Consider the following 115,343-nt stretch of genomic DNA (forward strand, 5'->3'; position numbering starts at 1 on the left):
GACCAGCACAGCCGACGCCCGGCTCCGGACCGCCGGATTCGACGCAGCGGATGTCGCGATAGCCGACCTTCATGACCTCTTCGATTTCGAGGTCTTCGACGCTGCCGGCGGCAGCGGCAAGGCTCAGGATGGTGTCCTGCGCCTTGGCGTGCAGGATCAGGCGGGTGGAATCCGCCTTGGGGTCGCAGCCGACGATCAGGATCCTGTGACCCATCTCGGCCAGCGCAGCCAGGGTGTTCTGGGAGGTGGTCGACTTGCCGATACCTCCCTTGCCGTAAAACGCGATTTGTCGCAGTGAAGACATGTTGCTCTCCGTAGACCGATTTCCTGTGCGCGAACCGCGCGATCCAATCTCGTTGCACCCCTTGCAGCGCGTCGCCCCCTGCCTGTCCTCATCGAGGACCTTCGCGAGCAGCCACACGCTTTCGCAAGAACGACGTTTGCAACGACTGTGCCAGCGGCGCCCGCCGACGAAATTTTCATTGATTCTAAATAGATAACGAACAGAGCGGCGCTTGTTGCAAACCCGACATGACTGCGCGTCACCCGACGTCAGCGCGATGCGCTGTCTCAAACAAAACAACACGGTGACCGGCGCATGCGAGAACCGACGCCCGCGGCAGGAAAACCGCCTCGTTTGAGCGTTTCCCGCCGCGGTACGGCGTTTGCTTATTGATCCAGGTCAAATCAGCGAGGGTGCTATGCGCGCGCGTTTCGAATCCCGCCATCAAGCAGACACCGGCTGCATTTTCGTCGTCGAAAGCGACGAGGTGGTCCGGTCGGCGCTGCAATTCATCCTGAGGGGGCATCGCGAGACTCACGGCTTCAAGAGCCTCGATCAGGCGCTGCTCAAGGGCGCGGAACTGACGCCGGAGATCGTCATGCTTGGGATCGGCTTTTTGCAAAGCGACGGCGAACGCATGTTGGCCGAGATCGCCCGCCGCTTACCCGGTGCGAAGATCCTCATGGTGGCGAACTCCGCCAATGATCCCCTCGCTCGCAACAGCCTGAAGTGGGGAGCACACGATGTGCTCGGCAAGCCCATCGCCTTCGATTCCGTTCATTGCAAGGTCGATGCGTTGCTCGGACGCCGCGGGAATTCTTCCGCCTTGCTCGGACTGCTGCCGTCATCGGCAGCGTGGTGAACGGTCAACAACATTCGCAAGATGACCTCGCAAAAGGAGGCTACGGCATCGATGGATCATTCACCCCTGACGAATTCTCCCGACATCGACGAGATCATCGACAACTTCTCGATGCTTGACGATTGGGACGACCGGTACCGCTATGTCATCGAGCTCGGCCGTGGCCTGCGCCCGCTGCCCGAAATCCATCGAACAGATGCGAACAAGGTGCAGGGTTGCGCCAGCCAGGTCTGGCTGGCAACCACCGTCTCTCCGGGCGCGGACGGCCCCAGGCTACACTTCGCCGGCGACAGCGACGCCCACATCGTCCGTGGGCTCGTCGCCATCCTACTGGCCCTGGTTTCGGGCAAGCCTACCGGCGAAATTCTGGCAGCCGATCCGATCGCGTTGTTCGAGCGCCTCGGCTTGCGCGAACATCTCACCCCGCAACGCTCGAACGGATTTCGTTCGATGGTCGAACGCGTCCGCGCCGATGCCCGGCAGGCGCTCAGGGCTGCGGCTTGAGTCCGACCGAATTCAGGTAGACCAGGCGGCCCTCACCATCTCTCGGCCGCGCATGATGACCACCACCGCGCGCGTTGCGAATTCGACCGTGTAGTAGATCTCGCCAAGGAAACTCCAGCTTTGCCGGATAATTCCAGCATCGCCCTTGTGGACCAGAGTCTCGCCGATGTCGCGGTGAGGGTCGATGCCGTCGTTCTTGAACAGCGCGGTCGACCGCACCGTATCGCCCAGCTTGAATTCGGGGATGCCCGCGATCCAACCCGATTGCTCGACCCGCCGCCGGCGCGCATCGTGGACGACCCGGGCGATCGTCGCGCGTTTTGGCGAAATCCGGGGGCTCATGCGAAGAACTCCTGTGCCTTCGTAAGGGCGCGCGCGAGGCAATCGACCTCGTCTCGCGTGTTGTAAAGGGCAAACGACGCACGACAGGTCGCCGGCACGCCGAAGCGTTCGAGCAGCGGCATCGCGCAGTGGGTGCCGGCCCGGACCGCGATTCCTGAGCGATCGATGATGGTGGCGAAATCGTGGGGATGCCCGCCCTTCATTTCGAACGAGACGATTGCGCCCTTGTCCCTTGCCGAGCCGATGATGCGCAGCGAATTGATCTCGCCGAGCCGCTCGTGGGCGTATCTGGTCAGGTCGGTCTCGTGCGCCCGGATGCGGGCCTTGCCGATCGAGTTGATGTAGTCGATCGCGGCGCCAAGCCCGATCGCCTGCACGATCGCCGGCGTTCCGGCCTCAAACCGGTGCGGCGGCTCGCCGTACGTGACGCGGTCCTGAGACACTTCGCGGATCATTTCGCCGCCGCCGTTAAACGGCGGCATGGCGGCGAGGTGTTCATGCTTGCCATAGAGCGCGCCGATCCCGGTCGGGCCGTAGAGCTTGTGTCCAGTGATGACGAAGAAATCGCAGTCGATGTCGCGGACGTCGACGTCCATGTGCACCGACGATTGTGCGCCGTCGATCAGAACGGGAATCCCACGGGCATGCGCGATCCGGACCACTTCCTTGACCGGCACGATGGTTCCTAACACATTCGACATCTGCGTGATCGCCACCATTTTGGTGCGATCGGTCAGGAGCTTTTCGAACTCGTCGAGCAGGAAGTTGCCGTCGTCGTCGACCGGAACCCATTTGATCACCGCGCCCTGGCGCTCCCTGAGGAAATGCCACGGCACGATGTTGGCGTGGTGCTCCATGATCGAGAGAACGATTTCGTCGCCCGGCCCGATGCGCTCGCGTCCAAAGGTCTGCGCGACCAGATTGATCGCTTCCGTCGCGCCGCGCGTGAATATGATTTCCTCGCTGCGTTCGGCGTTGAGAAACGTGGCGACCTTCTGGCGCGCGCCCTCGTAGCCTTCGGTCGCCGCATTGGCGAGAAAATGCAGGCCGCGGTGGACGTTGGCATATTCGGAACGGTACGCCTGCGTCAGGCGATCGAGCACCATCGCCGGCTTCTGCGCCGAGGCGGCGTTGTCGAGATAGACCAGCGGCTTGCCGTGAACCTGCAGCCCGAGGATCGGAAAGTCCTCGCGAACCCGCCCGACGTCGTAACTGCCATTGCTTACTGCGGGGTGCATGGCTTCATCTCCGCATCCCCAGCCAGTCCAGCGTCGCGTCCAGCAGCGCGTCGCGAATGCCCAGATGCTCGACGGCCTCGACCACTTCGGCTGCGAACGCCTGAATCAGCAGCGCTTCGGCTTCCTTCTCGGGGATTCCACGGGCCATCAGGTAGAATTTGAGCTGATCGTCCAGCGTGCCGGTCGTCGCGCCATGGCCGCACTGGACGTCATCCGCGAAGATCTCCAGTTCCGGCTTGCAGTTCGCCTCGGCACCGTCGGACAGTAGCAGCGCGCGCGCCATCATCTTGGCATCGGTCTTCTGCGCCTCTTGCCGGACGGTGATCTTGCCCTGGAACACCGCACGGGCATTGTCGTCGACGACAGCCTTGAACACTTCCCGGCTCTCGCTGCCGGCCGCGGCGTGGTCGATGGCCAACGTGGTGTCGGCATGCTGGCCGCCGGCCAGCAGGCTCGCGCCCCGGATGGAAGCAACCGTTCCCTCCCCCGCCAGCCGCACGAACATCTGGTTGCGCACAATGGCCCCGCCAGTGGTGAAACTCAGTTCATTGAACCTGGCGCGCGCGCCGATGTTCGCCAGCAGCGTTCCAACATGCAGCGCAGTGCTCCCCTCGCGGGTGCACTTGACATGGTCGAGCCGAGCCTCGTCGCCGACCACGACCTGCAGCACGGTGTTGACCTGATAATCCGACCGGTCCGGCCCGTCGTGGGTCTCGATGACGGTCACCCGCGCCCCGCCGCCGATCACGGCCAGCGATCGCGTGAACATCGCGGCCGGCGGCGCGCCGGTGGAAATGAAAGAAAGATGGATCGGGCGGTCGATGGTCACGCCAGGAGAAACCGCGATCACCACGCCATCGCCCGCCAGCGCCGTATTGAGCGACAGCGCCGGTTCGTTTGCCGGAACGATATCGCCCAGACGCTGCGACAACAGCGGCTCGTCCAATGCGAGGGCATCGGCCATCGAGCGAATGGTGAGACCCATCTCGAGACCCTCGAGATCGGAGATATCGGCAGCAAATGTACCGTCAACGATCATCAGCCGCCGAAAGCCGAGGCCGGCGAGCCGGTCGCCGGACTCCCGGGCACGCGTCCTGGCAGCGATATCCGGCGCGACAGCAAGCGGTTTGGCATCCTGCATCAGCCGCCGCAGATCGGTGTATCTCCATGCCTCGACCCGCGAGTTCGGCAACCCCGCAAGGGTAAAGTGATTGAATGCCGCGGCGCGTTCGGCCGCGACATCGTCGCCGCCGGGCAACGACGGTCGGGCCGCCGCGTAGACGTCGGCCAACCCGAGTTCTGCTTTGGTCCTGATGGCACGGATTCCAGCGTTCATGACCGTCAAGCCGCCTCGTTCTGGTATTGCGCGTAACCGGTCTCCTCGAGCTGCAGCGCAAGCTCCTTGCCGCCGGTCTTCACGATGCGGCCAGCGGCGAGCACGTGGACGACATCGGGCACGATGTAATCCAGCAAGCGCTGGTAGTGCGTGATCACGATCATGCCCCGCTCGGCCGAGCGCAGTGCGTTGACGCCGTTGGCAACTACTTTCAGGGCGTCAATGTCGAGACCGGAATCGGTTTCGTCGAGCACGCACAGAAGCGGCTCCAGGAGCGCCATCTGCAGCGTCTCGTTGCGCTTCTTTTCGCCGCCCGAAAAACCCACATTGAGCGGCCGGCGCAGCATCTCGGCGTCGATGCCGAGCTTCTTTGCAATCTCGCGCACGCGCTTGATGAGGTCGGGCGACGACAATTCCTCCTCGCCGCGCTGCCGGCGCTGGGCGTTGAGTGCGGTGCGCAGGAACGTCATGGTGGCAACACCGGGGATTTCCAGCGGATACTGGAAGGCGAGGAACACGCCCTTGGCGGCACGCTCGTCGGGCGACATTTCGAGCAGGTTCTCGCCCCTGAACAGGATCTCGCCACCGGTAATTTCATAGCCGGGCTTGCCTGCCAGCACGTAGGACAGAGTCGACTTGCCGGCGCCGTTGGGGCCCATGATGGCGTGGATTTCGCCCTTGTCGACCGTGAGATCCAGGCCGTTCAGGATCTTTCGGCCGCCGACCTCGGCGCGAAGGTCTCGGATTGCGAGCAGCGGCGTCATAGCGAAATCCCTCCGTTGCGTGGTTGACCAATGCTCATCCCACACTTCCTTCCAGCGAGATCGAGATCAGCTTCTGCGCCTCGACCGCGAATTCCATCGGCAGCTGCTGCAGCACGTCCTTGACGAACCCGTTGACCACCAGGCCGACGGCTTCTTCCTGGCTGAGCCCACGCTGGATGCAGTAGAACAGCACGTCCTCGGAAATCTTCGAGGTGGTCGCCTCGTGCTCGAAGGTGGCCGACGAATTCTTCGCCTCAACATACGGCACGGTGTGCGCGCCGCACTTATCCCCGATCAAGAGCGAGTCGCAGGCGGTGTAGTTGCGTGCGCCGGTCGCCTTGCGGTGTGCGGTGACCAGGCCGCGATAGGTGTTCTGGGATTTGCCGGCGGCGATGCCCTTGGAGATGATCCGGCTGGTCGTGTTCTTGCCCAGGTGAATCATCTTGGTGCCGGAATCGACCTGCTGGTGACCGTTCGAAATCGCGATCGAGTAGAACTCGCCGCGCGAGTGATCACCACGCAGGATGCAGCTCGGATATTTCCAGGTGATGGCCGAACCGGTCTCGACCTGGGTCCAGGAAATCTTCGAATGATTGCCGCGGCAGTCGCCACGCTTGGTGACGAAGTTGTAGATGCCGCCGACACCTTCGGAGTTGCCGGGGTACCAGTTCTGCACCGTCGAATACTTGATCTCGGCGTCATCGTGCGCGACGAGTTCGACGACGGCGGCATGGAGCTGGTTCTCGTCGCGCTGCGGCGCGGTGCAGCCTTCGAGATAGCTGACGTAAGAACCCCTGTCGGCGATGATCAGCGTGCGCTCGAACTGGCCGGTGTTGCGTTCGTTGATGCGGAAATAGGTCGACAGCTCCATCGGGCAGCGCACGCCCGGCGGCACGTAGACGAACGAGCCGTCGGAAAATACCGCCGAGTTCAGCGTGGCAAAGAAATTGTCCGAGGTCGGCACCACGGAACCGAGATACTTCTTCACCAGTTCCGGATGCTCGCGGATGGCTTCGGAGATCGGCATGAAGATCACGCCGGCCTTCTTCAGCTCTTCCTTGAAGGTGGTGGCGACGGAGACCGAGTCGAACACCGCGTCGACGGCGATCTTGCGCTTTTCCGGTGATGCTTCGCCCGGACGCGGCTCGACGCCCTCCAGCATCGCCACCTCGCGCAGGGGAATGCCGAGCTTCTCGTAAGTCTTGAGGATTTCGGGATCGATCTCGTCAAGCGAGCCGATCGATTTCTTTGGCTTCGGCGCCGCGTAATAATAGAGATCCTGGTAGTCGATCTTGGGGTAGTTGACGCGCGCCCAGGTCGGTTCCGTCATGGTCAGCCAGCGGCGATAGGCCTCGAGCCGCCATTCCAGCATCCATGCCGGCTCGTTCTTCTTCGCAGAGATGAAGCGGACGGTGTCTTCCGACAGTCCCTTCGCAGCCTTGTCGGATTCAATCTCGGTGACGAATCCGTATTTGTATTGCTCGACATCGATGCCGCGGACTCGATCGACGGTCTCCTGTACGGCTGCCATTCGTCACTCCGCCCGCGGCTTCGATTGTTTGGTTCGCGCTCGCGCCGCCGTCCTCGCGATCACATAGCGCACGCGCAAGTCCTCGTCGGCGACAAACCTCATCAGCATCCCGCCAAGCCAGGCAAACATCCCGACCTTCTCACTGCAATTCTCGCTATTGCCCGCCATGGCAGTCGATCCCTATGCGGGCACGCAGGTATTCTCGACCGGACAGACCACCGCGCACTGCGGCGTATCGAAATGCCCCTCGCATTCGGTGCATTTCTTCGGGTCGATAATGTACATGTCGTTCTTCAGGCGGATGGCGGCGTTGGGGCACTCGAACTCGCACGCTCCGCACACCGTGCATTGCGAAGCGATGATTTTGTAGGCCATCCCGTGACTCCCGCGTGCTTGCGATGCCAGACGACAATCTCGTCGGCATTCCTCTTTCAAGCCGCGTGCCAACAGTCAGAGGTTTGATTTATATCGACTATTCGTCTTGCCCTGCGGGCGAGGGACTGTCATGGCCCCGACAGGCTGTCGCAAGTGCGACAGTCCTGTCAGAGACGCTTGACCTCGATGCCGTGCTTCTTCAGGGCATAGCCGATCTGGCGCGGGGTCAATCCGAGAATTCGGGCGGCCTTGGCCTGAACCCAGCCCGCTTTTTCCATCGCCTCAGTGAACCGGTCGCGATCAGGCACTTCCCCGCGGTTCACCGCCGGCGATCCGGACGGCGCTGCAGTCGCGTCAACTTCGCGCGGCCCCGGCGGCGGGCCGGCAGGCGCGCGGGCGATTCCGCCCGCCGGCGCGATCGGCAATATCGGCAGCGATACCGCCGGCCGCAGACGCTGGGGCGCGAGGTCGGAATGCCCCTTCCACAGCATCGCAGACAGACATTCATTGCGACGGCAGGCGAAATCATCCATCACGATGCAGGGGCCCTGCGCAAGTGTCGCCGTCCGCTGGATGCAATTCTCCAGTTCGCGCACGTTGCCCGGGAAGCCGCAGCCCATCAGCACTTCCATCGCCCTGGCGTCGAAGGTGAGGGTCCGGTCGTTCTCGCCATTGAAGCGCTTGAGGAACTCGACCGCGAGCTGGGGAATGTCGCTGCGCCGGTCGCGCAGCGGCGGCATCAACATCGGCACGACGCTGATGCGATAATAGAGGTCGGCGCGAAACTCGTTGCGAGCTACCGCTTCCTCGAGATTCCTGTTGGTGGCCGTCACGACCCGCACATCAACCTTGATGGTGTGGTTGCCGCCGACGCGCTCGAACTCCTGTTCCTGGAGAACCCGCAGCAGCTTGGCCTGGAAGGCCGCGGAAATTTCGCCGATCTCATCGAGAAACAGCGTCCCCTTGTCAGCCAGTTCGAACCGTCCCTTCCGCGCGTTGATGGCGCCCGTGAACGCTCCCTTCTCATGGCCGAATAGTTCGGATTCGAGCACCGATTCCGGCAGCGCTGCACAGTTTATCTTGATGAATGGCCCCTTGGCGCGGGGAGACAGTTCGTGAATGGCCTTGGCGATCAATTCCTTGCCGGTGCCGGATTCGCCGCGCAACAACACCGGAGAGTGAGATTTCGCAACGATATTGATCTTTTCGAGCAGCGAGCGCAGCGCGGGACTGTCTCCGATGATGCCCTTGACGTGTACCTTCTTTCGCTCCTTGACCGGCTTGAGTTCAGACAACTCCTTCTGCAGCCGGTAGCTCTCGGCCATCAGGCGATCGCGGTCGCGGGAAACGACGCGGTGGAGCTGAACGGTTTGCCCGATCAGGTTGGCAATCATCGTCAGGAAACGCACATCAGTGTCCAATCGGAACACCGCGCGGCCGTCCCAGATCCGGTCGATGCTCAAGGTTCCGACGACCTTGGTGCCAACCCGGATCGGAACGCCGATGAACGACACCGTGACATTGTGTGCTGCGCCAAGCGCAGCCGCGTCGGTCGCAAACAGCGGATGCGTTGCGACGTTTTCCACGACTAGCGGGACCGCGGTTGCCACGATCTGTCCAATCGCCATTCCCGGCAGCCGGGCGCGATAGCGCTCGTCGGTTCCCTCGTTCCAGCCGACGCCCACAGTAATGTCCGGAACGTCGTCGTCCGCCAGCAGCGAAATGACGCCATGCCGCATCTGCAGAAATGATGTCAGGACATTGAGGACACTCGAAAGCGTTGTCTCGAGCCGGTTCGGCGCGTTGAGGATCTTGGAAATTTCATAGATCCCCGTGAGCGCGATCTCGCTCAAGGGAATCAGCGGAACGCTCGGCCGCGTGTCCGGGGCTTCGAGCACGGGTGCTGCAGCATGGACCATGGTAACCTCTCCATTGTCCCGAACGTTTCCGACCCGTTTTTCCGAAGAATTGTTGCTATTGTGTCGCATGTTCACACGAATGTCGTGCCCAACTTGGCCTCAACGCTGAGGAAGATGGCGGCGTCAATTGCACACTGGCTTGCCGCAGCATCGAGGAGTTTAACCACGAAATTGCGCGTTCCGGGCACTTTCCCGCCGGCCGCATTGATCCAGATCAAATTGTGACGACTGATTTGCAGGCAGCCGGGCCAAGTCACTATCTCCATACATCACCTGTTTTTCCTGCCAGACCGCTCAGACGTGCTGTCCGCCGTTGATCTGGATTTCCTCGCCGGTGACGTAGCTTGCTGCGTCCGAGCAGAGAAAGAAAAGCACCTTCGCAACCTCTTCAGGCCGGCCGATCCGCTGCATTGGAATCGTCGGCGCAAGCCGCGCCTCGGTTTCCGGCGAGAGAATATCGGTCTTGATCTCGCCGGGGGCGATTGCGTTGACGCGGATGCCGTGCGGCGCGTAGTCGTGCGCCATTTCCCGCGTCAAGCATGCCAGTGCCGCTTTTGACGTTGCGTACGCCGTGCCCGCAAAAGGATGCACGCGGGACCCGACGATCGACGTTACGTTCACGATCGAGCCGCCCGCCGCTTTCAACTCATCGAACATCCCCCGCGCCAGCATGATCGGCGCCAGCAGATTGACGTGAAACACGTTCATCCAGGTCTCGACGGGAGTGCTCAGCGAACTGAGTCGATCGCCCTCCGGGCCTTTTGGCGAGATCGCGGCATTGTTTATCAGCGCGTGGAGCGGCGCTCCCGCGAGCCGCGCCTTGAGTTCTGCGATCCCGCGTGGCATCGCGCGATGATCGCCCAGCTCGATCTGGACATGATTGTCCGATCCAGCATCCCAGGGACAGCGCTCGCCGTCGAACGGCTGGCGCGAGCAGGTGATGATGCGCCAGCCGGCTTCCGAGAACAGCTTTCCCGTGGCGTGCCCGATGCCGCGCGAAGCGCCGGTCAGCACCAGCGTCTTCTGCTCTCCCGCCTCGCGATCCCGTTGATCGGCATGAAACGGGCACGATGCAACGTCCGGAGTCCCGTGCACCGGCTGCGCATCGCGTTCCTTGACCTGCACGTCGAGGCTCACCCGGTTCCCACTTCTCTGCCTTGGTGAACAGGGATGTGCAGGAACCGGGCCACCGATTTACGCGCCATTACCGGCCGAATGGACTGTCCTGACCCCGACATGTTGACGAATCCGCAACATTCGACGTCCGGTTTCCGACAATAGCTCGTCGACGCCATGCGGCTTCGCCTCTCCGCTCAAACCGCCTCAGCCTTTCCGCTGGCGACTGTCTGGATAGCTTCAAAACCCTCGAACTGCGGATGCCCGAGATAAAGCGGCTTGTTGTTGCCGGCCGATTGATGCGCAGCACGAAACGCCTCGGATCTGGTCCACGCTTCAAAAGATGTGCGGTCCTTCCAGATCGTGTGCGAGGCATACAGCGTGTGATCTTCGGCTTCAGGACCCTTCAGGAGGTGAAATTCCACAAAGCCCGGAACCTTATGGAGATGAGTGTCGCGCGACATCCAGACATCCTCGAAGGCTGCCTCTGAGCCTTTGGCGACGCGGAACCGGTTCATGGCAATAAACATCGGGAATTTCCTTGTCTGTTTTGGGTTGGCACGCGCCATAACACGCCGGCACGAATTGTAATTCAAGACACCGCCGATCTGGCGTCAGCCGAACGCGCAACAGGCGAACCGCGCCTGGTGCGGTTTCTCTGCCGGTTTTGGTCCGCTTCCTGCTTGGTCACAGGTGAAGGCAGTTTGCGTGCGGACGGACCGCCGGGCAGCCTGAGTGGGAGACGCGGACATGCCCCTCTATGGTTTTCATTGTACCGAATGCGGCAAGGATACCGAACTCTTGATCAGCGCCGGTGACACGCCAACGTGTCCCCGCTGCGGCAGCGAGAAACTGGATCGTTTGATATCTCGCGTGGCGCCCCCGGGAAAAAGCCGTGGTATCGCGAAGGCGGCACGTTCCCGAGCAGCCCGTGAGGGGCATCTGAGCCAATACAAGCGATCGGAACGTCGAAGCTGACCACATGCTTCTCTCGTTCGCTTTCCACGGTGACATGGCGGTACGACAATCGAAGCTGCGATCGAGAGCATCCAACAGGCTCAGACAACGTCGGCTGAGGCTATCGGGATTCCAGGCATTGGTTGCAAATGCATTTGATTAGCAGAAGACGAGCCACCTGCGGCTTCGACAATCTTCCTCGCATGACAACGTTATCCTGTCACGCGGTGTTCATTGGATCTCACTACCGGTCGGCAACCTAACTGGGCAGGGATTTCACATGAGCCTCTTCACTGACATGCTGCAAGCTCAACGCTTCGATGATTATCGCTACTATCATCAGAGCCGGATCAATCAGACACTGCATTTGATCAGCGCCGTGATTTTTCTCGGCTGCTACGGGCTGCTCTTCAAGGATGCTGCGCTCGCTGGTCTCGTCGGCTGGCTGGCGATGCTGACGCGGCAAGCCGGTCATTTCTTCTTCGAACCAAACGGCTTTGACGCGGTCAACAACGTCACGCACGAGTACAAGGAGACGATCAAGGTCGGCTTCAACCAGAGCCGCAAGATTGTCCTCTTGCTCGTTTGGGGATTGGCGCCGCTGGCTTTGCTTCTGTCTCCGACACTGTTTGGCTTCTTCGATCCGCCAACCGGCAGGATGGATTTCGTCCATGGCGTCGGAAAGCTTTGGCTCGTGATCGGTATCGGCGGCGGCCTGTTCCGGATGATCCAGCTGTTCATTACCAAGGATGTTCCAACCGGCCTCGTATGGGTCAGCAAGGTCCTCACTGACCCGTTTCACAACATCGCGCTCTACTACAAATCGCCACTTGCCCTGTTGCGCGGCGAGTTGATCGATACATCCATCGGCAAGGCTCGCTGGAATCACGATGAAGAGGCTGCCCGATTGACCTAAACCCGCCGAATCACTGCCATTCGCTGTCGTGGCGAAGAAGCCGAGGAGATTATTCGACTGTACCCAGTAGCAATCTAGGTCCCCTCGGCTAAGCTCTTGAAAAGACTCGCGCGCTCGTAGCTCAGCTAGATCGAGCATCGGATTTCGATTCCGCGGGTGGTGCTACGAAATTCTGATGTGTCAATTCTGGACTTGCCGAAGCAGAGTGTACCCCGACAGCAGACGGTTCCATAACCGCTCATTCGGCGAATATGCCACGTCCCTGTGATTGTAGAGCCCTGGGCGGAAAGTGCTCGCAAACACCGCTGGTCACCACTAGGCGTGCACAGTTCGTCTCCGAGACAAACTCTAGCGTATGATATCGTGGCTCGTGGTAGTGGGGGAGCGACTCGAACCCCAGCGCAGCCATTCCCGCTTTTCGCTCTCTGACCAGACTGCACCTGGGCGAGGCAAACGTCCCTCCCCCAGCCTGCCAAGCTATGAGCTTTCGCGAATTTGCTCACCCGTGCGTCAACAGACTCCATTCGCATGTTTGCTTACCAGTTGGACCATTGGAGGGAGTCAGGTCATCGACAATGAATAAGTGGCGAGCGAAATAGCGACGTCTTTCTTCAACGGGCAGCGGATTCCGCCATTTCCAAATGAAGCAACAAGGAAGCGATTTAGCTGAGTAATATCAACTGGCTGGGGCGGGAGGGATCGAACCTCCGAATGGCGGAATCAAAATCCGCTTGATTATTCTGCTGTTTCAAGACGTATTTGGAAAAATGGACGAAATTCGCTCCAGTAATTTTAATACCTTAGCTGCTGTTTCCAAATGAATGCGGGACTCAGGGGGCAGCTTGTAGCGTGCTCTCGTGCGGTCAAGGTAAGCGCGATGGCTAGAAACCCGCGGGTGACCGTGTGAAGCGGTTCTTGACCCGTCCAGTGCCGAGCGAGTACCGATACGACGCGAGGATCTCTTTCGGCCAGAATCTCGCGGCGGAGGGCCGCAACACCCGGTTCTTGCTTTTCGTCGACGAGAAAATTCCTGGGCTTGTTGCATAACGAGAGTTCGCCAGTAGTGTCTTGGTGGAGCACCACTCGGAATAAAACTGCGAACTCTTTCGTTATCGAAATCGCGGCTTTGAATTCTGCACATCCTGCCCAAAGTAATCGGCGGCGGTCATTGAACCGCTGTTGAAATTTCGGAGGGCCAGAAGCGGCATCATCTAGCGCGGCTGCATTCGCGCGCCTGCGTCAATGCTGATAGTTGTGGCGTTAAGATAGGCATTCTCGGCGATGTGCTTGACCAAACTGGCGAACTCGTGGGGTTGCCCCATCCTGTTCGGATAAAGGATCATACGGTCAACGATCGACTGCGAAACCTTCGGCGGCATGCCGGCGACCATCCCGGTGTCGAACAAGCCCGGTGCAATGGAGACGACGCGAATGCCATGTTCAGCGAGGTCACGCGCGACAGGCAAGGTGAGGCCGACCACGCCGGCCTTGCTGGCGCTGTAGGCCGCCTGGCCCACCTGCCCTTGCGAGGCTGCGCCGGATGCGGTGTTGATGATGACGCCACGTTCGCCGCTCGGGCCCTCCGGTTGGTTGCAGGTCATAGCGAGCGCCGCAAAGCGGATGATGTTGAAGGTGCCGGTGAGATTGATGCCGATGACCTTGTTCCAGGTCGCCAGCGGAAACGGCTGCCCCTTCGATACGGTCTTGGCCGCATCGGCGACGCCCGCACAATTGACGGCGATATGAACCGCCTGGAATGCTTCGAGCACAGCCTCGATCGCGGAGCTAACGCTGGTCTCGTCGGCAACGTCGACAACACGCCCGAATGCCGCGCTCCCCAGTTCCCGGCAAAGATCGGCGAGCCGCGACTCGTCACGATCGAAGGCGGCGACACGCACGCCCGCCTTCGCCAGTGTGACGCACGATGCCCGCCCGAGCCCCGACGCCGCGCCGGTCACGATTGCAACTTTTCCATTCAACTGCATGAGAGCCCCTCTTGCTCGATCTTCTGTATCAGCGGCCAAGGATGGTGATGCAGGCTACCGCCTCTTCGATGCCCTGAAGGCCGCCGCCGTTTTCGGCGAGCGCGATGCGCGCCCCCTCGACCTGCCGCGGTCCCGCCTCGCCGCGCAGTTGCGCCACCAGTTCATGTACCTGCCCGATGCCGGTGGCGCCGACGGGATGTCCCTTGGATTCAAGTCCGCCGGACGGATTGACCGGTATAAGTCCGCCGAGCGCGGTGTCACCGCGCTCCGAAATGATGCCGCCTTCACCGAAATCGCAGAATCCGAGGTTCTCGATCTGGATGATCTCGCCCATGGCCGTCGCGTCATGCACCTCGGCGACAGCGACGTCGTCCGGGCCGATACCGGCCTTGTTGTAGGCCTTTTTCGCCGCGAGCGCGGTACAGTGCCGCTCCACTTCGGACGGATCACGATCGCTACCGGTCTGGATGACCGATGCCAGCACGCGGATGGCCCGCGACTTGTCGAGACCAAGCCGCTTCAAGCCCGCCTCGGTCGCGAGGATCGCAGCCGCCGCACCGTCCGATATCGGCGAGCACATCGGAAGCGTCAGCGGATAGGTGATCGGCGGGGCATTCAGCACTTCGTCGACCGAATAGGCATTGCGAAACTGCGCCAGCGGATTTTCCACGGAATGCCGATGGTTCTTCGCCGCCACCGCAGCAAGCTGGCGCTGCGTGGTGCCGAAGCGCTTCATGTGCTGACGTGAGAACGCGGCGTAGACATCCATGAACACGCTGTAGGGCTTGTCCGAGGTCGTGCCTTCCGGCACCTCGACTCCCTCGCCGAGCGCTAGCAGCCTGTCGCGAATTTCGCCGTCGCGGCTGACGTCCCAGGCACTATCGAATGCCTCGAACATCAGCTTGCGATCTGTCGAGAACATCTTCTCGGCGCCGAGCGCGAGCGCAACGTCCCCCTCACCCGCCTTAAGGAAAGTCACGGCAAGGTTGAACGCCGTGCTGCCGCTGGCACAGGCGTTCTCGACATTGACAACGGGAACGCCGCCGATTCCCATTTCGCGTAGCAGGATCTCGCCGCGGATCATGTGCTGGCGCTCCATATGGCCTTGCGACGCGTTGGCGAAGAAGGCCGCTTCGATGTCAGACTTCTGCAATCCCGCATCGCCGAGCGCGGCATCCACCGCGCTGCGCGACAGGGTCTTCATATCGATATCGAGCATGCGCCCAAACGGGGTCATGCCAACACCGACCACATAGATGTCGCTCATCGCGCCCTCCCTTGAGGATTGGAATCTTCTCTGGTCTCTACCTGCTAGTCCTTGAGCTCCGGCAGTGCACGCAGCACCTGCTCCGTATGCTCGCCAAGGCCGGGCACGCCGGAGCGCGGACCGGGATGCTCGCCGGAAAAAATCAACGGCTGCGCCACATGGTGGCTCCGCCCGCCGTTCCCATCCGCCACCTCGCGGAACAGCCCGCGCGCCCGGAAATGCGGATCGGCGGTCACCTCGCTCAACGAGTTCACCGGCCCCCATGGAATCCCGGCGGCATCCAGCTTCTGCGCCCAATCGGTGCGATCGCGCGTCGCCAGCACGGCAGCGACCTTGCCTCGCAAGGCATCGCCGCGCGCGACCCGCTCGCTGCGATTGAAGCCGGCCGCATCAGGCATGCCGAGCAACTCGCACAGCGGCCGCCAGAACCAGTCTTCATGAGCAATCGACAACGTGAGGAGACGGCCATCGGCACACTTGAAGACGCCATAGGCCGGCTCGGCGCCGATGTCGGCGAGCGGCGCACCGTTCATCACCGGACCGAGCATCACCGACATCCAGGACACCAGGCCGTCCGTCATCGAGACGTCGACATATTTTCCTTCTCCCGTACGTGCGCGCTCGAACAGCGCCGCCAACGTGCCGACGGCAGCGAACATGCCGGAGGACAGGTCGCCGATCGCGATGCTTCCCGGATCCTCCACCGAGCCTTGCTCGGCGTGACGAAAGAGAAACCCGGCAAGTGCCTGATAGGAGATGTCGTGGGCGGGGCGATCGCGATACGGCCCGTCCTGCCCGAAGCCGGAGATCGAGACATAGACCATCCTTGGGTTGAGCTCCGCCATCGCCTCATGGCCGAAGCCGAGACGCGCCATGGTGCCCGGACGAAATCCTTCCATCAGCACGTCGGCGGAAGCGACCAGCCTGCGCAGGTTCAGCTTGCCTTCAACGCTCTTGAGATCCAGCGCCACCGAGCGCTTGCCGCGATTGAGCGCGCCGTGAAAGGCCGGAAACTGCCGTGCAGGATCTCCCGCGCCCGGACGTTCCACCAGGATCACGTCGGCGCCAAGATCACTTAGCAACAAGGTTGCGTAAGGCCCGGGATACTGCTCAGCCAGACTGATCACCCGAATTCCAGCGAGGGGAAGACTCATCTCGATCGCTCTTTCCGGCAGCGGCTTGACTTGCATTAATCCCGACAGTCTGTAACATAACCTTACGAATAATCAACTAACTCGAAAGTCAATTCCGAGGAAAGTCCGGTGGAATCGGTTATCTCTGAAATTCGGGGTGGCGCGATGTGGATCACGCTGAACCGGCCGGATGCACTCAATGCCATCACTCCCGCGGTGATTTCGGGCATCAACGCGGCGCTCGACAAGGCTCAGCTGTCAGACGTCCGCGCAGTAGTGCTGACCGGAACGGGGCGCGCATTCTGCGCCGGCGCCGACCTCAAATTCGTACGCGGCGAAGCCGGGAACGAAACGTCGCTGAGCCGCCTTCTCGATACCGTTCTCCTTGTCATGAACCGGCTCGAGACGTTTCCCATGCCGGTGATCGCGTCGCTGAACGGATTGACGTTGGCTGGCGGCTTGGAACTGATGCTGTGCTGCGATCTCGTCGTCGCGGCGCGCTCGGCCAAGCTGGGCGACGCCCATGCAAATTTTGGGCTCTTGCCCGGCGGCGGCAGCTCGGTGCGGCTGCCGCGTAAGATCGGCCCGACCCGCGCAAAATATCTGCTCTACACCGGCGAGTTCGTGCCAGCCGAACAGCTCGTTGCCGCCGGACTGGTCAACGAGGTCGTCGATGACGACATGCTGATCCCGGCGACCGAGGCGCTGGTCGCCAAGCTCGTCAACAAGAGCCCGCTCGTGCTTCGGCGCATGAAGGTGCTGGTCGATGATGGCCTCGAGCAACCTTGTGCGATAGCACTGCGACAAGAACTGCTCGCCAGCGAAGTCCACGCCCGCAGCAACGACCTGAAGGAGGGACTTGCCGCATTCGAGGAAAAACGCAAACCACGCTTCACCGGCAAATAGGAAAAGCAAGTCGGGAATGCCAAGAGGAGACGGTAATGAGCCAGGAGACGCGCTTCACGGTCCTGCAACAGATCCAGCGTGCGGCCCACCAGCTCGCACCCGCCATTCGGGAGATGTTCGATCGCGCAGGCCTCGCTCCAGCCGATCTCAAGACCGTGGACGACCTGTCGCGGCTGCCCGTATTCAAAAAGGAGTCGCTGGTCGAGTTACAACGCCAGCGGCCGCCATTCGGGGGTTTCCTTGCAGCAAAGGATGAAGAAATCGTCCGTATCTTCGTCTCTCCCGGCCCCATCAACGAACCTCAACTGAGGCACGACCGCGACGGATGCGGCTTCGGCACGGCCTTTGCCGCCGCCGGCCTCGGCCCCGGCGATCGCGTGCTCAACACCTGGTCCTATCATCTCGTGCCTGCCGGCCTTCTGCTCGACGAGGGCCTGCGCTCGGTCGGCGCGACGGTGATTCCAGCCGGCACCGGCGGCAGCGAGTTGCAGGCGAAGCTGGTGACCGACCTTGGCGTGACCTGCATCTGCGCCTCGACCGCCTTCTTCATCACGCTAGCGGAAGCCATCGAGGCGATGGGTCATTCGCTGCCCGGTGGCTGGAAGGTCAGAACTGCGTTGCTCGGCGGCGAACTCGGCGACTGGCTCGGCAAGCGCCGTCGCCTGGAAGCCAGGTACGGCGTTCGCACCTTCGCAGTCTATGCGACGGCGGACTTCGGCGTGATCGCCTTCGAAAATGGCGCGCAGGACGGCGGCTACGAGGTTCACCAGGACCGCATCGTGCAAATCTGTGACCCGACGACGGGGGCTCCGCTTCCGCACGGCGAGCCCGGCGAGATCGTGGTTACCACGCTGACGCCGGGCTGGCCGCTGATCCGGTTCGGTACCGGCGACGTCGCCGTCGCCACGGCTATGAACGCCGATGGCACGGTGCGCAGGATCGGCATGCTGCAGGGACGCGTCGGGCAGGCGGTGAAGGCGCGCGAGATATTCATCTATCCGCGCCAGCTCGAAGACCTCGCCATTGCCATTCCGGGAATCGGCCGCGCGCAGGCCATCGTCACCCGCCCGCAACAGCGGGAAGAGATCACGGTGCGGCTTTCGCTGCTTCCGGATGCGGACCGCGACGCCGTCCTGGCGGCGGCGCCGGCCCGCTTCAACGCGCTGTCTCGTCTGAAGGCCGACCGTATCGAGGTGGTAGGAACAGACGAACTGCCGGCCGACGCTCCATTCGTCGTCGACCGGAAGGACGCCTGACCCCGCACCGGCACGCAGCGCCTCAGCCGAGCCACCGCTTGCGGCGTCGATAATGCTTGATGTCGCGGTAGCTCTTGCGCTCGCCCTTAAGGTCAAGCCCGAGGTAGAACTCCCGCACGTCCTCGTTGTTTCGCAGCTCTTCCGCGGCGCCTTCGAGGACGATGCGTCCATTCTCCATGACGTAGCCGTAGTCGGCGATATCCAACGCGACGCGCGTGTTCTGTTCGACGATCAGAAGCGTGGTCCCGCTTGCCTTGAGGTCCTTCAGCAGCTCGAACACCTCGTCGATCATCAACGGCGCTAGGCCAAGCGACGGCTCGTCAATCATGATCAGCCTGGGATTGGCCATCATCGCGCGCCCGATCACGACCATTTGCTGTTCGCCGCCGGACAGATAGCCGGTTATCCGATCCTTGAGCGCCGCAAGCCGGCGAATGCGATCGTAGACATGATCAAGGCGCTTGCGTACCTCACGCCCCGACGATTCCATGTGGCCGCCGACCAGCAGATTCTGCTCGACGGTCAGATGGCGCAACACGCGGCGGCCCTCCATCACATGGATAATGCCGCCTCGAACGACTTCGGTCGGGTCCGCCCTGTCGATTCTCTTGCCGTCGAAACCGATATTGCCGGAGGTCACCCGGCCGTCCTCGACGCGTATGATGCCGGAAATCGCTTTCAGCGTCGTCGACTTGCCGGCCCCATTGCCGCCGAGCAACGCAACGCATTTGCCATCCGGCACGGCGAGCGAAATGCCCTTCACCGCCAGAATGACGTCGCTGTAGATGACTTCAACGTTGTTCAGCTCGAGCAAAACGCAAGCCTCCCGAGGGGATCCGACCGGGCCCGCGGGACCCGGCCGGATGGCGTTACTTCACCACTTGTTAATGGACGGCACCGGCACGTTGGCAGCAGCCTCCGTGTACTTGCCGTCCTTGATGGTGACGATACTCGCGACCAGCCCCTGCGTCGGGAACGGCCCGTCGTTCGAGAACTTGGTGTTGCCGAGAATCTTGTAGGTCTCATCCGCGGAGATCGTCGTCGACATCAGCGCCTCGCGGACAGCTTCGCCCGTGACCTTGTCCGCGCCGACCTTCTTGGCCGCAGCTTCGATGGCCCGCATCGCAATCAGCGCCTGACCAAGACCTTGGACAGCCGAAACCGTCCATTTGGCCTTGAGGTCGTACTTGCTCTGAAGCATCTCGAAGAACTCGCGGCCAGGCGTCTTTGTGTCGGTGGGCGCAGCCATCGCATAAACTTCGTAATCGCCCTCCATCTGCTTGACGTCGCCGATCGCGCGGCCGGATTCCGCCAGTCCGTTGTGCGAACTCATGACAATCGGCACCTGTTTGCCGAGCGACTGCAGCGCCCGCTTGGTGGCGACCACGGCGGCCGTGTTCGTCATGACCATGATCACTTCGGCTCCCTTACGGGTCACGCGGTTGACCTGGGTGGTCAAATCGGTGGGCTGAACTTCCGTGAACACAACCTCGACGACTTCGACCTTGTCCGGATTGTCGGAGGCATATCGCTGGACACCCTTGTGCTGGTCGACATAGGCCGGCGAGGCTTCCGACGAGATGATCGCGACCTTCAGCGGCCCGCTGCCTCCGCGCTTCTGGCGGAACCACTCGAAGAACGCAGTGGCCTCATGGCTGTAGGTCGGGCGCTGGTTGAAGATCCACGGATCGGGCTTCCAGGCAAAGCCATACGCGGCAGTCGACATCACCATCGGGATCTTGTCGGACGGCAGCCGCCCCTGAAGCGCGGCGACGTCGGGTCCGCCGACCCCAAGCACGATAATCGGATTTAGCTCGGCCTTGATGCCGGGCCACAGGCTCGCCACCTGCGCCGCATCATAGCGGTGATCGTAATCCTTGGTGCCGAGCTTGACGCCGATCTTCTTGCCGACTTCGGCATTCCACCATTCGATGACCGGCCGGCGCGCACCGATCAGGTCCTTCATCACATCCGCATAAGGACCGGTAAAATCGGCAAGCGACGCCACATTGTAGGTCGTCTGGGCACCGGCCGGCGCCGAGATCGTCAGCAAACCGAGCGCAGCGGCCGCCCCAAAGATCTTGATGTGCTTCAAGATTGTCATCTTCAGTTCCTCCCATGAATGTTCTAATTCCGATCGCCCAGGCATCAATAGGGAAATGGCCAAAGGCGATAGGATCGTTTCAGGATATTCCAGCGGTGCATCAGCCCGCGCGGCTCGAAAATCAGGAACGCTGCGATGATCCCGCCGAGAAACACGTTCATCATCGCAAACACCACATCGCCACCGAGCGAGGGAAATTGCGCGACGATGCTGGGCCCAAGTGTAACGAAGCTTTCCTGAATTGCCTTGATGACGAAGACGCCGATCAACGCTCCGGTGATCGAACCGAGGCCTCCGACGATGACCATTGCGATGAACCAGATCGAATGGAACAGCGTGAATTGATCGACGGCGACGAAACGCACGTAGTAGGCCCACAGCCCCCCGCCGATCCCCGCGTAGAACGCACCGATCAGGAAGGCGGTTGCCTTGGTCCGCACGACGTTGATTCCCATCAGCCCGGAAGCGACGTCGTCGTCGCAGACTGCGACGAAGGCGCGCCCGTGCCGGCTGCGCACGATGCCATAGGCGCCGAACACCATCGCCGCGGTCACGGCCAGGCAGAGATAGTAGATCGAGGTCTCACTGACGAAACTGAAGCCGAAAATCTGTGCCGGCTCCAGCGTCAACCCGTTCGACCCGCCGAACCACGACTGCGGCAGATTGAGAATGAGGAAATGAAACAGGGTCTGTGCCGCGATGGTGGTGAGCGCCAGGTAAAAGCCCTTGATGCGAACCGCCGACAAGCCAAAGATGAACCCGAACACCGCGGCGGCGCAGCCCCCGAACGGAATACTGAGCCAGAACGGCAGATTGAATTTGATCGCCAGCGCTCCGGTGGCGTAGGCGCCGACTCCCATGAACGCAGCCTGGCCGAGATTGATCTGGCCCGCATATCCCATGTTGATCTGCAGGCCGATCACGACCACGGCCATGATCAGCATATTGGTCGAGATGGCGACGAGCCGCGGTCCCAGAACATGGGGCAGGATGACCAGCGCGACGAAAAGCAGAACGAGCGCGACACATTGTCCGCGGGTGCGGATCAACGCCTGATCGCGTTCGAAGCTGGTGGCGAATACGCCTGCCGGATCCATCGGTCACACCCTTTCGATGGTCTTCCAGCCGAACATTCCGGTCGGCCGAATAAAGAGGATGAGCAGCATGATGATAAACGGAAACACGGTGCCGATCGCGCCGCCCACGATCGGATCGAGGTAGGCGGTCACGAGCCCCTGAATGATACCGACGATAAGGCCGGCCAGCAGAACCCCGGCGATCGCCTCGAAACCCGCCAGCAGCGCCACCGGCAACGCCGCAAGGCCGATGTCGGAGGCGAGGAAGTTCAGCGACTTTCCGCTGAGGAAGATGATGGCGCCAAGCGTCGACAGCACGGCACCGAGAATCCAGGCGAACGCAATGGAGCGCTTCACTGAAATTCCCATCGACAGCGCCACCTGATGATCTTCGGCAACCGCTGTCATGCGCAGCCCGGCCCGCGTGCGGTTGAAGAACCACGACAGGCCGAAACCGACGATGACCGTGATTGCGCCGCCGATGAGAAGCGAGCGAGGGATGAGGATCTCCCCGATGATCACCGGCTGAAGCGGAAAGATGATCGGGAACGAGCGCACCTGCGGGCCGAACAGCACGAGGATCAGGCCGCGGATCAGGATCAAAAGTCCGATCGTGACCATGACCATGGCGAACACCGACTCACCGGCGAGGCGGGAAAAGAACACCCGCTCGATGAGGAGTCCGAACAGCGCCGCCGCAACGAACGCGAGCGGAATGCCGATCGAGAGCGGCAGGCCCAGCGAGGCGACCATCCACCAGACGATGAAGCCGCCGAACACGACGAGTTCGCCTTGGGCGAAATTGAAGACCTTCGACGCCCGATAGATGACCACGAAGCCCATGGCGATGAGGGCATAGAGCAGCCCGACCAGCGCACCGTTGATGAAGTAGTTGACGAAATCGATCATGCGATGGCCCGCAACGGTTCAGCGGCGTTTGCCGACTTGCCTGCCTTGACGACGTCGTGGATGGCGACGTGAGCAGACAGCGCGCCCTTTCGCCCGTCCTGATATGTCACCGCGATGTCGAGCTTCTGATGATCCCGACTGCCGTACATCGCCTCGATCAGCACGGCATAGCGTTCGGCGAGGAATTCGCGTCGCAGCTTGCGTGTGCGGGTCAATTCGCCTTCATCCGGATCGAGCTCCTTGGGGAAGTTGGCAAAGCGACGGACCCTCGCGTGCTCGGGCAGGAACGTGTTGACGCGCGCAATCTCGCCGCGCATCAATTCGGCCACCTCTGGCTTCTGCGAAAGGTCGGTGAAGGTGGAGAAGCTGATGTTTCGATCCTCCGCCCAACGCGACACCACGCTCATGTCGATATTGATCAGCGCGCCGATATAGTCGCGCGTATCGTCGCCAAGCGTCATGATGTCCTTGATGAACGGGCTGAAACGCAGCCGGGTCTCGATAAACTGAGGCGGAAACCGTTCGCCGGAGCGAAGCTGTCGAAGATCGTCGAGGCGCTCGAGGAATACGAGCTCGCCGCTGTCGGTGACCGACACGGCATCGCCCGTGCGATACCATCCGTCCTCAACGCGCTGGGCGACGCTGTCGGGCTTCTTGTGATAGCCTTGAAAGACACTGCCGCCACGAACGAGCAATTCACCCTGCTCCGACACCTTCCATTCCAGCGCCGCACCGGATTCGGGGTGCGAGCTCAGCCAGTGCCCGACCGTCTCGAGATTGTACCGATTCCCCTGATGCAGGGTCAGGAGTCCGATCTCGGTGGCGCCATAGATATTGCGTAACGGCACGCCGATGGCATGGAACAGGCGAAACACATCCGGCGCCATCGTGGAGCCGCCGCACAATGCGAGCTTGATGCGCGTGAGGCCGAGCTTGTCCCGCAGCGGCTTCAATACCAGCATCTCCGCAAGCGGCAGCGCAAGCCGCGCGCCGAGCGGGACGGGCCTGCCTTCAAGACGCGCGACATGGACCTTGTGGCCGATATCGACACCCCAGGCATAGATCGCCCTGCGCGTCCGGCCGGCATCGAGCATCCGGCCCTGGATGGTGGCGGCGAGGCTCTCCCACTGGCGGGGAGCGAATACCATCACCTCGACTGCGAGTTCGCGGATATTGTTGAGAACCTCCTCAGGCGATTCCGGGAAATTCACCACCAGCGGCAGCAGGAGGCCGATAGTGACGCCGAAGAACTGCTCCGTCGCCCAGGCCGGGGCGATATAGGTGAGATACTCCATGCCGGGCTTGATGCCGGTCGCCGCGATGACGCGATGCGCGTTGTCGACGAGATAGCGGTGGGTCAGCACCACGCCCTTCGGCCGCCCGGTGGTGCCGGAGGTATAAGACAGCACGGCCACGTCGTCGGGTCGGCCTGTCTCGACCAGGCGCCGGAACAGATCGGTATCCTCGGCGTGGCGCGCGCGTCCGACCTCAACCACCTTCTCGAACGGCGTCAGGCGCTCGTGACGATAGGACCACATCCCGGTATCGTCCCAGTAGATCATCTGGCGAAGGTGCCGAACGCGATCGAGAATCGCGAACCCCTTGTCCACCTGCTCCTGATCCTGCGCTACCAGACAGACCGCATCGCTATCGTTGAGGAGGTATTCGATTTCGTCCGCAGTGATGTCAGGATAGAGCGAGACGATCTTGCATCCGATCGAGAACGCCGCAAACTCGCTCCAGAAGTTCTCCGGCTCGTTCTCGCCGATAATGGCCACGGTCTCGCCGCGGCGAATACCCATCGCGTCAAGGCCAAGGGCGAAGGAACGCACCTTCTCGAGAACATCACCATAGGTGTATTCGCGCCAGATGCCGCGATACTTGTGCCGCTCAACGAGCCGGTCCGGCGCCGCGCTGGCGCGCTCGAGCAACAGTTGCGGAATGGTACGCATCGGCAGCATCAGCGATTTCCTTCGCCCAGATATGCCTTGAGCACCGCAGGATTCTTCTGAACCTCCAGCGGAGTCCCCTCTGCAATCTTGCGGCCAAAGTCGAGCACCACGATCCGGTCCGCTAGATCCATGACGACACCCATGTCGTGCTCGACGAGCACCACCGGGATCTGTCGCGCCTCGCGAACGTCGAGAATGAATCGCGCGAGGTCCTCCTTCTCCTCGGTATTCATCCCGGCCATCGGCTCATCCATCAGCAGGATGCTCGGCTCCTGAGCCAGTGCCCGACCGAGATCGACGCGTTTGCGCAAGCCGTAGCCGAGGCTGCCGACCGGCTGATGGCGGATGGATTCGATTTCGAGCAGCTCGATGATTTCCTCGACGACCTCGCGGTGCCGGATCTCCTCGCGTCTGCAAGGCCCGAAGTAAAAGAATGCCGACGGAATCGAGCTCTTCATGTGAATGTGACGGCCGACCATGATGTTTTCGATCACGGTCATGTTCGAAAAGATATGCGTCCCCTGGAAGGTCCGGGCCAGGCCGGCCTTCACGATATGGTGGACGCCCATGCCGGACAGCAGCGAGCCATTGAATCGTACCTCGCCCTGCTGCGGCCGATAGAAGCCGCTGAGGCAATTCATCAGGGAGGTCTTGCCGGCACCGTTCGGCCCGATCACCGCGAGCAACTCGTCCACCCCGACCGCGATGGACACATTGTCAAGCGCGACAACGCCACCGAAAGCCATCCGGATACCGTCGGCGACGAGAACCGCGGCATTCTGCGCCGCACGGCTCTGCGATGCTGAATAGAGAGGCGAAACAGCGCTCAACACGCTCCCCCTTCACCAACGCAGTCCTGCGACATTCATCCTCCCCACGGTATGCGGCATTTCGACCGAACAGCGCCCCACCCTCAAATCGACCCATCCTCTGCGGATTTTTATGACCGATGAGCATTATTTTTAACTCGACGGTCAATTTCGGTCAAGCCCATTCGGGCGCCTGCAACACACCACGACGAAACAGGCAGATCGAACACTCCGGCGCGAACGCATCAAGAGGCACGGATTCCGGTTGCAGCAGGCAGCAGGCACTTCCCGCTTTGGAGGAAGCTCGTGATTGGGCGCATTCAGGCGCGCCTTTCGACGAAGCGGCCTCGACTTTTCGACCTGCAATGGCACCAAACCGAAAAGGCAAAGCCTCGAATATGAATTGACCATAACGTCAAATATCCTAATATGTGGTCGAATACGGAAGATCTGCAGCTCTCCGTGAGCAACGTCTGTCACCGGTTTCGCGCGCTCGCGAAACCGCGTCGCTCCAGCAACGCTGCCAATTTCCGGTAAGGACAGGCAGGAGGAGAATCCGGGATGGCAGGAGCCGAGAGCAAATCTTTTTCGTTCCTAACCGACCAGCAAACGATGGTTCGGGACGTCGCGCGCAAGGTTGCGACCGACGCGATCGCCCCCACGGCAGCGGAACGCGATCGCACCGCGACGTGGCCGCACGCCGAATTGAAGGCTCTCGCGAATCTTGGCTTCATGGGCATGCTGCCGCCGGAACAATATGGCGGCTCGAACGCGGGGTTCGTCGCCTATTGTCTGGCGCTGGAGCAGATCGCTGCGGCCGACGCGGGTGTCGGCACCATTTTCCACGTCCACAACGTCACCGCCTTCACCATCGCCTTGCGCGGCAACGAGGAACAGAAGCAGAAGTATCTGCCGCCGATGCTGCGCGGCGAAAAGATCGGCGCGTTTCTTCTCACTGAGCCGCAGGCCGGATCGGATACCGCCGCATTTCGTGCCACCGCGCGCCGCGAAGGCGATCACTTCATTCTCAACGGCACCAAGCAGTTCATTTCCAACGGGAGCGAGGCTGGTACAACGATCGTGCTCGCTCGCACCGATCCGCAGGCCGGTAAAAGTGGATTTACGACGTTCATCGTCGACCCGACCTCACCCGGCTACAATGTTGCGCGCGTCGAGGACAAGCTCGGCCAGCGGACGGCCCATGTCGCTCAGATTCAGCTCGACAATCTTCGTGTTCCGGCGGAGAACGTGCTCGGCGAAGTCGGCGCTGGCTACCGGATCGTCATGGGTGGCCTGTCTGACGGTCGGATTGCAATCGCCGCGCAGGCCGTCGGCGTTGCCCAGGCAGCGCTCGACGCTGCGATCCGCTACGCCAACGAGCGCGAGGCCTATGGCAAGCCGATCGTTGAACTGCAGGCGGTGAGCTTCCATCTCGCGGAGATGGCCGCTCAGGTCGACGTCGCGCGGCAATATTATATCCACGCCGCGCGGCTCCTCGAGGCCGGAGCGTCCTGCGCCAAGGAAGCGGCCATTGCCAAGCTCGTCGCTTCGGAGATGGGGGAGAAGGTCTGCTCGGACGCCCTGCAGATCCACGGCGGCTACGGCTACCTGAAGGATTTTCCGGTCGAGCGCTACTATCGTGACGTTCGAGTCTGCAAGATCTATGAGGGAACCAGCGATATCCAGAAGCAAATCATCGCGCGCAGCCTTTCGGCCTGAGGTTCCAGAAATTGACTTCGAGGCAATAATTTTGACTATGGGGCCTCAAGCATAGGGAATCGTTCCCTATATGCTCCGGATATTCGGCATGCTCTCATGAAGAAGGCATCGACAGCAAGGCGCGGCCGCCATGCCTCCGCCTGGAAAAGCGTAGTCCTCAACCGGGAACAGCAGTTCTCGCTGAAGCGGGGCGCGCTGCTTCGCGAGGCGGGCCGCGCATTCAGCCTTCGCGGCTATCACAACACCTCGCTCGAGGATGTGGCGAAGACCTTGGACGTCACCAAGGCCGCGCTTTACTACTACGTCACGAACAAGCAGGAAATTCTCTTCGAATGCCACATGATGTCGCTCGACTTCGGCGACGAGGCGATGAAGTACAGCGAAGAGCATGGCAAGACCGGGCTTGAAAAAATTCTCCTGCTTATCGACAAGTACGTCAAAACCATCACCAGCGAGATGGGCTCTTTCGCGGTGCTCGGCGAGTACGACGCGCTGGAGTCGCAGAACAAGGCGATCATCGGCAAGCGTCGCGACAAGTTTGACCGCGGCTTCCGGAAATTGATCTCTGAAGGTATTGCCGACGGGACGGTGCGTGCCGTCGATCCCAAGCTGACGGTGTTCTTCTTCATGGGGTCGATCAACTGGATGACGCGATGGTTCACGACTGAAGGACCGCTCACCGGCGAGCAGGTCGCCCGGCAACTTGTCGATCTCGTAGAGGGAGCTCTGCGGAGCCGCTGATCGCGCCTCGCCGCCCCAGCGGAGCCGAAACGCTGCTCGCAAAAGACGCCTGGAACCCACGAAAACGATCCGCCGGACGGAGGCGCAAGAGCAATGTTACTTTCGTCCCTTCCAGAGCGGCTTGCGCTTTTGTACGAAGGCAGCAATGCCCTCGCGCGCATCAGCGTGGGCCATGTTCCTCACCACGAGTTCGCCGGAATATTCGTAGGCATCGGAGATGGGCATTTGCAGCTGGCGATAGAACGCCTGTTTGCCGAGCGCCAACGTGTAGGTCGATTTCGAGGCGATCTCCGCTGCCAGCGACTCGACCGTTTGCTCGAGTTGCTCGGGCGTGACCACATCGTTGATCAGCCCGATGCGTAGCGCAAACGCCGCGTCGTAGAGGCGCCCCGTGGTGAGCATCTGCATCGCGTGTTTCGGCATCACGGCGCGCGACAACGCCACCATGGGCGTGAGGCACCACAAGCCAATGTTCACGCCCGGTGTCGCAAACCGCGCCTCGCTGGAGGCGATCGCGAGATCGGCACTGGCGACCAACTGGCAACCGGCGGCCGAGGCCACGCCTGCGACGCTGGCAATGATGACCTGCGGTTGATCCCGCATCGTCTGCATCAGAGCCGAACAGCGCGTCGACACCGTCTTGAAGAATTCGGGATCCGTCTCCCCGTCAAATTCGGTAAGATCATGCCCCGCGCAGAAGATCTTCTTGCCGATCCCAGTCAGGACGATCACCGCGATCGACGGCTGCCCCCGGAGGTCCATCAGATGGCGGGTCAATTCATCGATTGTCGACAAGGAAAGGCTGTTGCCGCTACGCGGACGGTTCAAGGAAATGTACGATACCGCACCCCGATCATCGCGGATAACAAGTTCTTTTTCTTCGCTCATGACACGTTCCCAGAAAGTCTCGTTAGCCAGTTCGGCACGTGAGCGCACCATCGACAGGAAGAAGCACGCCGGAGACGTATTTCGCGTCATCCGACGCCAGGAACAGCGAGGCATGCGCCACGTCCCAGGCGGTGCCCATCTTGCCCATCGGCACCATCGCATCGCGCCGGGCAATCATGTCGTCGACGGAATCGTAAACGTGCTTGTATGGCTCGACGATCATCGGCGTGTTCATCAGGCCCGGCAACACCGCGTTGCAGCGGATGCCCTTCGGCGCATATTCGACCGCTACGGCGCGGGTGAAGTGGTTCACGCCGGCCTTCGAGGAATAATAGGAAATCATCGGCACGCTGATCGTGGTGATCGATGCGACCGATGACACGTTGACGATCGCGCCGCCGCCCTGCTTGACCATTTCCGGGAGGACGCGCTGGCAGGTGAGAAAGAACCCCTTCAGGTTCACCGCCATGACGCGGTCCCAGCTCGCCTCGTCGATATGCTCGGGACCGCCGGGCTCGGCGATGCCGACATTGTTCTGCAGGATGTCGATGCGGCCATGACGGCTGATGGCCGCACCGACGGCCGCATCGATGTCCGCGGCCGACGTGATGTCGGCGCGCAGGGCCTCGGCCCTGCCGCCTTCTTCCGTGATGATCGCGACGGCGCGCTCCGCCGATGCTAGATCGCGGTCGACGCAGATCACCGTCGCGCCTTCGCGCGCGAACAGGACGGCCGTGGCCTTGCCATTGCCCCAGCCTTCACCGACGCAGCCGGCTCCCATGACGAACGCGATCTTGTCCTTGAGCCGCTGCGACATCGGTGAATTACTCCCGCTTCTGGTTCAGTTCTTTTCGTAGAGCGTCACGACGGCCGCGCCGCCGAGGCCGAGGTTGTGCTGGAGCGCCAGCCGCGCACCGTCGACCTGGCGGGCCTCGGCGGTGCCGCGCAACTGATGGACAAGTTCGTAGCACTGCGCGAGGCCGGTCGCGCCGAGCGGGTGTCCCTTGGACAGCAGGCCGCCGGACGGGTTGGTGACGAAACGTCCGCCATAGGTATTGTCGCCATCGAGAACGAACTTCTCGGCCTCGCCCTCGCCGCAGAGGCCAAGCGCCTCGTAAGTGATGAGTTCGTTCTGCGCGAAGCAATCATGCAGTTCGACGACATCGACATCGTCGGGGGCGATGCCGGCCTTCTCGTAGACCTTTTCGGCCGCCGACTTCGACAGGTCGAAGCCGACGACGCGCATCATGTCGCGGGTCTCGAAGGTGCTGGGACGGTCCGTCGTCATGGCCTGCGCGCGGATGCGAACTGTGTCGTTCAGGTTATGGCGTCTGGCGAACGCCTCGGAGACGAGCACGGCGGCGGCGGCGCCGCAGGTCGGCGGACACGCCATCGAGCGCGTCATCACGCCCTCCCAGATCACCGGCGCCTGCATCACATCGCCTTCGGTCATTTCTTTCCGGAACAGCGCCAGCGGGTTGCGCGCGGCATGGCGGCTGGCCTTGGCGCGGATCTTCGCGAACGTCGAGAGCTGCGTGCCGTACTTGTCCATGTGCTGCTTGCCGGCGCCGCCGAAATAACGGAGCGCCAGCGGAATCTCGCCATGGCCGACAAGTTCATCGGTGACGCGGTCGAATTCCGAGAACGGCGACGGCCGGTCCTCGAAGATCGACCCCAGCGCACCCGGGCGCATCTGCTCGAAGCCGACGGCCAGCACGCAATCCGCCGCGCCGCTTTCGACCGCCTGCCGCGCCAGATAGAGCGCGGTCGAGCCGGTGGAGCAGTTGTTGTTGACATTGACGATCGGGATGCCGGTCATGCCGACCCGGTAGAGCACCTTCTGGCCGGCGGTGGAGTCGCCGTAGACGAAACCGGCATAGGCCTGCTCGATGGCGTCGTAGCCGAGGCCGGCATCCGCAAGCGCCAGCTTGACCGCCTCCTCGCCCATCGCGTCATAGGGCGCTGATGCGCCCGGCTTTGCGAACGGGATCATGCCGACACCTGCAACGATCGTGGTCATTGTGCGCTCCTTGTGTTCGCCGATTACGCGGCCGTTTCGCTTTCGATGATTTTCCGGATTTCGGTCTTGAGGATCTTGCCGTAGTTGCTTTTCGGCAGGCTCGGCAGGAACCGGTAGGACTTCGGCCGCTTGAAGCGGGCGATATGTTCGATGCAGAAGGCATCCAGTTCCGCGGCCGTCACCGGCGCCGACGACGCCACGAAGGCGATGACCTCCTCGCCCCAGTCGGGATGGCGGCGACCGATCACGCTGACCTCCGCCACGGCGGGATGGCGCAGCAGCACCTCCTCAACTTCCCGCGGATAAATGTTGGAGCCGCCGGAGATGATGACGTCTTTCGAGCGATCCTTCAGATAGAGAAAACCGTGCGCGTCGAACGTGCCGACATCGCCGGTCCACAGCCAGCCGTCGCGCAGCGCCTGCGCGGTGGCGGCCGGATTGTTCCAGTAGCCGGCCATCACGACATCGCCTGATACGATGACCTCGCCGTTCTCGCCCGGCGGCATGTCGTTGCGGTCGGCATTGACGACGCGGACCGCGACGCCCGTGCGGGGGATGCCGACCGATGACAGCCGGTCGTCGAGACGGCCGTCGCCATTGTCGAGATGCATGTGGGGCGGCAGGTAGCTGATCGTGCACGGCGACTCGCCCTGGCCATAGGCCTGCCACAGCCGCGGGCCAAGCGCCGACAGCGCGCGCTTGAGATCCTCCACATACATCGGCGCGCCGCCGTAAAAGATGTGATCGAGGTGCTCCACCGTGAGGTCGGCCATGGACGGCGAGAGGACGAGCCGGTTCACCATGGTCGGAGCGGCGAAGAATGAGCTGCCCGGGTATCGATTGATGAGGTCGACGATTTCGGCCGGCTCGAAGCCGCCGCTCTCCGGCACGACATTGGCGGCGCCGCGTACCAGGTGCGCGAGCGCAAGCAGCCCTGCGCCGTGCGACAGCGGCGCCGGATAAAGCGACGCGTCGGTTTCGTCGACCGGGCCGATATCGGCGAGGAAGCTCATCGTCATGTTGTAAAGGTTGCGATGGGTCAGCATCGCGCCCTTTGGATAACCTGTGGTGCCGCTGGTGTAGAACAGCCACGCATTGTCGCCGGGCGCGGCCGGTGCCGGCCGAAGATCGGACGGCACCGTCGCAAGCATCGCGCGATACGCCTCGCCGTCGACATCGACGACGTTGCCCGGCTGCGACAGTCCGCCCTCGATGTCGGTGAACAGCACCGAGGCGGCGCAATTGTCGAGGATGTAGGCCAGTTCCTTCGGATGCAGCTTGGCATTGATCGGCGCCACCGCCAGCCCAGCGAACCAGGCGCCGAACAGGATCTCGAAATATTCAGGGCGATTGGACAGGAAGACGCCGACCCGCGAGCCCGGCGCAAAGCCCTTGTTGCGCAAGGCCTGGCCGAGCGCCGCGCTGCGCTGCAGAAGCTGCGCATAGCTATGGATCGTCGCGCTGCCGAGACAGACCGCCGGGCGATCCGCAAACGCTTTCGCCGCATTGGCGAGTACCATGGCGATATTCATGGGCTTCTTCCCCGTTCAGATGGCGCGCGTGCGTCCCTTCCAGAACGTCTCGCGAATATCCTTCTTACGGACCTTTCCGACCGCGCTGCGCGGCAGGCTGTCCCAGAAATCCACCGACTTCGGCGCCTTCACGCTGCCGAGCTTCGCCTTGCACAGCGCAATGATCTCATCGGAATTGGTGCTCGAACCCTGCTTGAGTTCGATGACGGCCTTGACCGCCTCGCCCCATTTCTCGTCGGGCACGCCGATGACGGCGCAATCCTGCACCGCGGGGTGGCCCCAGATGATCTGCTCGATCTCGCTCGGATAGACGTTGAATCCGCCGGAGATGATCATGTCCTTCTTGCGGTCGACGATATAGACGTAGCCGTCCTCGTCCTTGAAGCCGATGTCGCCGGTGTGGTGCCAGCCGAAGGTGGACACCTCCGCGGTCGCTTCCGGATTCTTGTAGTAGCCGGGCATCACCAGGTTGCCGCGCACCACGATCTCGCCGCGCTCGCCGGCCGGCATCAGGTTGCCGTCGTCGTCCATGATCTCGACCGGCGTCAGCAGCGTCGGCCGGCCGCAGCTCGCCAGGCGCTTTTCCTTGTCGGGATCGCCGATCACCATGTGCTCCTGCGGTGAGAGGAAGGTGCAGAGCATCGGCGCTTCGGCCTGGCCGAAGGTCTGCGTCATCACCGGCCCGAACACCTCAAGGCATTCCTTCAGCTTGTCCACCGACATCGGCGCGGCAGCATAGATGAAATGCTCGAGCGAGGAGAAGTCGTGCTGCTTGATGGCGGGATGGGCGAGCAGCATGTAGATCGCCGTCGGCGGCAGGAACATGTGGGTGACGCCCTCGGTCTCGATGGCGTTCACCACCTTGGCGGCGTCGAAGCCCGGCAGGATGATCTGCGTTGCTCCTGCCGCCATCAGCATGATGCCGACGCCGCCCGCCGCATGCGTCATCGGCGCCACGACGAGATGAACCGGCGGCTTCTTCACCGGCATCGAGGTGAAGAAGTTCGAGATCATGGTTTCCCAGACCAGGTTGGTCCAGAGCACGCCCTTAGGCCGGCCGGTGGTGCCGCCCGAAGAGAAAACCGAAATCGGCTTGCCGGGATCCTCGGGGATATCGGGATCCGTCTCAGGCGCATCCGAAATCCAGTCCAGCAGGAAGGGCGCATCCGCGCCCGCCTTGTCGATGCAGACATAGTGGCGGATCTTCGGGCACTCCTTGCGGAACACCTGCACATTGGCTTCGAATTCGCTGTGATAGAATAGCACCTCGACGTCGCAATTATCGAGGATGTAGGCGTTGTCTTCCGCGGAGTTGCGGGCGTTGATCGGCACCCAGATATTGGCGCCGCGGATGATGCCGAGAATGCACTCGAACGCCGTCGCGCCATTCGGGCTATACACCGCGGCCATCTGGCCCGGCTTGAGGCCGGTTGCCGCGAGCGCGTTGGCGATCCGGTAGCTGCGGAACTGCACTTCGCGGAACGTCCGCGACACCGTTGCATCCTTCAGGCAGATGCGGGACGGATTGATGCCGACGCCGCGGTCAAAGAAATCGATCAGCCGCATGAATGGCCCTCAGCGTTCCAGGATCGTGATGCAGGCGGTCGCTTCCTCATAGTGATGGAAGCCGCCACCGTTCTCGGCAATGGCGTGATGCGCGCCCTCGACCTGCCGCGCCCCCGCCTCGCCGCGAAGCTGGCTCACGAGCTCGTAGATCTGCGCGAGGCCGGTCGCCCCGATCGGGTGACCGCGGGATTCGAGCCCGCCGGAGACGTTGATCGGAATCCGGCCGCCGAGCGCCGTGTCGCCGTCCCGCACCAGCCGGCCGCCATCGCCAAGCGGTGCGAAGCTGAGCAGTTCGGCTTGGTGCAGTTCCGCGAAGGCGCTGGCGTCATGCACTTCGGCCACCGACATGTCGGCGGGGCCGACACCGGCGATCTCGTAGGCGCGGTTGGAGGCGAGCCGGCACAGATGTCGCTCGAGGTCGTTGGCCTCGCGGTCGGAGCCGGAAGCCAGCACGGAGGCGGCGATCCGGATCGCCCGCGTGGCGCCGAGCGCGCGCGCCTTCTCCGCCGAACAGACGATCGCGGCGGCCGCGCCGTCGCTGATCGGCGCGCACATCGGCAGCGTCAGCGGCCACGACACTTCGCGCGCCGCCAGCACGTCGTCAGCGGTCATCGCGTCCTGGTACTGCGCCTTCGGATTGAGCGACGAATGCCGGTGGTTCTTCGCGGAAACCTCGGCGATGTCGCGCTGCGTCGTTCCAAAGCGATGCATGTGATAGCGCGCCAGCGAGGCGTAGACGTCCATGAATACGCTGCGCTTGCCGCTGTTCTGGCCGGCGCCCGGCGGCAGCGCGAGATCCTTGCCAAGCGCCGTCAAGCGCCGAACGCTGCCGTCGACGTCATGCACGTCCCAGGCGCCGTCGAAGATCGCAAAGGATTTTTCCCGGTCATTGGCGTTCATCTTTTCCGCGCCGATCGCCAGCGCGATGTCGCCCTGCCCCGACGCGATATAAGCGAAGGCGGCGTTGAGCGCCGTCGAGGCGCTGGCGCAGGCATTCTCGACGTTCGTCACCGGAATGCTTTCGAAGCCGAGCGCCCTGAGAACCAGCTGGCCGCGCACCAGATGCTGGCCCTCCACGACGCCCTGCGCGGTATTGGCGAAGAACGCAGCCTGGACATCACTCCGCGCGATGCCGGCATCGGTGAGCGCCTCTTCCACCGCGCCGCGCGCGATCGTTTCGAGCCGATCGTCGAGGTAGCGGCCGAACCGCGTCATGCCAACCCCGATGATGTAGACGTCGGCCATGACTTCCTCCTAGACGCTGATGAGAGACTCAATGCGGGCGCGATCCGCCTGCAGTTCTGCGGTAGTGCCCGACCAGACGACCCGGCCATTATCGATAACAAATTGCCGGCGCGCCAGCTTCAGCGGTACCTTCAGGTTCTGTTCGACCAGCAGCATGGCAATACCTTCGGCATTGATGACGCGCATGGACTCGATGAGCTGGTCGACGATCAGCGGCGCAAGTCCCTCGGTCGGCTCGTCGAGCAGCAGTACCTCCGGATTGGTCAGCAGGCCGCGGCCGACCGCCAGCATCTGCTGCTCGCCGCCGGACAGCGTATCGCCGCCCTGCGCCGCGCGCTCCTGCAGCCGCGGAAACAGCTGGTAGATGCGCTGCAGCGACCACGGCCCCTTGCGGCCCATTACGGTCGCGATCTTCAGGTTTTCCTCGACCGTCAGGTTCGGGAAGATGCGCCGGTTTTCCGGAACGAAGGCAAGCCCCAGCCGCCCGAGTTGATGGGGCTTCAGCGCCGTGACGTCGCGATCGCCGATCAGCCGTCGCCCGCTGTGAACGGCATTGAGGCCAATGGCCGCCTTCAGCAGTGTGCTCTTGCCGGCGCCGTTGCGGCCGATCAGGGACACGACCTCGCCGGCCGCCACGTCGATCGAGACGTGATGCAGGGCCTGCGCCTTGCCGTAAAAAACGTCGCAATCCTGCAGGGCCAGCGCGCTCATTCGTCGTTCCCGAGATAGGCGGCGCGCACCGCCGGGTTCGCCTTGATCTCCGCCGGTGAACCGGATGCCAGCAACTGTCCCTGCACCATCACGACGATCTCGTCGGAGATCTGCATCACGACGTCCATGTTATGCTCGATGAGCAGGACGGTTCGTCCCGCCACGATCCGCCGGATCAGGTCGATGGCCTGCTCGAGGCGCTCATGGCCGACGCCGGCGAGCGGCTCGTCGAGCAGCAGCACGCTGGGATCGCTGAGCAGCGCGAGGCCGACCTCGAGCGCCCGCTGGTCGCCGTGCGAGAGGTTCTCGGCCGGTGCATGCGCCAGCCGCTCAAGCCCGATCTGTTCGAGCACCCGTTCGGCATCCTGCCGGATCTCGGCGAAGCGGCCGGCCGGCATCCAGAACGGCTGCACGCGATAGCGGTGGGCGAAAGCCCCGAGCTTCAGGTTCTCCAGCACGGTCATGCCGGAGAATATCTTGGTGATCTGGAAGCTGCGGCCGAGGCCGGCCCGCGTCCGCGCATGGATGGACAGTTTCGTGATGTCCCGCCCGTTCAGGGTCACCTGCCCGGCGGCCAGCGTCGCGTGGCCAGAGAGTGCATTCATCAGCGTGGTCTTGCCGGCGCCGTTGGGCCCAATCAGCCCATAGATCCGCCCGGACAGGAAGCTGCGGCTGACGCCCGCGACGGCCTTGAGGCCGCCGAACGCGACTTGGATGTTCTCGCACTGCAGGGAAACGCCGGCGCCGGTGCTCATTTCGACGCACCTCTCCCGATGCGTCCGAACACGGCAAAGAGACCGGCGATTCCCTTCGGCAGGAAGATTGTGCAGAGAATGAAGACGATGCCGAGGATGCCGTACCAGTGCTCGGTGAACTGGCTCAGTTCCTCCTTGAGGACCTCGAACACCGCGACGCCCAGCACCGGACCGAGCAAGGTGCCCTTGCCGCCGAGCAGCGTCATGATCAGCACATCGCCGGAGGTGCTCCAGTGCAGCATCTGCGGGCTGACATAGAACATCAGCGAGGCCAGCAGCGCGCCGCTGACGCCGGCATAGGCACCCGAGATCATGAAGGCGCACTGGCGCAGCCGCTGCACGTTGTAACCGATCTGCTCGGCCCTGACGTCGTTGGCCTGCACCGCCTTCAACGCGCTGCCGAAAGGCGAGACGCGCAACAGCGCCATGATCGCCAAGCCGATCACGAACACCGCGACAAGGAAGTAGAAATAGTTGCGGTTGTTGTAGAAATCGACGCCGAAGAGGGCCGGCCGCAGCACGCCGGGAATACCGTCCAGACCGCCGGTGAAGGCCCGCAGCTTCGTGCTGGCTAGGATGTAGACGAGTTGCGCCAGCGCCAGCGTCAGCAGCGAAAAGAACAGGCCCGACACACGCAATGCGAACACGCTGAGCAGGAAGGCCAGCGCCGCGCCGGCGACGGCCGCCACCAGCAGCGAGGGCAGGAAGCCGAACTGAGGCGCCAGCAGCGCCAGCGCATAGCCGCCAGCGCCGAACATGGCGGCATGTCCGAAGGACAGCATGCCGGCCATGCCGAAGATCAGGTCGAAGCCGATCGCGAACAGCCCCCAGATCAGGATCAGGCTGATCAGGTTCAGGCTTTCCTCGCTGGTCGAAACCATCGCAAAGACGATCATGGCGGCGATGGCGGCCGCCATCAGGATCTGGTCGAGACGGAACATGCTCATGCCGCACGTCCCTTGCGGCTGAACAGGCCTGACGGGCGGGTCAACAGGGTGACGATCAGCAGCACGAAGGTAATCAGTTCCACCCACTCCGGCGCATAGGTGAACCCGGCCGCGCGCGCCATGCCGAGCAACAGCGCGGCGAAGATCGCGCCCTTGATATTGCCGAGGCCGCCGATGATCACCACCACGAAGCAATCGATGATCACGCTAAAGCCCATGCCGAGTTCGATCGGCACCAGCGGCGCCGCGACGACGCCGCCGAGCGCAGCAAGCCCGGAGCCGAGCGCAAACACCGCGGTGCGCACCCGCGCCACGTCGACGCCGAGCGTCTGTGCCATTTCGGAATCGGAGCTCGCGGCGCGGATCACCATGCCGAGCTTGCTGCGATCGAGCAGCAGGAACAGCAGGACGGAGACCAGCGCGCCGAAGCCGATGATGAACAGGCGATAGGACGGGATCTGGCTGCCGAACAGTGCAATCGGCTGCGAAAACAGGGCCGGCGTCGGCACCTGCTTGTAATCGAGTCCCCAGATCAGGCGAACCGATTCCTCGATCACCAGGATGAAGCCGAAGGTCAGCAACAGCTGATAGATGTGATCGCGGTTGTAGACCGGCCGCAGCGTGATCACCTCCATCGCCGCGCCGAGCGCCGCAACGACCAGCGGCGCGAGCGCCAGCCCGATCCAGAACGAGCCGGTCCAGTGCACGATCTGGTAGCAGACATAGGCGCCCAGCATATAAAGGGCGCCGTGGGCGAAGTTGATCACGCCCAGCATGCCGAAGATCAGCGTCAGGCCCGCCGCCAGCAGGAACAGCAGAAAGCTCAAGCTCAGGCCGATGACGATCGTCGACACGCCAGGGAGATCCGGGGGTTGGAAAGACGAGGAGTGAGGCGCGTCCCGGCCCGGGACGCGCCTCGTTTCACGAGCAGACGTCGAACAGCTTGGAGGCGTCGAACACGTCGGTGATCTTCATGGTCAGCGGCGGCAACGGCGCCTGGCCTTCGGTCACGACACCCCACAGGCCGACCTGCGCCGCCTGGTGATCGCAGCCGCGCATGACCTTCTTGCCCTCGAGCGAATTCTCGCGGGTGCTCTTGGCGAAGGCATCGACCCACGTTTCGCGGTCCCAGCTCTTGGTCGACTCGACGACATCGAGCCACCAGCTGATGCCGTCATAGGCCTCGCCGGCAAAGCTCGAGGGCCACTCGTTGTACTTGGCACGGTAGGCCTCGACGAACTTCTTGTTGGCGGGATTATCGACCGTGAAGTGGTAGCGCACGCCCGAATAGACGCCGACCGCTGCCGGGCCGACCGCCGCAGCGAGGGTCTCGTCCTGCAGCACCGGACCGAACTGGGTCTTGGTCTTGTTGAGGCCGACCTGGCCGGACTGTTTGAGGAAGGTGACCGCGTCATTGCCGGTGACGATGACCGCGATGCCGTCGGCGTCGGACTTCGCCATCTTGTCGACGATCACGGAGTAATCGCGGTTGCCGAGCGGCGCGTAGTCATTGCCGACGATCTCGATGCCGGCCTTCTTGGCTTCGGCGGCAAACAGCTCCCAGCCGTCGCGGGTCGCCTGGTAGTCGGCGGTCACGCCGTAGATCTTCTTCAGCCCCTTGACCTTCGCGAACTCGATGCACATCCGGATTTCCATGCCGAGCGTGTTCGAGGTGCGGAACGTGTAGCGCGAACCGTTCGGCCGCGTGATCTTGTCGTCGGCGGAAATGGTCACCAGCAGCGGGATCTTGCGCTGGTCGGCCAGGCCCTGCAGCGCCAGCGTCGATGCCGAGCCGACTGCGCCGAACATCATCTGCGCGCCACCCGCCAGCAGGCGCGTCGCCTTCTGAACGGCGGGCTGCGGCTTGGTCTCGTCGTCTTCCCACGACACCCGGATCGGCTTGCCGAGCACCTTGCCGCCGCGGTCGGCGATGGCGAGTTCGACGCCCTGCCGCATGTCCTTGCCGATGATGCCGTAAGCGCCGGAAAACGCCAGGATACCGGCGATATGAAAATCAGCCGGCTCATCCGCAGCGAGAACACCTGTCGCCGGAGCAAAGGCCGACAGCGCCGCACCGGCCGAGCTCAGCAAAAATGTACGACGATGCATAAAACCTCCCAAAAACCTGTCATTTAGATGTATCTTACTGAGGAGTAGGCTATCTCTGACCTCCAGGTAAATGTCAAGCCGCGGAGCGGCTTGCGACCTGCGGCTTGAACGCAGGCGGAGAAATGTGCATTGGAGACAGGGCGCGACGGTGTGTCGCTTCCTGCATCGTGCCGCAACTTGGGGAAGTACAGGGATGACGAAAAAACCAGTGGGGAGAAAGCGTCCCAATGTTTGGGAAAGCGTCGACCTGCGCCAGGAGCAGCACGAGGCCAAGCGTCGTCTAATCCTTAAACAGGCAGCACTTCTGTTCGCGGATCGCGGCTTTCACGAAACAACGATCGATCAGATCGCCGAAGCTCTCAATGTAACCAAGCCGACGATCTACTACTACATCGAGAGTAAGGAAGACCTGCTCTATCAGGTGGCGCATACGGCTCTCGTCGACCTCAATGAGGCCTTGTCTCGCGATCAAGACGCGAAGCTTCCCGCAATCGACCGCCTCGAACAGTTCTTCACGATGTATGGCAGACTCATACTGTCCGAGTTCGGGGTGTGCCTGGCTCTGGTCAGCGACCGCTCGCTTAACGCGCAGTCACGACGCAAGCTTCGCTCGCTCAAGAAGCAATTTGAGATCACCGTTCGGAAAATTCTCGAAGAAGGCAGCAAAGATGGCACCATCTGCGTGGACGATCCGAAAATGTTCATATTTGCCATCTTTGGTGCGTTCAATTGGGCTCCGCAGTGGTTCTCGAACACAGGCGCATCCACTCCGGACGAAGTCACGGCTGCGATGTTCCATGTATTTCGCAGCGCTGCGGCTCGGTAAAGCAGGGCAATTGAAAAAGCGCTGGCTGGACTGACCAACACGGAAAGCAATACTGGCATACAATTGCCATGGGTATCCGCAACACGTCGTCACCACGCTGGCGCGGATGACTGAAGCCGAAAAACCGATGCTGGGGCCATCCAATAGGTTGGCCGAGTACGCGCCCGAGCCGAACCTCGAGACCAAGAAAAAGGACGTCGTCTGGTTCGCGATCGATGATAATCGGCCGCTCACGTGCTTTGCTGTGCTGAGTTCAAGGGCGATCGTGACGCAAAATCGAAGCCTCCTCGTTGAGCAGGGTCGACGCGCTCAAGCAGAAGCCGTGCGCGCGGTGATCGCCGCCGGTGCCATTATCGCAGCCCACAATCGCAGCGTCCAGCGCAACCGAGTTGCCCCCGAAGTCGCCCAGCCCGAGGTAAGTGTCTCGCTCGGCATCATGGAGCACAATGGATGAGGGTACGCATCAAGGCCCTCCCTTGACCTCGCGATATTATAGTCGGTCAACCCCATCGGGCTTCCGAGTCAGACCCGGTTCGATTCCGGTCCGAGCCATTGTGGATACCGGAACGGCATGGGGCGCGCCTGCCGCTTGGGAGCCTGCTGACTTATTTTAGCCAGCTAATACCGCCCGTCAGCTTGTTGGCACTTCTGTTTACGTGTTTCGGCAATTCCCGGACACCGATTTCGGTAATTCGCGGACAGTGATTTCAGTAATTGCGGGACAAGGATTCCGCTAAATCGCGGACAGTTATGGAGCTGGTTTTTCGGGAGCGCCTTTCAGGCAAACCCCCGTCGCGTCTTCATCTCCGGCCAGAAGCGCGACGTCTTTGGTGTCATCAAGCGCGAGCTGCCCCGTCGCTCCGCCATCGAGCTCATCATCGGTCACATGAAGGCCGAAGGCCATCTCGGCCGCAGCTTCCTCAAAGACCGCGCCGGCGACGCCGCCAACGTCGTCCTCTCAGCCGTGGGCCTCCGCCGCATCCTCGCCTGGCTGAGAGAACTCTGGTGCCTGTTCCTGTCAGCTCTATGGCGCACGCTGGCCTGTCCAGCCCCGCTCAATTCGGCTTCTTAACGGACGACCACCTTGGGTCGGGAGCACTGTACGAAGTCTTCCCAATCGTAAGAGCTCAGTCAGCCAACGTTGCGGATAGCCGCTCGACCGCCTCCGCAAAATCTCGCTTGAAATCCAAAACTACGGATCGCGCCGACTGCTCGGCATTCATCAGACCGACTGCCTGACCGACGAAATAGGCAGCAAGCTCCTTTGCACCGCTGTGCCCGCCGGCCGCAAGCTTATCGATCTTCGAAAACGGGGGGCGACTGAGCAGTCCCTGCAGTGGCATGGGCAGCGGATCAGGCGCATCTTTTGTAGCCCAGGCATCCGACCATGCTGACTGCAGGTGGCGCGTGGGCTTGCCGGTTCGACTGCGAGAACGGACCGTCTGACGTGAGGTCGCCTTCAGCATCTTCTCTTTGACGGTGGGTGTCGTCTCCGCCTCTGTCGTCGTCAGCCACACGGAGCCGGTCCAGGCACCCGCAGCCCCCATGGCCATGCAAGCCGCCATCTGCCGGCCAGTCGCAATGCCGCCCGCCGCCAAGACATAGATATCCTTGTAACTTTCGATCGCTTCAAGCACTTCCGGAATCAGCACCATCGTTGCGATCTCTCCGCAATGACCCCCAGCCTCCCCGCCAGCGGCCACTAGAATATCGACTCCAGCTTGCGCGTGCTTGACAGCGTGTTCTCTTGCACCAGTCAGCGCGCCAACCATGATGCCCCTCTCTCGAGCGCGCTCCATCACCGATTTTGGCGGCACACCCAACGCGTTCACGAAGAGCTTGATCGGATGATTGAAAGCAACGTCAATGAGCTTTAGAGCACCAACTTCCCGCATGTTGTCCGAAGAGCGGCCGTCGTATTCGCCGTTCCACAAATCAGTTGAGTCGATTCCATGCCGATCGAGAAGTTCTTCAACGAACTTGCGGTGACCCATAGGGATCTGCTCGCGGAGCTTGTCGTCGGTTAGTACACCTGCCTTATCCTCCATCCTGGTTGGGATGAGCAAGTCAATACCATACGGCTTGCCCTGGACCTTCTTGTCGATCCAGTCCATCTCGATCTCAAGACTATCCGGTGTTAAACCGACCGCGCCGAGGACGCCAAAGCCTCCCGCGTTGGTCACTTCCGCAACGACATCGCGGCAGTGGGTAAATGCAAACAGTGGAAACTCTATACCGAGCTTGTCGCACAATTCGGAGTTCATGTTTTTCTTCTCGTCTATGGTCAATCACACCACGACACAGCTCTTACGATTCTCACGGCCATATTCTATCCAAGCTTCAAGGGCAGCGCGCGGGGCCCTCTTACGGCTCCTTCGGACCATTTCACCGCCTTGGGATCTGCCATATGAAACTCGGGAACTCGCTTGAGAAACTCCTCGACGGCCACTCTAAGCTCCATTCGAGCTAGATTCGATCCTATGCAACGATGGACGCCGAGGCCGAAGGCGGCATGTCGATTTTCCTTGCGATCGATGATGACCGTGTCGGCGTCCGGAAACATTGCAGGATCGCGATTGGCTGCGGGGAACGAAAGGAGGACCATCTGACCTGCCTTGTACGGACAGCCTTCAACGACGGTATCCTTGGTTACCATGCGGGCCATCGTCACGGGTGAGTAAGCTCGCAATAATTCTTCGATCGCCGTCGGCATCAGGGAAGGGTCCACTGCAAGCCGGCGCCTGTCTTCAGGTGTCTTGGCAAGATGCCACAAGCAAGCCCCGATCCCGCTCCACGTCGTGTCAATGCCGGCAATAAGGAGCAGTCGCAGAGTTCCCAGAATGTGATTGTCCGTAAGAGGTTGCCCGTCGACACGAGCGGCAACAAGATAGCTGATGAGATCTTCAGATGGGGCCCTTCGCCGCCGTTGCACCTGGTCAAGGAAGTAGGTGGTCATTTCCTCCAGCGTGCGCACCATCGCTTCGTCATCAAGAACTGCCGCTTCGACCACTCCATGCACCCAGTCGCGGAATTTTTGACCATGATCCGCCGGTAATCCAAGCAATTTTGCTATCACGCGCACGGGAATATGTTGGGCATAGTCGAGCGCCGCGTCGCACTCGTTGTTGCCGGCGAACCGGTCGATTAGCTCGTTGCAGATGACGCGCGTTTCGGGAATTAGCTTGTCGATGGCTGCCGGCGTGAAAGGCGGCAGCAACACCATCCGCGCCAGGCGATGGTGTGGGGGATCGGAGGTGATGGGCGGTGCCGGCGATTTTATGGGCGGCGGGGTCGCGCGTACTTGCACACGGCGCGAGGAGAAGGCTTGCGTGTCATATGCGATCTCGCGAATGTCCTTGTAGCGCGTAGGCAAGTATACCCCCTGAAACCGATTGGTATGCGCAACGGGACAAGAACTGCGCAACTCGGCCCAGATCGGAAAGGGGTCCTCGATCCATCGTGGATCGAGGTGATCGAAGTCTGTTGCCCAATCCTCGACAGGTGGACGGATACTCAATTTTGCCTCCCAAGCGTTCAAAGATGACTTGCGGTCTGGCGAGCGTCGGCCGGACCAAGCCGCCGTATTCCAATTCACGCCATTAGCCAGCCCTGCACGGCTGCAGCCTCCTGCCGACAATACTCGGGCGCTCCCAGCATCTGACGGTTAAACGCGATGCGTTTGAACCAATAGTGCAAGCCAAGCAGGTCAGTGAAGCCCATCCCTCCATGCACTTCCGTGGTCAGACGTGCGACTGACCATCTTCAACCCGCGCATGTGTTTTTGCGGCAGCGAGGTCCGAGCCAGACCCCGGCTCAGAATAACCTTGACACCAGATGACCTCGCCGCGGATGGTCGGACCGATCCATTTCGCACACTGCTCCTTGGATCCGACCTCAAGAAGGGTCGGAACGAGCATCGATATCCCTTGGTTCATAATGCCAGCGGAAACACCGGCCGTCGAAAACTCGTCGGCTATGATCGCCAGCTCCCTTACGTCCAAAGGTAATCCGAAGCCGCCATACTCTTTGGGAATCGTGCGCGCGAAATATCCGTGTCGAAGCAGCAGGTGTTGCCACTCGAGCGCCCGCTTGTCGGGTCGCTTGCGGCCGCCGCCCGTTCGCGGCGATAGGTCGCCGTGGCGCCTCACGAAGGCCGCGAACCTCCTCCCGTAGCGCTCGATATTTGGGGCCGTAGCTCAAGTCCATGAGCATCCTCCTCCGCCAAGTGCTCCGTGCACAGTCGGTGCGATGCGCCACAACGGACGTGGCCCTCGCTTGCGCAAGATCTCGCAGCTTCCGAACCGCCCCCTCAGCCCCTGACCGAGCAGCCGGGCACTTGCCTTCATTGCGCAACAATTCTAACGTTTGTTTGGTTTATACTCTTATGTTCTGCAGCCGCGGTCAAGGAGGCTGCTACATGATTTTGGTTCATTCGGGACGACCCAATTGGCCGGCCGTAGGAGCTCGGAGAGTCGGCATATCCGGATGCGTCGAGCTTGTTCGATGAAGCAAAGGGTTACTCGAGACATACGAGCAAGACGGCCATACTGTTTCGGTCGGCCTTGTATCAGCTCAGATCGTCGGCGTCGCGATGGCCAAAGACAACATAGTACAATTAAGGAGGCTTTAGATGTCACTCCGGGAACGGATCGCCATAACCGGCGTCGGCGAAACGGCATATAGCCGCAACTCTGGAAAAAGCGTGCTCGCTCTTCAGCTCGAAGCATCACTAAAAGCCATCGACGACGCCGGACTGTCGCCTAAAGACATTGACGGTATCATTCCCTATTCGAACTCAGCGGTCGTCGCGGAGGATTTCGTGACAAATTTCGGCATCGACGACCTTCGCTTTTCAGCCACCACGCCTCTCGGAGGCGCAAGTTGCGTGGCCGGAATTCAAGCCGCGCTCTTAGCGATCAGCGCAGGTCTCTGCAACCATGTGCTGCTGCCGATCGGACGGAACGGCTCGTCTGCAGGTCGCATTGGCACCCGGGTCCAGCAGATGCCGCAGTTCAAGGTCGTCGGCGAGTTCGAGATGCCGATCGGGGCAATCGCGCCAGCGCAGCTCTACGCCGCGATGGCGCGGCGGCACATGGAACTCTATGGCACGACAAGCCGCCAACTTGGGGAGATCGCCGTCTCGACCCGCCACAACGCAGTCCTGAATGGCAATGCGATGATGACGAAGCCTATCACCATTGAAGATCACCAGAATTCGCGCATGATCTCCGATCCGCTTCGGTTGCTGGACTGCAGTCTTGAGAGCGATGGCGGTGCCGCGATCGTCGTCAGCGCTGCCGAGCGCGGCAAGGATATGAGACAGAAGCCAATCCTCGTTATGGGCGTGGCTGAAGGACATCCCGACTCTCCGAGTTCGATTACCCAGCGTCCCGATATGACACGTTTGGGCATTGCAAAAGCCGCCCCCAAGGCCTTTGCGATGGCGGGCGTATCGCCTCGGGAAATTCAGGTGGCCGAGATCTACGATTGTTTTACGTATGTCGTTCTCTGCCAGCTGGAAGATATCGGCTTTTGCAAGAAGGGCGAGGGCGGATCGTTTGTCGAGAGCGGCGCCATAAGGCTTGGCGGAAACCTGCCGATCAACACGCATGGCGGTCTGCTTTCCCAAGCGCACATGGTCGGGATGAACCATGTGGTCGAACTTGTAAAGCAGCTCAGGGGAAGTGCCGGAAAGGCCCAGGTAAACGGAGCCGAACTGGGTCTCGTCTCCGGCTACGGCGACATGGGCGACGGGTCGATAGCGATCATGAGGAGAGGTTGAGAGCATGACCGAAAACATCTATTCGAAACTCGTGCCCGAACCGACGCCCGACTCCATGCCCTACTGGAAGGGCCTCAACGAGGGAAGGCTGCTGCTTCAGGAATGCGCGCGTTGCTGGAGAGTCCGGCATTATCCTCGGCCAGTATGCGATGCGTGCCATTCGTTCGAAACCCGGTGGATCGAAGCATCGGGGCAAGGTGCAATTCACAGCTGGACGATCACGCATCATCCGTTTCACGACGGTTACCGGTCGGATCTTCCCTACACGCTGGTGACCGTCGATCTGGAGGAAGGTGTGCGCATGCTAGCGCGACTGCATGCGCCCGTGGACACGAGACTCGATATCGGCATGCCCGTCCGCCTCGTCGTCGAGAGAGCTAAACCAGGCCTTACGCTGCCCGGATTCGTTCTTGCAGCGCCCGCGACCGATATGTCCGCACCCAGCTCGGGAGAACGATGATGGCTGCCGAAATCGACATTGACGGCTTGCGCAAACACATAGGCACCAAGATCGTGGAAGAAGACGAAGCTACGCGAGCGCCCCTCTTCGGTCTCGTCGCGGCATTCGATCGAGACGATGCGGTACCCATCAAAGGTGGAGCGATTCCGCCCGGATGGCACCTCGCCTATTTCCATTCATTCGCGCGCAGGGCGACGCTGGGCGAGGACGGCTTGCCCAGTTCGGGGGGTGTGATACCCGAGGTGCCTTTCCCGCGACGCATGTACGCGGGTACGACCCTGGCGTTTCATCATCCGCTTCTCGTGGGTGACTCTCTCAAACGTGAGACGGAACTGACGGATATTACCTTGCGTTCCGGCAGTACGGGCCCTCTTCTCTTTGCTACGCAAACGCGACGTATATTTTCACCACGTGGTCTCGCGATCGTAGAGGAGAGCTACACCGTGTTTCGCGACGCCGTGAAACCGGGAGAGCAAAGCGGCATTCCAAAGCGAAGCACGCCACCCGCCGGTCTACCGTGGACACGACAGATCGAAACGGATCCGGTGTCGTTATTCCGCTATTCGGCTGTAACCTTCAACCCGCATCGTATTCACTACGATCGGACGTACGCGATGACCGTGGAGGGTTACCCAGGCCTGGTGGTTCATGGCCCCTATTCTCAGCAATGTCTCATTGATCTCGCTCGCGACAAAAATCCGACCAGGACGATTGCTTCATTCACGCAACGCGCGCGCGCACCCTTGTTCGATACCGCGCCATTCGACGTCACGGGGCGCCCGGCCGACGGCGGGGCGGGAGCCGAGTTGTGGGCAATGACGTCGGGCGGAACCATCGCCATGGAGGTGCAACTTCGGTTCACCTGACCGGTTTGGCCGCGGGAATCGACGGCGGACACATCGTCAACTTCCTCCCGGGCTTAGAGATCGACGTCGCCTGACAGTAATCGCTGGGCAATCATTCGCGTCAGGATTTCATTCGTGCCGTCGGCAATGTTGACGATCCTCAGGTCTTGCCAGGCGTGAACAAGACCGATTTCGTTCGTCAATCCCATGCCGCCGTGTGTCTGAATTGCACGATCCACGGCGCGAAATCCGGCTTGTACCGAATAGGCCTTTGCCATCGAAAGCTCCTTCGGCGCTTTATCGCCGCGGTCGAGGAGCATCGCTGCATTCAATCCCATCAGGTGCGCAGCGTGCAATTCCGTAGCTGCTTCGGCTATCGGAAACGAGACGGCTTGATACTCCGCGATCTTTGAACCGAAGGCCTCACGTTGCTTCGAATAGTCGATGGCCATTTCCAGCGCCCATCTTCCCTGTCCGACAGCTCGGGCGGCGTTGTACACCCGACCCAGCGAGACTCCATATAGTGCGATCTTGAATCCCTGGTCGAGCTCGCCGACCAATTGCCAAGGCTGTACCTCTACCTCCTCAAGCACAAGAGCGCCCTCGTGCCCGCCGACGTGACCAAACAAGCGCACGACGCTCTCAACATGAAATCCTCGTGCATCGGTTGGAACGAGAAATGCGCTGATGCCTCCAGCCTTTCGCACAGCTTTCTCGACGTCGGTGATGGCGAAAACAATGCACCATTCCGCAGTGGGAGCGTTGGTTGTCCAGAGCTTGCGGCCAGAGATTTTCCAGCCTGTTCCGGTCTTGTCAGCCCGCGTCTTGATCATGCTGGCGTCTGAGCCGGCCCCCGGCTCGGAAAGACCAAAGCACATCGATGTCTTCCCGGCCATCATGCCCGCCAAGCATCTCTCGCGGGCTACCTCTGTGACCTGGGTGAGCAGTCGGCTGGGCCCGAAAGCCCAGTGTGCAATGACCCAGGGAATAATGACGCCCTGCCCCCCGAGCCGGCGATATATCGCCTCCCAGGCCACGTAGTAGACAAGGTGCCCCAGCCCACCTCCCCCGATTTCCGCCGGTGCGCACATCGCATAGAAGCCGGCTTCGGCCGAAAGCATCCTAACTTGTTGGATCAACGTGCGTACTTCGGCGCTGTATCGACCATATTCGTCGTACAGCCGTCGCTGATCTTCGAGAAGCGTGCGATTCCCATCGATCAGCGGCACGACCTGCGAATCGACAAAACGCAGAACGCCATCGCGCACTTCAACGACGTACTCGGGAAGTTCAAACGCAACACTGCCCACTGCGATCGCCCCGCTAGTTTCTAAATAGGCAACGCTCGTCACGGAACCTTGCGTTCTGATCTCCCGACAGAGCCGCTAGATCACGCGCACCCTTACCTGCCCTGCCAGACCGGCTTGCGCTTTTCGGCAAACGCTCTGGGACCTTCGATTGCGTCTTGGCTGGCATAGACAACTTCGTGAAGGCGTTTACCCTCTACCAGTCCCTCGCGGCATCCGAGGTCCATCGTCGAGCGAACACTGGCTTTGGCAGCAATGACAGACAATGGCGCACCGTTGGCAATGCGCATAGCCAAATCCTTGGCACGAGAGCGCACAGCGTGTGGTGTATCTTCAAGATAATTAGTGAAACCGTAATCGTGCAGCCGTTCAATTGGCATGAGATCGCCCGTCAGAACGATCTCCATAAGGATTGCCTGAGGTAGCATATAGAGGGCCGGAGCGGCCCAGGGCGAGCCACGACCGATCTTTACCTCCGTGATGCCGGCCTTAGTCCCTTTGAGACCGACGCGCAGATCGCACATCAGCGACAGCATCATTCCGCCCGCCATCAGCGAGCCGGTCATCGCGGCAATGATTGGCTTGGAGCACGTGCGCATGCGCTCGTGGAAAGGATCGCGCATTTTGGACAGGATATCGATCTGTTCGTTGCGAGCGATCTCGGCCGCCTCCTTGAGGTCAAGCCCCGCGCTGAAGACGCCACAGTCGGCAGAGGTTAGAATTACCGCCCGGATCTTGCTGTCCGCTTCGATCCGGTCCCAGGCATCGGCCAGTCCATTAGCCGCCGCCACAGATAGCGCGTTCTTGCGGTCAGGACGATTGATAAGAACGGTAGCAATACCTTCTTCGACGCTGACTTCGATTGGACTATCGATCATGGAGTTCACTGGCTTTCGCGCTGAAGGTTGGCAGTCGGCGGCGGATGCATTATCCACCGCCCCCGGGCGGTTGCACCCGCCGACACGTAGGATTTGAGCCAACGGGATCGCCGGAACTATTCGGCCTTAAATCCGGATGAACTCGTTTTCACGATCTGCCAGATGAGGTCCTGATAGTCCGCCAGCCAGCCGGTCTGCGGCACCCACTTCTGACCGTCCCACATTTCGATTCTTGTCTTGCCTCCGCCACCATGATCTTGAGCAGTGACGGTCACAGGGGCAAGAAGGCCATTGGCATCGAAATCCTTGAGGCTCTCATAGCCAACTTTCATCGATGCGGCGGTCACTGGCCAACCAGCTTGTTTCACCGCATTTCGTGCGGCTTGAAAGGCAACCGAGTAGTTGGCGAGACCCAAGTTGTAATACACATCTTTCAGGTTTTTTTCGGGGCCACTTCCCTTACCCTTTGCGTAAAGCTCAGCCATTATTTCTTTGATGATAGGGACATCCTGGCCGCCGACGACGTTTGTGCCACGCTTGATGCCCTTGGCAACATCGGGACCAATATTGGCAATATCCACCTCGTTAAGCCAGTTGACCGAAATGTACTTTTCGATCTGATAGCCGTTGCGCTTCATTTCCTTAGCCGCGACGACATGTCCTCCGGCCAGGAGCCAGCTGATCATGAAATCAGGCCGGTCGCGCCTTACCTGCGTCCAAGCGCTCGTCTGATCGCTGCCGGGCAACGGCACCGGGTAGAGCTTCAACTCGAAGCCTTCGCGTTCAGCGAGTGTCTTCAAGACACCGATCGGCTCCTGACCGAAGGGATAGTCGAGATAGATAAATCCGATCTTGGCCCCCTTCAAATCGCCGCTGCGCTGTTGTTTGATGTAGGCGATATCGTTGGCGGCTTGCCCCCAATAAGTCGCACCCACGGGGAAGATTTGCGTGAACACCGAGCCGTCAACGGCATCACCGCGTCCGACCGATGACTGCATCAAAATGTTCTTATCCTTCATGATCCGCGGTAGGACAGCTATCGACACCGGTGTCGACAGCATGTCGAATACGAACACGCCGTCACGTTTAAGCCTTTCGTAGCATTCAATGCCGCGTTGGGGCTCGTTGCCGTGGTCCTGAACCACGATCTCTACCTTGTGCCCTTCGATACCACCCTTAATATTCGTCAGGGCGGCAAGGTCTTGCGCAGCTTGCGCCACCTGTGGCGAGACGAACGTGTAGGATTTGCTTAGATCGAAGCACAAGCCGAACTTCAGGGTTCCTTCCTGAGCCAAAGCGTCTGTCCAGCCTGCGGCACTGAGAGCGGCAGCGACCGCCAAGCCCTTTGTCACTTTCCCGATTAACATTCTACCTCCCAATCTGTTGGTCGAATTTCAGTACGCCTTCTGCTGTCCTCGGCCTTTAAGAGCGCTGCTGAACGGAGTTGGCGTTCGTCATGTCTTCAAGTGCTAGTTGTGATAGTTGGAAGAACTTTTCCTTACCACTTCCCAGATGATATCTGTGTAGGCGGCGATCCATTCTGTTTGGGGTATCCATTTTTCTCCATCCCACATCTCGATGCGGGTCTTCCCACCACCGCCGTGATCGCTTGATGTCACAGTTACCGGCGCCATAAGTCCACCGGCATCGTAACTTGCGATATTTTGGAGACCCTCGCGCATTGTGGCGGAGGAAATTGGAGTGCCATGCAACTTGGCAGCTTGGCGAGCGCCTTCAAGGACCATCGAGTACATCGCTAGTCCGGTGTTGTAGTATACATCTTTGAGATTCTTCTCTGGCCCGCTGCCCTTACCCTTCTTGTAAAGCTCAGCAATAATCTCTTGAATCACTGGAATATCCTGACCGCCCGCGACGTTGGTGCCACGCTTCAATCCTTTTGCAGCCTCAGCGCCGATATTGGCAATGTCAACTTCGTTCAACCAATTAACCGAGATGTACTTATCCATTGGGATACCATTGCGCTTCATCTCCTTGGATGCCACGACATGCGCTCCCGCTAGCAGCCAGCTAATGATGTGATCTGGCTGGTCACGGCGCACTTGGGTCCAGACACTCGTCTGATCTTTGCCAGGGAGCGGCACCGGATAGAGCTTCAATTCAAATCCTTCCACCTTGGCGAGCGTCTGTAAAATTGGAATCGGCTCCTGTCCGAACGGATAGTCGAGATAGACAAAGCCGATTTTTACCCCGCGCAGGTTGCCAGCGTGCACCTGCTTTAAGTAGGCAACATTATTGGCAACCTGTCCCCAATAAGTAGGACCCAGCGGAAAAACCCACCCGAATACGCCGCCATCGACGGCGTCTCCGCGGCCAACTAGTGCTTGGATGAGGATGTTCTTGTCCTGCATAACTCGCGGCAACATGGCGATTGAAACGGGAGTCGACAGCGTGTCAAAGATGAACACGCCTTCCCGCTTAAGTTTCTCGTAGCATTCGATGCCGCGTTGCGGCTCATTGCCGTGGTCTTGCACGATGACTTCGATCGGAGCGCCCCCGATCCCACCCTTGAGATTGGTTAGCGCGACCAGATCCTGTGCCGCCTGCGATACCTGAGGCGTGGCGAACGTGTAGGCCTTGCTTAGATCGTAGCAGACGCCGAGCTTCAGCGGTTGTGCGGCGCCGGCAGGCGGAGCTACCGAAAGCGCCACAATGCCAGCGATTGCCGCAGCCACTGAGTATTTCAAAAATCCCATCATGAGTCTCCTCCGTTCACAACTGACACATTGGGGCGTTCTGATCAGCTGAGCCAGCGCTTGCGTCTGCGATAGTGCTTGATGTCGTGAAAACTCTTGGCTTGACTGCCCCCGAGGTAAAACTCCTGAATATCGGAGTTTGCTTTCAGCCTCTCTGCCGTGTCGTGCATGACGACACGTCCATTCTCGATCAGATAGCCACGCGAGACGATATCGAGAGCTGCGAGCGCATTTTGCTCGACAAGCAGGACGGACAGGCCATGATCGCGATTGATCCGTTTGATGATCTCGAAAATCTCGGCGACCAGAAACGGAGCCAGACCCAGACTTGGCTCGTCCAGCATGAGCAAGCGCGGCTGCGTCATTAAGGCCCGTCCGATTGCGAGCATCTGCTGTTCACCGCCCGAAAGATATCCGGCAAGCGAAGATTTTCGCTCAGCTAGACGCGGAAAGTAGTCGTAAATGCGCGCCTTCTCCGATGCGACCCGCGTTCTCGACAATGACATCGGAGCGGCAGCCTCGAGGTTCTCATCTGGCGTAAGATGCTCGAAAACTCGGCGCCCCTCGATCACGTGGCAAATCCCCAGTCCGACACGCTGCTGAGGCGGATTGTCGCCGATCACTCTACCGTCAAAGCGGATCTCGCCCCGGCTTACCTTTCCGCGTTCTGCGCTCAGAAGGCCGCTTATGGCTTTCAATGTGGTACTCTTCCCAGCTCCATTGGATCCGAGGAGCGCGACCATTCCGCCGTAGGGCACCTCAATCGACACGCCCTTGATGGCGAGCATGACCGAATTGTAAAGCACCTCCACGCTGTTCATCGACAGGATTGGGCCATCTTGTTGAATGTCGTTTGGTTTCATGCCGATTTCTATTTCTTGAACTGGTCGAAGGGCCAGACCAGGAAATAGTCCCTGATATTCGCATAAAGCTTCCCGAGTCCCAAAGGCTCAACCAGCAGGAAAATGATGATCAAAGCGCCGTAGACGGTGGTAGGGATATGAGCAAGGGTTTCATTTCCGAGTGGAAGCCCAAGGAAAGACGTCAAATTCGCAATTATCTCATTGGCGATTCCCGGCATGAGGAGGATCAATGCCACTCCAAAATACGTACCGATGATGCTGCCGAGCCCGCCGACGATGATCATGGCAAGCACCTGAATTGAAACATTGACCGAGAATTGCTCGGGCGCAGCAAGGAAAAAGAACGTAGCAACAAGCAGGGCGCCACCAATCCCACCGATGAACGAGCACATCGAAAACGCGATTAGCTTGTAGTAGAAGCTGTTCACGCCGAGAATTGCAGCCGCATAATCCTTCTCGCGCACGGCAACCAGGGCACGTCCCAAGGCGGTTCGCTGCAGGTTCATCATGAAAACGGTCACCAACGCGCACCATCCCAGCGCCACGTAGTATAACCCTCTGCCTGAAGCGATTTCCTGCCCAAGAAGCGCAAAACGAGGGGATTGAAGCGAGGCATGTGAGCCGCCAGATATCGCTGGTGAGTGATTCAGTACCCAATCCATGACGAACTGCATCGCAAGTGTCACGATCGCGAGATAAAGCCCTTTCACCCGCAGGGCCGCGAACGCAAACAGGCTTCCTATCAGGGATGCGGCGAGGCCGCCGATCAGAAGAGCAAATTCCCAGGGTATGCCGAACCTGGCTGCGTGGACGGCCGCATAGGCGCCCACCGCCATCGTCGCAGCGTATCCCAGATGCAGCTGCCCCGCCCAGCCTGTCGCCAAATTGAGACCGAGCGCCAGCGCCGTCCAGATCAGCCAAGGCTGAACGTAGCTGTTTAGATACAACGAACTCAACAGGAACGGCGCAGCGATAGCAGCGACGGTAAGGACGATAAGCAGGTTCCGGTCCGTTGGCACCGGAAATAGCTTGCTGTCCGATACATAGCTCTGATGACGAACGCCCGCGAGAGGATAAAACATGCGTCATACTCTTTCGATGTCATGGCGTCCGAAGAGTCCGTGTGGACGCAACATGACGGTGAAGATCAGCACGGCAGCGACGATTAGGTCACGACTACCTCCTCCAACCACCAAATCGAGGTAGGAGGAGCCCACGTTCTCGATGACCCCAAGGACAATTCCGGCGAGGATCGCACCAACTATGCTGTCAAGCCCACCCAGGACGGCGACAGTCAGTCCTTTTAACAGGAGTTGCGAAAGCGATTGGTCGACGCCCTGGATCTCTCCCCAAATCACGGCTGACGCAACGGCGACCACCGAAGCCATACCCCATGACAACGCTACGCCGTGCTCAACGGAGATTCCGATCGACCAAGAAGCGACGTAGTCGTCCGAGATTGCGCGTAACCGGATTCCACGGCGCGTTCGGAAGAACAGGAGGAATGCTACAAAAAGTGCGATCGCGACGCAGGCCCCGGCCAGATTGATGCGGCTCAGCAGCAACGGTCCAAGAAACAAAGGATCGTAGCTGACGCCGAGCTCCATCGAACGGGAGGTACCGCCCCACACTGCCAAAGTCGAACCTCGTATGAAGATGTCGAGGCCGAGCGTCATCATCAGGATCATGACAATCGGACGCCCCGCCATGCGCCGCAACGTCACCTTCTCCACACCAAAGCCGGCCAAAAACATGATGATCGTTGTCACAGCGATTGCCAGCCACAATGGGAAACCCAACTGCCGGGACAAGGCCAGCACCACGTATGCGGCCAGCATCGTCAATGCGCCTTGGGCAAGATTGGGAACGGACGATGATTTGTAGATCAACACTAGTCCAAGTGCGAAAAGCGAATAGAGCAGTCCGGTCAATGCGCCATTTACAGCTAACTCGCTGACATATGCGATGTCCATTAGACCTCCCGAATTACCAGCGTGCGCTCAACCAACCCGACCTCACCGCTCTCGTACGTCACCGCAGCTTTGACGTGGATTTCTTTCGATCCATCATAAAGTGCGTCGATAACCGATGCGTATCGTTCTTCAACAACAGAGCGGCGAAGCTTGCGGGTGCGTGTTATCTCTCCATCGTCCGGGTCGAATTCCTTGTGAAGGCTGACGAACCGATGCAGCTTCAGTGATTCTGGAAGCGCTTTATTGACCCGATGAAACGCGTCGCCAAGTAGTCCGGCAATTTCGTTCCGTTGCGACAGGTCAGCGTAGGAGACATAGGGCACCGCGTTGGTCTCTGCCCAATGCCCGGCGGCCTCCAGATCGATACAAACAATAGCCGTTAGTTCGTCCCGACCGGCTCCGAAAACGGCTGCGTCTTTTATGTATGGGCTGAACTTCAGCCGATTCTCGATGTAGTTGGGGACGTAACGCTCACCTTCCTTGGTATGGACGACCTCTGACACACGCCCCAGCACGACAAGGTGACCATCGTCTTCCAAATATCCGGCATCGCCGGTGTGCAGCCAACCGTCCTTGAGCGTTTCCGCGGTTGCCAGGGGATTGTTGTAGTACCCCCGAAACACGCTTTCTGCCTTCAGCAGTATTTCACCCCCGTCCGTGACCTTGACCTGAACGCCGGGAAGCGGTCGCCCTACGGTGTGTAGCTTGACCTCATCGGGCATCTGGATAGCGTTGAAGGCTGCATTCTCGGTCTGGCCATAGAGCTGCCGCAACTTGATCCCCAGCGCGCGGTAGAAAACAAAGGTGTCCTCCCCAATGGCCTCGCCGCCCGTGAACGCGCTTTTTAGTCTGCTAAGACCGTAGAGGTCTTTTATCGGTCCGAAGACAATGCGTTCGCCGAGCAACCGGCCCAGCCATTCCAGATGGCTACCCTCTTGACCGTCGAGCTTTCGCCTTTCCGAAGCAATCGCTCTGTCCGTGAAAAAGTGGTAGAGCCATTTCTTTAACGGAGTGGAGTTTTCGATTCCGACCTGAATAGAGGTCAGCAAATTGTCCCAGCTGCGCGGGGCAGCAAGATAAAGGCTGGGCGCAATCTCGCGCATGTCACGCAAGACCGTCTCCTGCCTTTCCGGTACATTGACGGTGAAACGAAAAGCGATTCCGGCAGCCACGGTCAGGGCAAAATCTCCGACCCATGCCATCGGCAAGTAAGCGAGAACCTCTTCACCATAATTGAATGCCCCGCCAGAATATGCATTGCGAACTGCGGCGATGACATTTCTGTGGCTGAGCACGACCCCCTTTGGTTTACCGGTCGTGCCTGACGAATGCAGGAATATTGCCGGATCATCCGGCGCCGCGCGATTGACGATGCGGTCCCGCAGTTGCGGATCGGCCTTAAGGTTCGTCTCGCCTTTATCGTTAAGTTCCTCCCACGACAGGAGCCCCGACGCGTCATAGGTGTTAAGGCCTCTCTTATCCTCGTAGACGATATATTCGATCGTACTGCCGGCCTCCCGCAAATCGAGAAATTTGTCGACCTGCTCCTGGTCTTCGGCGAGCGCCGCCACAACCTTCACTTCACCGACGAAGTGGCGCAATTCGTCCAGCGTCGTCCCAGGGTAGGCTGGCATCGCGTATGCTCCCAGCATCGACGATGCAATCATGCCCGCGTAAAGGCGCGCGCGATTATCGCCAAGAATCATGACTGCATTGCCCGGTTGAACTCCGAGAGCGTCAAGGCCAGCAGCGCAAACCAGCACCTCATTGAAATATTCTGACCACGTCATCTCCTTCCAGATGCCGCGATCTTTTTCCCGCATCGCGATTTTGTTGCCATGCTGGGCGGCATTGTGGACTAGTAGGCGCGGCAGGGTATCGTCTGCAGCGCATGTAGGCATGCTCATCACTTTTTCATGCCGCATGACCGACACCAATATAGGCTTCAATGACCCGCTGATCCTTGACAACCTCCCTGGGCTTGCCCGTTGCGATCATTTCTCCGTAGTTCAATGCCAGCACGCGATCACATATGCCGGTAATCACATCCATACTGTGTTCGATCAACAAAACGCTCACGCCGCGTTCCGCGCGCGCATCGAGAATGAACCTTGCCATATACTCCTTCTCCTCCTGGTTCATTCCAGCCATCGGTTCATCGAGGATCAGAAGGCGCGGTTCCGCCACCAACGCGCGTGCAAGCTCGACACGCTTCTTCATTCCGATCGGAATGCCGTCGACGAGTTCGTGACGGACACTTTCGAGTTGCAAGAACTCGATCACTTCCTCCACGATTTCGCGGCTTCGCATTTCGTCGCGACGCGCCAACCACCAGTATAGCGCCGTACGAATGACGCCCGGGCGCATGTGAATATGTCGTCCAAGCAGAATATTGTCGAGCACACTCATGCCATTGAAGAGCGCCAGATTCTGAAACGTGCGGGCAACGCCTAAACTCGCCACCTTGTGAGGTGCTGTGCCAGTAATGTCCTTGCCGTCGAGTTTGATTGTTCCCTTGTTAGGCGGATAAAAGCCGGTTATGGCGTTTGTCAGCGTAGTTTTGCCGCTACCATTTGGGCCGACGAGCCCAAAGATTTCGCCGCGGTACACACTCAGATCGACACCGGTCACGGCAACAAGGCCGCCGAAGCGTCGTTCAATGCCAGTGCATTGCAGTACCGGTTCCGCTTGGTGAAACGATTTCGGCACACAATCTTCTGTCATACCAGCTCGCTTCGCATTCGCGGCCCGTTGAACCTGGTTAGCCTAATTTAAAATAGTCTGGACGCCCCGTCGGCCACGGATCACCCCACAGCTGCTGACCACCGTCGACCGTCAAGACTTCTCCAGTAATGAACTTGCCCGACGGCGCAGCCAGGTAAATTACAGCTTCGGCAATATCCCACTCGTCTCCAGACCGGCGCATGGGATTTGATTCCTCGAAGGTGGCCGCGCCTTCCGGCGAATAGTTGCCGAATCCGCTGCTTTCACAGCATCCGGGCGCGACGCAATTGACCCTGATTTTGTACGGCGCCCATTCCACGGCCACCGATTTGGACAGATAGATCACGCCGGCGCGCGCCGCGCAGGAATGCGCGATGCCTGGCAGGCCGCGCCAGATGTCGGCGACGATGTTTACGATGGTTCCGGGCTGTCCTGTCGCAACCCATCTCTTCGCTGTCGTCTGCATCATCCACCATGTGCCATTGAGGTTGGTGTCGACCACTGCGTTCCAGCCCTTAACTGAGTAGTCGAGTGCCGGCTGTGGGAACTGCCCTCCAGCATTGTTAACGAGAACATCCAGCCGGCCAAATCGCTCGCCGACTGCGCTGATAAAATTTGCTACCTGCTCTGGATCGCGGATGCTCAATTGACCGCTGAGGACATCGCCGCCGAATCCGCGCAAATAATCCGCAGCGCTATTCAGTTTTTCTTCATTGCGGCCGCAAATCGCCAATGATGCACCAAGCCGCGCGAAGAGCGAAGCGATTGCCCGACCCAAGCCGCTGCCAGCACCGGAAACGACGACGGCTTTTCCTTTGAAAAGATCAGGCCTGAAAACCGTCGCGCAATTGCGCAACTTGGATTCCGATAACCCGAACTGCGCTCGCGGTGAACTGTCCATTTCCTCCCTCCCCCCGATCTGTTGTTGTCGGGCTCGATCACATCTAACATGTGTTAGAAAACACCGCAAGGTGCTTCAGGGGAGGCGCTTTCGCTCTTAGCCAGAAAAAGGAACGAGCCTTTCGGGTTCAACACGCAGTCTATTGTGTCCGGCCGTGATCCGATGACCTTCACTGACGCTGCATGCCGCGCCCGGTCGCGCCGAAGGAACGACGATCGCTCCATCGGCATGTCGTTGGTCCGCATCTCGGCTGCAACGACCGCTTTCCTGAATCTGTTCAATTGGCACAATCGCCGCAATCTATACAGCCGCCAAATACTTCACGCGAGCATTCTCAGATGTCGCAGGTGTAGGCCAAACGACTACATTCGTTTGGCGACCTCTTCTAGCATGACCTCGCTGGCGCCGCCGCCAATGGCCTGAACTCGGGCATCGCGCGACATCCGCTCCACCGCCATCTCACGCATGTACCCCATGCCTCCGTGAAACTGAACACAGTCGTAGAGAACCCGGTTCACCAACTCACCGGAGTAGGCCTTGACCATCGAGACTTCACGCACACAGTCGCGGCCCTCGCAGTCGAGACGAGCAGCGTGATAAACGAGTTGACGCCCCGCTTCGACCCGGGTCTGGCAAACCGCCAGGCGTTGGCGCACAGTCTGTTTGTCCCACAATGCGCCGCCGAATGCTTTGCGTTGCTTGACGTAAGCAACGGTCAGGTTCAGTGCGGTCTGCGCTTCGGCCACTGCTAGTGCACCCAGCACAATCCGCTCATTCTGGAAATTCTTCATCACCGAGTAGAAGCCGCGATTGATTTCGCCCAGCACGTTTTCGGCAGGCACGCGAACATTCTCGAAAATCAGCTCGGCGGTGTCCGAACACAGCCATCCCGTTTTCTTCAACGCTCGGCTTACCGAAAAGCCGGGCGCACCTTTCTCGACGGCGAACATCGTGATCCCGCGGGAGCCCTTCGCTCCCGGATCGGTCTTGGCGGCGACAAAATACAAGTCGGCGTGCACGCCGTTGGTAATGAACATCTTGGTGCCGTTCAGCACCCAATCAGAACCGCTTTTCACAGCGCGCGTACGCATACCGGCGACGTCCGATCCCGCGCCCGGCTCAGTGACGGCCACTGCCGTGATCTTCTCACCGCTGGTGATGGCGGGCATCCAACGCGCCTTCTGCTCCGGCGTCCCGGCGTTTTCCAGATGCGGCGATGCCATATCGGTATGGACCAAAACCGTCGCCGAGAATCCGCCAAAGGTGGAGCGGCCCAGCTCCTCGGCCAGCATCACACTCGCCATCGTGTCGAGCCCGGCACCGGCATATTCGGGATCATAGCGCATTCCCAGGACGCCGAGCCCGCCCATTCTGCGTAGGACGTCGCGAGGTACTAAGCCTTGCTCCTCCCACGCGTGTGCCACCGGAATAACTTCGGTTTCGATGAACCGCCGCAATTGAGCGCGGATCATCTCCAACTCTTCGTTGAAGGGGAACGCGGTCGCCTCGGTTAGGACTTGACGGGTATTCATGTGTCTTCCTTTCGCTCCATTCGGACGAGCGGGGCGCCACCAGCAACGGTGTCGCCGGTCACGCAATAGATCTCCTTCACGTTGCCGCTCAAGGGGGCGACCAGGCTTTGCAGTAACTTCATTGCCTCCAGCACCACCAATGTCTGACCTCGTTCGACAAAGTCGCCCTGCCTGACGCTGAGCTCGACGATCGTGCCGGGCATCGGCGCATTCAGAGTATCCTCGTCAGCTGAACCCGCACCAGCGCCGTGGCCATGAAGATCCTCGAGCGTGAGGAAATGGACCTGCATCATGCCATCACGGCCCGAAAGATGGACACGCCAGCTCCCGTCGGTACGTTCCAAGTGCGCGATGCGGGCAAATGGCCGCCCGGCAACGCGCCCCATCAATCGTCCATCGCGGAGTGAGATGTCTTCAACCGAGACCGGTGTCATCTTTGCTCCGCGAACCTCCAGCCGCAAATCCTGCCCGACCGCCAAAAGCTCTTCCAGCTCGTCCCCTGCTTGCCAATAGCGTGCCGCACCAGGCCGTCCCGCCCGGTCGGTCACACGCCAGGCACCCAGCGTATGCCACGGGTCGGCATTCGCGCTCTTGGAAAGATGCTGATGCAGCGCCAACGCAGCTAGCGCTCGACTTTCATTGTCTGCCTCTGGCGCCTTCCAGCCGCCGGGAAAAAGCTGTTCGAGCGCTGCGGTGTGGTGGCGCAGCGAGGCGAAATCTGGATGAGTGAGCAGCGCGCGCTGATAGGCGATATTCATGCCGACGCCCCCGACGGCGAATTTGTCGAGCGCAGCAACGGCCTGGCGGATTGCACCTTCACGATCGCCTGCCTTCGCAATCAGCTTGGCGAGCATCGAATCGTAGTGATGGCTCACAACGCTGCCCATCTCGACCCCTGAGTCGAGCCGAAGGTCTGGACCCTTGGGGGGTGCCCAGAGGGTGATCGTGCCAGTTTCGGGGCGAAAGCGTTCGGCGGGATTCTCAGCTGCAAGGCGAATCTCGATGGCATGACCCGCGCAGCCAATGTCCTTCTGGGTGAAGGCCAATTCCTCGCCGCGCGCGACTCGCAGTTGCCATTCCACGAGATCGATGCCGGTGATCGCCTCGGTTACGGGATGTTCAACCTGAAGGCGCGTATTCATTTCGAGGAAATAGAATTCCCGACGTTCAGAGTCGTAGAGATATTCCACCGTGCCAGCCGAGCTGTAGCCGATGGTGCGGGCGAGGCTGACGGCGGCCCCGAGCATTTTCTCGCGCAGCGGCGCCGGCAGGCCGGGAGCTGGCGCCTCTTCGATCAGCTTCTGGTGGTTGCGTTGGAGCGAGCAATCGCGGTCCCACAGGTGCACAACATGACCATAGCTGTCGCCCAAGATCTGCACTTCGACATGGCGTGCGCGTGGAGCGTAGCGTTCAAGAAACACGGTTGCATCGCCAAAGCCGGCAAGCGCTTCGGCTTTGGCGGCGCGGATCGCCTCACTTGCCGTCTTGAGCTCCATAACAAGCCGCATCCCCCGCCCACCGCCGCCGGCGCTGGCTTTGACGAGGAATGGCACGCCGAGGCTCTCGGCTTCCGCGAGCAGCCGCGCTTCGGACTGATCCGCCCCGCGATAGCCGGGCAGAACGGGCACCCCCGCCGCCTCAGCGGCCGCCTTGGCCTCGATCTTCGAACCCATCCGCGCGATCGCCTCGACAGAGGGGCCGATGAAGACGAGCCCCGCCTCCGCCACGCGGCGAGCGAATTGGGCGCTTTCCGACAAGAAGCCATAGCCAGGATGCACCGCGCCCGCGCCCGCAGCGCGCGCGGCCTCCAAGATCGCATCGATGTTCAGGTAGCTCCGCGAAGGTGCCGGCGGGCCGACGCAGATAGCGTGATTGGCCTCGGTTACGAAGGGGGCGTCGCGGTCAGACTCGGAATAAGTGGCGACACTTTCAAGCCCGAGTTTCGCGCAGGCGCGCTGAATGCGCCGTGCGATCTCGCCTCGATTGGCGATGAGGACGCGCGTGAAGCTCATTTCACGCGCCATGAGGGCGTGCCCTTGCTCAAGAAGCAGTTGATGCCTTCAACTCCCTCTTCGGTCTCCCAGGCGTCGGCCAACCGGTCGGCGGTATAGATCATGTTGGCGTGGAGATCGTGCCGGGCGACATAGGCGATGAGCCGCTTGGTTTCGGCCACTGCCCCCGGAGCGGCCTGTAGATGGGCATTGACGACGCGCTCGACTGCCTTGTCTAGCGCCTCGGCTGCCACGACCTCGGTCAGAAGCCCGAGCCGCTCGGCACGCGCACTATCGAATAACGCTCCCGACAGCATGGTCTCGCGTGCGGCAGCCGCTCCGATCTTCGCCACCACATAGGGGGAGATATTGGAGGGCAGCAGGCCCATTCGTACCTCCGTAAGACCGAACTTCGAGCCTTCGATGCCGATCGTGTAGTCGCACACCGAGATCAGGCCAACGCCGCCACCGTAGGCCGGGCCGTTGACGCGCCCGATCAACGGCTTGCGCAGGGTGTCGAGGCTGCGTAGCAGATGAGCCAGCGATGCGCTCTGTGCCACCCGCTCAATGCGCGTCTTTTCCACGTTCGAGGCAAACCAGTTGAAGTCGCCTCCCGCGCAAAAACTCTTGCCTGCACCGGTCAGCACCACGATGCGCACGGCTGGGTCGTCCGCCAGTATCTGAGCTGCCGCACCCAGGTCAGCCATCAGTTCGCCATTGATCGCATTGTGCTTCTCCGCACGACTGAGCGTCAGCGTCGCAACCCCGCGGGCATCCACGTCGACGATGACGGTGTTGTGTACGCCGAGCTTCATGGTTGCATTGTCTCACATTCTAAAGACGGGCGTATGGCGCCCGGCCTCGGGCACCGAGGTCACGATGGCCAGGCACAGCCCGAGGACGTCGCGCGTTTGACCCGGCTCAATCAGACCGTCGTCCCACAGCCGCGAGGTTGCATAGTAAGGATCGGATTGTTCCGCATATTGCGCGCGCACTGCGAGCTCGATCTTCTCCAGCTCCGCCTGCATCTGCCTCTCGTCGCCCCCCTTTTGACGACGCAACTCCATCATCACGCTTGCTGCGATGTCCGCTGACATGGTGGCAACTTCTGCCGTCGGCCATGCAAACAGGAAGCGCGGCGCAAATCCGCGGCCGCACATTCCATAGTTACCCGCCCCATAGGAGCCGCCAACGATCATCGAAAGTTTGGGCACTTTGGCCACCGACATGGCATAAACCAGCTTGGCGCTATTCTTGGCGATGCCGCCGCGCTCGGCCTCCGTGCCGACCATGAAGCCTGTGACATTGTGCAGGAAGATAAGGGGCAGATTTCTCTGATCGCACATTGAGACGAACTGTGCACCCTTGAGCGAAGAGTCCGACAGAAGCGCGCCGTTGTTACCCAAGATGCCGACCTGATAGCCGTGAATACGTGCAGTGCCACAGACCAGCGTTGCCCCCCAATCGGGTTTGAATTCGTGGAACTCACCGGCATCGATGATGCGCAACAGGAGCTCGCGCACGTCATAGGGCTCCTTACGGTCGCCGCTCACGACACCCAGAAGCTCCTCGGGATCATAAAGCGGACGGCGCGGTGGAGCTGTGGGCGCGGTTGGGCGTGTCAGCCCCAGACTAGCGACGATATCGCGCATGAGTGCGAGCGCGTGATGCTCGTTTTCGGCTAGATGATCGCTCACGCCCGAGACGCGGGTATGCATCTCGGCCCCCCCGAGGGTCTCGCCATCGACTTCCTCGCCGATCGCCACCTTGACAATCGAAGGGCCACCCAGATGAATGCGGGCATTGCCGCGCACCATGATGACCTCGTCAGAGAGCGCGGGAATATAAGCTCCACCAGCGGTGCAGCCGCCAAACACTGCCGATATCTGCGGCAGCCCCGAAGCCGACATGTTGCATTGCCGATAGAAGGCGTTGCCGAAATCGCGCCCCCCAGGAAACACTCGGTCCTGCTCGGGCAAATAGGCACCGCCGCAGTCAACGAGATAGAGACAAGGCAGCCGATTTTGGTCAGCGATCTCCTGTGCGCGAATGTGTTTCTGCACCGTCTCGTGATAGAATGATCCGCCTTTGACCGTAGCGTCGTTGGCGATCAGCATGCAGTGCAGGCCGTGGATGATTCCAATGCCAGTGACGATGCCCGCACCCGGTACCTCGCCGCCATACTGCCCCCATGCCGCCAAGCTCGAAAGCTCCAGAAATGCCGAGCCGGGATCGACCAGGACGTCGATGCGCTCGCGCACCAGCAACTTGCCGCGAGCGCGGTGCCGCTCAACAATTTCAACCCGTCCACCACCTGTGGCCTCGGCCATTCGGTCGCGCAGAAGCGCTATGCGCGCCTTTTGTGTAGCGCGGTTGCGAATAAATCGTTCAGAGGCGATGTTGAGTGATGAAGAAAGGCTCCTCATTCGTTCTTCTCAGACTGTTCACCGGTGCTACTGTCGCGGATGCGTCCAGAGCAATTGCCGTTTTCTAACATCCGTTTGATTTTTGTCAACGTCTTCGGTAAGCTGCATCTGCGGAGAGTGCACGTGTGCAAGAAATGGCAATCTGACCATCATCGGCGAGTCGTTCTGGGAATAATATTGGAAAGCGGAGATGAAGAGAGAAATCGGAAGTCGCTTCGCCCCTAGTTTAATGCTCGGTCAGGTTGCACTTGTCACCGGAAGCGGCTCTGGCATGGGCCGCGCTACCGCGCTTGAAATGGCATTCTGCGGTGCAAAGCTCGTGCTTTTCGCCCGCCGCGAGGATCCGCTGCAGCAAACCGCCGAGATGATTCGTGCCCAGGGCGGCGAAGCATTGGTAATCTCAGGCGACATCCGAGATGAAGCAAGTGTTACTGCTGCGATGCGCCGGATTAAAGAGAATTACGGGCAGCTGGATGTCCTGGTCAACAACGCTGGTGGGCAATATGTTGCCGCCGCACGCGATATCACCAACAAGGGTTTTGAGGCCGTAGTGCGTAACAATCTAGTTGGATCATGGCAGATGACGCGCGCTGTCGCCGATCATTTCATGTTCGAACATGGCGGCTCCATCGTATTCGTGACGGCGGTCAGCCGCACCGCGTTGACCGGCTTTGCTCATACCGCCGCTGCACGCGCCGGCGTGACCGGACTGATGAAGACCCTCGCCGCCGAGTGGGCACAATACGGCATTCGGCTAAATTGCGTAGCACCCGGCACTGTAAAGACGGAGGCGCTCGGTCGCTATCCGATCCCACCACAGAAATGGAATGAGTTTAACCGCTCCGTTCTCAACCGCATGGGCGCGCCCGAGGATGTCGCTGGCGCGATTGTCTTTCTTGCGTCGAAGTTAGGTAACTTCATCACCGGCGAAGATTGGTACGTAGACGGCGGCGAAACCCTTCACCTAGCACACGATGCCCGTGACATGATCAACACCGAAATGTTTGCCAACCGTCAACGCGGAGATCGCCGACATGGCTGATTTTGTAACCGTTCCGCATCCGGAGTATTGCTTGCGCACCCTCGCATTTTGACGGCGCTCGAGCGGCCTACAGAGGAAAGCACTGAAATGGGTTGCTGTTGTCAAGACAACGCCGCTTCCCCTCGAAGAGTCAAAATCTCCATGAACTGAAAGAAACCGCGCTTATTTTTTTCAATAGTCATCAGCTAAGGTCGCACCGATGCTCCTCAAAGACCAGCAACGCTTTGAGCAAATCAGCACTCTCTGGATCACGAGAGCCAAGGGTTTCATTACCCACATGAACTTGCGGATTGAGGGGCACGGGCCTGACGGCGTAACCGTCCGGATGCCGTTCAATCCCGCTTTTTGTATCGACGAGCCACCAACTCTTCTCCATGGCGGAGTGCTGACTGCGCTGCTGGACAGTGTATTCGGGCTGGTCAATTTCATCGCGATCGACGACATCAGCACGATGGCCACGCTTGATCTGCGCGTGGATTATCTTCGACCGGCACAATCCCGCGCCGACGTGTTGGTCCGCGCCAAATGCTATCACCAGACCCGCCATATTGCCTTCAATTCCGGCGTTATCTGGTTCGATGATGACAAGGGCGACGAAGTCGCACGTGGCTGTGCTACCTTCGCTCTCACACGAGGCGAGAGAAATCTTTTCGATATCCAGACAACACCGCGGAAACCAGAATGACGCCCGAGGAAACGAACACGCTACTGATGAAGAGGCCCTTCTTCAGGTTCCTCGGCTTTACCATCGTGAACATTGAGGAGGGACACGTCGCTGCCCAAATGCCCTTTTCCGAAAGCTATATAGGTAATCCTGTCATGAACTACTATCATGGCGGCATCATTGCCAGTGTTATGGAGGCGGTGGCATCCGTCGCAGTTTGGCAAGATCTTAGGAATCGAAGTCCGAAGCCAATCAACCTTACGGTTGACTACCTGCGGCCCGCCATCGCAGAGCCGTTGAATGTGCGGGCGACGGTCTTACGAAAAGGGCGTCGGATGGCAAGCGTCGAAGCCGTGAGTTGGCAGGCGGAGCCGGAGATTTCTGTCGCCAAAGGGCTATTTCATTTTCTGCTCGCTTGAGAGCGCGATCGCTTATCGCCCGACAATAACGCAGGTGACAGACCTTGGCACTAACCGGCCTGCAAAGAACAAATACATTATCAAGTACGATACAAAGGCCTCGTAGTTCCGCCGAAAGCCTAGATCGTCATAGCAGTTCCGATCAGTCAGCGTTACGTGTTCGGCTGCCAGAAGCTTGATCCTTCAGCCGATCTTCGAGAACGTGACGCTGGACTTTGCCGCTGGTCGAACGCGGAAAATCATCGAACGCAATGAACCGGATCTCCCTTGGCCGTTTGTATCCGGCGAGGCGTTCGCTGCAGAGCCGCAAGATTTCATCGGCGGATATGTTTGCCTCGTCACAAGCGACGAACGCTACGGGCCTTTCTCCCCATTTTGGATCACTAGCCTTGACTACCGCCGCTTCCAAAACTGCTGGATGAGCCAGTAACACTCGCTCGATCTCGGCTGGGTAAACGTTTTCACCTCCGCTCTTGATCATGTATTTTACCCGGTCAACGAAATCCACACGTCCATCAGGAAGCCGCCGAAATGTATCGCCCATATGGAACATACCGCCTCTGAAATCTACAGCATTGGTTTCCGGCGCATTCCAATAGCCCGAAAAAAGCGTGGGTCCTCGGACCACCATTTCACCCGGCTCGCCATCAGGTACGTCGTTGTCAAGCGGATCGACCAGCCTGATCTCGCAGAATGAAGAAATGCGTTTGGCGAGATCGGTCGGCGTCACTCCGACCTCTATTACAGAACCGCTTGCTGGCGGAAGACCGGTCTCCGTTGCGCCGAAGGAATTCAGATAGGGAGCGTCAAGCAGGCGGGTCAATTCCGCAATTTGATGCCGCGGTACGAGATCCGCCATGGCGCCACAGATTTTGATGCCTTTGATGGGTGTTGGTCGCGCTTTTCGCTCTTCGATGAATGCGTCGACCACACCCGGCATCATCACCAGCCAACCAATCTTGTGCTGAGACAACGCCATATTGATCGCTTCCGGCTGGAAGCCGTTTATGATGACGACCGTACCACCCCGCATGAGTGTCGCCAGCATATGGTCGGTCGATGCCATATGAAACATGGGCGCCCAAGCAACGAACGCGTCACGTGGGTCCAGCATTAATTCAGCCGAAAAAGCCATCGCACGCGCCACATGTGCGCGATGGCTGACAAGTGCGCCCTTGGGCAGTCCCGTGGTTCCTGAGGTGAAAAGAATGGTCAGCCCCTCCTCATCACTTTCAAGCAACGTGCCGAGCCGAGAATCGAGGGCGGCCGACGAGCTCATTCGACTCAACTCAGGGCCGACTTGGATTGTCGGCAATTCCGACACGGCTGCAAACGTCGCATGTAATTCCGGCTCGACGACAGCCATCACCGGTTCCACCAGTTCGATGCAATGCTTGAGTTCAGCCGGCGAAAGTCGCCAGTTCAAGCAAGCAACGATGGCCCCGATTGCAGCTGCAGCCAGCTGCAGTTCGACGTAATCAGGACGGTTATGCGAAAGGATCGCGATACGGTCGCCAGGATTGACACCTCGGCCGAGCAGCGCGGAAGCAATCGCGTCGACCCTCTTCAGAAGGTCACCGTATGAAACGGTTAGCCCCTCATACTCGATCGCGGCACTGGATGGCTGTTTTCGTGCACAGGTTCTGAACAGGCCATAGACGTTGGCCTGACCCGCAGCCAGGAGTATTTCCGGCATCAATTCCTCCCTCGGTCACTCTAACCAAGTCGCATTCCTGCCGTTGTGATAGATCGCTCTGCGATTTGGCCGCCCTTTTCGAATGAACGCTAACACCGCCGTCGACGTACGGTTTGCAGCATATCTAAAATTGAGTTGCCGCAGCACCACTTCCGTCGAGCAACTTAGCCATCTCGGTTTTTTCCTCAGCTAAACTTTACGGTACTTATCGAGTCCGCCGGAATGCATCACACGGCCCATTAGTGGTGAACCAATTATCTTTTCGGCATAAACGGAAGCGGCAATGAGCTTATCGAGATCGACGCCAGTCGCAATGCCCAGTTCATGGCACAAAAAAACTGCATCTTCGGTGCAGACATTCCCGGCCGCGCGCGCATGGCCGTGACCGGCAAACGGGCATCCGCCCAGTCCAGCGACGGAGCTCTCAAACATGTCAACGCCCATAGAAAGCGCCGCATAGATGTTGGCTATGCCGAGGCCCCTGGTGTCGTGCAGGTGCATGCCGATGCGCGCATCCGGCTTGATTTCCCTTATCGCCCCGATCATGCGCTTAACTGCCTCAGGATTGCCCCACCCCATCGTGTCGGCGACAACAAGGATCGGTAGCGGAATATTTTCTTCTGCGCAGAGATCCAGCACGAAACGGAAATCGTCTAAGACCCGGTCCTGCGGGATCGGTCCTTCGAAGTTGCATCCGAATGCGGTCATCACATATGCCGTGTCGACAGTGTAGCCCTCCTGCTTGTAGAGGTTGACCCATTCGCGCTGCTTCTCGCGCATCTCCATCGAGGAAGCATCGTTGTTCTTTCGCGAGAATGTGTCGGATGGATAGAACAATAGCCGCGGATCGATATCGACTTGAGGCGCTGCGAGCGCCTTGCGAAAGCCCTTGTCGTTCAGCCAGAGCGACGTGTATCTTACGCCATGCACCCGCCTAATGCGCTTGAACAGCTCGGCTGTATCGGCCATTTGGGGCACCTTTTGGGTGTTGACGAAGCTACCTACCTGAATCCGCTTCAGCCCGGTTTCGCTGAGCATATCGATCAGTTCGACCCGTTCTTCGATCGGGTAGATCTTTTTTTCGATCTGAAACCCCTCGCGGGGTCCCTCTTCTCTAAACTCGACGAATTTTGGAAAATCGCTCATGAACTCTCACTTTCTAAGGGAGTTATCTCGACGATTGGCTGCCCTCGGTCCACCATTGCGCCTCGCGAGATGGATATATTTTTCGCCACTCCCGAAACCATCGCCTTTATCGAGATCTCAAGCTTCATGGACTCCAGGATCGCCACAACCTCGCCGGCCGCTACTGAGGCCCCCTCGTCGATCAATACCTTCACAATTGTGCCGGTTAGAGGAGACACGAGAATGCGGTCCGCAGTGCTATCTACTTCAGCGAAAGCCAGCGATGTCGACGCTTGGTACAGCAGACGGCCGCCAGGCGTGTCGATTTCGATCGAATTGCCTCGGACGCGCGCTTCGATGGTAATCGTTTCGTCCTCATGCGTGATCTGCAAGCGGCCGCATCGAAGCTCAGTTGCGTTCAGCGCCAAGGGCATGCTGTCGTCGCTGTAGACAACAAAGAGGTTGTCATTTCCCACCGGGCTGACGCGCAGCTCTTTGCCGGATGTTCCCGGATGCGCGAGGATCACACGCTGGCCTGCCTCGTCCAGAGCGCCGCCAAGGCCGAGCCGCCAACCGGTAAACCTATCACGGTTGCGCCAAGGGTTGGCATCGCCGTCGGCGCGGCCACGGGTGACGAACAGAACGGCGGCCACCGCCTGCCACAGCCGCCCATCCGAGCGCTGCGGAGCGGCGGTTAGTGCATTGATGCAACTGTCGATCCAGCGGGTATGCACCTGCATTCGCGCAAAATCGGCGTCTCGGGTGAGTGCAGCAAGAAAGGTACGGTTCGTCTCGACCCCGTCCACAACCACGTGATCCAACGCTTGAGCCAGGCGCGCCAGCGCCGCATCCCGATCGGAATGATGCACGATGAGCTTTGCAATCATCGGATCATAGAAAGGGCTAACACTGTCGCCTGCCTCAACGCCACTATCAATCCTAAGACCGTCGGGCAGCGAAATCGCCGTGATCCGCCCTGTTGAAGGAGAGAACTGCATCCGCGGATCCTCGGCGTAGAGCCGAGCCTCCACAGCATGCCCCGTGCAGGTGATCTGATCTTGGGTCAGGCCCAAGCCTGCGCCCTCTGCGATGCGCAGCTGCAGCGCCACGAGGTCCAATCCGGTGACCGCTTCGGTTACCGGATGCTCGACTTGGATTCGGGGATTGACCTCCAGAAAAAAGTACTCTTCGCCTAGCACTAGAAACTCGACAGTGCCTAGCCCACGATAGTTCAGCGCCTCCGCAAGCCGGACCGCATCCTGGGCGATGTGATCGAGAAGTGGCCGCGGGAGACCCCAGGCGGGAGCTTCCTCGATCACCTTCTGATGGCGGCGCTGTAGCGTGCAGTCGCGTTCGAAGAGGTGCACCACGTGGCCTGTGCCATCACCGGCGATTTGTATTTCGACATGGCGCGCCGCAGGCAGGAAGCGCTCGAGCAAAAGTCCCTCGGAGCCGAAAGCGGATTTCGCCTCGCGCTGCGCGCTCTCGATGTCGGCCTTCAGCGTAGCCTCATTGTCGATCAGCCTCTGACCGCGCCCACCGCCGCCCCCAACGGCCTTCAAAAGAGCCGGAAGCCCAACTTCTCGTACCGCCCGTGCGATTTGATCGGGGTCGGACATGACACCATGGCCTCCGGGAATGACCGGCACGCCGGCGGCTGTCGCGGCCTTTTTAGCACTGGCCTTGTCGCCGAACCGCTGTAGTGTCTCGGCGGTAGGGCCGACGAAGATCATACCGGCGGCCTCCACCGCACGAGCGAAGTCCGGATTTTCCGCGAGGAAGCCATAGCCGGGATGGATTGCGTCCGCGCCGGCTTGCCGAGCGGCCGCTATCACCGCGTCGATCCGCAGATAACTTTCGACAGCCGGTCCGCCTCCGATCCTGAGCGACCGACCGACTTCGCGCACATGCAACGCCTCGGCGTCAGCGTCAGAATGGACGCCGATCGGAACGATTCCGAGCGAGCGAGCCGTGCGTGCGATCCGGCATGCGATTTCGCCGCGGTTGGCAATGAGAAGAGACTTAATACGCATGGTGTCGCGCACCTAAAACCGAAAAACGCCGAAGTGACTGTCGACCTTCGGACGTCGGGAAGCTACATCCAGAAGCAGCGCCAGCACATCGCGCGTTTCAGCGGGTTCGATAACGCCGTCGATCCAAAGATTCGAAGCGAAATTGTACGCGTCTTGAAATGTCTCGTACTCCCGGCGAATTGGAGCTTTAAAGACCTCTTCCTCTTCGGCCGTCCAAATTTTACCTTCGCGGTCATTGATCTGGGCACGCACTTGGGCCAGCACGCTCGCTGCCTGCTCTGGCCCCATGATAGCCGCGCGTCCGTTCGGCCAGGCAAACATGGCGTCCGGCTGAAACGGTCGGCCCAACATAGCGAGGTAGCCCGCGCCGTAGGAGCCGCCGGTAATCACCGTAAACTTCGGCACGCGGGCCGACGACATAGCAGTGATCATCTTGGCGCCAGCCTTAGCGATGCCCGCCTGTTCCACTTCGCGACCGACCATGAACCCATTAACGTCGACGAGAAAGACCAGCGGAATGTCGCGTTGCACGCATAGATTTATAAAATGAGCCGCTTTCAGAGCTGCCTCGACGAAAAGCACTCCGTTGTTGGCCAGGATGCCGACCTCATGGCCGTGAATGCGAGCCCAACCAGTTATTAATGTGTCGCCATACAGCGGCTTGAACTCGTGCAATTCGCTGCCATCGACCAGCCGCGCGACGATTTCGCGATTATCCGTCGGTACCTTGGCGTCACGACTGACGATGCCGTAAATTTCATCAACCGGATAAACGGGAGGCTTCGGAACGATGGGGATTTTCCGAGGACTGGTCTTTTCGCCCAGATGTGCCACGATTTGCCGAGTAATCGCCAGCGCATGGGCGTCATTCTCGGCCAAGTGGTCGGTCACGCCGGAGATCGCGCAATGCATCTTCCCGCCGCCCAAAGTCTCGGCGTCGACCTTCTCGCCAGTCGCGGCAAACGTTAATTCGGGCCCGCCAAGATACATAAATCCTTGCCCGCGCACGATCACGACCTCATCGCATAATGCCGGGATATAGGCACCACCCGCGGTACATGGTCCCATCACAACAGCAATCTGCGGTATGCCATCGCCCGACATGCCCACTTGGTTGTGGAAGATGGAGCCGAACTGGCCTTCGTCGGGAAAAATATTTGCTTGTTCGGGCAGAAAAGCCCCACCACTGTCGACCAGTGTGATCACTGGCAGCCGGTTGGTCCAAGCGACGCGCTGGGCGCGAACGTGTTTCTTGCTCGTCATCCCGAAATAAGTGCCGCCCTTTACGGTGGCGTCGTTTGCAATAATCATGCAATGCCGGCCCTCGATCATGCCGATGCCGGTAATGATGCCAGCGCCAGGGGGCACGCCTTCATATTTATTCAAGCCCGCAAGTTCACCCAGTTCCAAAAAGGGGGTGCCTGAATCAATCAGCCGTTCGACGCGATCACGCGGCAGGACCTTGCCCTTCTCCTCGTGTCGCTCCCGTGCCTTCAGCGGGCCGCCGGCACGTTGCTCCAGCCGCAGTTCGTGCAGCCTTTTGATTCTCGCGCGATAGTGCGTCTCATTGGCCCGGAAATTCTCCGAACCCTTATCGAGAAGTGATTTAAGGATTGTCATGACAGATCGGGGTATTTGCGAAGAGTGAGCGCAACCTTCGCCGCGCCGGGTTTCTCGAATGTGTCGGGCTTCACAATGCGGACGTCGGCCTTGAATACCAGCGCATCGCGAAGACGCGTCTCGATCTTGTTTCTTAGTTCGTCGTCCCTGTTGGGCGGACGGTGGGGTCCGCGTTCGACAATGATTTTGAGTGCCGACTGCGTCGTATGCCCCTCGAAATCGGCAACAACGCGGACAACCCCGTTGGTCTCGGGCATCATTTCGTTGATGATGCTGTGGATGGCTGAGGGGAAGACGTTGGCACCGCGGACAATCAGCATATCGTCGGCGCGACCGATACAACGGATCTTTGGCCCTGTTCGCCCGCACGAGCAGCTGGTGGCCAGGACGTCAATGTAGTCGCCGGAGCGGAAGCGCAGCAGCGGGCTCGCCTGACGGCCTATCGCCGTATAGACCATCTCACCACGGGCCCCGTCCTGGAACGGGATAATCTTGCCAGTTTCGGGGTCGAGCAGCTCGGTAATAATGTAGTCCATACTGACCATGTGCATGCCCGACTGTTCGTCGCACTCGGCCCAATAGGTCACACCGAGGTCCGTGCCACCAAGTAACTCGGTGCATTTTGCGCCCCACAGCTCCTCAATGCGGCGGCGGACGGTGGGGATGCCACCGCCCGGCTCGCCACCCACGATGACCCGCTCGACGCCAAGCTGCGATGCGGGAATGCCAAGGATCTCAGGCGCTTTCTCACCCAAGTGCAGAACAAAGTTTGGCGCACCGACCACGCAGCGCGGGCGGATGTCGGCACAAGCTCGGATGAGACGGTCGGCACCGCCATCGGCACCAATCGGGATGTCGATGGCGCCCAAGTATTGCAAACCTTGCATGACCGGGATGCCGCCAACAAAGCCTTTGGCCAGCGAGAAGGCATGCAGCACCATGTCGCCGGGCCGCACGCCGGTTGCGAAAAAACAGCGTGCCGACATTTCATGCCACATTGCGGCGTCGGATTCGGTCAGAGCCACGTAAGATGGGCTGCCTGTAGTGCCGGAGGACGCCTGCATCTGAATTATATCTTCGGGCTTGGCCGCGAGGTGGAGGCCGAAAGGCTTGCGAGCGGCAAGACTGTCGCGGATCTCCGCTTTGAACGTGTAGGGCAGCTTCTGCAGATCATCGATAGTGCGCACGTCGTCGAACCTCGCACCGGCCGCGCCCAGCTTCTTCTGATAGAATTCCGAGTTGGCCTGCAAGTAGGCCATCTGCGCGATCAGCTTCTCTTCTTGAATGCGTCGGACTTCGCTGAGCGGCGTTGTTTCGATCGCATGCCAGCAGCGCGCGCTTGACTTGTCGTGAGCGTCCGCTCGTCGGAAACGCATCCCGAGATTCATTGCTTAACCTCCTTGCCGATCCGCAGCTCTCAGTAAGAGCGTGGCAGGCCCATGATCTTTTCGCCGATGAAACTCAGACAAAGCTCGCGGTTCACTGGGGCCGTGCGCAGCAAGCGCATCAGTGGATATAGCTCGTAAATGCCGGTATCTTCGGTAAACCCCGATCCGCCATGAGCCTGGAGCGCCGCATCCACCGCCTCGATGCCAGCCTCCGCCGCAGCATATTTGGCCATATTGGACGAGGCGCCAGCGGGTAGGCTGTTGTCGAATTCCCAAGCGGCGCGGCGGGTCATGAGGCTCGCCATTTCGACTGCGGTGTGGGCCTTGGCCATCGGATGTTGGACACCCTGATGCGCACCGATCGGCTGGCCGAAAACGTTGCGCTGCGACGCATAGGCGACGCCTTTATTTAGCGCGAATCGGCCAATTCCGCAGCATAGAGCAGCCAGGATGATGCGCTCGGGGTTAAGCGAGTCGAAAAGAATCGAAAAGCCTTCGTCCACTTGGCCCACAACATCTTCGGGACCAAGATCAACCTCGTCGAAAAATAGCGTCCATTGTTCTTCGGGTAGTGGAATCGAAATCTTCACCCGTTGTTTGTCGACGCCTTTCTTTTTCAGATCGACCGCAAAAAGCGTGAAGCCATCGGTCTTGCGCTTGACCTCTTCGTGCGGCTTGGTACGGGCTACTACCAAGCAGTAGTCCGCGACATCAGCGCCGGTAATAAAGGTCTTTTCCCCCGATAATGAAAAGCGGTTACCTCTTTGCCTTGCCAATGTTCGAGCCTTGATCGTGTTCGAACCAGCTCCGGGCTCTGTGATCGCAAAACAGAACTGGATTTCGCCACGACAAGCCCGCGGCAGGAGCTCCTTTTTCTGGAACTCGCTTCCATGGTTCGCAATATGCGCCAAGGACATGGTCGGCCCGACGACCATCATCAGAAGCGGAATACCGTGATTGGCCGTCCCCTCCATGAACAAAGCCATCTCAGTCATGCCGAGGCCGGCCCCGCCAAACTCTTGAGGCACCATAAGCCCCAGAAATCCATCATCGGCGATCTTAGAGAACATCTCTCGCGGAAAAACATGCCGACGCGCATGATCGAGCCAATAGGCGTTGTCGAAACGCTGTGCCAACTGGGCGCCGTATTCGTAGATCTGGCGCTGCTCATCGTTCAAGTTGAAATCCATATTGAACTCCGACGCGGTGTTATTGTTCAAATCTCGGCTCGCGGCGATTGGCGAAGGCATCCAGCCCTTCGGCCACCTCCGCTCCCGGCAGGTGACGCAATGCAGCGTCGCGCTCAAGACGCATGCTTTGGTCGAGCGTCAGTTCCAGACCCTCGCGACCCAGCCGTTTCATCTCAGCCATGCCCTGCCGCGAGCGCGTGCCGATCTTCTGGCAGTAAGCCAAGGCCGCGCTGTGGAGTTGATCATCGGCCACGACATAGTTTACGAGTCCAGCCTCCTTGGCCTCGTCCGCCTTCAACCAACGCGCAGAGAACATCAGATCGAGCGCTCGGCGCAGTCCCATAAGACGGACCAACCGCTGACTGCCGCCCCAACCCGGAATGAGACCGAACTGCGCATGCTGATCACCAAATTGCGCGGTCTCCGCCGCGAAGCAGACGTCGCACGACAGCATCAATTCGATGCCCCCCGCCAGGCACAGCCCCTGGACCGCCACGACCACCGGTAGGGGACTCTGCTCGAGCCGGCGCAACACGCCTATGCCGAAACCAATGAAGCGATCCAGCGCCGCCGGATCGTCCATCTTGCCTTTCACTTCGACGAGGTCAGCTCCGGTGCAAAAATGTTTGCCCTGGGCGCAGATCAGAACAGCGCGAACCGAGCGGTCGGCCTCAAATTTCGCACGACCGGCATCGATAAGCTGATGTACCTCGAGCGAAAGACAGTTGAGCTTCTCCGGCCGGCTCAACTCGATGATCCCGGTGCTGCCTTCGGTTCGGATCTTGACCGGAACGCTCATTTTCCCGCCCCCTTCGCTCTCTTGTCGTATTGGAGCGCCACGCGCCCTACCTTCTCGCGCGCTATGACGAGCTTCTGGATTTGCGCCGTGCCGTCGCCGATTTGAAGCCCGAGCACGTCGTTGTGACGCTGATGGTGCGGCAGGTCGGTTGTGTAGCCATAGTGCCCGTGCAAAATCAGGCACTGGTGGATGATCTCGCAGGCAGTCTTTGGCACATACCATTTGCACATGGCCGCCTCGGCCGTATGCGGCATGCCGCGATCGCGCAGGTCGAGGGTATAGTAACAGAGCTGGCGCATCATCGTCAGTTGCGTCTCGGCCTCGGCGAGCGGAAAGGTGACGCCCTGATATTGAGCCAACGGCGCGCCGAACGCCTCGCGTTCCTGGACATAGGCCCAGGTCTCGTCGACAGAGGCCTGCGCCGGACCGAGGCACTCCAGCCCGATCAGCGCGCGGCTATAGTCGAAGCCCGCCATGATGGTCCCGAAGGCTCGGTCCTGTTCGCCCATCAAGCATTCAGCCGGCACATGGACATCATCGAAGAAAACCGAGCCACGGCCGACCGGCTTGGTGCCGATGTCGTCAAAATGGGTCCGCTTGATCCCCTTTTCCGTCAGGTTAACAAAGAAAGCGCTGACGCCACGCGACCCGCCTTTTGGATCGCCGGTGCGGGCGAAGACAACTGCAGCGTCTGCCTGCGCAGCAAAGCTCATGGAGGTCTTTTCGCCATTCAGCCGCCAGCCATTACCTGACTTCTCGGCGCGCAGCTGAAGATTTGCCGCGTCCGAACCGCCGCGTGGTTCGGTAAGGCCAAGTCCGATCACCGCGTCCCCTGCAATCACTCGCGGCACCCAATCGCGGGCGATGTCCTCCGAGGCGTGTTTTGCGACCATGCCGCCCATGAGCGAGCCCAGGAGTTGCACGTAGCTGACGTTGAAATCGGCATAGGCGATCTGTTCGGTGATCAACCCGGCCGTGACGGAGCTTTCACCCATTCCGCCAAACTTCTCAGGAAGATCCGGCGCAATCAGACCGAGCGAGCCCATTTCACGGATCAGTCCCCGATCGAGGACATGGCCTTTGGCGCGCTTTTGATAGCCATCGGCCAATCTTTCGCGCGCAAAACGCCGTGCGACCTCCCGAAAGGCGAACTGATCTTCGGTCGGCTGAAAGGGCATTGAATGATCCTCCCGCGGAGCGTCTTAAATCGACTTTCCAAGAAACCTAACAAACGTTAGAATACCCGGCAAGTGCCAAAGGGAGGAAAATTATGAACACGACGGCTTCGTCGACCTACGCCAGATTGCTCTCACCGCTCAAGGTCGGGCGCCACGAAATGCGCAACCGGATCATCATGGGTTCAATGCATACCAAGCTCGAATGCAAGCCCGACCCGATCGCCGCGCAACTTGCCTTCTATGTCGAACGTGCGCGCGGCGGCGTTGCGCTCATCGTCACCGGGGGGTTTTCGCCTAACGCCGAAGGCGTGCTTGACGCTCAAGGACCGCGGCTCGACGATCCCGAAGAGGCCCAGGCGCTTCGCCCGATCTGCGATGCAGTACATCACGAGGGCGCTCTCATCTGCGCGCAGCTCCTTCATGCAGGGCGCTATGCAAAGATTGCGGGCTGCGTGGCGCCTTCCCCAATTCGGGCACCAATCAACCGCCATATCCCGCGCGAGATGCTCGATAGCGACATTCTCCGCACAATCAGCCAATTCGCCGAGGCGGCAGCGAACGCGCAGGCTGCAGGCTTTGACGGTGTGGAGATCATGGGATCCGAGGGCTATCTCATTAACGAGTTCACGGTGACCCACACCAACAAGCGCGAAGATGCTTGGGGCGGCAGCGCGGAGAACCGCCATCGTTTTCCTGTCGAGGTCGTGCGCGCGGTGCGCCAGCGCTGCGGTCCGGATCTACTGATCATCTATCGCATTTCGGCTGCCGATCTCATCGAAGACGGCGCACCGGCGGATGAGATCGCCGCCCTTGCCCGCAAGGTGGAGGCCGCAGGTGCCGACATTATCAACACTGGAATTGGCTGGCACGAGGCCCGCGTGCCTACTATCGCCTACCCCGTGCCACGAGGAGCTTGGCGCAAGGCCGCCGCACGGGTCCGCGCTGCCGTCTCCATCCCCGTGGTCGCGTCCAACCGCATCAGCACCGCGGAGATGGCCGAGGACATCCTCGCGAGCGGCGATGCAGATCTCATCTCTATGGCGCGGCCAATGCTGGCCGATCCGTTCTTCGCCAACAAGGTCCGCGATGGACGAGTGGACGAGATCAATACCTGCATCGCCTGCAACCAGGCTTGTCTGGACTACATCTTCTCTGGCCGCGCGGTGAGTTGCCTTGTAAATCCTCGCGCTGGCCGCGAGTCCGAGCTGCGCGATACGCCCGCGGAGGTCCGGAAAAAGATCGCGGTGGTCGGCGGCGGCGCGGCGGGGATGGCTACCGCAACGGAAGCGGCGCGACGCGGTCACTTTGTTTCGTTGTTCGAAGTTTCTCAAACGCTCGGAGGACAGCTTACGCTGGCGCGCGCAGTTCCTGGCAAGAATGAGTTCGACGACACTCTGCGTTACTTCCGACGCCAGGTAGACAAGCACGGGGTCAACCTGCATCTTGGCCGCCGCGCCTCCCCCGAGGATCTGAGCGGGTACGATCATGTGGTGATTGCTACCGGCGTCAGCCCCCGCATCCCCGATCTGCCGGGCGTTGACCATCCCAAGGTGGCAACCTATGCGGAAATCCTATCGGGCACACGGGTCGCGGGAAAGACCGTCGCCATCGTGGGCGCTGGCGGGATCGGCTTCGACGTGGCCGAGTTTCTCGTCACTCCTACCGCCGAGGCTAACGGCAGCGAGGCTTTTTTCGACACTTGGGGCGTGGATGGAAATTTCTCCGCGCCCGGCGCGCTCAAGGCTGATCCGCAAGCACCGGTGGGCGGCACCCGCAAAGTCGTCATGCTGCAGCGTAAGACCACTAAGCCCGGTGACGGACTCGGCGTTTCCACGGGCTGGATCGTTCGCAACGCGCTACGCAAATACGGCGTCGAGATGTTGGGCGGCGTCAGCTATGAGCGAATCGACGATGAGGGCCTACACATCAAGATCGCCGGCCGACGTCAGGTCATCGCAGCTGACACGATCGTGCTTTGCACCGGGCAGGAGTCTGAGCGCGCGCTTCACGCCGCACTGATTGAGCGCGGCATCCCGGCCACAGTAGTCGGCGGGGCCAAGGAAGCCACCGAACTGGACGCCTTACGCGCGATTGACGAGGGCATCCGGCTGGCACAATCGCTTTAAGGGTGGATGATATCGTCTGTTGACATTGGTCTATGTAGGGCCTCAAGAGGTTGTTCCTGGCTAAACCGAGTCGGCTGATGGGAGTGTTGGCCTTCAGACTACCATGCGGCCGATGCCAATTGTAGCGATGAGCCAATGCACCAGCTCGGCTGATCGTTGATCTGAGTTCTGGTAGGCGCGGGCATATGCCCATTCGCGAAGGGAAGTTTGGATGAAGCGCTCGGCCTTGCCGTTGGTCTTCGGGGTATATGGCCTGGTGAAGATTTGGTGAAAGACCAAGGCGCCTGCAAGCTGCTCGGAACATCCTTGAGCGGTAGCACGAGCCATTATCAGTCATCACGCGCTCGACGCGGACTCCGAGCCTGGCAAAGTAAGTGACAGCGGCCTCAAGAAAAGCCACTGCACTTTCCTTGCGCTGATCGGCCATCACCTGCACGAAGGCGATGCGTGAAGCATCGTCGATGCAGACATGGACGAACTCCCAGCCGATGCCATGGTGGCGATTGATCGCGCCGGGATACCGCCCGGTGATGCGATGTCCCACAGAGCCGATCCGGCCGAGCTTCTTGATGTCGAGGTGGATAAGCTCGCCGGAGTGCTCGCGCTCATAGCGGCGGATCGGCTCGGCCGGCTCCAGCTCGGCCAACCTGTTCAGGCCGAGCCAGCGCAGGATGCGGCTGACGGTTGCGGGCGATATTCCGACTTCGGCAGCGATCTGCCTGCCCGTGTGGCGCTGCCGACGCAACGCCTCGACAGTGGCACATGTAGCTGCCGGGGTTTGGCCTGGCAATGAATGGGGCCGTGAGGAACGATCCCGCAGCCCATCCACGCCTTCTGTGCGGAAGCGGGTGACCCACTTGGCGACAATCGTTGGTGATGTTGAATTGGCGCGTGGCTGCGGCCTTGCTGAGCCCTCCTTCAACAACACTGCGCACCATGGCCTCTCGACCTTTGGGCGTCAGAGGCGCATTCTTGTGAGTGTCCATTCGATCCCCCGCGAATCACTGTGTGTTTGGCGACATCAGCGTTCACGGTTGCGGTCGAATGGACAACCTCCTGAAAGCTCACAGCTAGCCCGCTCGCAGCGGGCCGTCGGCATTGCGGCCAAGCTATCGAAAAGAAACCTGTTGGGGCACCGCGCCTCGAAGGACCGACAATACCATACCAAAGCGGCGATCCCCCTTGGCGGGGCGGTCGATGAGTTGCAGCCTGTCGCTCCCTTCCAAGACGGCGTTCAGCGGCCTTTGTTCCTCAATGCAGCGATGGGAGCAATGACCTCGGGATTCTGCAACGGCGACAGGTCGCCCGGATTCTCGCCCAGAAACGCCGCGCGGACGACGCGGCGCATGGTCTTCATACTGCGAGTCTTTGGCAGCGCCTCGACAAAGTGTATCTCGCGCGGGCGGAAAGGTTGGGAGACCGCGGCGGCTACATTGTCCTTCAGTTGCTCCACCAAGGTGTCGTCGGTTTTCACGCCGGGGGCGAGGACGCAGACGCAGACCACAGCTAGGCCCTTTAGATCATCCGGCGCTGCAATTGCAGCGGCGTCGATTACATTACCAGTGGCGGTTAGTGCGGCCTCGATCTCGGTCGGGCCGATACGCTTGCCGGCAATGTTGAGTGTGTCGTCCGAACGGCCGAGAATGAACCATGTTCCGTCGGAATCGCGGCGCGCCCAATCGCCATGCCGCCAAACGCCGGGGTAATCGGACCAGTAGGTCTCGAGATATCGCGAGTGATCCCGCCAGATCGTCGGGGTCAGGCCCAGCGGCGGCTTGGTGACCACCAGCTCGCCCATCTCGCCGTCTGTCGCCTCGGACCCATCCGGTCGCAGCACTTTCGCCCCGACGCCCAACGCCTCGCTGGAAAAACCGCAGGGCCGCAACGTGTGCAGCACGGTCGACGTCAGGATTGCGCCAAAAAGCTCAGTCCCGCCGGAGATGTTGAGTGGCACCGCCCTGTGGCGGCAGATGTGTTCCAGATGCCAGAGCCAGGCATCCTCGGTCCAGGGTTCGCCGGTGGAAGCGACGATGCGCAGAGCGGAGAGATTGTACCGCGCCAGCGGACCGGGATCGCTTCTCATAAACTGTCGCACCAACGTGGGCGCGACGCCAAGATGGGTAACGCCGTGTTCGCTCGCGAGGCGCAGCAGGCGGAATGGATCGTCCGGCGTGGAGGGCGCCCCTTCGGCCAGCACCAGTGTCGCGCCCGCCAGAAGCGTCGAGATCAGGGTCAGCGGGCCCATAACCCAGCCCATATCGGTCATCCACAGGTGCCGGTCCTCGCGCTTCAAGTCGAGGCACAACAAGAAATTGGTCGTTGCCGCCGCCTGCACACCGAGATGCGTGTGAACCACCCCCTTGGGCCGGCCGGTTGTCCCAGAAGTGTAGGCAATCATCAGCGGCGCCTCTGATGCAACCGGAACAGGTGCAAAATCCGCCTTTGCGGCCCCGACTGTGGCAGCCCAGTCCAGATCCCGCCGTGGGTCGGCGGCGCTGCCGCCGAAGCGGCGCAGGCTGATCACCGTGTGCACGCTGGATACGTCGGCCAGAGCCTCAACCAGCACGGATTCCATGGGAACAGGCCTGCCGCGACGCCTACTCGCATCGGCCGTCAAAACCGCTTTGGCCGTGCAGTCGTTCAAGCGTGCCGCCACGGCCGGCGCCGGGTATCCGGAGAACAGGGGGACGGCGATAGCGCCGAGCCTCGCAACGCCCAGGAGGGCCGCTTCGATCTCGGGCACCATCGGCATGTAGATGCCAACCGCATCACCCGCGCCTACGCCGCGGGCGGCCAGGGCGCTGGCAACCCGGGCGCTTTCGCAGGCGAGATCGCGGTAGGTCCAGACGCGCCGTTCCCCGTCTTCGCCGATCCAGTCGATGGCGGCTTTTTCCCCGAGCCCAACTTCGATACGAGCGTCAAGGCAAGTCTCGGTGAGGTTGAGAGTGGCGTCCGCGGCCCAACGGATTCCGGCTGGCCCACCGCTCACGTCCCGCAACGTTCGGTAACGACGCGAAAAGCGCACGTTCGCAAGATCGAGAATTTGTGACCAGAACCAATCGGGTTCAGCGTCGGCCCGCGCGACGAGACTTTCGTAATCTGTCAGGCCGCAGCGCGTGAGAAAAGCTCTGATCGCGCTGCAGTCCTGGATGTCTTTAGATGGCGTAAACATACCATTTCATCCGATACGGTATCTCGGCACGGTCCGGCCGTATCAATCCACAAGTTGAGGGCGCCGCCGTCGCGCGCGTCATCCATGCATCGTCAGCCCGCCGGAGACCGAAATCACTTGGCCGGTGATGAAACCAGCGTCGTCGGAGGCAAGGAAGCAGATGATCCCCGGGTAGTCGGTCGGTTGCGCGAGCCGTCGCATCGGAATGGAACGCTTGAGACCTTCCGCGATTTTCTCGCCACCTTCGCCCTTCGAGAATTCGGCGAAAAGCGGTGTGTCGGTCGGCCCTGGGGCCACGGCATTGAGCTGTATTCCCTTGCGCGCCAATTCCCGCGCCACTGTCTTGGTGAAGGCGATAATGCCGCCCTTGCAGGCCGAGTAAACAGCTTCGCCTGAGGAGCCAACGCGGCCCGCGTCGGAACTGATATTGACCACGCGCCCGCCTCCGTTTCTAACCATGCCCGGAAGTACCGCGTGATGCATGTTCAGGGGACCGTAGAGGTTAATGTCAATAACCTTTTTCCAGAGCGTTGCGTCGGATTCCAGGAAAAGTCGAGGGACGTCCCAGCCGGCATTGTTGACCAGAACATTGATGGGCCCGCCTTTCTCCACCTCGGCCACAGCCGCATCGACTGCCGCACGTTCGGTGATGTCAACGGCGTGGGCAGTCGCTTTGCCACCTGCGTCCCCTATGATCTTCACAGTTTCAGTCGCACCCGCGGCATTTATGTCGAATACGGCGACCTCGCTGCCTTCTTCGGCGAATCGCTTGCATACTTCGCGTCCGATCCCGCTGCCGCCGCCGGTTACGATTGTCCGCTTCCCTTTTAGCCCGCGCATGGTTATCACCCCTCCCTTCCGCGGATACGCCATAGGTGTTCTAACCTTAGGCGACCAAATTCTAACGTATGTTAGATTATCGCACTTGCTATTTCGATGTCTAGAGGCAAATTACACAATATGAATTCGCCCTCACCGCAGCTTGGAACTACTGGAAAAAATCATGGCAAGTCGGAGCAGACGCGCGCCCTCATCCTGAGCGCCGCCGCGAAGCTATTTCGAGATGAAGGATACGATGCCACGACGCTCCGCAAGATCGCGAAGGCTGCGCGTATGGAGGCGGGTAGCCTATATTATCACTTTGCGTCGAAGGAGGCGATCTTCGACGAAATCCTTCGATTGGGCGTACGGCACGTTTTCGACGCCGTGCAGAAGGTCCGAGAGGATTGCCGGCTCTCCGGCAGGGATTTCCGACAGACATTCGCCTTGATGATCGACGCGCACTTGACGTATTTCCTGAAAGAAAGTGATTTCACTTCGGCAAATATCCGAAATTACTCGAGGCTTCCTCAGGACATGCGCGTGACCCATCGACCACTGCGCCAAGCCTACACCTCCGTGTGGGACAATTTCTTTGCAGAGGCTCAAACGGCCGGGGACATTCGGAGCGACATCAAAGTCGTACCGCTGCGACAGTTCGTGCTGGGAGCAATGAATTGGACAGTCGAATGGTATGATGCGACGCGCTATCCCGTAAGCATGCTGTCTGAGCGCTTGTGTAAACTTCTTTTGGACGGAATGTCCACCGCACGCGGCATGCCATTGAAACAGCCAGGTCCAATCGAACTGGAAACCCTGGACCTGATTGATTCCGACGACAGCAAATCATCCCGCACCCGCGTCCAAGTGCTCTCCGCTGCAGCGCGGATTTTTCGCGACAGAGGGTACAAGGCTGCAACAATGCGAGATATCGCGCAAGAAGCCGGCATGGAAGCAGGCAGCATCTATTATCATTTTAATTCAAAGGATGAGATACTCGACGAAGTGCTCGATATTGGATTGCGAGCGGTCCTGCGCGGAATGTCGTCGACCATTTCGAAGACACATCAGTTTCCCGATCACCGCAGCCGGATCGCCGCAGCGATCCGTACCCATATGGAGTACCTCTTTCGTTTGAGCGAATTTACGTCTGCGAATATCCGCATTTTCGGGCAGCTACCCAAGAAGGTGCGAGCACGTCATCAGCCAATACGACACAAGTACGCGAACCTTTGGGATGACTGCTTACGCAAAGCGCAGGAAGCGGGTGAGCTGCGCTCCGATATCAAGGTTGTGCCTTTGCGGCAGGCCATGCTGGGAGCGCTCAACTGGACTGTAGAGTGGTTCAATCCAGAAAAGGGCCAACGCGATGGATACTATTCGCTGTCTGAATTGATTGTGATGTTGCAGAGCCTACTGTTGGATGGCCTTCAGTACGATGCCGGTCCTTCGCTTCACCATCGCGACTTGCCCTCTACGAGCAAACGAACGAGGCGGCGCGCCTTGCGCGCTGGATCTCACGCCGGCTAAGCGTCTTTCTTGTTTACAATCAGCGACGCGTTCTCCTCCAGGAGATCGATAAATTCCACGCCATCGGCCCGGATTCGTGCACTGGTGGCAAAAGCTTCGATGGCACGTGTTTGGGCCATGATACGATCGGCGCCGGGCTCGGCGACGAGCAAGAGGCGCACGGTATCCCGATCGTTCTCGCATGTCACAACCGCCTGGGCGGCGCGCACGCCTGGGGTCGCGATAACCACTTCTTCGATGGCGCGGGGGTAGACGAAAATCTCACGGACTTTTACGGCCGCGCCGACTCGTCCCTGCAAGGCCGAAAGACGCGTAACGCGACCATCTCCGTCACTCTCAAGAGCGAAGCCGCTATCTCCGGTGCCGAAGCGGATCATCGGCCAGTTGGCGTCGCGTGCGGTCACCACGATCTCACCGGTTTCGCCGGCGGCCAAGGGTTCCCCACTGATGGGATCGCAGATCTGCACCACGTGATTGGGATGCGCAACATACCCTTCGCCGTCATCCTCATAAGCCACAAGACCCAGATCGGCCGTCGCATAGGCGGCCCAGGTTGTAACGCCATAGTCCGCTTCGATACGACGCCGTTTCGCCATCCAGTCGCCCATCTCGCCGCCGAGGAATGCTGATCTGACCTTCCAAGCGTTCCGCCCATACGCCTCGATTACCGTATCCGCCAATGTAAGGAAGAATGCCGTGCTGGCGCAGACCGCGGTCACGCCGGTTTCAACGATGATCTGCGCCTGCAGCTCACGGTTTCCCGTACCACCGGGAATGACCGTCGCGCCGACTGCACGCGCTGCTTCGTCGAACAAAAGACCTGCCGGGACCAGATGATAGGACCATGTGTTCAGGAGGAGATCGCCCACCGTGATCCCCGCAGCCTTGAACAGCTCCTTGAGGCCGTGCCCGCCACCTCCCGCCAATGAGGGCTCGAAGATCGGTCCGGGCGACACATAGATCCGCGACAGGCTTTCGAGATCGGCTGCGAGAAAGCCTCCAAAGGGCGGATTTTCCCTTTGGAGTGCCAGGAGCTGTTCTTTCTTCAGAACCGGCAGGCGAGAGAGATCCCTCAATGATCTGATGCTTGCCGGGTCGAAACCCGCCGCATCGAAGCGTGCCTTTAGGCCGGGCGCCTTACGTGCCGCCTGGCCATAGGCTGCAGCGATCTTCCGGTAAATCGCGTCGGGCATATGCTCGCTACCTCTCTCCCGCGCAAACTAAATAGGGCAGTCCTTGCGAAAATTCGGAGCGCGCTTCTCCCGATGTGACAGCACGCCTTCCTTGACGTCAGGGCCCATGAAACCCAGCATCTCGAACGCAGTGGAAGCGTCGAAGATTGGCCCGGCCTGGCGCAACCAATTATTCAGTGAATATTTCGTCCAGCGGATCGCGCTTTGCGCGCCGTTTGCCAACTCAACTGCAGTGTCGAGAGCGACTTGCTGCAGTTGATCATCGTCGACACACATGGATACCAAGCCAATGCGCTCGGCCTCTTCGCCGGAGATTGCCTTGCACGTCAGAAGATAATACTTTGCCTTGGCCATGCCGCAGAGCAGCGGCCAAATGATCGCCGCTACGTCACCTGCGGCAACCCCCAGGCGGGGGTGCCCGTCAACAATCTTGGCTCGCTTGCCTGCGATCGACACGTCAGCCAGAATTCCGACAACGAGCCCCGCACCCGCGGCTGGGCCATTGATCGCCGAGATGATAGGCTTGTTGCAATTGATGATGTTGTAAACGAGATCCTTGGCTTCCTTCCAGGTTCTCATCATCTCGTCGAAGTTGCCCGCTATTCTTTCGATCAGGCTGAAATCTCCCCCCGCCGAAAACGCCTTGCCAGCCCCCGTCACGATAACCGCGTTGATGTTGGGGTCGCGGTCGACATCAATCCACATGTCGGTCATTTGCGTGTGCGTTTCCGCATCCACGGAGTTGAAGGTTTCGGGACGATCGAACGTGATCCGAAGAACACGGTCCGCCGGATAGTCGAATTTCAGTTTGTTGTATTTGGCATAGCGGTCAGACATGGTGTGTTCTTCCTCCTTCAATGTACGGGCAATTATCTATCAGCCAGGCAAGCCGAGAACGGCTTTCGACAAGATATTGCGCTGGATCTCATTCGTCCCGCCGTAGATCGTGGTCGGTCGCGCCTTGTAGAAGTTCGCCAGCACGTCAACACCGACATTGCCGAGCTGTAAGGGACCGATCAGGCCGCCGTCAGGTCCGGCGGATTCGATCATGAGTTCGGTAATCTCTTGGAACGTCTCAGTGACCCAGATCTTCAGCATCGACACGTCGGGACCGAGCATTTCGCCGCGCTTGAGTTGGTCGGCGAAGCGGCTATAGAGCGCCGCGTGATCCTCAACATCCAGAGCGACTTTCGCAAAGCGATCGCGGAACACCGGATCGTTGAACATGCAGCGCCCTTGCGCAATCGTCCGTAACTGAACAAGTGCGTTTTGCGCCAGGTTGGGCGCACCGATGAAGATTCGCTCGAAGCCGAGCAGGGCCTTGGCCATCGTCCAACCCTTGTTCAGTTCGCCAACCAGGTTTTCGCGGGGCGCGCGAGCATTGTCGAAGAATACCTCGCAGAACTCGTCTTCACCCGCGAGCGTCGTGATCGTGCGAACTTCGATGCCCGGCTGGTTCATTTCGGCGAGCAAGAAGCTGATGCCCTCCTGTTTTTTTCGCGCATGAGAATCGGTGCGCACCAGCATAAAGATGTGCGTGGCGTCATGAGCCATCGTGGTCCAGATCTTCTGCCCATTGATCACGAAATAATCGCCGTCGATCACGGCACTCGTGCGCAGACTGGCGAGATCGGACCCCGAGCCCGGCTCGGAGTAGCCCTGACACCAGATGTGCTCACAAGTAAGGATACGCGGCAGCCAGTAGTGTTTCTGCGCCTGGGTGCCAAACTTGATGATAAGGGGGCCGACCATCTGCACACCCATGTCGCGGCCCCGCGTCACGCCCCAGCGCTGCTGCTCTTCATAAAAGATGAGGAGCTTCGAAGCTTCCAGACCCATGCCGCCATATTCGACCGGCCAAGCAGGCGCGACCATGCCCTTGGCGTAGAGCTTCTCGTGCCATTGGCGGATCTCGGCGAACTTCGCCCGATGCGGCAGATGGCGTAGCTCTTCGGGATACTCGGTCTCGAAGAAGGTGCGAACCTGGCGGCGGAACGCTTCGTCACTCAGTGCATTCCAGTCGGTCATCGACCTGCCTCATTTGCCTCAAGAGCGTCCATCCAACGAGCCCGGTGGTAGGCGGCATCCCCGAGCCAGGCCGAAAGCACAAGCGCACGGTTCAGAAACAAGCCGATGTCGAACTCGTCCGTATAGCCGACTGCACCGTGGAGTTGAATCGATTCCCGGGTGATCCTCTTGGCCGTGCTGCAGGCGCGAGCTTTGGCGCGGCTCGCCTCACGTATGCGCGCGCCCTGATCGGCGCTCACATCCATCCGTGCCAGCGCCTCGCTCACCCCCGCCTCGGCCACCTGCTGAGCGACATACAGGTCTACGGCGCGGTGCTGGATGACCTGAAACGACCCGATTGGCTTGCCGAACTGCTCGCGCGTCTTCACATAATCGAGGGTCAGTTCGAGTGCTTTAGCGCTGACGCCGACCAGCTCGGCGGCGGCGAGCGCCGTGGCGTCGGCGACGACGGTGGACAACGCTTCCGATACCACCGAGCCTTCGGCCAGCAATTTACCTGGGGCGTCGACAAAGCCGATGTCGCAGAGCTGGCTTCCGTCGGACTGTCGCCGCAGCTCCGAGTAGATCCCCTTGCCATCAGCGTCGAGGGCAACGAGAACGGGCTTCGAATCATTTTGCGCAACCACGAGCAATTGATCCGCGCCGACGGCCCCGGCAATCCAGGCCTTTGAGCCGTTCAGCACCTTACCGTCGAAACGGCATGCCATTTGGTCAGAGTAACCTCGAAGACCACGTTCCTGCCAAGCGAGGGCGCAGGCGATTTTGCCACTGATAGCCGTAGCGAGCATCGCATCGCCAGGACATACCCGTTGAATCATTCCGATCGCAAGTGCGATGGCTGACACCACCGGTTCGGGCGTGAGCGCGCGACCAACTTCTTCCACGATCACACCGGCCGCTGTAAGTCCCATGCCAAGTCCGCCGACCGCTTCTGGGGCGGCGACACCGAGCACGCCAGCATGGGCCAGTTCGTTCATCACCTGTCGGTCCCAGCCCTTGTCGCGAGCGTTACGGGCGCGTGCGATGCCGCCCGCGCGCTCAAAGAGTGTGCGCACGCTTCCGCGCAGCATCCGCAAATCGTCCTGTGAATGCGCCCTCACATTGCTCATGACGGCGGCGCTGCCTTTCGCTTAACCATCGCGGCGGTATCGACGGTCAGCACGGGCTCTCCTGCCATGTTGCGCGCTTCGACACGGTAGCTGACGACACCCCGATCGGGCTTGGTTTGGGAGGGCCTCACTGCCTGCATCTTCAATGTAACATCAAGCGGCTCATTCGCCCGCACAGGCGCGTTCCAAGATAGTCTCTCGAAACCCAAACCACCGATGTTTGCGACCCCCGTCATGAAGTCCCGCATAATCGGCCTGAATACGAGGAGGAGTGTCTGGAACCCCGATGCGATCAGACCGCCATGGATTTGCTTGGCATAGTATTCATCCGTATGCAGCCGCTGCGGATCCCATTCCCTGGCGAACGAAATTATCTCGTCCTTGCTTAAGGGAGGGGTGCGGAACGCAAAAATTTGTCCGACCTTGAAATCCTCCAAGTACTTCACGGCCGATGCCCTTCCTCCGTCGGCGCAAAACCATCGTCAAAGCCGCTCTGCCCCGCGATCCGGCAACGGTTGAATTCCTCCAGCTTGGGATAGGTTGCTTTGAACGCCGCCAGGAATTCGTCGATTGGCGCATCCACGTACAAGCCCCGGTCATGAACATATTCCATGTGCCTCTGATTCTTTTCGTCGAACTCGTGAAACAGAGCGTCAGACGTCCCGTCGAAGAGAAGAGGCTTTACTCCGAAGCGCTTGCATAGCTCCATGTTGAAGGCCGGCGTAACCTTGTAGGGCCTCCCGTCGAGCCACAGCTGCACGTATCCGTGGTAAATGAAGAGATCCGTTTGCATCAGCTCGGTTAGCTTTGGCGTATTCAAATGGTTACGAACGTCGGCGAAGCCCAATGCAGCGGGAATGCCAACAGCACGTAGGCAGGCGGTCAGCAAGATCGCCTTGGGCACACAAAAAGCAGACTCCGCCCCTGCCACCACGCTAGCGCGATAAGCATCGGGGCTCAGTTCAAACGTGTAGGGATCATATCGGATGCCATCGCGCACCGCTTCGAACAGTCGGATTGCCTTTTCGGTATCGGAAGCGCTGGAGTTCAGGTTGCGCAAAGCAGACTCTACGAAAGCCCTCACCTCGGCGCTATCGCTATCGACAAAGTTTGTTGGGGAAGTTAAGCACGCCGGATCTGCCGGCGGTCGATGATCCGCGCTAGACATTATCCACCCCTTGAAGCAGCTTTTCTAACATACGTTAGATTTACTCCATCGTATGCAGGCCTGTCAACGGTGCACGAAATCTTGATTTCCGCTTAATGAGATGGACGTTCGATCCGCCTCGGCCGCTCCCTCAATTGTGGAAATCTATTCGCAGCGGCCCCACTGGCAGTTCCGCGTCGACCCTATTGAAATGCGGGCCCTCCGTACAGATCGACAACCTCGGCGAAGCGGTCCGGATACCTTCACCGGCATGTTTCTCGATCGAGGTAAGTGCGCGAAGCCAGGCTACCGTCCTGCTAGTTTTAGGCTTGACTGGCTGTGGCGGCGCGCCGCATCCGATCGATGAGACGGTCAGCGAGATCCTCGACCACGAGCCGGTACGGTCTAGGGTGACCAAGACAAACGCCGTGCTTATCAAATTCCGCGATGATCATCCGCTGCGCTGTGGCGGCTGCTGAGGTCTGCTCGAGCTCTGTTTTTCGGGCAACACACAACCCTCAAATTTCTCGCGTAGTGACGCATTCCGATTTCCCCGTCGCCGTCATCGGCATCTCTTCAATGAACACGACATCATCCGGCATCCACCAACTGGCGATTCTCGTCCTTAGATAGTCGAGCCGGAGGCTACCCGTCGCCTTTACGAATGTCATCAATGGAATCAACTGCCCTCGACCACAGCACGTCTTACGTCCGTGACAACCTCGATCTTCACCTGGTGAACGGCCGTTACTCTGCCGGTCTTGTTTGCGAACTCGCCAACGTGTACGAGGGGCGCACCGGCAGTGTGTTTGCGGTCTTTGATGAAATAGCCACTCTGGAGGAACATCCCATCGCCCGCCCGAGCCTCACCAAACCCCCGTCACTGTTTACAAGGCCACCGCTGCGAGGCCTGCGGCATAAGCATTATCATCAAGCCGCCTTAATTCCGACGAATGTCGATAATCACTGGCGCGCGAACAGCTTCGCCGACCCCGTCGAAGAAGCGGCCACCAACATGTCCGTTCCCGACGACAAGCTGATCGGCTTCATGCTGCACGAATTCGTCACCTCGGATATCATGATCGCAGTCAAGCCCGGCGGCTGACCGGTGAATGGATTGTCTACGCCCGGCAGGACGAAAGACATACCTATCTCACGCTGGGCACCCCCGGTGACGATGGTGCCATCTATGAAAGGGTGCGTGCTTGCGCGAACGGGTTCCCAGATCTCAATTTGACCCAATGCTTATAGCAGAATCGCGCGGTTTGGATACGAAGTCCATCCAGACAGCGCCCATGGGCTCCGATTCATTGAACGCAGCGATCGACCGGTTTTTCCGATCCTACTTCAACCAGCTTCAAGAGCCGGATCCCGACACACTGCTCAATTTCCTGAATGCCCTTTACGGATTGAATGACAAGCTCAAAAAGCAAGCCGGTCGGGACCTGTTCGGATCCGCGAACTTCCTTGCCCTGAAGGCGCTGCGCAATCTGTTCCATCACCACGTCGAGCCCGTCCATGAAATCAAGCTCATTCCCCTCGATGAGCTCCCGCCAATGACGACAGACCTGATGATCGTGTGTCTTGTGCCGCGTTCGCTCATCGAACGCGCGCAAGTTGAGACCGAGCGGCGGCATCAAGAAAATCCGCTCCGCATTTGCCGCATTCAAATGGTACGGAAATATTGTGAACATTCAGCCCTGCATGTTCAACGTGGCCGTGGATGTTTTCGAGGCAATTGCTGATCTCGATGTTGATCCCTCGTCTGACGCGTACGATGCCTTCGAGGAGGCATATCGGTTGGATGAGCAGAGCGGTCGACCTACACGCGCCACCGGTGATATTTGGTGCGCCGCCGGGTCCCTGAAACCGTTTTTGATCAAACGGCCTCCGGGAAGAACTAACCATCCGTTAGCTAAGAGACGCTGCGGCTACTCGGCTCAGCCGCTTTGGTCGCGCAGCACAGACGGCAGCGGCCGAGGTGCCTGGAGCCCGGAGCAGATTGCCCGACGCTTGCCGATCGACTTCCCGGACGACAACACGATGCGCATCAGCCACGAAGCCATCTATCACGCTCTCTTCGTTCAAGGTCGGGGAGCGCTACGCCGCGAACTGACGGCCTGCTTGCAAACGGGACGTGTGCTAAGAGTGCCCAGAGCGCGCGTAAGAAGGCGAGGCAAGGGCTTTGTTTCGCCGGAGATCATGGTCAGTCAACGCCCCGCCGAAGCAGCCGATCGAGCAGTGCCGGGACACTCGGAGAGGGACCTCATCCTTGGTCTTGGCAGCTCAGCGATTGGTACGCTGGTCGAGCGCACAACGCGGTTCACGATGCTGCTGCATCTTCCACGGCTCATGGGGCACGGCGAAGCTCCGCGCATCAAGAATGGGCCTGCGCTCGCGGGACACGGAGCTGAACGTGCGGGACGCGATTACTCGCACCATCATCACCTTGCCACAAGAGCTGCGCCGTTCGCTGACCTGGGACCAAGGGGCCGAAATGGCCCAACAAGATCGTCTCAAGATCGATGCAGGCGTGCAGGTCTACTTCTGCGATCCGCAAAGTCCATGGCAGCGCGGCACTAACGAGAACACTCTGCTGCGTCGGTACTTCCCGAAAGGCACAGACCTGAGCGTCCATAGCGTTCACGAGATCGCCGCCGTTGCTGCCGCCCTCAACGCCCGACCGAGAAAGACGCTGGGATGGAAAACGCCGGCGGAGGCGCTTGACGAGTGGCTACCATGAGTAACAAAATCGATGTTGCGACGACCGCTTGAATCCGCCTTTGCTGCGTCGGTCGCTATGATGCACGAGCCCGCCGCGATGGATCGGCCGCCGATCGTGCAGTGCCTGTTCCAGCGTATCGAGCACGAAGCCGGCATGCGCAGTGCGCGAAGCACTATAGCGCGACAAAGCATGAGCGATCGGGATTGGATAGGTTGCAAAGCAGCCAGGAGGACGCGTCGTCGCAATAACGCGTAGTTTGCCCGGCCATACATTTGTCGTTTGATGGCTTTGATCCTGCTGATCTGGCCTTCGATCGGACTAGTGCCAAAGCGCGCCGCACGCTTGTGCCCTTTCACAGCGTCATCGCACAATCCGAAAGAGGGGCTGAGTCGCGAGGCTCCTTGTGCCGGGGGCAGCCTCGCCAAGGCGGCATTCGTTCAAGAAAAGCCATTCTGGAGACGTCGGCGGACCACCTGGCTCCTAACCGATTGCGGACTATCGTATCGAGCTGCCTCTTGGTAGGATTGGTCACCGATACTTCTCGCTGGTGCTAGCTGTCCATGCTCCCCCATCTCGAACGGCCAACTGATAGACCGTCAATATCCGGAAAGATCATTTCTGATTTTGGGTTGCTGTACGCCTCGAACGGATTCATCGGCTGGCTCTTTGCCGCGACTGCTCCGATGGCCATCATCCTGACAGCCGGTTTGCAGGGTGAACTTTCGGAAGGCGAAATTGCGTCCTGGATCTTCGGTGCCTTCTTCATTAATGGCTTGATCACGATCCTGTTCTGCTGGCTTTATCGACAGCCATTAGCTTTCTTCTGGACGATTCCCGGCACGGTTCTGGTCGGACAGTCATTGACGCACCTGAATTTTCATCAGGTCGTCGGAGCATACTACGTCACGGGCGCTCTCATCCTGGTGCTGGGTGGAAGCGGCTGGGTGAAGCGCTTGACGGAATTGGTTCCGCTCCCGATAGTGATGGGAATGGTTGCCGGCGTGTTTTTGCGTTTTGGCCTCGACCTCGTCCGTGCGGTATTCGCGGACGGCGCTGTCGCCGGACCCATGGTGGCGGTCTGGCTGCTCCTGTCCTCGGTCCCAGGGCTGGGCCGCCGCTGCCCGCCCATCATCGGAGCGCTGGTGGTTGGCGCGCTTGCCACGATCGTCCTCGGCAGATTCGAGGATTCGTCGCCGCTGGAGTTCGAGTTGATCCGACCGGTCATTCAGGACCCGGCTTGGTCGATCGCTGCTTTGGTCGAGCTTGTCTTGCCGCTGGCGATCACCGTCTTGGTCGTGCAGAACGGTCAGGGCTTCGCTGTACTCAAGGCAGCGGGGCACAATCCGCCGGTCACTGCGGTGACGATCGCCTGTGGGGTCGGCGCGTTCGCCAGCGCCCTTGTTGGCGCCATCAGCACGTGCCTGACAGGGCCGACGAATGCCATCATCGTCGGCAGCGGCGAGCGCAAACGCCAATATGTCGCCGGGATCGTGGTTGGTCTTCTGTCGATCATGTTCGGGCTGTTTGCGCCAACTTTCACCCGACTGCTCCTCAACACTCCAAAGTCCTTTGTTGCAGCATTGGCAGGCCTCGCGATGTTGAGCGTGTTGCAGACGACTTTCGTTACGGCGTTCGCCAACCGCTTCTCCTTCGGCGCGCTGGTGGCGTTTCTCGTGACCATTGCTGACATGCCATTGTTGAATGTAGGGGCCCCCTTTTGGGGATTGGTCTCCGGCATTGTCATATCCGTCCTGTTGGAGCGGGCGGACTTTGCGTCGCGGCCGATGTCGTAAGACGGATTTCTACTGGTCAATTTGTTCTTGGCCAACAGCGGTAGCCCGAGAAAGCATGCAATGATGTCGCCTGAGAAATGAAGAAGCGGTATTTTCGCGAAAAGCAGGTCCGCGATCACCCGGAGCACTCCGCTGAATATCTGAGACATGAGCACTGTTGGCGCAGCCGGTCGAGGCCAAAGCTGCAGTCGTGCTAAGCAGCATGCCGACAAGCTCACCGAGGATGGCCGCCAGGGGTTGGTGCGCCACGGGCATCTCCTGAGCCGGATTATGACTGGCATCGGGCTGTGCGCTCAGCGTGTGCGCGAACACGTCGGTGAAGGTTCGGCGCGCATCCGCTTTTCGTCGGCGATTCTGCCGCCGATGCACCGAGATCGAAGAGCCTCGAAGTGCTGATCCAATCCTTTATCTCTAGGGCGTTTCAACCGGCGACTTGGGGCGGACTTCTGACCGAGCCGCGCCGAGGATCATCCAAACACGCTCGCCCCGACTTCGCAACCCGGGCCTGCTCCGACAGTCGGAGCACTAACGCTCGCCGAATGGCTCTAAAAGGAAGGGAGAACTTGAAAACAAAGCATGCCGATGGGCACACCGTTTTCGGTAGCGACGACGAACTCACGTTGAAGTTTGAAGGAACGTGCGCCGGAGGCAGGATAGCTCGTCACCTTGGCACGGCCGAGCAGTTCCCGCGGTAGTTCTCGAAGGAACGTTCATCTTTCGCGAAGAGTAGCCGGCCCCCGGTGGCGAAGCCGCTGACGCTAAAGTTCAATCCTGCCAAACTTCCGACGCTGCCGAGCGCTCTCGCTGAAAGCGTTACCCAGCCTTGTTGTCGCGCTGCTTTGTCATGGACGAAGTCGGACGAGCCATGCTGCTGCACAGCATCAAGGTCACAAAAGATCTCCCGTGATTGCTCACGGGAGCCTATTTGTTCTACCCGCCGGAGAATCATTCCGCAGGCACGTCACCGTGAATGGTGTCGCCGAACAATTCCCATTTCTTGCCTTTGAATCTCATTAGTTGGAGCGAACTGATCGGTGCAAAATCGGTCGGCCCGGTGTTGATCCTGATGCCCGGCAGCAGCGTGTCAGGCTCAAAGTCCTTCAGGTTCGCGGCCTGCTTCATGATATTGGCACGCGTGAGATCATCGCCGCACATCTCGAGCACCTTCGCCAGTGTTTGGGCAGCGCCGTATCCATAGATGTGGCCGCTGTCGGTCTTGTCGGCGCCAGGCATGTACTTGTCGACGAACTCGGCCCATTTCTTCATGCCGGGATCATTAGTCCATTGCGGATCGGTCGCGTCCTTTGCGTAGGCAGCTGAAATCACTCCTTGAGCATTGTCGAAGCCCGCAGGTTGCATCACGCTACCTACCGATGCCGAGACGTTGGTCATGATTTGCAGCGGTCTCCAGCCGATCTCAGCCGTTTTCTTTATCGCCTGCGCGCCGAATTTCGGGGTTGTGTAGATCAGGAGAACGTCTGGGTTGGCAGCCTTGATCTTGACGATGTGGGAGTCGATAGTCGGCTCGGAAACTTCGTGACTCTCTTCCATGATGATATTGGCAGCCTTGGCGCCGAACCCATCCTTGGTGCCCTTGACATAGTCTTTGCCGAAGTCGTCGTTCTGATAAAGGATGGCCACCTTCGCATTTGGTTTCTCCTTCATCAGATACTTGGCGTAGATGTGGGCCTCACTCTGGTAGGAAGGCTGCCAGCCCATCGTCCAGGGAAAATTCTTGGGATCGTTCCACTTGGTTGCACCCGTCGCAACGAACAGCTGCGGGACTTTCTTTGAGTTGAGATACCTCTGGATCGCTGTATTGGACGGCGTGCCGAGTGGGTTGAAGACGAGCAAGACTTCGTCGCTTTCGACTAGCTTGCGGACCTGCTCTACTGCCTTAGGAGGAGAGTAGGCGTCGTCATATGTTATGAAGTTGATCTTACGACCGTTGATCCCGCCGCGATCGTTGATCATCTTGAAGTAGGCTTCCTCAGTCTTGCCGATAACGCCATAGGCGGATGCGGGGCCGCTGTAAGGCATGATATTCCCGATCTTGATTTCGGTGTCGGACGCGCCTGGATCGTATTTCTTTTGGGCGAGTGCCGCCGATGGCGAGACCGCAAGCATCGTCAGGGCGAGGGACGCTGCGGCGAATCTGCAGGTGACTGTCTTCATTCCATTCTTCCTTTGCTTTTGATGGATCAGTTCTATGCGAAATCTTATTTGGCGGACCGCAAGTGAACCGTGCCTTGCTGGGGCCCAGTGAAGATCGGGCCAGTGACGCATGTGACGAAACGGCCTGACGGCATCCTATTCGCAAACATAGGCACCTCTTCCACTTGCCAGAAGGGCGCCGTCGGTACCGACAACACGTGTTTCAGCAACACTGATTTGACGCCCCATCTTTACTAATCGGCCAATTGCGCGCAGCTGACCAGGTAATGCAGGTCGATGGAAATCGACATGCAGATCGATTGTCGCCCGCGGTGTCCCTCCAGCTGCAAGGATGGTGTAGAGTCCCGTCAGGTCGATCAACGCGGAAAGAATGCCGCCATGCGCCGATGCGATTTTGGGATTGGAGACAATCTCGTCTCGCCAAGGCATTTCGAGCACGAGTTCGTTCATATCGAAATCAATCAAATTCAGCCCGAGCCAGCGATGAAAGGGAGCAATCAGCAAACGCTTCCGCAGTTGTTCAATATCGTGGGGCTTCCTTTCTCGGTTCACGAGACCACCTCCGCGCCATGCCTTCGGATCAGGAATTCAACGATGGCTTGACCGAAAGCATCGTTCTGATCGCCCACCACCATATGTGTAGCATCCGCGATGTCGGTGTATTCAGCGTGGGGAACCAGCGTCTTGAAATGCACCACAGCTTCGGGAGACACGAGGTCGCTCAAGCCTCCCCGTATCAAATGGACGGGCAGACGCAGCCTGCCGGCCGCAGCGTTCAGCGCGCAGCGCCGACGATCGATCGCCGCTGCTTCCATCACTTTCGGTCGAACGATTTGATCGATGAAGGCGGGATCCCAATGCCAATAATATCGTCCGTCTTCCTTGCGGCGAAGATATGTTTGAAGTCCGGATGAGGCTTTTCGGCTTGGGCGATGGGGCAGATAGTTGGAAATCGACTGCGCAGCCTCCTGGGGAGAGGCGAATCCCTCGCGTGCATGAGCCGCCATAAAGCCGACAACGCGCGCGATGCCTGCCGGCTCCATTTGTGGAGTGACATCAACGAGCGTGAGAGATGCAAAGCTGAACGGGCTCAGTTCGCCCTCCGCGAAAATGCCCGCCAAGCCCCCAAGCGAGGCGCCGATGAGCGCCGGCCTTCGAGCTTGTGCGCTTGCGATGGCCACAAGATCGCTCGCAAAATCTCGGATGTCATATGCGCCATCCTCAGCCCAAGCGCTATCGCCATGTCCGCGCAGGTCTATTGCAATTGATCGAAATCCATGCCGGGCCAGCAGCTGCGAGACGACGAGCCAGCTTCGCCGTGTCTGGCCTCCGCCATGTGCCAGCACGACCGGAAAGCCATTCTCTGGCCCTTCCGTCGATGCGGCAATTTGGTGGCCCTCGTGCCCGGCGAGCATAGTCGCGCGCTGCGTCATCGTCTCAATCCTGAGTAACCTTACCGTCGATCGACGTTTCGTGACAGGATCCGACGATCGGCAGCGCGGCGATCATCGATATCGCGAGCGGCCCCGCGCGGGCGGCCTTGCAGGCATGTTCGGGGCTCAGGTTGATTCCGGTCTGGGCGAACAATTGCAGGGACCCTCCTGATGCTTAAGTCCACACGCCTTCGCAGAGCGCTGACTTTTGGCGACCGGCTTTTTGCCAATGAAGGTCAGATGGAGAATCCAAAGCAACCGTCCCATTCAAAAAATAGCAGAAGCACCGCAACCGAGAAGGGGGCGACGACGCCCAAGACCACGCCGCAATGACTACCGCGATCGTTGATGCCGGGCCCTCCCCAGCTTGCCACTCTATCCGTGCGCGCCGCTCTCTCATTGGACCGGTTGAACCGCTAAGCAAGGCAAGTACTTAATCCGGCACGCCTTAGGCATGGAACGCGCACCCGCGTCGTCCCTTTCCGTCATAGATAAACCCTTTTCTCGAAAGAAGCAAGCAAGCTTATGATAGGCTTGCGCACGGATTTGCTCGCGATGGCCGCCATAGGGCTCGCGCGAGAAAGAAGTGAGAGAATTGAGGAAGGCAACAAGCAGAGGTTCGTCCGCGTCGGAAATTGCTTGCAAACACAGGTTTGCGACCTTGTCGGGGGATTTCGTCCCGGGATTCGGCTTTGGTTAGAGATGTGTAGTCGCATACTTTTCTTAATCGGCCTTCTGGCGCTCGCGCACCTATCGCCAGCTCGAGCGATGCTGTGGTCAAACGTCGCGGCTAGCGAAGACAATCCACCGGCTACTGGCGACGCTGATCAAGGGACAACTCGGGAGTTTCAATTCTTTCGTGAAGCCCGAGTTTCGTTACGGCGGGCGATCAAAATAGCAGAGAAGCTGCATAGTGGATCAACGGCACTAGAAGTCAGATTCGATATCTTGGCTGGTTCCGCAGTCTATTGGGTCAAGACCATGCGCAGGACGCTGATCTGGGAGAATGCCATCGACGCAAAAACTGGAAGCGTTGCAAGGAAAGAAAGCACCCTCTCTTTGGAGAGTTCCGACAACCGGAATGAATTGGTGGCTCTGAAGAATGTACGGCAGGAATTATCGGATGCAGTCGCTATTGCTGAGAAAGTTACAAAGGGAAATGCAATCAGTGCAACTTTGATGAAAAGGGACGGCCGATTGAACTTCATCATCCTGATCGTGAGCGGCGACCAGTTAAGAGAAGTCATCCTTGAGCCACCGACAGCGCGGCGTCCTTGACCGTCGCCATTTTGTGACTTTGGCGGCGTGGTTGGTGCCATGGAGTTCCATGTGCTTCGGTAGGCGGCCACGATCGTCCATCGGGACGGGCGCGTGCAAGCTTTACCGATGGCTCTCGGGGCCTTGCCCTCGACTTCCCACGGCGTAGATGGAACTGTTTGTTACCTAACGGGTTTTTGAAATTGTGCGGTAGTCTTCGGTGGCTGAAGTGAGATCTGAGCCATGGATAGCGTTGGCCATCGGATTAGGGACATAGTCAGCCGGCATCTTGACGTTCCGCCGGAGAAGGTCGTCGACAATGCTCGCTTCATCGAGGACCTGGGCGCTGACAGCCTTGATACGATCGAGCTTCTCATAGCTTTTGAAGAGGCATTTGGCTGTGAGATTCCTGACGAGATTGCCACATCTGTCCTCACCGTAGGAGATGCGCGGAGGTATCTCGAGGACAAGGCAAACACATAGCCCAATCTTCTTGCAGGCGATTGGAGTCATTCGATGAAAATGCCTGCTCGCACGCGATTCAGCGACCCTACACATCCAGCGTCCCGCCGCGCATCATTGCATCTTGATCGGCCGCTCATAAGCTTGACTATCACATAAGCAAGCTTATAATATCACATGCTTATCGGAGATGTAAATGAGCCGCGCTTCCGTGGATCAGGATTTTTTGTTCACTCTCGCCGAACTGGCGCGAATGCTACGTGTCTATGCGGACAAGGAGGCAGGGCGCTTTGGCATAACCCGCGCACAGTGGGCGGTTTTGGCCAAGGTAGGACGCAAGGAGGGCATGAGCCAGGCGGAACTCGCCGAAGAAATGGAGATGCAACCGATCACGTTGACGCGATTGGTCGATAAATTATGTGAGAACAATTGGCTCGAACGCCGGGGCGATGCCAATGACCGTCGGATCAATCGACTCCATCTTTTGAAGGCCGGACGCCAGTTGCTTAGCAAACTGAACGGCCTGCGTTCCGAGCTTACTGCCACTGCGCTTAACGGCATTCCCGTCGCGGATGCTTACCGCCTGCTTACACAACTTGAGGAAATCAAGGAAAACGTTCGTAACGCGGTGCAGGGTGCGAACGAAGATTTGTCTAGAGAGGAGCAGCGTTATGGCTGATCCGATCCTCAAATTCCCACCGGAGCACAAGGGAGATCCGTCCGCGCCCGGCCGATCAAAGCTCGCCGGCGAGCCACGTCGACGACTGATGGCGGGCTTGCGCCGCTATCGCCGTTTCCTGCTGCTCGTGGTTCTGCCGCTGGTTGCGGTGGTGGCCGGACTTACGGTCTATCTGAACGGCGGCCGTTACGTCGGCACGGACGATGCCTATGTGGGCGCGCAGAAAGTACTGATCACGCCGGATGTCTCTGGCAAGATCGTCAGCGTTTCTGTCAAGGAGGGCCAGCTGGTGGTGCCCGGCGACACCCTCTTTCAGATCGATCCTGTGCCATACCGGCTTGCGCTGGCGCAGGCGCGCGCAAAACTCGAAGATGCCAAGACCAACCACGCCAACCTCGTCGCAAACGTCAAGCTATATTCCCAGACGCTGGAGATCGTCGGCGCGGGCATCGCCATCAAACAGCGCGACGTCGAACGCAAATCATCGCTGGTGAAAAATAATGTCGGATCGCAGCTCGATCTCGACAACACTATGACCGCGCTGGTAACCGCACAGGCGCAGCAGCAGCTGGTCCGGCAGCAGCGCTCGAATGCGCTCACCCAATTGCTTGGCAATCCTGATTTGCCGTTGGAGGAGTTCCCCGCCTATTTGCAGGCGAAAGCGGCGCTTGACGACGCGCAGCGCAATCTCGACCTCACCACGGTTCGTGCGCCAATCAACGGCACGGCCACTCAGGTCGAGCAGATCCAGCTCGGCCGCTACGTCACCGCGGGCACGCCAGTGTTTTCCGTGATGGACGTCGCCAACCCGTGGGTCGACGCCAATCCCAAAGAAAGCGACCTGACGTATGTTGCGGTCGGCCAGCCCGTTTCGCTGCAAGTCGATGCGTTTCCCAACCACGTTTTCAAGGGAAAGATTGGTTCGCTGTCCCCGGGCACCGGCGCGCAATTCGCGATTCTGCCTCCGCAAAATGCCACTGGCAATTTCGTTAAGGTGGTTCAGCGCGTGCCGGTGCGCATCTACTTCGAAGAGAACGACAAGCAGGTGCGCAAGCTGAAGGCCGGCATGAGCGTTTATGCCACCATTGACACCGGCCACAAGCGCACGCTTGCCGGCTTGCTGGGGCTGTCGGCGACGGCAAATCAGCACGAGGATTGAACCATGTCGGGTCCGTTGCCTTCGGGGCTGCGCCGTAACATGGTGACGACCTGCGCCATGACGGCAACGATCATGCAGGCGCTCGACACGACCATCGCCAACGTTGCCCTTCCTTATATGCAGGGCACGCTGTCGGCCTCGCAAGACCAGATCAACTGGGTGCTCACCTCCTACATCGTCGCTGCCGCCATCATGACCGCCCCGGTAGGATGGATCGCCAATCGCTTCGGACGTAAGCGTATCTTCATCATCTGCTCGGCTGGTTTTACCGCGGCATCGGTGCTGTGCGGGCTCGCGCAAGACATTACTCAAATGGTGTTGTTTCGCCTGTTGCAGGGTGTATTCGGTGCAGCGCTCGTACCGCTCTCGCAGGCAGTGATGCTCGACTCTTACACTTTGCAGGAGCGAGCAAAGGCGATGGCTATCTGGGGCATGGGAGTGATGTTAGGCCCGATCATGGGCCCGTCCCTCGGCGCTTGGCTTACCGAAACTTATTCCTGGCATTGGGTGTTCTTTGTCAATTTACCTTTCGGTGTACTGACAATCCTCGGCCTGTTGGTCTTTATGGACGAAACTGAGAAGGATTACACGCTGCGGTTTGATTGGTTCGGGTTTACTGCATTGGCAGTCGCCATCGGCGCCCTGCAGCTCGCGCTTGATCGTGGCGAGCAGTTGGGATGGCTCGAATCCAACGAGATCATAGCCGAGTTCATCATCTCCGGTGTAGGCTTCTACTATTTCTTCGCGCACTCGTTCACGACCCCGAGCCCGTTCATTCAATTCGCGCTGTTCAAGGACCGCAATTTCGTGACGGGGTGTATCTTCATGACCGTGATGGGATTGGTCCTGTACTCAACCATGGCGCTCGCCTCGCCCTATCTGCAAAACGTGATCGGCTATCCCATCATTACCGCGGGTATGCTGCTGGCAACCCGCGGCTTCGGGACCTTCTTGGCCATGATGATGGTCGGCCGGTTGATGCGCTTTATCGAGGCTCGAACGTTGATTGTCAGCGGCTTGGCTATGACTGCGGGCTCGCTGTTCCAAATGACAGGATGGACCGACCTGACGCAGGTGCCGGAGATCGTCGCCGTCAGCATCATCCAAGGTTTTGGCTTTGGGCTCGTGTTCGTGCCGCTCTCGACTGTTTCGTTCTTGACGCTTCCCAGCCACCTTCGAACCGAAGGCACGTCGATGCTGACGCTATTGCGCAACGTTGCCAGTTCGATCGGCATTTCCATCGTGATTGCTGAGCTCACGCAGGGAACCCGGCGCAGCTATGCCATCCTGTCCGAGCACATCAACCCATTCAACCATGCCCTTCAGATGCCCGACGTGCGCGGCATTATCAATCTGTCTACCGATGCGGGACGGGCGATGGCCGACAAGATGGTTGCCGTGCAGGCGCAAATCATTGCGTTTTCCCAAGACTATCAATTGGTCATGTTGTTTGTTGTGGCCACGATCCCGCTCGCGATCATGATCGGCTCAACAAAGGCCATGTTGCGCAAGCAAGCAGCAGGACCAGAGCACGCGGCCATGGAGTAGCGGACTCGGCCGGAGCAACGCCTTGGAAAGGTCGATCTGATCTCAATGGCGCCCACCGCCAGCCCCCGACTTCTCTCTGCCACGAATTGTTCAGGAAGAGAGGCCAATCTGGCCAACCTGGTCCGAGAGGCGGAACAGGAGCCGGTGCCGTGCAGCGTGCGCAATGATATCAGGCGCCGCAAACAATCACGGAAAAGGCTACCGCATCGAAGAAGAACTCGGCACCAAGAGCCTTCAGGCTCGCCTTGATGGCCGTGCCAAAGCCTAGGTGCCGAGGTCCTGCCGTCTCGATAAGGCAATAAGGCCGATCAGGCTGAGCTCGTTTTTCGATATTCGTGACGTCGCAAGTCGGTGCGACCGTCAGGCTTTCAGGCGCCGAGTGCTGCTAGGTGAAAGCGGGCCAGAGCTGATGGGCCGGATAACTTAAGACAGCCGCCCATCAAGGCAGAGAGCAAAGCCCGCAACTAGGTGCTCCGGACAAGCAGACGATCGACGTTTACTTTGCGGGGGCTTGGACGACGTCTGTCCGCTTAGTGTCAGTCACAGGACGCGCGCGGGTTACCAAGCGAAAGAACACCGGCACGAACAGGATAGCGACAAAAGTCGCGGCCAGCATACCGCCGATCACGCCCGTGCCGATCGAATGGCGGCTAGCGGATCCGGCGCCGGTGCTGACCGCTAGTGGCAGCACGCCGAGCACGAAAGCCAACGAGGTCATGATAATGGGGCGAAACCGCAAGCGAGCTCCCTCCACAGCGGCTTCAAAGACTGTTGCCCCCTTGCGCATGCGCTGCGCGGCAAACTCCACAATCAGAATGGCGTTTTTGGCGGCCAAGCCGATCAGGGTCACAAGCCCGATCTGGAAATAAACATCGTTGTCGATGCCGCGTAGGAAGATGGCGAGCACGGCCCCGAATACGGCAAACGGCACGGCCGTGATCACCGCAAGCGGCAGTGACCAGCGCTCGTATTGAGCGGCAAGTATGAGAAACACCATCAGAATTCCGAATAAAAAGCCCTGATAGCCGGTGCCGGCAGTGGCGAGTTCTTGGTAGGCTGACCCGATCCAACCGATCGAATAATCTGCTGACAGCGTTTTGGCCGCAATATCCTGCATCGCGGAAATGGCCTGACCAGAGGAGTATCCAGGCGCGGGCTCGCCGAGGATCTTCGCGGCTGGAAAGATGTTGAAGCGATCGACGATGTCGGGGCCGACAACTCGCTCAAGCGATACGACCGCGTTTAGCGGTACCATCGCGTTGTCGAGCGATCTAACGAAGACATGGCGCAGATCGTCAGGCGTTCTTCTGAACTCCGCCTCGGAGGAAAGGCTCACGCGAAACGTACGCCCCAACAGCGTGAAGTCGTTCACGTACAGGCTACCGAAAGTGCTTTGCATGGTGTCGAAGATAGCACTGATCGGAACGCTTAACGCTTTTGCCTTCTCGCGGTCCACATGGATACGGTATTGCGGCACGGCCGTGCTAAACGTGGTACGCACGCCGCGCAACTCAGGACGCTGAGCTGCTGCTTGTATCAAGCTGGTTGTGATCTGCGCCAGGCGATCAAGACTGCCTCCCGAGCGGTCCTGCAAATAGGCTTCGAAACCGCCTGTTGTACTGATGCCTTGGATCGGTGGCGGATTGAAGCCGATGACTACACCGTCGCGAAAGCGCGCATTCAGTGCCGAGAAGCCGGGCACCAACGTGCGGGCATCTGATCGTGGATCGGTGCGCTCGGCCCAATCCTTAAGGGTTACGAAAGCAATGCCTGAATTGGTCTTTTGAGCCAGCGAGAGCAAATCGAAGCCTGAAAAACTGATCACACTAGCAACGGCCGGGTTGGCCTTAAGCCCTTCCGTGATGGTGCTGTTGACCTCGCGCGTGCGATCGACGGCGGCGGCTGGCGGAAGCGCTGTGACGAGAAACGCATAGCCTTGGTCCTCAGCCGGCGCGAGCCCTGTCGGTACTCGGTAAAAGAGGTATGCTGTGCCGGCAAACATCATTGCAACGAGGGTCAGCGACAGCGGCACACGGCGCAGGAAGAAGCCCACAGCATCGCTATAGCACCGAGTGAGTCCTTCGAAGGCGCTATTGAACAGTCGAAAAGGCAGCCACGGTTCAGAATGACCACTCTTGAGCAGCAGGGCGGCGAGTGCAGGTGTAAGAGTAAGTGCAACGACGCCGGAAATCACCACGGACACAGCGATTGTCACGGCAAACTGGCGGTACAGTTCGCCTGCCAAGCCCCCCAGGAACGACACGGGGATGAACACAGCGCACAACACCAGCACGATGGCGATGACCGGACCACTTACTTCCTCCATGGCCTGGATCGCCGCTTCTCGCGCCGACTTCGCTTCCGCGCGCATGATCCGTTCCACGTTCTCCAGCACCACGATGGCATCGTCAACCACGATCCCGATCGCCAAAACCAAACCGAACAGCGTGAGAAGATTTATGGAAAAGCCGAGCACATACATGCCGGCAAAGGTACCGATAATAGAAACCGGGATGGCGATGACCGGAATCAACGTAGCTCGGACATTCTGGAGGAACAGGAACACGACCGCCACGACCAGAATGATAGCCTCGACGAACGTCTTGATCACTTCGCGAATGGACGCTTCGACGAAGCGGGTGGTGTTGAACGGAATATCGTATGTAAGCCCCTCCGGAAAACGCTGGGCGAGGCGGTCCATGGTTTGCCGCACTGCGGCGGCCACCTCCAGCGCATTGGCGTCCGGCTGTAGGTAGATACCGATGGGGACCGCTGGCGCCCCATTGTAGGTCGCCGAAAAAGCGTAGTTGAGCGCGCCAAGCTCGACGCGCGCGACGTCCTTTAGCCTCAACGCCGCGCCTTTCTCGTCGGAACGAAGGATGATGTTCTCGAACTCGCGGGTATCTATGAGCCGCCCCGGGGTACTGACGGAATACGTGAATGGCTCAGCGCCGGGCATCGGTTCTTCCCCGAAGCGGCCGGCAGCGAACTGCGCATTCTGTTCGCGTATCGCGGCGGCGATGTCTCCGATGGCGAGATTGTACTGCGCGACCTTGTCCGGACGAACCCAGATGCGCATGGAGTAGTCGGACGCCCCGAACAGCGAGGCATCGCCGACACCGGGGAGCCGACGAAGCTCATCGATCACATTCACAAGCGCATAGTTGCCGATGAAGATCGTGTCGTAACGACCAGCGGGAGACGACATGGTCACAAGCTGCAGGATCGTGCTCGAGCGCTTTTGCACCGTTACGCCCTGACGGTTGACCTCAATCGGCAGGAATGGAGCCGCACGCTGGACGCGATTGCTGACGTTAATGGTCGCCTGGTCCGAGTTGGTACCGATCTCGAATGTGACGGTCAGGCGCATCGTCCCACTATCCGTTGACGTTGATCGCATGTAGAGCATGCGCTCAACTCCATTGATCTGCTGTTCGAGCGGCGCCGCGACCGTCTCGGCAATGGTTTGTGCGGTAGCGCCCGGATAACTGGCGGTAACAACGACTTCGGGAGGCACGATCTGCGGATACTGCGCGATCGCAAGCACACGCATTGAAACCAGGCCTGCAAGCACGATGACGATGGATAGTACGGAGGCAAGAACTGGCCGGTCGATGAAGAAGCGGGAGATCATTTGGCGCCTTTCTTCGGCGGGTTGCCCTCGCGCGACGGCAGGTTGGCCGGAACTGGTCGGACTGGCGCCCGAGGCCGCACCCGCATGACACCGTCAACCATTAGTTGTTCGCCCGCCTTCAGGCCATCCTCAATCACCACACCGGCGTCGAGCTCTCGGCCGATTTTAATCGGCCGCGCCTCCGCCTTGTCGTCGGCGCCAAGCACATAAACAGAGGCACCGCGCGGCCCCTGCATGACCGCTTGTTTGGGAATGATAATCGCATCAGGAAGGGTGACGCCATGGAGCCGGACCCGCACGAATTGGCCAGGCAGAATCGTGCCGTCGGCATTCGGAAAGATGGCGCGGAACTGGATCGTTCCCGTCTGAGAATCGATAATGCTGGCTGACAAGTCGAGCTTCCCGGTGTGCGGATGTTTGGTTCCCTCGGCATAGTGAAGCTCGACCGAGACGTCCTTCCGCGCGATCGGAACAGCGCGCTTTCGGTTCATGCTGCGTAGCGACTGATAGTCCGCATCTGTGAGCGCGAAGTGGACATAAGCCGGATCGAGTGGGGTGATAGTCGTCAGCAAGGTCTGCTGCGCAAGAATGAGAGTGCCCTCCGGTGGCGAGCGCAGACTGGTCATGCCGGCTACTGGCGCTTTGATGGTCGTATATCCGAGATTGAGCGTCGCATTGCCGACCTCGGCTTGAGCGAGCTTTACCGACGCTTCGGCGGCATCACGCGCGCCACGGGCGTCGTCGAGCTGCTTTTGAGTGGTCACCTGACGGATCGCCAGCTCTTCGACGCGCCGAAAATTCTGCTCGGCCTGGACGAAGTTGGCCTGAGCCTGCGCCAGTTGAGCTTGCGCACGATCCAACGCAACTTGGTAAGGACGGGGATCAATGCGGAAAAGGACCTCGTCTTCCTTCACCCGGGCACCTTCCGCATACTCGCGCTTAAGCAAAATGCCGCCCACCTGCGAGCGGATCTCAACGTCGCGGACACCGGCAACGCGACCAGCATAGATCAGGGGAAGCTCGACGGTCTGTGGTGTGACGGTGATCACCCCCACCTCGGGCGGTGGCGCTGGCCTCGCCGTTGTCGCAGGCGGTGCCGCGCGCATAGCATGCCAAGCGTAAGCCGTCGCGGCTATGCCTACGGCGACTAACAGCAGCGCAAGGCTACGTCTGTACATCTTGGCCGACCTACGTCATTTAGACTGGGCAGTCTAAATGGGTACCCAACCTATGCCAATGCGTCAAGAAACGGAACCGACAAGACGACGGTCATCCGGTCGACATGACATCCATGTGGCCATACTCAAAGCGGCATCAGAACTCTTCGGTCGACAGGGCTTTTCCGCCACTTCCATGGACGAGATCGCGCTTAAGGCAGGGGTGGCCCGCCAAACGATCTACAATCACTTCTCAGGAAAGGATCAGGTGTTCCAAGCCTTGGCAGAGTACTTCGCCGATCTGGTAACCGCCTCGCTGCCCGAGTTTGCGGACGGCTCGGACCTAAGCTCTAGCCTCATCGATCTGGCCCGTCGCATTCGTTCGCAACTGCTCGCCCCCACTTCGATCGCCTTGCACAGGGTGCTAATCTGGGAGGCGCCGCATTTTCCAGAACTCGCCAAGGCGGTGTATGCGGCTGGTCCCCACCGGTTGATTTCCCAGCTCGCGACGCAACTTGCGGCGAAGTCGTCAAGGCGCCTTTCGCCGGCCGAAGCGATGCACGCGGCAGAGCAGTTTGTAGGTATGATCCTCGGGCGCAGCCAACTCCGAGCCCTCCTCGGCGTAGGCGAGCCCACTGAGGCCCATGCCGCAGCACGTGTCGAACAGACGGTGGAAGCGTTCCTAAAAGGATGGGATCTTGGCTGATCTTGCCCCTGTTTGCCCTCTGTACCGGGTTTGGCCCCGCTTGGGGCGCCGCGCACCCGTTCGGTGCGAGCCCGTCGAGGCTCGTGCGGGGTCGGCTGGTGTTTTAGTCGATCCTTCCATTCCTTGATGATCTGCGGGCCTCGATGACATTGGTGAACAGGTGCTCGTCGGGACGCTGGTCGCGCAACCAGTCCTTGAAGCTTTCCACAAACCCATTCCGGCGGCTTGCCGGGGGAGATGTATTGCCACTTCATCCCGAGGTCTTCCTGCCTGGCCGACATGGTGTTTGAGGTGAACTCGGTGCCTTGTCGCTGACGATCATGCGGGCTTGGCCTCGCGCCTCGATAACGCGGTCAAGCTCGCGGATCACCCGCAGTGCGGTGAACGAGGTATCCACGTGCGTATTCCAGCCGATCGTGATCACCCATTCCAGGCCATCGTGATCACCCATTCCAGAGCATCGTGATCACCATTTCCAGCCGATCGCGATCGCGATTTCCACCCAGCCCGATCGGGGGCAACCAGGCGGCGCGCACCGCTGACAGTCTGCAATCCGGAGATGCCCGACCGAGAGACTGTCCATGCGCCACATTCGCGAAGTTCTACGCCTGCATTACAGCGTCGGCATGTCGCAACGCGCCGTTGCCCGCAGCCTCGGGCTGGCCCAGGGCACGGTCAGTCAAAGTAACGGCTGCCGTGTTCGGATTCTTGAGGACGAGTACTTTCTTGGAGTTGACCTAGCGAAAGCGCTGAGACCACTTGGTGCAGAGGTCATCGGGCCCATTCCTGAGCTTTCCGGGCGATCGAGCCGGATAGCTTTGATGTGGCCGTACTCGATATCAATATACGAGGAAGCTCATCCTATTCGCTGGCGGACGAGCTCATGTAGCAACACCTCGGCACGGTCTGGTAAGGGCTAGACTGAAGCGCCCTTTTCAGCGGTGTAGCGCCTCAGAACTCGTCCAACGAGCAAGGCACCCCGCCACGCTGAGTACAGCGGTCACGCAGCTCGTTGGCAATCTCCTGTGTGACGTCGCGTGACCAGCCGCCGGCGGGATTGAAGGCGATTGCGCGGGCTGGATTTAGATGTCCAGTAGGTCTCGGATCAAGGCGGGCCGCTCTGTGTCCGCTTCGCGGTTTCGCGCCAAGCCCGCCCGTACTTCCCCCCAAGGTCGTCCAGCACGAGATAAATATCCCGATCGATTTGGTCTGGTACGATCGACGGTGAGCCAGCCATTACGCAACTCCATCTAGCTCTAAGTCAAAATAGCTCCTATCGTTCGTTCCTAATTAGTAAACAATCTCCTGTAACGTTGGTGGCAGCCTTGCTTGAGCTACCTCGACCACCGGCTACACGGCTTGCCGCACAGAGAGTCGCGCCTCACTTACTTGCCGTAGGACGCGTCTTACTCTCCTTCGCCCCGGTCCTCTTTCGGCATCCCTGACCGGACTTTGACGGCGGTCCGCCGGCGATGGCCAAGCCGGCCATGAAGGCTGGCGGATCCGCCGGAAAAGTTTGCTCAAGGGCAAGATCGAGGTCTTCGTCGCGCAAGGGGCTCTCCTAACAGGCCAGAAAGAACGCGAGATTGCAGACGCGGTTTCTGATCTGGAGGCGGGAGATCGGGACTGCACTGCCTCTCCTCCGTGGTGCCTTCATAGCGGCCCGGGTTTACCCCGCCTCTAGATCAGCGCGCGCCGGTGATCTAGGCAAGACACCTTGGCACGCAAGACCCCTCCTCTTGAAACCGAGGCCTCCGAGCTAGTTCATAAGTGCCGCGCAGCGAAGCGGCGCCGGATGTCGGCAAGGGCCCGGCCAAAGGCGTCGGGTCCTGGCCCGATGGGACTTGTATCCACGTTGCTCAACGAGGATGTGGTATGAGAACGCACGATCCAATGTCGCTCTGGTGGTCAAATACCGCACCGACGATCAACTCTGGAGATCACCGTCATTTTCGAGCGGAACTCGTCGGTGGCGAAGGGCCGCAAAGGCCAGGATAAGACCTCGAGCAAGATTGCCGCAAGAGAGGGCGCGTGCACCGCCCCGCGCCGTCTCCCGCTTTTGCTGAGAGAGAATGAACCAAAACAGAGTTACGCGTGCCACCTACTGCGCTCGCCTTTCGGTTAAGGGAGGTTTGACCATGGCAATGCTGCCCCTATCTCTCAAGAAGAGAGGCTAACTTGGGCAGCCGGCGCTGGGCGTCCGAAGTGGAGCGGCTCGCGCTCCAGCGGCTTCGCTGTCTCAGCGGCCGGTATAGATCGAGCTTGCATGTTCATGTTGGTCTGCTCCCGGGCGAGCCGCGCTTCGCTTGCGTAACTCGTCGAGACGGCCCGCGAGGCTTCTGGGTCACCTGGCTGGAACCGCTTCGGTTTCTTCATGGTACGCCACCGTCTTCTACCAAACCAGCGACGCACTTCTGCGTTTGCTCCAAAATCAGGGCTGTGGCCCTCGTTGTCTAGCAAGCCGCGCAGAGATCACTGTGAATGTCGGCAAGCGCCTCGTTGAATGCCTCGAGGCAACTCATCAGTTGTCCTACGTTCTGCAGGCGCGCGTGCACATGATGCCGAGCAAACGGAAGACCATCACCGGCGGCTCGCCATGCGCCATGCGAAATTGCGGTCCGACTGATTCGAACAGGACATTCACGGCGGGCAATGCCTGCTTGATCCGGTCCAAAATGCCTTCGATGTCTTCAGGCTGCAGCCGACGAGATGGGCGATCTGGCGCTGCGGTGCGGCAGGCGGCATAGGGCCAAGCTCCGTCACGATCTGGTTCTCGATTTACTGCCGGACTTGCTATGGCGCATTGCGGATCTGGTCCGCCGTCAAGGTAGGTCCGATCTTCTAAAGGCACCCTGCCGAACAGGCCGTTTTGGCTACTAATCGGAATCAAGCCCGCAAATACCGCATAAACCCTTGAACAGTTCGCGCTCCGGCCAGCCACGGCCGGCACCGTGGTAAGGCACCTGTTAGGCGCTACAAGCCAGGTAAAACGACTCGGCCCTTCTGACGTCAACATTCTTCAGACTCACCCTGAATAGCAGCCCTCTGCAGGTAAGATTGGTTCGCCATGCCGGCCAACGAGATCAGATTCGCGGTAGCCGATAGGCAGGACAGTTTGCTGGCGATAGTCATCGCCTATCGCTCAATAGGCACCGGGGCTCACAAGTCGCTGGCAGCTTATCACCACTGCAATCTACAACTAAGAATCGTCTCAATCTTGTGTACAACCGATGCACCTTTTTTCTTTCATATGGATGGTGCGGTAGTCATGGAGCGTCCCGGGCTGCTGAGGGGAGGACGGCCCCTTGGCTTGAATTTGGATCAACTTCAACAGGCAATCACAGCGGCAGATTACGGCAGCTTTCGGCAAGCCGCCGAAGTACTGTCAATCAAGCAATCGACCATTAGTCGTTCAATTCAGCTGCTCGAACACAGCTTTGGAGTCCATATATTTGAGCGATCAAGTGGGGGAGTGCGTGCGACCCCGGCCGGCCGTCACTTCTTGAGCGTAGCGCGCTCGATAGTCGAGCAGCTGGATGCGCTTGCTGCTACTATGAGGGCAAGTGGCCGTGGCGAAGCTGGCCGACTTGCAGTTGGCTTCTGTACATCTCTCGCCGCGGGCAATTTGAGAGCATCGCTGCTGGACCTTCTTCAGAGATTTCCTCAAATCGAACTCTCTACCGTGGAACGACGGCGCGCCCATCTGATGGCGGCGCTTCGTAATGGTGCGCTGGACGTTCTGATCTTGACGGGAGGGACATCATCTCAAAAAACCAGCAGAATGCCGCTTTGGAATGAGCGGGTGTTGGTCGTCTTGCCTGCGGAACATCCTCTGGCGCAGCGAAAAGTCATTTATTGGACGGACTTACGAGACGAGACGGTTATCTTGAGTCACTACGATCCGGGAAGTGAAATTGAAGATCTGTTGGTTCCAAAGCTTGTATCGCCCGATGATCGACCGAAGATTGAACGTCACGATATCAGTCGTGGCATTGTAAAGAGCCTGGTCACAATGAAGGTCGGCATCAGCCTTGTTCTGGAATCGGACGCAGGTGCCACTCTTTCCGGTCTCGTATATCGAGAACTACGGGACGGCAGTGGACCGAGCGTGTTGAACTATTCAGCCTATTGGCAAAAGGATAACGAAAATTCGGTCCTAGAAACCTTCCTGAAGCTACTCTCTGAGCGCTACCCATCACCTTGCTCGGGAAATTGACGCGCTCGGCGGGCCTTTGCAAAAGCTCGATCGGTCGCCATGAACCGAGCCAGCATCGGCGCAATCAACTTGGCAGGATCGCTTATGGTCTGTCCGGTTTGGCGGGCCAGAACCTCAGCGTAGGTTACCAGATCGCGATGTATGTTCGTCGGCAGTTCGAACGTGAGCTTGACCGGCTTAGCATCCTCGAATGCTCCTAGCTTAAGCTTCGCCATCGACCTTATCCCTTGTAAGTCTCAAGCACCAGGTCCCGATTGACGAGCACTCTCACGGGAAATCCCGGACGGATCGTCAAAGTTGGCTGGATGTTGAGATTGCGACGAACGACCTGTTGGCCGGTCTGGTTTAGAGAATCACCTGCCCCACGACGCAGCGCTTGAAGGATGGCGCCGTTGGTGCTGCTAATGTCCGGCCCAGAATTCGCCTCGGTGCCCACGGCGAGCAGGGTTGAAAGCGCAGCTGCTCCGAGCATCTCTTTCCAATGATTATCGATCTCATCCTGAAGACCGGAATATCCCAAGGCATCCACGCCGGGTTGGCGCTCCAAAACGATCGAACGCCCGTTCGGCATGATGAGCCGTGTCCAAACCAGGAGGACTCGTGACTGTCCGAACGCAATCTGGCAATCGTAGATCCCAATCAACCGCGCGCCCTGCGGGATAAGACGAGCCCGCCCTGTCGGGGTATCGTAGACATTCTCAGTTACCTGAGCCGTGATCAGACCGGGCAGATCGGAACGAATCCCAGTAATCAGAGCGGCGGGAATGATAGTGCCGGCTTGAACAACAAAGGGGGAGGCCTGCTTCATCAGACGGTCAGGGCTAGTGGTGCGTCGATCGACCGATGCATTGACGAACGCGAGTTTACGATCCTGACCGTTTTGGGCAAATGCGTCGTCAGTTGAAGTGGCTCCCGTTGGCGGCGCTTCGGCTGACGGCGCTTGACTAGGCGATGGTCGGGTAACGGTAGTAGCAAACACTTTGCTGGTACGAGCAGCTTCGCTTTCCTGGATGGCTCGTTGCTGCTCGGCATCCACTGCAAGCGGGCCAGCTTGAGTCTGTGCCGCGACAATCGGACGGCCAAGATCACCTGGTAAAGGCGGCCCTAGTCGTGGCACGTCCGGGGG

At 59.8% G+C, this 115,343-nt stretch carries 101 protein-coding genes and 5 pseudogenes (1 of these 106 running past the window's edge); 31 read left to right on the top strand and 75 right to left on the bottom strand.

The annotated features are described in order from the left end of the window. A partial coding sequence (locus tag ACT4OC_RS00830) for an AAA family ATPase (RefSeq protein ID WP_444837203.1) occupies positions 1-304 on the bottom strand: 304 nt, incomplete at its 3' end. Between the two features lie 397 nt (positions 305-701). On the opposite strand from ACT4OC_RS00830, the gene ACT4OC_RS00835 reads away from it, so the two are divergent. Beyond that, on the top strand, positions 702-1,145 hold the full coding sequence (locus ACT4OC_RS00835; RefSeq protein WP_444837204.1) for a response regulator: 444 nt from the start codon (positions 702-704) through the stop codon (positions 1,143-1,145). 51 nt (positions 1,146-1,196) lie between these two features. Beyond that, complete coding sequence (locus ACT4OC_RS00840; RefSeq protein WP_444837205.1) at positions 1,197-1,649, top strand: SufE family protein; 453 nt, start codon at positions 1,197-1,199, stop codon at positions 1,647-1,649. A 12-nt stretch (positions 1,650-1,661) separates the two neighbouring features. Here the strand turns inward: ACT4OC_RS00840 and ACT4OC_RS00845 are convergent, their stop codons facing one another. The 10 genes from ACT4OC_RS00845 to ACT4OC_RS00890 all read right to left on the bottom strand — a co-directional run bounded on the left by ACT4OC_RS00845 (position 1,662) and on the right by ACT4OC_RS00890 (position 10,800). Then, the gene (locus tag ACT4OC_RS00845; protein WP_444837206.1) at positions 1,662-1,991 is read right to left on the bottom strand and encodes a nitrogen fixation protein NifZ; all 330 of its coding nucleotides are present in this window, start codon (positions 1,989-1,991) and stop codon (positions 1,662-1,664) included. After that, entirely contained in the window at positions 1,988-3,229 is a 1,242-nt protein-coding gene (locus ACT4OC_RS00850) for a cysteine desulfurase (RefSeq protein WP_444837207.1), read from the bottom strand. The genes ACT4OC_RS00845 and ACT4OC_RS00850 overlap by 4 nt, the downstream gene beginning before the upstream one ends. Before the next feature lie 4 nt (positions 3,230-3,233). Beyond that, positions 3,234-4,565, bottom strand: coding sequence for a Fe-S cluster assembly protein SufD (gene sufD, locus ACT4OC_RS00855; protein WP_444837208.1), 1,332 nt, complete (start codon positions 4,563-4,565; stop codon positions 3,234-3,236). A gap of 5 nt (positions 4,566-4,570) precedes the next feature. Further along, on the bottom strand, positions 4,571-5,329 hold the full coding sequence (gene sufC, locus ACT4OC_RS00860; protein ID WP_444837209.1) for a Fe-S cluster assembly ATPase SufC: 759 nt from the start codon (positions 5,327-5,329) through the stop codon (positions 4,571-4,573). A 34-nt stretch (positions 5,330-5,363) separates the two neighbouring features. Further along, positions 5,364-6,860: a Fe-S cluster assembly protein SufB gene (sufB, locus tag ACT4OC_RS00865; protein WP_444837210.1), complete on the bottom strand. Its 1,497-nt coding sequence runs from the start codon at positions 6,858-6,860 to the stop codon at positions 5,364-5,366. A 180-nt stretch (positions 6,861-7,040) separates the two neighbouring features. Further along, complete coding sequence (locus ACT4OC_RS00870; protein WP_014892091.1) at positions 7,041-7,235, bottom strand: 4Fe-4S binding protein; 195 nt, start codon at positions 7,233-7,235, stop codon at positions 7,041-7,043. Positions 7,236-7,402: 167 nt separating this feature from the next. After that, the gene (gene nifA / locus ACT4OC_RS00875) at positions 7,403-9,154 is read right to left on the bottom strand and encodes a nif-specific transcriptional activator NifA (RefSeq protein ID WP_444837211.1); all 1,752 of its coding nucleotides are present in this window, start codon (positions 9,152-9,154) and stop codon (positions 7,403-7,405) included. Positions 9,155-9,225: 71 nt separating this feature from the next. After that, on the bottom strand, positions 9,226-9,420 hold the full coding sequence (locus tag ACT4OC_RS00880) for a hypothetical protein (RefSeq protein ID WP_444837212.1): 195 nt from the start codon (positions 9,418-9,420) through the stop codon (positions 9,226-9,228). A gap of 28 nt (positions 9,421-9,448) precedes the next feature. Continuing rightward, a complete protein-coding gene (locus tag ACT4OC_RS00885) occupies positions 9,449-10,279 on the bottom strand; it encodes an SDR family NAD(P)-dependent oxidoreductase (protein ID WP_444837354.1) in 831 nt (276 codons plus the stop codon). Between the two features lie 188 nt (positions 10,280-10,467). Then, positions 10,468-10,800, bottom strand: a complete 333-nt coding sequence (locus tag ACT4OC_RS00890; protein WP_444837213.1) for an antibiotic biosynthesis monooxygenase family protein — start codon at positions 10,798-10,800, stop codon at positions 10,468-10,470. A gap of 220 nt (positions 10,801-11,020) precedes the next feature. Here ACT4OC_RS00890 and ACT4OC_RS00895 point away from each other — a divergent pair, with 220 nt between their 5' ends. The 3 genes and pseudogenes from ACT4OC_RS00895 to ACT4OC_RS00905 all read left to right on the top strand — a co-directional run. After that, positions 11,021-11,248 (top strand): FmdB family zinc ribbon protein, encoded by a 228-nt coding sequence (locus ACT4OC_RS00895; RefSeq protein WP_444837214.1) that lies wholly within the window; start codon positions 11,021-11,023, stop codon positions 11,246-11,248. Positions 11,249-11,507: 259 nt separating this feature from the next. Beyond that, the gene (locus ACT4OC_RS00900) at positions 11,508-12,143 is read left to right on the top strand and encodes a hypothetical protein (protein WP_444837215.1); all 636 of its coding nucleotides are present in this window, start codon (positions 11,508-11,510) and stop codon (positions 12,141-12,143) included. A gap of 1,104 nt (positions 12,144-13,247) precedes the next feature. After that, a pseudogene (locus ACT4OC_RS00905) lies at positions 13,248-13,298 on the top strand ((2Fe-2S)-binding protein); the annotation flags it as partial. 56 nt (positions 13,299-13,354) lie between these two features. Here ACT4OC_RS00905 and ACT4OC_RS00910 read toward each other — a convergent pair. The 3 genes from ACT4OC_RS00910 to ACT4OC_RS00920 are packed head-to-tail and all read right to left on the bottom strand — an operon-like array spanning position 13,355 to position 16,549. Further along, positions 13,355-14,101 carry an SDR family NAD(P)-dependent oxidoreductase gene (locus tag ACT4OC_RS00910; RefSeq protein WP_444837216.1) on the bottom strand — a complete coding sequence of 249 codons (747 nt, stop codon included), beginning with the start codon at positions 14,099-14,101 and terminating at the stop codon, positions 13,355-13,357. A gap of 55 nt (positions 14,102-14,156) precedes the next feature. Continuing rightward, positions 14,157-15,395, bottom strand: coding sequence for a thiolase family protein (locus tag ACT4OC_RS00915; RefSeq protein WP_057199221.1), 1,239 nt, complete (start codon positions 15,393-15,395; stop codon positions 14,157-14,159). Positions 15,396-15,439: 44 nt separating this feature from the next. Next, positions 15,440-16,549 (bottom strand): CaiB/BaiF CoA transferase family protein, encoded by a 1,110-nt coding sequence (locus ACT4OC_RS00920; RefSeq protein WP_057199301.1) that lies wholly within the window; start codon positions 16,547-16,549, stop codon positions 15,440-15,442. 108 nt (positions 16,550-16,657) lie between these two features. Here ACT4OC_RS00920 and ACT4OC_RS00925 point away from each other — a divergent pair, with 108 nt between their 5' ends. Continuing rightward, positions 16,658-17,434 carry an enoyl-CoA hydratase/isomerase family protein gene (locus ACT4OC_RS00925; RefSeq protein WP_230646578.1) on the top strand — a complete coding sequence of 259 codons (777 nt, stop codon included), beginning with the start codon at positions 16,658-16,660 and terminating at the stop codon, positions 17,432-17,434. Positions 17,435-17,469: 35 nt separating this feature from the next. After that, positions 17,470-18,690, top strand: coding sequence for a phenylacetate--CoA ligase family protein (locus ACT4OC_RS00930; protein ID WP_024343243.1), 1,221 nt, complete (start codon positions 17,470-17,472; stop codon positions 18,688-18,690). Between the two features lie 22 nt (positions 18,691-18,712). Here the strand turns inward: ACT4OC_RS00930 and ACT4OC_RS00935 are convergent, their stop codons facing one another. From ACT4OC_RS00935 to ACT4OC_RS00960, 6 genes are read right to left on the bottom strand one after another with little or no spacing between them, the layout of a single operon-like run. Beyond that, a complete protein-coding gene (locus ACT4OC_RS00935) occupies positions 18,713-19,504 on the bottom strand; it encodes an ABC transporter ATP-binding protein (protein WP_057199223.1) in 792 nt (263 codons plus the stop codon). A gap of 60 nt (positions 19,505-19,564) precedes the next feature. Further along, complete coding sequence (locus ACT4OC_RS00940; protein WP_057199224.1) at positions 19,565-20,794, bottom strand: ABC transporter substrate-binding protein; 1,230 nt, start codon at positions 20,792-20,794, stop codon at positions 19,565-19,567. Between the two features lie 44 nt (positions 20,795-20,838). Further along, positions 20,839-21,891 (bottom strand): branched-chain amino acid ABC transporter permease, encoded by a 1,053-nt coding sequence (locus ACT4OC_RS00945; RefSeq protein WP_057199225.1) that lies wholly within the window; start codon positions 21,889-21,891, stop codon positions 20,839-20,841. Between the two features lie 3 nt (positions 21,892-21,894). Continuing rightward, positions 21,895-22,779 carry a branched-chain amino acid ABC transporter permease gene (locus ACT4OC_RS00950; RefSeq protein ID WP_057199226.1) on the bottom strand — a complete coding sequence of 295 codons (885 nt, stop codon included), beginning with the start codon at positions 22,777-22,779 and terminating at the stop codon, positions 21,895-21,897. Continuing rightward, positions 22,776-24,740 carry an AMP-dependent synthetase/ligase gene (locus tag ACT4OC_RS00955; RefSeq protein ID WP_057199227.1) on the bottom strand — a complete coding sequence of 655 codons (1,965 nt, stop codon included), beginning with the start codon at positions 24,738-24,740 and terminating at the stop codon, positions 22,776-22,778. The genes ACT4OC_RS00950 and ACT4OC_RS00955 overlap by 4 nt, the downstream gene beginning before the upstream one ends. Next, the gene (locus ACT4OC_RS00960) at positions 24,740-25,564 is read right to left on the bottom strand and encodes an ABC transporter ATP-binding protein (RefSeq protein ID WP_349510078.1); all 825 of its coding nucleotides are present in this window, start codon (positions 25,562-25,564) and stop codon (positions 24,740-24,742) included. The genes ACT4OC_RS00955 and ACT4OC_RS00960 overlap by 1 nt, the downstream gene beginning before the upstream one ends. 537 nt (positions 25,565-26,101) lie before the next feature. On the opposite strand from ACT4OC_RS00960, the gene ACT4OC_RS00965 reads away from it, so the two are divergent. Then, on the top strand, positions 26,102-27,259 hold the full coding sequence (locus ACT4OC_RS00965) for an acyl-CoA dehydrogenase family protein (protein WP_057199228.1): 1,158 nt from the start codon (positions 26,102-26,104) through the stop codon (positions 27,257-27,259). Between the two features lie 96 nt (positions 27,260-27,355). Then, positions 27,356-28,000, top strand: a complete 645-nt coding sequence (locus ACT4OC_RS00970) for a TetR/AcrR family transcriptional regulator (RefSeq protein ID WP_057199229.1) — start codon at positions 27,356-27,358, stop codon at positions 27,998-28,000. Between the two features lie 96 nt (positions 28,001-28,096). On the opposite strand, the gene ACT4OC_RS00975 is transcribed toward ACT4OC_RS00970, so the two are convergent. From ACT4OC_RS00975 to ACT4OC_RS01025, 11 genes are all read right to left on the bottom strand, one after another. After that, the gene (locus tag ACT4OC_RS00975) at positions 28,097-28,888 is read right to left on the bottom strand and encodes an enoyl-CoA hydratase (RefSeq protein WP_024343234.1); all 792 of its coding nucleotides are present in this window, start codon (positions 28,886-28,888) and stop codon (positions 28,097-28,099) included. A gap of 22 nt (positions 28,889-28,910) precedes the next feature. After that, positions 28,911-29,705, bottom strand: a complete 795-nt coding sequence (locus ACT4OC_RS00980; RefSeq protein WP_057199230.1) for an SDR family NAD(P)-dependent oxidoreductase — start codon at positions 29,703-29,705, stop codon at positions 28,911-28,913. A gap of 24 nt (positions 29,706-29,729) precedes the next feature. Further along, entirely contained in the window at positions 29,730-30,908 is a 1,179-nt protein-coding gene (locus ACT4OC_RS00985; protein WP_057199231.1) for a lipid-transfer protein, read from the bottom strand. A 23-nt stretch (positions 30,909-30,931) separates the two neighbouring features. After that, on the bottom strand, positions 30,932-32,440 hold the full coding sequence (locus ACT4OC_RS00990) for an AMP-binding protein (RefSeq protein ID WP_057199232.1): 1,509 nt from the start codon (positions 32,438-32,440) through the stop codon (positions 30,932-30,934). Positions 32,441-32,455: 15 nt separating this feature from the next. Next, the gene (locus tag ACT4OC_RS00995) at positions 32,456-34,006 is read right to left on the bottom strand and encodes an AMP-binding protein (protein WP_057199233.1); all 1,551 of its coding nucleotides are present in this window, start codon (positions 34,004-34,006) and stop codon (positions 32,456-32,458) included. Between the two features lie 9 nt (positions 34,007-34,015). Beyond that, positions 34,016-35,251 carry a thiolase family protein gene (locus ACT4OC_RS01000; RefSeq protein WP_057199234.1) on the bottom strand — a complete coding sequence of 412 codons (1,236 nt, stop codon included), beginning with the start codon at positions 35,249-35,251 and terminating at the stop codon, positions 34,016-34,018. A 9-nt stretch (positions 35,252-35,260) separates the two neighbouring features. Then, complete coding sequence (locus tag ACT4OC_RS01005) at positions 35,261-35,962, bottom strand: ABC transporter ATP-binding protein (protein ID WP_057199235.1); 702 nt, start codon at positions 35,960-35,962, stop codon at positions 35,261-35,263. Beyond that, complete coding sequence (locus tag ACT4OC_RS01010) at positions 35,959-36,717, bottom strand: ABC transporter ATP-binding protein (protein WP_057199236.1); 759 nt, start codon at positions 36,715-36,717, stop codon at positions 35,959-35,961. Before ACT4OC_RS01010 ends, ACT4OC_RS01005 begins: the two co-directional genes overlap by 4 nt. Continuing rightward, the gene (locus tag ACT4OC_RS01015) at positions 36,714-37,664 is read right to left on the bottom strand and encodes a branched-chain amino acid ABC transporter permease (protein ID WP_057199237.1); all 951 of its coding nucleotides are present in this window, start codon (positions 37,662-37,664) and stop codon (positions 36,714-36,716) included. The genes ACT4OC_RS01010 and ACT4OC_RS01015 overlap by 4 nt, the downstream gene beginning before the upstream one ends. Continuing rightward, positions 37,661-38,518, bottom strand: a complete 858-nt coding sequence (locus tag ACT4OC_RS01020) for a branched-chain amino acid ABC transporter permease (protein ID WP_057199238.1) — start codon at positions 38,516-38,518, stop codon at positions 37,661-37,663. The genes ACT4OC_RS01015 and ACT4OC_RS01020 overlap by 4 nt, the downstream gene beginning before the upstream one ends. Before the next feature lie 67 nt (positions 38,519-38,585). Further along, entirely contained in the window at positions 38,586-39,773 is a 1,188-nt protein-coding gene (locus ACT4OC_RS01025) for an ABC transporter substrate-binding protein (protein ID WP_057199239.1), read from the bottom strand. A gap of 193 nt (positions 39,774-39,966) precedes the next feature. On the opposite strand from ACT4OC_RS01025, the gene ACT4OC_RS01030 reads away from it, so the two are divergent. The 3 genes and pseudogenes from ACT4OC_RS01030 to ACT4OC_RS01040 form a co-directional block, all read left to right on the top strand. After that, positions 39,967-40,599 carry a TetR/AcrR family transcriptional regulator gene (locus tag ACT4OC_RS01030; protein ID WP_162250102.1) on the top strand — a complete coding sequence of 211 codons (633 nt, stop codon included), beginning with the start codon at positions 39,967-39,969 and terminating at the stop codon, positions 40,597-40,599. A gap of 74 nt (positions 40,600-40,673) precedes the next feature. Then, a pseudogene (locus ACT4OC_RS01035) lies at positions 40,674-40,884 on the top strand (SOS response-associated peptidase); the annotation flags it as partial. Between the two features lie 499 nt (positions 40,885-41,383). Further along, positions 41,384-41,671: pseudogene (locus tag ACT4OC_RS01040) on the top strand (IS5/IS1182 family transposase); the annotation flags it as partial. 55 nt (positions 41,672-41,726) lie between these two features. Here the strand turns inward: ACT4OC_RS01040 and ACT4OC_RS01045 are convergent. From ACT4OC_RS01045 to ACT4OC_RS01055, 3 genes are all read right to left on the bottom strand, one after another. Continuing rightward, positions 41,727-42,863, bottom strand: coding sequence for a nitronate monooxygenase (locus ACT4OC_RS01045; RefSeq protein ID WP_057199303.1), 1,137 nt, complete (start codon positions 42,861-42,863; stop codon positions 41,727-41,729). Between the two features lie 65 nt (positions 42,864-42,928). Continuing rightward, positions 42,929-44,116, bottom strand: a complete 1,188-nt coding sequence (locus ACT4OC_RS01050; RefSeq protein WP_444837217.1) for a cytochrome P450 — start codon at positions 44,114-44,116, stop codon at positions 42,929-42,931. Positions 44,117-44,339: 223 nt separating this feature from the next. Further along, a complete protein-coding gene (locus tag ACT4OC_RS01055; protein ID WP_230646580.1) occupies positions 44,340-44,747 on the bottom strand; it encodes an acyl-CoA dehydrogenase family protein in 408 nt (135 codons plus the stop codon). 482 nt (positions 44,748-45,229) lie between these two features. On the opposite strand from ACT4OC_RS01055, the gene ACT4OC_RS01060 reads away from it, so the two are divergent. Genes ACT4OC_RS01060 through ACT4OC_RS01070 form a run of 3 tightly spaced genes read left to right on the top strand, consistent with a single transcriptional unit; the run spans position 45,230 to position 47,707 of the window. Further along, complete coding sequence (locus tag ACT4OC_RS01060) at positions 45,230-46,381, top strand: thiolase family protein (RefSeq protein WP_057199245.1); 1,152 nt, start codon at positions 45,230-45,232, stop codon at positions 46,379-46,381. Positions 46,382-46,385: 4 nt separating this feature from the next. Further along, complete coding sequence (locus ACT4OC_RS01065; RefSeq protein ID WP_057199246.1) at positions 46,386-46,841, top strand: Zn-ribbon domain-containing OB-fold protein; 456 nt, start codon at positions 46,386-46,388, stop codon at positions 46,839-46,841. Further along, entirely contained in the window at positions 46,841-47,707 is an 867-nt protein-coding gene (locus ACT4OC_RS01070; RefSeq protein WP_063997051.1) for an FAS1-like dehydratase domain-containing protein, read from the top strand. Before ACT4OC_RS01065 ends, ACT4OC_RS01070 begins: the two co-directional genes overlap by 1 nt. Before the next feature lie 53 nt (positions 47,708-47,760). Here ACT4OC_RS01070 and ACT4OC_RS01075 read toward each other — a convergent pair whose 3' ends face one another. From ACT4OC_RS01075 to ACT4OC_RS01140, 14 genes are all read right to left on the bottom strand, one after another. Continuing rightward, the gene (locus ACT4OC_RS01075) at positions 47,761-49,038 is read right to left on the bottom strand and encodes an acyl-CoA dehydrogenase family protein (protein WP_057199248.1); all 1,278 of its coding nucleotides are present in this window, start codon (positions 49,036-49,038) and stop codon (positions 47,761-47,763) included. Positions 49,039-49,088: 50 nt separating this feature from the next. Further along, the gene (locus tag ACT4OC_RS01080) at positions 49,089-49,871 is read right to left on the bottom strand and encodes an enoyl-CoA hydratase/isomerase family protein (RefSeq protein WP_057199249.1); all 783 of its coding nucleotides are present in this window, start codon (positions 49,869-49,871) and stop codon (positions 49,089-49,091) included. A gap of 116 nt (positions 49,872-49,987) precedes the next feature. Then, positions 49,988-51,238, bottom strand: coding sequence for an ABC transporter substrate-binding protein (locus ACT4OC_RS01085; protein WP_057199250.1), 1,251 nt, complete (start codon positions 51,236-51,238; stop codon positions 49,988-49,990). Positions 51,239-51,340: 102 nt separating this feature from the next. Further along, entirely contained in the window at positions 51,341-52,588 is a 1,248-nt protein-coding gene (locus ACT4OC_RS01090; protein ID WP_230646581.1) for an ABC transporter substrate-binding protein, read from the bottom strand. A 41-nt stretch (positions 52,589-52,629) separates the two neighbouring features. Beyond that, positions 52,630-53,448 carry an ABC transporter ATP-binding protein gene (locus ACT4OC_RS01095; protein ID WP_029674699.1) on the bottom strand — a complete coding sequence of 273 codons (819 nt, stop codon included), beginning with the start codon at positions 53,446-53,448 and terminating at the stop codon, positions 52,630-52,632. A gap of 8 nt (positions 53,449-53,456) precedes the next feature. Continuing rightward, positions 53,457-54,530, bottom strand: a complete 1,074-nt coding sequence (locus ACT4OC_RS01100; protein WP_024343102.1) for a branched-chain amino acid ABC transporter permease — start codon at positions 54,528-54,530, stop codon at positions 53,457-53,459. Positions 54,531-54,533: 3 nt separating this feature from the next. Beyond that, complete coding sequence (locus tag ACT4OC_RS01105) at positions 54,534-55,421, bottom strand: branched-chain amino acid ABC transporter permease (RefSeq protein ID WP_057199251.1); 888 nt, start codon at positions 55,419-55,421, stop codon at positions 54,534-54,536. Then, entirely contained in the window at positions 55,421-57,346 is a 1,926-nt protein-coding gene (locus ACT4OC_RS01110; protein ID WP_200948601.1) for an AMP-dependent synthetase/ligase, read from the bottom strand. Before ACT4OC_RS01110 ends, ACT4OC_RS01105 begins: the two co-directional genes overlap by 1 nt. After that, positions 57,336-58,145 (bottom strand): ABC transporter ATP-binding protein, encoded by an 810-nt coding sequence (locus tag ACT4OC_RS01115; protein ID WP_024343099.1) that lies wholly within the window; start codon positions 58,143-58,145, stop codon positions 57,336-57,338. Before ACT4OC_RS01115 ends, ACT4OC_RS01110 begins: the two co-directional genes overlap by 11 nt. A gap of 37 nt (positions 58,146-58,182) precedes the next feature. Continuing rightward, positions 58,183-59,046 carry an SDR family oxidoreductase gene (locus tag ACT4OC_RS01120; protein WP_057199252.1) on the bottom strand — a complete coding sequence of 288 codons (864 nt, stop codon included), beginning with the start codon at positions 59,044-59,046 and terminating at the stop codon, positions 58,183-58,185. 362 nt (positions 59,047-59,408) lie between these two features. After that, positions 59,409-60,578, bottom strand: coding sequence for an acyl-CoA dehydrogenase family protein (locus ACT4OC_RS01125; RefSeq protein ID WP_057199253.1), 1,170 nt, complete (start codon positions 60,576-60,578; stop codon positions 59,409-59,411). Beyond that, a complete protein-coding gene (locus ACT4OC_RS01130; protein ID WP_057199254.1) occupies positions 60,575-62,602 on the bottom strand; it encodes an acetyl/propionyl/methylcrotonyl-CoA carboxylase subunit alpha in 2,028 nt (675 codons plus the stop codon). The genes ACT4OC_RS01125 and ACT4OC_RS01130 overlap by 4 nt, the downstream gene beginning before the upstream one ends. Then, complete coding sequence (locus ACT4OC_RS01135; protein ID WP_057199255.1) at positions 62,587-63,384, bottom strand: crotonase/enoyl-CoA hydratase family protein; 798 nt, start codon at positions 63,382-63,384, stop codon at positions 62,587-62,589. Before ACT4OC_RS01135 ends, ACT4OC_RS01130 begins: the two co-directional genes overlap by 16 nt. Positions 63,385-63,396: 12 nt before the next feature. Beyond that, entirely contained in the window at positions 63,397-64,995 is a 1,599-nt protein-coding gene (locus ACT4OC_RS01140; RefSeq protein ID WP_444837218.1) for an acyl-CoA carboxylase subunit beta, read from the bottom strand. Positions 64,996-65,185: 190 nt separating this feature from the next. On the opposite strand from ACT4OC_RS01140, the gene ACT4OC_RS01145 reads away from it, so the two are divergent. The 3 genes from ACT4OC_RS01145 to ACT4OC_RS01155 all read left to right on the top strand — a co-directional run bounded on the left by ACT4OC_RS01145 (position 65,186) and on the right by ACT4OC_RS01155 (position 67,120). Further along, positions 65,186-66,037: an SDR family NAD(P)-dependent oxidoreductase gene (locus ACT4OC_RS01145; RefSeq protein WP_057199257.1), complete on the top strand. Its 852-nt coding sequence runs from the start codon at positions 65,186-65,188 to the stop codon at positions 66,035-66,037. 199 nt (positions 66,038-66,236) lie between these two features. Continuing rightward, positions 66,237-66,722, top strand: coding sequence for a PaaI family thioesterase (locus tag ACT4OC_RS01150; RefSeq protein WP_057199258.1), 486 nt, complete (start codon positions 66,237-66,239; stop codon positions 66,720-66,722). Next, entirely contained in the window at positions 66,719-67,120 is a 402-nt protein-coding gene (locus tag ACT4OC_RS01155) for a PaaI family thioesterase (RefSeq protein WP_057199259.1), read from the top strand. Before ACT4OC_RS01150 ends, ACT4OC_RS01155 begins: the two co-directional genes overlap by 4 nt. A 142-nt stretch (positions 67,121-67,262) precedes the next feature. On the opposite strand, the gene ACT4OC_RS01160 is transcribed toward ACT4OC_RS01155, so the two are convergent. The 8 genes from ACT4OC_RS01160 to ACT4OC_RS01195 all read right to left on the bottom strand — a co-directional run bounded on the left by ACT4OC_RS01160 (position 67,263) and on the right by ACT4OC_RS01195 (position 78,149). Further along, on the bottom strand, positions 67,263-68,816 hold the full coding sequence (locus ACT4OC_RS01160) for a class I adenylate-forming enzyme family protein (protein WP_057199260.1): 1,554 nt from the start codon (positions 68,814-68,816) through the stop codon (positions 67,263-67,265). Between the two features lie 189 nt (positions 68,817-69,005). Continuing rightward, positions 69,006-69,962 carry a hydroxymethylglutaryl-CoA lyase gene (locus ACT4OC_RS01165; protein WP_024343089.1) on the bottom strand — a complete coding sequence of 319 codons (957 nt, stop codon included), beginning with the start codon at positions 69,960-69,962 and terminating at the stop codon, positions 69,006-69,008. Further along, the gene (locus ACT4OC_RS01170) at positions 69,959-71,974 is read right to left on the bottom strand and encodes an acetyl/propionyl/methylcrotonyl-CoA carboxylase subunit alpha (protein ID WP_057199306.1); all 2,016 of its coding nucleotides are present in this window, start codon (positions 71,972-71,974) and stop codon (positions 69,959-69,961) included. Before ACT4OC_RS01170 ends, ACT4OC_RS01165 begins: the two co-directional genes overlap by 4 nt. 12 nt (positions 71,975-71,986) lie before the next feature. Then, positions 71,987-73,594, bottom strand: a complete 1,608-nt coding sequence (locus tag ACT4OC_RS01175) for an acyl-CoA carboxylase subunit beta (RefSeq protein WP_057199261.1) — start codon at positions 73,592-73,594, stop codon at positions 71,987-71,989. Continuing rightward, entirely contained in the window at positions 73,591-74,982 is a 1,392-nt protein-coding gene (locus ACT4OC_RS01180) for a phenylacetate--CoA ligase family protein (RefSeq protein ID WP_057199262.1), read from the bottom strand. The genes ACT4OC_RS01175 and ACT4OC_RS01180 overlap by 4 nt, the downstream gene beginning before the upstream one ends. A gap of 29 nt (positions 74,983-75,011) precedes the next feature. Next, positions 75,012-76,202, bottom strand: a complete 1,191-nt coding sequence (locus ACT4OC_RS01185; protein WP_230646582.1) for an acyl-CoA dehydrogenase family protein — start codon at positions 76,200-76,202, stop codon at positions 75,012-75,014. After that, on the bottom strand, positions 76,192-76,971 hold the full coding sequence (locus ACT4OC_RS01190; RefSeq protein ID WP_057199263.1) for an enoyl-CoA hydratase/isomerase family protein: 780 nt from the start codon (positions 76,969-76,971) through the stop codon (positions 76,192-76,194). Before ACT4OC_RS01190 ends, ACT4OC_RS01185 begins: the two co-directional genes overlap by 11 nt. Next, positions 76,968-78,149, bottom strand: a complete 1,182-nt coding sequence (locus ACT4OC_RS01195) for an acyl-CoA dehydrogenase family protein (protein ID WP_057199264.1) — start codon at positions 78,147-78,149, stop codon at positions 76,968-76,970. Before ACT4OC_RS01195 ends, ACT4OC_RS01190 begins: the two co-directional genes overlap by 4 nt. A 92-nt stretch (positions 78,150-78,241) precedes the next feature. On the opposite strand from ACT4OC_RS01195, the gene ACT4OC_RS01200 reads away from it, so the two are divergent. Further along, positions 78,242-80,275 (top strand): NADPH-dependent 2,4-dienoyl-CoA reductase, encoded by a 2,034-nt coding sequence (locus tag ACT4OC_RS01200; protein WP_057199265.1) that lies wholly within the window; start codon positions 78,242-78,244, stop codon positions 80,273-80,275. Positions 80,276-80,315: 40 nt separating this feature from the next. Here ACT4OC_RS01200 and ACT4OC_RS01205 read toward each other — a convergent pair. The 3 genes and pseudogenes from ACT4OC_RS01205 to ACT4OC_RS01215 all read right to left on the bottom strand — a co-directional run. Continuing rightward, positions 80,316-81,261: pseudogene (locus ACT4OC_RS01205) on the bottom strand (IS481 family transposase); the annotation flags it as partial. Between the two features lie 248 nt (positions 81,262-81,509). After that, positions 81,510-83,447: an AMP-binding protein gene (locus ACT4OC_RS01210; protein ID WP_057199266.1), complete on the bottom strand. Its 1,938-nt coding sequence runs from the start codon at positions 83,445-83,447 to the stop codon at positions 81,510-81,512. Between the two features lie 78 nt (positions 83,448-83,525). Continuing rightward, on the bottom strand, positions 83,526-84,287 hold the full coding sequence (locus ACT4OC_RS01215) for a glucose 1-dehydrogenase (protein WP_057199307.1): 762 nt from the start codon (positions 84,285-84,287) through the stop codon (positions 83,526-83,528). 120 nt (positions 84,288-84,407) lie between these two features. Here ACT4OC_RS01215 and ACT4OC_RS01220 point away from each other — a divergent pair, with 120 nt between their 5' ends. Next, on the top strand, positions 84,408-85,796 hold the full coding sequence (locus ACT4OC_RS01220; protein WP_063997042.1) for a TetR/AcrR family transcriptional regulator: 1,389 nt from the start codon (positions 84,408-84,410) through the stop codon (positions 85,794-85,796). On the opposite strand, the gene ACT4OC_RS01225 is transcribed toward ACT4OC_RS01220, so the two are convergent. Genes ACT4OC_RS01225 through ACT4OC_RS01250 form a run of 6 tightly spaced genes read right to left on the bottom strand, consistent with a single transcriptional unit; the run spans position 85,793 to position 91,186 of the window. Beyond that, on the bottom strand, positions 85,793-86,989 hold the full coding sequence (locus tag ACT4OC_RS01225) for a phenylacetate--CoA ligase family protein (RefSeq protein WP_057199267.1): 1,197 nt from the start codon (positions 86,987-86,989) through the stop codon (positions 85,793-85,795). The genes ACT4OC_RS01220 and ACT4OC_RS01225 overlap by 4 nt on opposite strands. A gap of 27 nt (positions 86,990-87,016) precedes the next feature. Beyond that, on the bottom strand, positions 87,017-87,826 hold the full coding sequence (locus ACT4OC_RS01230; protein WP_057199268.1) for an enoyl-CoA hydratase/isomerase family protein: 810 nt from the start codon (positions 87,824-87,826) through the stop codon (positions 87,017-87,019). A 39-nt stretch (positions 87,827-87,865) separates the two neighbouring features. Further along, complete coding sequence (locus ACT4OC_RS01235) at positions 87,866-89,017, bottom strand: acyl-CoA dehydrogenase family protein (RefSeq protein WP_057199269.1); 1,152 nt, start codon at positions 89,015-89,017, stop codon at positions 87,866-87,868. Beyond that, positions 89,014-90,126, bottom strand: a complete 1,113-nt coding sequence (locus ACT4OC_RS01240) for an acyl-CoA dehydrogenase family protein (RefSeq protein ID WP_024343075.1) — start codon at positions 90,124-90,126, stop codon at positions 89,014-89,016. The genes ACT4OC_RS01235 and ACT4OC_RS01240 overlap by 4 nt, the downstream gene beginning before the upstream one ends. Next, on the bottom strand, positions 90,123-90,572 hold the full coding sequence (locus ACT4OC_RS01245; RefSeq protein ID WP_057199270.1) for a MaoC/PaaZ C-terminal domain-containing protein: 450 nt from the start codon (positions 90,570-90,572) through the stop codon (positions 90,123-90,125). The genes ACT4OC_RS01240 and ACT4OC_RS01245 overlap by 4 nt, the downstream gene beginning before the upstream one ends. Next, on the bottom strand, positions 90,569-91,186 hold the full coding sequence (locus ACT4OC_RS01250; RefSeq protein WP_230646583.1) for a transglutaminase-like domain-containing protein: 618 nt from the start codon (positions 91,184-91,186) through the stop codon (positions 90,569-90,571). Before ACT4OC_RS01250 ends, ACT4OC_RS01245 begins: the two co-directional genes overlap by 4 nt. A 760-nt stretch (positions 91,187-91,946) precedes the next feature. Between ACT4OC_RS01250 and ACT4OC_RS01255 the strand changes: the two genes are divergently transcribed. From ACT4OC_RS01255 to ACT4OC_RS01270, 4 genes and pseudogenes are all read left to right on the top strand, one after another. Further along, complete coding sequence (locus tag ACT4OC_RS01255) at positions 91,947-92,378, top strand: hypothetical protein (RefSeq protein WP_057199272.1); 432 nt, start codon at positions 91,947-91,949, stop codon at positions 92,376-92,378. A gap of 190 nt (positions 92,379-92,568) precedes the next feature. After that, positions 92,569-93,018 (top strand): hypothetical protein, encoded by a 450-nt coding sequence (locus ACT4OC_RS01260; protein WP_162250096.1) that lies wholly within the window; start codon positions 92,569-92,571, stop codon positions 93,016-93,018. A 241-nt stretch (positions 93,019-93,259) separates the two neighbouring features. Beyond that, positions 93,260-94,048: pseudogene (locus ACT4OC_RS01265) on the top strand (IS30 family transposase); the annotation flags it as partial. Positions 94,049-94,558: 510 nt separating this feature from the next. Next, positions 94,559-95,791, top strand: a complete 1,233-nt coding sequence (locus tag ACT4OC_RS01270; RefSeq protein ID WP_057199274.1) for a benzoate/H(+) symporter BenE family transporter — start codon at positions 94,559-94,561, stop codon at positions 95,789-95,791. 945 nt (positions 95,792-96,736) lie between these two features. Here the strand turns inward: ACT4OC_RS01270 and ACT4OC_RS01275 are convergent. The 4 genes from ACT4OC_RS01275 to ACT4OC_RS01290 form a co-directional block, all read right to left on the bottom strand. Continuing rightward, on the bottom strand, positions 96,737-97,918 hold the full coding sequence (locus tag ACT4OC_RS01275; RefSeq protein ID WP_230646587.1) for an ABC transporter substrate-binding protein: 1,182 nt from the start codon (positions 97,916-97,918) through the stop codon (positions 96,737-96,739). A 183-nt stretch (positions 97,919-98,101) separates the two neighbouring features. Continuing rightward, positions 98,102-98,518 (bottom strand): hotdog fold thioesterase, encoded by a 417-nt coding sequence (locus ACT4OC_RS01280; RefSeq protein ID WP_082529116.1) that lies wholly within the window; start codon positions 98,516-98,518, stop codon positions 98,102-98,104. Further along, positions 98,515-99,399, bottom strand: a complete 885-nt coding sequence (locus tag ACT4OC_RS01285; RefSeq protein ID WP_057199276.1) for an alpha/beta fold hydrolase — start codon at positions 99,397-99,399, stop codon at positions 98,515-98,517. Before ACT4OC_RS01285 ends, ACT4OC_RS01280 begins: the two co-directional genes overlap by 4 nt. A 4-nt stretch (positions 99,400-99,403) precedes the next feature. Beyond that, on the bottom strand, positions 99,404-99,553 hold the full coding sequence (locus ACT4OC_RS01290; RefSeq protein WP_156402925.1) for a hypothetical protein: 150 nt from the start codon (positions 99,551-99,553) through the stop codon (positions 99,404-99,406). A gap of 614 nt (positions 99,554-100,167) precedes the next feature. On the opposite strand from ACT4OC_RS01290, the gene ACT4OC_RS01295 reads away from it, so the two are divergent. From ACT4OC_RS01295 to ACT4OC_RS01315, 5 genes are all read left to right on the top strand, one after another. Next, positions 100,168-100,677, top strand: a complete 510-nt coding sequence (locus tag ACT4OC_RS01295) for a PepSY domain-containing protein (RefSeq protein ID WP_156402926.1) — start codon at positions 100,168-100,170, stop codon at positions 100,675-100,677. Positions 100,678-100,899: 222 nt separating this feature from the next. After that, positions 100,900-101,139: an acyl carrier protein gene (locus ACT4OC_RS01300; RefSeq protein ID WP_057199278.1), complete on the top strand. Its 240-nt coding sequence runs from the start codon at positions 100,900-100,902 to the stop codon at positions 101,137-101,139. A 175-nt stretch (positions 101,140-101,314) separates the two neighbouring features. Continuing rightward, the gene (locus ACT4OC_RS01305) at positions 101,315-101,797 is read left to right on the top strand and encodes a MarR family winged helix-turn-helix transcriptional regulator (RefSeq protein ID WP_057199279.1); all 483 of its coding nucleotides are present in this window, start codon (positions 101,315-101,317) and stop codon (positions 101,795-101,797) included. Next, positions 101,790-102,956 carry an HlyD family secretion protein gene (locus ACT4OC_RS01310; protein WP_057199280.1) on the top strand — a complete coding sequence of 389 codons (1,167 nt, stop codon included), beginning with the start codon at positions 101,790-101,792 and terminating at the stop codon, positions 102,954-102,956. Before ACT4OC_RS01305 ends, ACT4OC_RS01310 begins: the two co-directional genes overlap by 8 nt. Before the next feature lie 3 nt (positions 102,957-102,959). Beyond that, complete coding sequence (locus tag ACT4OC_RS01315; RefSeq protein ID WP_057199281.1) at positions 102,960-104,504, top strand: MDR family MFS transporter; 1,545 nt, start codon at positions 102,960-102,962, stop codon at positions 104,502-104,504. A gap of 496 nt (positions 104,505-105,000) precedes the next feature. On the opposite strand, the gene ACT4OC_RS01320 is transcribed toward ACT4OC_RS01315, so the two are convergent. Together ACT4OC_RS01320 and ACT4OC_RS01325 are read right to left on the bottom strand one after the other, a co-directional pair. After that, positions 105,001-108,135, bottom strand: coding sequence for an efflux RND transporter permease subunit (locus tag ACT4OC_RS01320; RefSeq protein ID WP_082529130.1), 3,135 nt, complete (start codon positions 108,133-108,135; stop codon positions 105,001-105,003). Next, a complete protein-coding gene (locus ACT4OC_RS01325; protein WP_057199283.1) occupies positions 108,135-109,187 on the bottom strand; it encodes an efflux RND transporter periplasmic adaptor subunit in 1,053 nt (350 codons plus the stop codon). The genes ACT4OC_RS01320 and ACT4OC_RS01325 overlap by 1 nt, the downstream gene beginning before the upstream one ends. 244 nt (positions 109,188-109,431) lie before the next feature. Between ACT4OC_RS01325 and ACT4OC_RS01330 the strand changes: the two genes are divergently transcribed. Beyond that, the gene (locus ACT4OC_RS01330; protein ID WP_057199284.1) at positions 109,432-110,001 is read left to right on the top strand and encodes a TetR/AcrR family transcriptional regulator; all 570 of its coding nucleotides are present in this window, start codon (positions 109,432-109,434) and stop codon (positions 109,999-110,001) included. 250 nt (positions 110,002-110,251) lie between these two features. On the opposite strand, the gene ACT4OC_RS01335 is transcribed toward ACT4OC_RS01330, so the two are convergent. Beyond that, positions 110,252-110,452, bottom strand: a complete 201-nt coding sequence (locus tag ACT4OC_RS01335) for a hypothetical protein (RefSeq protein WP_156402927.1) — start codon at positions 110,450-110,452, stop codon at positions 110,252-110,254. A 2,079-nt stretch (positions 110,453-112,531) separates the two neighbouring features. Then, complete coding sequence (locus ACT4OC_RS01340) at positions 112,532-112,942, bottom strand: hypothetical protein (protein WP_444837219.1); 411 nt, start codon at positions 112,940-112,942, stop codon at positions 112,532-112,534. Positions 112,943-113,068: 126 nt separating this feature from the next. On the opposite strand from ACT4OC_RS01340, the gene ACT4OC_RS01345 reads away from it, so the two are divergent. Next, on the top strand, positions 113,069-114,217 hold the full coding sequence (locus tag ACT4OC_RS01345) for a LysR substrate-binding domain-containing protein (RefSeq protein WP_444837220.1): 1,149 nt from the start codon (positions 113,069-113,071) through the stop codon (positions 114,215-114,217). Here the strand turns inward: ACT4OC_RS01345 and ACT4OC_RS01350 are convergent. Next, positions 114,190-114,432 carry a DUF2274 domain-containing protein gene (locus ACT4OC_RS01350; protein WP_057198315.1) on the bottom strand — a complete coding sequence of 81 codons (243 nt, stop codon included), beginning with the start codon at positions 114,430-114,432 and terminating at the stop codon, positions 114,190-114,192. The genes ACT4OC_RS01345 and ACT4OC_RS01350 overlap by 28 nt on opposite strands. Positions 114,433-114,437: 5 nt before the next feature. Continuing rightward, on the bottom strand, positions 114,438-115,343 hold the 3' portion of the coding sequence (locus tag ACT4OC_RS01355) for a TrbI/VirB10 family protein (protein ID WP_057198313.1). 282 nt of this gene lie beyond the right edge of the window; only the last 906 of its 1,188 coding nucleotides appear in the window; its start codon lies off the right edge, out of view; the stop codon is at positions 114,438-114,440.

Source organism: Bradyrhizobium sp., from assembly GCF_052389815.1.
Classification (GTDB): Bacteria; Pseudomonadota; Alphaproteobacteria; order Rhizobiales; family Xanthobacteraceae; genus Bradyrhizobium.

What these genes read in the sequence shown, in the direction of transcription:
- ACT4OC_RS00835 (WP_444837204.1), top strand. Translation starts at nt 702, where the DNA reads ATGCGCGCGCGTTTCGAATCCCGCCATCAAGCAGACACCGGCTGCATT.
- ACT4OC_RS00840 (WP_444837205.1), top strand. Translation starts at nt 1,197, where the DNA reads ATGGATCATTCACCCCTGACGAATTCTCCCGACATCGACGAGATCATC.
- ACT4OC_RS00845 (WP_444837206.1), bottom strand. Translation starts at nt 1,991, where the DNA reads ATGAGCCCCCGGATTTCGCCAAAACGCGCGACGATCGCCCGGGTCGTC.
- ACT4OC_RS00850 (WP_444837207.1), bottom strand. Translation starts at nt 3,229, where the DNA reads ATGCACCCCGCAGTAAGCAATGGCAGTTACGACGTCGGGCGGGTTCGC.
- sufD (WP_444837208.1), bottom strand. Translation starts at nt 4,565, where the DNA reads ATGAACGCTGGAATCCGTGCCATCAGGACCAAAGCAGAACTCGGGTTG.
- sufC (WP_444837209.1), bottom strand. Translation starts at nt 5,329, where the DNA reads ATGACGCCGCTGCTCGCAATCCGAGACCTTCGCGCCGAGGTCGGCGGC.
- sufB (WP_444837210.1), bottom strand. Translation starts at nt 6,860, where the DNA reads ATGGCAGCCGTACAGGAGACCGTCGATCGAGTCCGCGGCATCGATGTC.
- ACT4OC_RS00870 (WP_014892091.1), bottom strand. Translation starts at nt 7,235, where the DNA reads ATGGCCTACAAAATCATCGCTTCGCAATGCACGGTGTGCGGAGCGTGC.
- nifA (WP_444837211.1), bottom strand. Translation starts at nt 9,154, where the DNA reads ATGGTCCATGCTGCAGCACCCGTGCTCGAAGCCCCGGACACGCGGCCG.
- ACT4OC_RS00880 (WP_444837212.1), bottom strand. Translation starts at nt 9,420, where the DNA reads ATGGAGATAGTGACTTGGCCCGGCTGCCTGCAAATCAGTCGTCACAAT.
- ACT4OC_RS00890 (WP_444837213.1), bottom strand. Translation starts at nt 10,800, where the DNA reads ATGTTTATTGCCATGAACCGGTTCCGCGTCGCCAAAGGCTCAGAGGCA.
- ACT4OC_RS00895 (WP_444837214.1), top strand. Translation starts at nt 11,021, where the DNA reads ATGCCCCTCTATGGTTTTCATTGTACCGAATGCGGCAAGGATACCGAA.
- ACT4OC_RS00900 (WP_444837215.1), top strand. Translation starts at nt 11,508, where the DNA reads ATGAGCCTCTTCACTGACATGCTGCAAGCTCAACGCTTCGATGATTAT.
- ACT4OC_RS00915 (WP_057199221.1), bottom strand. Translation starts at nt 15,395, where the DNA reads ATGAGCGACATCTATGTGGTCGGTGTTGGCATGACCCCGTTTGGGCGC.
- ACT4OC_RS00920 (WP_057199301.1), bottom strand. Translation starts at nt 16,549, where the DNA reads ATGAGTCTTCCCCTCGCTGGAATTCGGGTGATCAGTCTGGCTGAGCAG.
- ACT4OC_RS00930 (WP_024343243.1), top strand. Translation starts at nt 17,470, where the DNA reads ATGAGCCAGGAGACGCGCTTCACGGTCCTGCAACAGATCCAGCGTGCG.
- ACT4OC_RS00940 (WP_057199224.1), bottom strand. Translation starts at nt 20,794, where the DNA reads ATGACAATCTTGAAGCACATCAAGATCTTTGGGGCGGCCGCTGCGCTC.
- ACT4OC_RS00945 (WP_057199225.1), bottom strand. Translation starts at nt 21,891, where the DNA reads ATGGATCCGGCAGGCGTATTCGCCACCAGCTTCGAACGCGATCAGGCG.
- ACT4OC_RS00950 (WP_057199226.1), bottom strand. Translation starts at nt 22,779, where the DNA reads ATGATCGATTTCGTCAACTACTTCATCAACGGTGCGCTGGTCGGGCTG.
- ACT4OC_RS00955 (WP_057199227.1), bottom strand. Translation starts at nt 24,740, where the DNA reads ATGCTGCCGATGCGTACCATTCCGCAACTGTTGCTCGAGCGCGCCAGC.
- ACT4OC_RS00965 (WP_057199228.1), top strand. Translation starts at nt 26,102, where the DNA reads ATGGCAGGAGCCGAGAGCAAATCTTTTTCGTTCCTAACCGACCAGCAA.
- ACT4OC_RS00970 (WP_057199229.1), top strand. Translation starts at nt 27,356, where the DNA reads ATGAAGAAGGCATCGACAGCAAGGCGCGGCCGCCATGCCTCCGCCTGG.
- ACT4OC_RS00975 (WP_024343234.1), bottom strand. Translation starts at nt 28,888, where the DNA reads ATGAGCGAAGAAAAAGAACTTGTTATCCGCGATGATCGGGGTGCGGTA.
- ACT4OC_RS00980 (WP_057199230.1), bottom strand. Translation starts at nt 29,705, where the DNA reads ATGTCGCAGCGGCTCAAGGACAAGATCGCGTTCGTCATGGGAGCCGGC.
- ACT4OC_RS00985 (WP_057199231.1), bottom strand. Translation starts at nt 30,908, where the DNA reads ATGACCACGATCGTTGCAGGTGTCGGCATGATCCCGTTCGCAAAGCCG.
- ACT4OC_RS00990 (WP_057199232.1), bottom strand. Translation starts at nt 32,440, where the DNA reads ATGAATATCGCCATGGTACTCGCCAATGCGGCGAAAGCGTTTGCGGAT.
- ACT4OC_RS00995 (WP_057199233.1), bottom strand. Translation starts at nt 34,006, where the DNA reads ATGCGGCTGATCGATTTCTTTGACCGCGGCGTCGGCATCAATCCGTCC.
- ACT4OC_RS01000 (WP_057199234.1), bottom strand. Translation starts at nt 35,251, where the DNA reads ATGGCCGACGTCTACATCATCGGGGTTGGCATGACGCGGTTCGGCCGC.
- ACT4OC_RS01005 (WP_057199235.1), bottom strand. Translation starts at nt 35,962, where the DNA reads ATGAGCGCGCTGGCCCTGCAGGATTGCGACGTTTTTTACGGCAAGGCG.
- ACT4OC_RS01010 (WP_057199236.1), bottom strand. Translation starts at nt 36,717, where the DNA reads ATGAGCACCGGCGCCGGCGTTTCCCTGCAGTGCGAGAACATCCAAGTC.
- ACT4OC_RS01015 (WP_057199237.1), bottom strand. Translation starts at nt 37,664, where the DNA reads ATGAGCATGTTCCGTCTCGACCAGATCCTGATGGCGGCCGCCATCGCC.
- ACT4OC_RS01025 (WP_057199239.1), bottom strand. Translation starts at nt 39,773, where the DNA reads ATGCATCGTCGTACATTTTTGCTGAGCTCGGCCGGTGCGGCGCTGTCG.
- ACT4OC_RS01030 (WP_162250102.1), top strand. Translation starts at nt 39,967, where the DNA reads ATGACGAAAAAACCAGTGGGGAGAAAGCGTCCCAATGTTTGGGAAAGC.
- ACT4OC_RS01045 (WP_057199303.1), bottom strand. Translation starts at nt 42,863, where the DNA reads ATGAACTCCGAATTGTGCGACAAGCTCGGTATAGAGTTTCCACTGTTT.
- ACT4OC_RS01060 (WP_057199245.1), top strand. Translation starts at nt 45,230, where the DNA reads ATGTCACTCCGGGAACGGATCGCCATAACCGGCGTCGGCGAAACGGCA.
- ACT4OC_RS01065 (WP_057199246.1), top strand. Translation starts at nt 46,386, where the DNA reads ATGACCGAAAACATCTATTCGAAACTCGTGCCCGAACCGACGCCCGAC.
- ACT4OC_RS01070 (WP_063997051.1), top strand. Translation starts at nt 46,841, where the DNA reads ATGGCTGCCGAAATCGACATTGACGGCTTGCGCAAACACATAGGCACC.
- ACT4OC_RS01080 (WP_057199249.1), bottom strand. Translation starts at nt 49,871, where the DNA reads ATGATCGATAGTCCAATCGAAGTCAGCGTCGAAGAAGGTATTGCTACC.
- ACT4OC_RS01085 (WP_057199250.1), bottom strand. Translation starts at nt 51,238, where the DNA reads ATGTTAATCGGGAAAGTGACAAAGGGCTTGGCGGTCGCTGCCGCTCTC.
- ACT4OC_RS01090 (WP_230646581.1), bottom strand. Translation starts at nt 52,588, where the DNA reads ATGATGGGATTTTTGAAATACTCAGTGGCTGCGGCAATCGCTGGCATT.
- ACT4OC_RS01095 (WP_029674699.1), bottom strand. Translation starts at nt 53,448, where the DNA reads ATGAAACCAAACGACATTCAACAAGATGGCCCAATCCTGTCGATGAAC.
- ACT4OC_RS01100 (WP_024343102.1), bottom strand. Translation starts at nt 54,530, where the DNA reads ATGTTTTATCCTCTCGCGGGCGTTCGTCATCAGAGCTATGTATCGGAC.
- ACT4OC_RS01105 (WP_057199251.1), bottom strand. Translation starts at nt 55,421, where the DNA reads ATGGACATCGCATATGTCAGCGAGTTAGCTGTAAATGGCGCATTGACC.
- ACT4OC_RS01110 (WP_200948601.1), bottom strand. Translation starts at nt 57,346, where the DNA reads ATGCGGCATGAAAAAGTGATGAGCATGCCTACATGCGCTGCAGACGAT.
- ACT4OC_RS01115 (WP_024343099.1), bottom strand. Translation starts at nt 58,145, where the DNA reads ATGACAGAAGATTGTGTGCCGAAATCGTTTCACCAAGCGGAACCGGTA.
- ACT4OC_RS01120 (WP_057199252.1), bottom strand. Translation starts at nt 59,046, where the DNA reads ATGGACAGTTCACCGCGAGCGCAGTTCGGGTTATCGGAATCCAAGTTG.
- ACT4OC_RS01125 (WP_057199253.1), bottom strand. Translation starts at nt 60,578, where the DNA reads ATGAATACCCGTCAAGTCCTAACCGAGGCGACCGCGTTCCCCTTCAAC.
- ACT4OC_RS01130 (WP_057199254.1), bottom strand. Translation starts at nt 62,602, where the DNA reads ATGGCGCGTGAAATGAGCTTCACGCGCGTCCTCATCGCCAATCGAGGC.
- ACT4OC_RS01135 (WP_057199255.1), bottom strand. Translation starts at nt 63,384, where the DNA reads ATGAAGCTCGGCGTACACAACACCGTCATCGTCGACGTGGATGCCCGC.
- ACT4OC_RS01140 (WP_444837218.1), bottom strand. Translation starts at nt 64,995, where the DNA reads ATGAGGAGCCTTTCTTCATCACTCAACATCGCCTCTGAACGATTTATT.
- ACT4OC_RS01145 (WP_057199257.1), top strand. Translation starts at nt 65,186, where the DNA reads ATGAAGAGAGAAATCGGAAGTCGCTTCGCCCCTAGTTTAATGCTCGGT.
- ACT4OC_RS01150 (WP_057199258.1), top strand. Translation starts at nt 66,237, where the DNA reads ATGCTCCTCAAAGACCAGCAACGCTTTGAGCAAATCAGCACTCTCTGG.
- ACT4OC_RS01155 (WP_057199259.1), top strand. Translation starts at nt 66,719, where the DNA reads ATGACGCCCGAGGAAACGAACACGCTACTGATGAAGAGGCCCTTCTTC.
- ACT4OC_RS01160 (WP_057199260.1), bottom strand. Translation starts at nt 68,816, where the DNA reads ATGCCGGAAATACTCCTGGCTGCGGGTCAGGCCAACGTCTATGGCCTG.
- ACT4OC_RS01165 (WP_024343089.1), bottom strand. Translation starts at nt 69,962, where the DNA reads ATGAGCGATTTTCCAAAATTCGTCGAGTTTAGAGAAGAGGGACCCCGC.
- ACT4OC_RS01170 (WP_057199306.1), bottom strand. Translation starts at nt 71,974, where the DNA reads ATGCGTATTAAGTCTCTTCTCATTGCCAACCGCGGCGAAATCGCATGC.
- ACT4OC_RS01175 (WP_057199261.1), bottom strand. Translation starts at nt 73,594, where the DNA reads ATGACAATCCTTAAATCACTTCTCGATAAGGGTTCGGAGAATTTCCGG.
- ACT4OC_RS01180 (WP_057199262.1), bottom strand. Translation starts at nt 74,982, where the DNA reads ATGAATCTCGGGATGCGTTTCCGACGAGCGGACGCTCACGACAAGTCA.
- ACT4OC_RS01190 (WP_057199263.1), bottom strand. Translation starts at nt 76,971, where the DNA reads ATGAGCGTTCCGGTCAAGATCCGAACCGAAGGCAGCACCGGGATCATC.
- ACT4OC_RS01195 (WP_057199264.1), bottom strand. Translation starts at nt 78,149, where the DNA reads ATGCCCTTTCAGCCGACCGAAGATCAGTTCGCCTTTCGGGAGGTCGCA.
- ACT4OC_RS01200 (WP_057199265.1), top strand. Translation starts at nt 78,242, where the DNA reads ATGAACACGACGGCTTCGTCGACCTACGCCAGATTGCTCTCACCGCTC.
- ACT4OC_RS01210 (WP_057199266.1), bottom strand. Translation starts at nt 83,447, where the DNA reads ATGTTTACGCCATCTAAAGACATCCAGGACTGCAGCGCGATCAGAGCT.
- ACT4OC_RS01215 (WP_057199307.1), bottom strand. Translation starts at nt 84,287, where the DNA reads ATGCGCGGGCTAAAAGGGAAGCGGACAATCGTAACCGGCGGCGGCAGC.
- ACT4OC_RS01220 (WP_063997042.1), top strand. Translation starts at nt 84,408, where the DNA reads ATGAATTCGCCCTCACCGCAGCTTGGAACTACTGGAAAAAATCATGGC.
- ACT4OC_RS01225 (WP_057199267.1), bottom strand. Translation starts at nt 86,989, where the DNA reads ATGCCCGACGCGATTTACCGGAAGATCGCTGCAGCCTATGGCCAGGCG.
- ACT4OC_RS01230 (WP_057199268.1), bottom strand. Translation starts at nt 87,826, where the DNA reads ATGTCTGACCGCTATGCCAAATACAACAAACTGAAATTCGACTATCCG.
- ACT4OC_RS01235 (WP_057199269.1), bottom strand. Translation starts at nt 89,017, where the DNA reads ATGACCGACTGGAATGCACTGAGTGACGAAGCGTTCCGCCGCCAGGTT.
- ACT4OC_RS01240 (WP_024343075.1), bottom strand. Translation starts at nt 90,126, where the DNA reads ATGAGCAATGTGAGGGCGCATTCACAGGACGATTTGCGGATGCTGCGC.
- ACT4OC_RS01255 (WP_057199272.1), top strand. Translation starts at nt 91,947, where the DNA reads ATGGAATCAACTGCCCTCGACCACAGCACGTCTTACGTCCGTGACAAC.
- ACT4OC_RS01260 (WP_162250096.1), top strand. Translation starts at nt 92,569, where the DNA reads ATGGGCTCCGATTCATTGAACGCAGCGATCGACCGGTTTTTCCGATCC.
- ACT4OC_RS01270 (WP_057199274.1), top strand. Translation starts at nt 94,559, where the DNA reads ATGCTCCCCCATCTCGAACGGCCAACTGATAGACCGTCAATATCCGGA.
- ACT4OC_RS01275 (WP_230646587.1), bottom strand. Translation starts at nt 97,918, where the DNA reads ATGCTTGCGGTCTCGCCATCGGCGGCACTCGCCCAAAAGAAATACGAT.
- ACT4OC_RS01285 (WP_057199276.1), bottom strand. Translation starts at nt 99,399, where the DNA reads ATGACGCAGCGCGCGACTATGCTCGCCGGGCACGAGGGCCACCAAATT.
- ACT4OC_RS01295 (WP_156402926.1), top strand. Translation starts at nt 100,168, where the DNA reads ATGCTGTGGTCAAACGTCGCGGCTAGCGAAGACAATCCACCGGCTACT.
- ACT4OC_RS01300 (WP_057199278.1), top strand. Translation starts at nt 100,900, where the DNA reads ATGGATAGCGTTGGCCATCGGATTAGGGACATAGTCAGCCGGCATCTT.
- ACT4OC_RS01305 (WP_057199279.1), top strand. Translation starts at nt 101,315, where the DNA reads ATGAGCCGCGCTTCCGTGGATCAGGATTTTTTGTTCACTCTCGCCGAA.
- ACT4OC_RS01310 (WP_057199280.1), top strand. Translation starts at nt 101,790, where the DNA reads ATGGCTGATCCGATCCTCAAATTCCCACCGGAGCACAAGGGAGATCCG.
- ACT4OC_RS01315 (WP_057199281.1), top strand. Translation starts at nt 102,960, where the DNA reads ATGTCGGGTCCGTTGCCTTCGGGGCTGCGCCGTAACATGGTGACGACC.
- ACT4OC_RS01335 (WP_156402927.1), bottom strand. Translation starts at nt 110,452, where the DNA reads ATGGGTGATCACGATGGCCTGGAATGGGTGATCACGATCGGCTGGAAT.
- ACT4OC_RS01345 (WP_444837220.1), top strand. Translation starts at nt 113,069, where the DNA reads ATGCCGGCCAACGAGATCAGATTCGCGGTAGCCGATAGGCAGGACAGT.
- ACT4OC_RS01350 (WP_057198315.1), bottom strand. Translation starts at nt 114,432, where the DNA reads ATGGCGAAGCTTAAGCTAGGAGCATTCGAGGATGCTAAGCCGGTCAAG.